95 protein-coding genes, 13 tRNA genes, 1 other RNA gene, 3 pseudogenes and 1 riboswitch are annotated in these 114,187 nt (G+C 71.7%); of the genes and pseudogenes, 49 read left to right on the forward strand and 63 right to left on the reverse strand.

Annotation, left to right across the window (positions count from 1 at the left end):
• Positions 1-35 precede the first annotated feature (35 nt).
• Positions 36-1,751, forward strand: a complete 1,716-nt coding sequence (locus A6P39_RS22175) for a long-chain fatty acid--CoA ligase (RefSeq protein ID WP_107304550.1) — start codon at positions 36-38, stop codon at positions 1,749-1,751.
• Between the two features lie 110 nt (positions 1,752-1,861).
• On the opposite strand, the pseudogene A6P39_RS22180 reads toward A6P39_RS22175, so the two are convergent.
• Together A6P39_RS22180 and A6P39_RS22185 are read right to left on the reverse strand one after the other, a co-directional pair.
• A pseudogene (locus A6P39_RS22180) lies at positions 1,862-6,055 on the reverse strand (PAS domain-containing protein).
• A 329-nt stretch (positions 6,056-6,384) separates the two neighbouring features.
• Positions 6,385-6,909, reverse strand: coding sequence for an SSI family serine proteinase inhibitor (locus tag A6P39_RS22185; protein ID WP_079133849.1), 525 nt, complete (start codon positions 6,907-6,909; stop codon positions 6,385-6,387).
• 220 nt (positions 6,910-7,129) lie between these two features.
• On the opposite strand from A6P39_RS22185, the gene A6P39_RS22190 reads away from it, so the two are divergent.
• From A6P39_RS22190 to A6P39_RS22200, 3 genes are all read left to right on the forward strand, one after another.
• Positions 7,130-7,220, forward strand: a tRNA-Ser gene (locus A6P39_RS22190).
• 203 nt (positions 7,221-7,423) lie between these two features.
• Positions 7,424-7,496 (forward strand) — tRNA-Arg (locus A6P39_RS22195).
• 195 nt (positions 7,497-7,691) lie between these two features.
• A complete protein-coding gene (locus tag A6P39_RS22200; protein ID WP_067056558.1) occupies positions 7,692-8,108 on the forward strand; it encodes a DUF6234 family protein in 417 nt (138 codons plus the stop codon).
• Here the strand turns inward: A6P39_RS22200 and A6P39_RS22205 are convergent.
• The 3 genes from A6P39_RS22205 to A6P39_RS22215 form a co-directional block, all read right to left on the reverse strand.
• Positions 8,105-8,335, reverse strand: coding sequence for a hypothetical protein (locus tag A6P39_RS22205; RefSeq protein WP_067056555.1), 231 nt, complete (start codon positions 8,333-8,335; stop codon positions 8,105-8,107). The genes A6P39_RS22200 and A6P39_RS22205 overlap by 4 nt on opposite strands.
• Before the next feature lie 126 nt (positions 8,336-8,461).
• The gene (locus A6P39_RS22210; RefSeq protein WP_067057210.1) at positions 8,462-8,932 is read right to left on the reverse strand and encodes a hypothetical protein; all 471 of its coding nucleotides are present in this window, start codon (positions 8,930-8,932) and stop codon (positions 8,462-8,464) included.
• Between the two features lie 462 nt (positions 8,933-9,394).
• Positions 9,395-9,745, reverse strand: coding sequence for a MerR family transcriptional regulator (locus A6P39_RS22215; protein WP_067004705.1), 351 nt, complete (start codon positions 9,743-9,745; stop codon positions 9,395-9,397).
• 641 nt (positions 9,746-10,386) lie between these two features.
• Here A6P39_RS22215 and A6P39_RS22220 point away from each other — a divergent pair.
• Positions 10,387-10,761, forward strand: coding sequence for a hypothetical protein (locus A6P39_RS22220; RefSeq protein WP_031172494.1), 375 nt, complete (start codon positions 10,387-10,389; stop codon positions 10,759-10,761).
• A 124-nt stretch (positions 10,762-10,885) separates the two neighbouring features.
• On the opposite strand, the gene A6P39_RS22225 is transcribed toward A6P39_RS22220, so the two are convergent.
• From A6P39_RS22225 to A6P39_RS22250, 6 genes are all read right to left on the reverse strand, one after another.
• Positions 10,886-11,206 carry an SCO5918 family protein gene (locus tag A6P39_RS22225; RefSeq protein ID WP_067056552.1) on the reverse strand — a complete coding sequence of 107 codons (321 nt, stop codon included), beginning with the start codon at positions 11,204-11,206 and terminating at the stop codon, positions 10,886-10,888.
• Positions 11,207-11,267: 61 nt separating this feature from the next.
• Positions 11,268-11,615 carry a hypothetical protein gene (locus A6P39_RS22230; RefSeq protein ID WP_067056549.1) on the reverse strand — a complete coding sequence of 116 codons (348 nt, stop codon included), beginning with the start codon at positions 11,613-11,615 and terminating at the stop codon, positions 11,268-11,270.
• A 102-nt stretch (positions 11,616-11,717) separates the two neighbouring features.
• Positions 11,718-13,208, reverse strand: coding sequence for a DEAD/DEAH box helicase (locus tag A6P39_RS22235; RefSeq protein ID WP_199841053.1), 1,491 nt, complete (start codon positions 13,206-13,208; stop codon positions 11,718-11,720).
• A gap of 178 nt (positions 13,209-13,386) precedes the next feature.
• Positions 13,387-13,590 carry a cold-shock protein gene (locus A6P39_RS22240; RefSeq protein WP_004986771.1) on the reverse strand — a complete coding sequence of 68 codons (204 nt, stop codon included), beginning with the start codon at positions 13,588-13,590 and terminating at the stop codon, positions 13,387-13,389.
• A gap of 1,269 nt (positions 13,591-14,859) precedes the next feature.
• Positions 14,860-15,249, reverse strand: a complete 390-nt coding sequence (locus A6P39_RS22245) for a hypothetical protein (RefSeq protein ID WP_234379302.1) — start codon at positions 15,247-15,249, stop codon at positions 14,860-14,862.
• 98 nt (positions 15,250-15,347) lie between these two features.
• Complete coding sequence (locus A6P39_RS22250; RefSeq protein ID WP_067056539.1) at positions 15,348-16,382, reverse strand: sphingomyelin phosphodiesterase; 1,035 nt, start codon at positions 16,380-16,382, stop codon at positions 15,348-15,350.
• A gap of 326 nt (positions 16,383-16,708) precedes the next feature.
• Between A6P39_RS22250 and A6P39_RS22255 the strand changes: the two genes are divergently transcribed.
• The 7 genes from A6P39_RS22255 to A6P39_RS22285 all read left to right on the forward strand — a co-directional run bounded on the left by A6P39_RS22255 (position 16,709) and on the right by A6P39_RS22285 (position 26,013).
• On the forward strand, positions 16,709-17,581 hold the full coding sequence (locus A6P39_RS22255; RefSeq protein WP_079133847.1) for a DUF2797 domain-containing protein: 873 nt from the start codon (positions 16,709-16,711) through the stop codon (positions 17,579-17,581).
• Positions 17,582-17,728: 147 nt separating this feature from the next.
• Complete coding sequence (locus A6P39_RS22260) at positions 17,729-18,469, forward strand: response regulator transcription factor (RefSeq protein ID WP_067057203.1); 741 nt, start codon at positions 17,729-17,731, stop codon at positions 18,467-18,469.
• Positions 18,466-20,115, forward strand: a complete 1,650-nt coding sequence (locus A6P39_RS22265) for a sensor histidine kinase (protein WP_067056533.1) — start codon at positions 18,466-18,468, stop codon at positions 20,113-20,115. The genes A6P39_RS22260 and A6P39_RS22265 overlap by 4 nt, the downstream gene beginning before the upstream one ends.
• A gap of 14 nt (positions 20,116-20,129) precedes the next feature.
• Entirely contained in the window at positions 20,130-21,590 is a 1,461-nt protein-coding gene (locus A6P39_RS22270) for a bifunctional glycosyltransferase family 2/GtrA family protein (RefSeq protein ID WP_067056530.1), read from the forward strand.
• Positions 21,587-23,725 (forward strand): glycosyltransferase family 39 protein, encoded by a 2,139-nt coding sequence (locus tag A6P39_RS22275; protein ID WP_067056527.1) that lies wholly within the window; start codon positions 21,587-21,589, stop codon positions 23,723-23,725. Before A6P39_RS22270 ends, A6P39_RS22275 begins: the two co-directional genes overlap by 4 nt.
• 66 nt (positions 23,726-23,791) lie before the next feature.
• Complete coding sequence (locus A6P39_RS22280; RefSeq protein ID WP_199841052.1) at positions 23,792-25,174, forward strand: MFS transporter; 1,383 nt, start codon at positions 23,792-23,794, stop codon at positions 25,172-25,174.
• A gap of 77 nt (positions 25,175-25,251) precedes the next feature.
• The gene (locus A6P39_RS22285; protein ID WP_067056521.1) at positions 25,252-26,013 is read left to right on the forward strand and encodes a TetR/AcrR family transcriptional regulator; all 762 of its coding nucleotides are present in this window, start codon (positions 25,252-25,254) and stop codon (positions 26,011-26,013) included.
• A gap of 6 nt (positions 26,014-26,019) precedes the next feature.
• Here A6P39_RS22285 and A6P39_RS22290 read toward each other — a convergent pair whose 3' ends face one another.
• The 4 genes from A6P39_RS22290 to A6P39_RS22305 form a co-directional block, all read right to left on the reverse strand.
• Positions 26,020-26,490, reverse strand: coding sequence for a PPOX class F420-dependent oxidoreductase (locus A6P39_RS22290; RefSeq protein ID WP_067056519.1), 471 nt, complete (start codon positions 26,488-26,490; stop codon positions 26,020-26,022).
• Between the two features lie 51 nt (positions 26,491-26,541).
• A complete protein-coding gene (locus A6P39_RS22295) occupies positions 26,542-27,363 on the reverse strand; it encodes a YceI family protein (RefSeq protein ID WP_067056516.1) in 822 nt (273 codons plus the stop codon).
• Between the two features lie 104 nt (positions 27,364-27,467).
• Positions 27,468-30,068, reverse strand: coding sequence for an MFS transporter (locus tag A6P39_RS22300; protein ID WP_107304548.1), 2,601 nt, complete (start codon positions 30,066-30,068; stop codon positions 27,468-27,470).
• Positions 30,069-30,081: 13 nt separating this feature from the next.
• Entirely contained in the window at positions 30,082-30,585 is a 504-nt protein-coding gene (locus A6P39_RS22305) for a MarR family winged helix-turn-helix transcriptional regulator (protein ID WP_067056510.1), read from the reverse strand.
• A 216-nt stretch (positions 30,586-30,801) separates the two neighbouring features.
• On the opposite strand from A6P39_RS22305, the gene A6P39_RS22310 reads away from it, so the two are divergent.
• Positions 30,802-31,002: a hypothetical protein gene (locus A6P39_RS22310; RefSeq protein WP_067056507.1), complete on the forward strand. Its 201-nt coding sequence runs from the start codon at positions 30,802-30,804 to the stop codon at positions 31,000-31,002.
• Positions 31,003-31,059: 57 nt separating this feature from the next.
• Here the strand turns inward: A6P39_RS22310 and A6P39_RS22315 are convergent, their stop codons facing one another.
• Both A6P39_RS22315 and A6P39_RS22320 read right to left on the reverse strand, forming a co-directional pair.
• On the reverse strand, positions 31,060-31,758 hold the full coding sequence (locus A6P39_RS22315) for a hypothetical protein (protein WP_234379300.1): 699 nt from the start codon (positions 31,756-31,758) through the stop codon (positions 31,060-31,062).
• A 151-nt stretch (positions 31,759-31,909) separates the two neighbouring features.
• Positions 31,910-32,848, reverse strand: a complete 939-nt coding sequence (locus A6P39_RS22320; protein WP_067056501.1) for an RNA polymerase sigma factor SigF — start codon at positions 32,846-32,848, stop codon at positions 31,910-31,912.
• Between the two features lie 435 nt (positions 32,849-33,283).
• Here A6P39_RS22320 and A6P39_RS22325 point away from each other — a divergent pair.
• A protein-coding gene (locus A6P39_RS22325; protein WP_275883977.1) for an IS5 family transposase occupies positions 33,284-34,083 on the forward strand; the annotation gives its coding sequence in 2 pieces (ribosomal slippage) (positions 33,284-33,619 and positions 33,622-34,083; 798 coding nt in all).
• A gap of 9 nt (positions 34,084-34,092) precedes the next feature.
• On the opposite strand, the gene A6P39_RS22330 is transcribed toward A6P39_RS22325, so the two are convergent.
• From A6P39_RS22330 to A6P39_RS22360, 7 genes and pseudogenes are all read right to left on the reverse strand, one after another.
• Positions 34,093-34,989 carry an RNA polymerase sigma factor SigF gene (locus A6P39_RS22330; protein WP_067057335.1) on the reverse strand — a complete coding sequence of 299 codons (897 nt, stop codon included), beginning with the start codon at positions 34,987-34,989 and terminating at the stop codon, positions 34,093-34,095.
• Positions 34,990-35,166: 177 nt separating this feature from the next.
• A pseudogene (locus A6P39_RS22335) lies at positions 35,167-35,457 on the reverse strand (Dabb family protein); the annotation flags it as partial.
• A 10-nt stretch (positions 35,458-35,467) separates the two neighbouring features.
• Complete coding sequence (locus tag A6P39_RS22340) at positions 35,468-35,647, reverse strand: hypothetical protein (RefSeq protein ID WP_067057332.1); 180 nt, start codon at positions 35,645-35,647, stop codon at positions 35,468-35,470.
• 166 nt (positions 35,648-35,813) lie between these two features.
• Positions 35,814-35,898: transfer RNA gene (locus tag A6P39_RS22345), tRNA-Ser, on the reverse strand.
• 67 nt (positions 35,899-35,965) lie between these two features.
• The gene (gene tadA, locus A6P39_RS22350; protein WP_067057329.1) at positions 35,966-36,442 is read right to left on the reverse strand and encodes a tRNA adenosine(34) deaminase TadA; all 477 of its coding nucleotides are present in this window, start codon (positions 36,440-36,442) and stop codon (positions 35,966-35,968) included.
• 11 nt (positions 36,443-36,453) lie between these two features.
• Positions 36,454-36,978 (reverse strand): tRNA adenosine deaminase-associated protein, encoded by a 525-nt coding sequence (locus tag A6P39_RS22355; RefSeq protein ID WP_067057325.1) that lies wholly within the window; start codon positions 36,976-36,978, stop codon positions 36,454-36,456.
• Between the two features lie 371 nt (positions 36,979-37,349).
• Positions 37,350-37,574 carry a hypothetical protein gene (locus A6P39_RS22360; RefSeq protein WP_443053070.1) on the reverse strand — a complete coding sequence of 75 codons (225 nt, stop codon included), beginning with the start codon at positions 37,572-37,574 and terminating at the stop codon, positions 37,350-37,352.
• Between the two features lie 104 nt (positions 37,575-37,678).
• On the opposite strand from A6P39_RS22360, the gene upp reads away from it, so the two are divergent.
• Positions 37,679-38,314: a uracil phosphoribosyltransferase gene (gene upp / locus A6P39_RS22365; protein ID WP_067057339.1), complete on the forward strand. Its 636-nt coding sequence runs from the start codon at positions 37,679-37,681 to the stop codon at positions 38,312-38,314.
• 144 nt (positions 38,315-38,458) lie between these two features.
• Here upp and A6P39_RS22370 read toward each other — a convergent pair whose 3' ends face one another.
• The 6 genes from A6P39_RS22370 to A6P39_RS22395 all read right to left on the reverse strand — a co-directional run bounded on the left by A6P39_RS22370 (position 38,459) and on the right by A6P39_RS22395 (position 41,667).
• Positions 38,459-39,103 (reverse strand): LytR C-terminal domain-containing protein, encoded by a 645-nt coding sequence (locus A6P39_RS22370; RefSeq protein ID WP_079133876.1) that lies wholly within the window; start codon positions 39,101-39,103, stop codon positions 38,459-38,461.
• A 98-nt stretch (positions 39,104-39,201) separates the two neighbouring features.
• Entirely contained in the window at positions 39,202-39,498 is a 297-nt protein-coding gene (locus tag A6P39_RS22375; RefSeq protein WP_004943146.1) for a type II toxin-antitoxin system VapB family antitoxin, read from the reverse strand.
• Between the two features lie 167 nt (positions 39,499-39,665).
• On the reverse strand, positions 39,666-39,788 hold the full coding sequence (locus A6P39_RS22380; RefSeq protein ID WP_267893403.1) for a hypothetical protein: 123 nt from the start codon (positions 39,786-39,788) through the stop codon (positions 39,666-39,668).
• Between the two features lie 56 nt (positions 39,789-39,844).
• Complete coding sequence (locus A6P39_RS22385) at positions 39,845-40,219, reverse strand: hypothetical protein (RefSeq protein ID WP_067057315.1); 375 nt, start codon at positions 40,217-40,219, stop codon at positions 39,845-39,847.
• 110 nt (positions 40,220-40,329) lie between these two features.
• On the reverse strand, positions 40,330-40,995 hold the full coding sequence (locus A6P39_RS22390) for an HdeD family acid-resistance protein (protein ID WP_067057312.1): 666 nt from the start codon (positions 40,993-40,995) through the stop codon (positions 40,330-40,332).
• Between the two features lie 69 nt (positions 40,996-41,064).
• On the reverse strand, positions 41,065-41,667 hold the full coding sequence (locus tag A6P39_RS22395; RefSeq protein WP_067057309.1) for an HhH-GPD-type base excision DNA repair protein: 603 nt from the start codon (positions 41,665-41,667) through the stop codon (positions 41,065-41,067).
• Between the two features lie 163 nt (positions 41,668-41,830).
• Between A6P39_RS22395 and A6P39_RS22400 the strand changes: the two genes are divergently transcribed.
• From A6P39_RS22400 to A6P39_RS22410, 3 genes are read left to right on the forward strand one after another with little or no spacing between them, the layout of a single operon-like run.
• Positions 41,831-42,337, forward strand: a complete 507-nt coding sequence (locus A6P39_RS22400; RefSeq protein ID WP_067056281.1) for a cupin domain-containing protein — start codon at positions 41,831-41,833, stop codon at positions 42,335-42,337.
• A gap of 20 nt (positions 42,338-42,357) precedes the next feature.
• Complete coding sequence (locus tag A6P39_RS22405) at positions 42,358-43,119, forward strand: SDR family oxidoreductase (RefSeq protein WP_067056297.1); 762 nt, start codon at positions 42,358-42,360, stop codon at positions 43,117-43,119.
• 53 nt (positions 43,120-43,172) lie between these two features.
• A complete protein-coding gene (locus A6P39_RS22410; RefSeq protein WP_079133836.1) occupies positions 43,173-45,032 on the forward strand; it encodes a copper resistance CopC/CopD family protein in 1,860 nt (619 codons plus the stop codon).
• Positions 45,033-45,148: 116 nt separating this feature from the next.
• On the opposite strand, the gene A6P39_RS22415 is transcribed toward A6P39_RS22410, so the two are convergent.
• The 3 genes from A6P39_RS22415 to A6P39_RS22425 all read right to left on the reverse strand — a co-directional run bounded on the left by A6P39_RS22415 (position 45,149) and on the right by A6P39_RS22425 (position 46,101).
• On the reverse strand, positions 45,149-45,574 hold the full coding sequence (locus tag A6P39_RS22415) for a hypothetical protein (RefSeq protein WP_067056278.1): 426 nt from the start codon (positions 45,572-45,574) through the stop codon (positions 45,149-45,151).
• Entirely contained in the window at positions 45,571-45,849 is a 279-nt protein-coding gene (locus A6P39_RS22420; RefSeq protein WP_039634366.1) for a CopG family transcriptional regulator, read from the reverse strand. Before A6P39_RS22420 ends, A6P39_RS22415 begins: the two co-directional genes overlap by 4 nt.
• Positions 45,850-46,016: 167 nt before the next feature.
• Positions 46,017-46,101: transfer RNA gene (locus A6P39_RS22425), tRNA-Ser, on the reverse strand.
• Between the two features lie 119 nt (positions 46,102-46,220).
• Here A6P39_RS22425 and ffs point away from each other — a divergent pair.
• The 6 genes and pseudogenes from ffs to A6P39_RS22455 all read left to right on the forward strand — a co-directional run bounded on the left by ffs (position 46,221) and on the right by A6P39_RS22455 (position 54,781).
• Positions 46,221-46,317: signal recognition particle sRNA small type (ffs, locus tag A6P39_RS22430), an RNA gene on the forward strand.
• Between the two features lie 38 nt (positions 46,318-46,355).
• Positions 46,356-48,670: pseudogene (locus A6P39_RS22435) on the forward strand (DNA polymerase III subunit gamma and tau).
• Between the two features lie 124 nt (positions 48,671-48,794).
• Positions 48,795-50,054 (forward strand): phosphoribosylamine--glycine ligase, encoded by a 1,260-nt coding sequence (gene purD, locus A6P39_RS22440; protein ID WP_067056272.1) that lies wholly within the window; start codon positions 48,795-48,797, stop codon positions 50,052-50,054.
• Between the two features lie 275 nt (positions 50,055-50,329).
• On the forward strand, positions 50,330-52,084 hold the full coding sequence (locus A6P39_RS22445) for a hypothetical protein (RefSeq protein WP_275883888.1): 1,755 nt from the start codon (positions 50,330-50,332) through the stop codon (positions 52,082-52,084).
• Positions 52,085-52,329: 245 nt separating this feature from the next.
• A complete protein-coding gene (locus tag A6P39_RS22450; protein WP_067056269.1) occupies positions 52,330-53,811 on the forward strand; it encodes a N,N-dimethylformamidase beta subunit family domain-containing protein in 1,482 nt (493 codons plus the stop codon).
• Positions 53,812-53,881: 70 nt separating this feature from the next.
• Positions 53,882-54,781, forward strand: coding sequence for a phosphoribosylaminoimidazolesuccinocarboxamide synthase (locus tag A6P39_RS22455; protein WP_067056267.1), 900 nt, complete (start codon positions 53,882-53,884; stop codon positions 54,779-54,781).
• 68 nt (positions 54,782-54,849) lie between these two features.
• Here the strand turns inward: A6P39_RS22455 and A6P39_RS22460 are convergent.
• From A6P39_RS22460 to A6P39_RS22495, 8 genes are all read right to left on the reverse strand, one after another.
• Positions 54,850-54,925 (reverse strand) — tRNA-Gly (locus A6P39_RS22460).
• A 23-nt stretch (positions 54,926-54,948) separates the two neighbouring features.
• Positions 54,949-55,563: a response regulator transcription factor gene (locus tag A6P39_RS22465; protein ID WP_067056264.1), complete on the reverse strand. Its 615-nt coding sequence runs from the start codon at positions 55,561-55,563 to the stop codon at positions 54,949-54,951.
• The gene (locus A6P39_RS22470) at positions 55,560-56,783 is read right to left on the reverse strand and encodes a sensor histidine kinase (protein WP_067056261.1); all 1,224 of its coding nucleotides are present in this window, start codon (positions 56,781-56,783) and stop codon (positions 55,560-55,562) included. Before A6P39_RS22470 ends, A6P39_RS22465 begins: the two co-directional genes overlap by 4 nt.
• A gap of 30 nt (positions 56,784-56,813) precedes the next feature.
• Entirely contained in the window at positions 56,814-57,575 is a 762-nt protein-coding gene (locus A6P39_RS22475; protein ID WP_234379285.1) for an ABC transporter permease, read from the reverse strand.
• Between the two features lie 218 nt (positions 57,576-57,793).
• The gene (locus tag A6P39_RS22480; protein WP_067056258.1) at positions 57,794-58,738 is read right to left on the reverse strand and encodes an ABC transporter ATP-binding protein; all 945 of its coding nucleotides are present in this window, start codon (positions 58,736-58,738) and stop codon (positions 57,794-57,796) included.
• A gap of 120 nt (positions 58,739-58,858) precedes the next feature.
• Positions 58,859-58,934 (reverse strand) — tRNA-Gly (locus A6P39_RS22485).
• 79 nt (positions 58,935-59,013) lie between these two features.
• Positions 59,014-59,085: transfer RNA gene (locus A6P39_RS22490), tRNA-Gly, on the reverse strand.
• A 202-nt stretch (positions 59,086-59,287) separates the two neighbouring features.
• Positions 59,288-59,605 (reverse strand): histone-like nucleoid-structuring protein Lsr2, encoded by a 318-nt coding sequence (locus A6P39_RS22495; protein WP_067056255.1) that lies wholly within the window; start codon positions 59,603-59,605, stop codon positions 59,288-59,290.
• A gap of 310 nt (positions 59,606-59,915) precedes the next feature.
• Between A6P39_RS22495 and purS the strand changes: the two genes are divergently transcribed.
• From purS to purM, 8 genes are all read left to right on the forward strand, one after another.
• A complete protein-coding gene (gene purS, locus A6P39_RS22500) occupies positions 59,916-60,188 on the forward strand; it encodes a phosphoribosylformylglycinamidine synthase subunit PurS (RefSeq protein ID WP_067056252.1) in 273 nt (90 codons plus the stop codon).
• Positions 60,185-60,865, forward strand: coding sequence for a phosphoribosylformylglycinamidine synthase subunit PurQ (gene purQ / locus A6P39_RS22505; RefSeq protein ID WP_067056248.1), 681 nt, complete (start codon positions 60,185-60,187; stop codon positions 60,863-60,865). The genes purS and purQ overlap by 4 nt, the downstream gene beginning before the upstream one ends.
• The gene (purL, locus tag A6P39_RS22510; RefSeq protein WP_067056245.1) at positions 60,862-63,120 is read left to right on the forward strand and encodes a phosphoribosylformylglycinamidine synthase subunit PurL; all 2,259 of its coding nucleotides are present in this window, start codon (positions 60,862-60,864) and stop codon (positions 63,118-63,120) included. The genes purQ and purL overlap by 4 nt, the downstream gene beginning before the upstream one ends.
• A 260-nt stretch (positions 63,121-63,380) precedes the next feature.
• Positions 63,381-64,670, forward strand: a complete 1,290-nt coding sequence (locus A6P39_RS22515; protein WP_067056242.1) for a hypothetical protein — start codon at positions 63,381-63,383, stop codon at positions 64,668-64,670.
• Between the two features lie 59 nt (positions 64,671-64,729).
• Entirely contained in the window at positions 64,730-65,527 is a 798-nt protein-coding gene (locus A6P39_RS22520) for a maleylpyruvate isomerase family mycothiol-dependent enzyme (protein ID WP_067056238.1), read from the forward strand.
• A gap of 45 nt (positions 65,528-65,572) precedes the next feature.
• Positions 65,573-66,040, forward strand: coding sequence for an META domain-containing protein (locus A6P39_RS22525; protein WP_067056235.1), 468 nt, complete (start codon positions 65,573-65,575; stop codon positions 66,038-66,040).
• 201 nt (positions 66,041-66,241) lie between these two features.
• Positions 66,242-67,771, forward strand: a complete 1,530-nt coding sequence (gene purF, locus A6P39_RS22530) for an amidophosphoribosyltransferase (RefSeq protein WP_067056232.1) — start codon at positions 66,242-66,244, stop codon at positions 67,769-67,771.
• A 43-nt stretch (positions 67,772-67,814) separates the two neighbouring features.
• The gene (purM, locus tag A6P39_RS22535; protein ID WP_234379283.1) at positions 67,815-68,906 is read left to right on the forward strand and encodes a phosphoribosylformylglycinamidine cyclo-ligase; all 1,092 of its coding nucleotides are present in this window, start codon (positions 67,815-67,817) and stop codon (positions 68,904-68,906) included.
• A gap of 78 nt (positions 68,907-68,984) precedes the next feature.
• On the opposite strand, the gene A6P39_RS22540 is transcribed toward purM, so the two are convergent.
• Together A6P39_RS22540 and A6P39_RS22545 are read right to left on the reverse strand one after the other, a co-directional pair.
• Positions 68,985-69,242, reverse strand: coding sequence for a DUF3073 domain-containing protein (locus tag A6P39_RS22540; protein WP_023548946.1), 258 nt, complete (start codon positions 69,240-69,242; stop codon positions 68,985-68,987).
• Between the two features lie 291 nt (positions 69,243-69,533).
• The gene (locus A6P39_RS22545) at positions 69,534-70,640 is read right to left on the reverse strand and encodes a Leu/Phe/Val dehydrogenase (RefSeq protein WP_067056225.1); all 1,107 of its coding nucleotides are present in this window, start codon (positions 70,638-70,640) and stop codon (positions 69,534-69,536) included.
• Positions 70,641-70,853: 213 nt separating this feature from the next.
• On the opposite strand from A6P39_RS22545, the gene A6P39_RS22550 reads away from it, so the two are divergent.
• Both A6P39_RS22550 and bldC read left to right on the forward strand, forming a co-directional pair.
• Positions 70,854-71,696 (forward strand): hypothetical protein, encoded by an 843-nt coding sequence (locus A6P39_RS22550; protein ID WP_067056222.1) that lies wholly within the window; start codon positions 70,854-70,856, stop codon positions 71,694-71,696.
• Positions 71,697-72,250: 554 nt separating this feature from the next.
• Positions 72,251-72,457 (forward strand): developmental transcriptional regulator BldC, encoded by a 207-nt coding sequence (gene bldC / locus A6P39_RS22555; RefSeq protein WP_003949541.1) that lies wholly within the window; start codon positions 72,251-72,253, stop codon positions 72,455-72,457.
• Positions 72,458-72,916: 459 nt separating this feature from the next.
• Here bldC and A6P39_RS22560 read toward each other — a convergent pair whose 3' ends face one another.
• From A6P39_RS22560 to A6P39_RS22600, 9 genes are all read right to left on the reverse strand, one after another.
• A complete protein-coding gene (locus A6P39_RS22560; RefSeq protein ID WP_067056219.1) occupies positions 72,917-73,135 on the reverse strand; it encodes a DUF6274 family protein in 219 nt (72 codons plus the stop codon).
• Positions 73,136-73,374: 239 nt separating this feature from the next.
• Positions 73,375-73,449: transfer RNA gene (locus A6P39_RS22565), tRNA-Asp, on the reverse strand.
• A 97-nt stretch (positions 73,450-73,546) separates the two neighbouring features.
• Positions 73,547-77,497 (reverse strand): ATP-dependent RNA helicase HrpA, encoded by a 3,951-nt coding sequence (gene hrpA, locus A6P39_RS22570; RefSeq protein WP_067056216.1) that lies wholly within the window; start codon positions 77,495-77,497, stop codon positions 73,547-73,549.
• Between the two features lie 87 nt (positions 77,498-77,584).
• Complete coding sequence (locus tag A6P39_RS22575; RefSeq protein WP_234379281.1) at positions 77,585-77,923, reverse strand: hypothetical protein; 339 nt, start codon at positions 77,921-77,923, stop codon at positions 77,585-77,587.
• Positions 77,920-78,153: a DivIVA domain-containing protein gene (locus tag A6P39_RS22580; RefSeq protein ID WP_067056213.1), complete on the reverse strand. Its 234-nt coding sequence runs from the start codon at positions 78,151-78,153 to the stop codon at positions 77,920-77,922. The genes A6P39_RS22575 and A6P39_RS22580 overlap by 4 nt, the downstream gene beginning before the upstream one ends.
• Before the next feature lie 53 nt (positions 78,154-78,206).
• Positions 78,207-78,280, reverse strand: a tRNA-Phe gene (locus tag A6P39_RS22585).
• Between the two features lie 24 nt (positions 78,281-78,304).
• Positions 78,305-78,379 (reverse strand) — tRNA-Asp (locus tag A6P39_RS22590).
• A gap of 38 nt (positions 78,380-78,417) precedes the next feature.
• Positions 78,418-78,490, reverse strand: a tRNA-Glu gene (locus tag A6P39_RS22595).
• An 80-nt stretch (positions 78,491-78,570) separates the two neighbouring features.
• Positions 78,571-80,133, reverse strand: coding sequence for a metallophosphoesterase family protein (locus tag A6P39_RS22600; protein ID WP_067056210.1), 1,563 nt, complete (start codon positions 80,131-80,133; stop codon positions 78,571-78,573).
• A gap of 83 nt (positions 80,134-80,216) precedes the next feature.
• Between A6P39_RS22600 and A6P39_RS22605 the strand changes: the two genes are divergently transcribed.
• The 6 genes from A6P39_RS22605 to A6P39_RS22630 all read left to right on the forward strand — a co-directional run bounded on the left by A6P39_RS22605 (position 80,217) and on the right by A6P39_RS22630 (position 86,622).
• Positions 80,217-80,567 (forward strand): metallopeptidase family protein, encoded by a 351-nt coding sequence (locus A6P39_RS22605; protein ID WP_067056208.1) that lies wholly within the window; start codon positions 80,217-80,219, stop codon positions 80,565-80,567.
• 87 nt (positions 80,568-80,654) lie between these two features.
• A complete protein-coding gene (locus A6P39_RS22610) occupies positions 80,655-81,182 on the forward strand; it encodes a hypothetical protein (protein ID WP_275883889.1) in 528 nt (175 codons plus the stop codon).
• 227 nt (positions 81,183-81,409) lie between these two features.
• A complete protein-coding gene (locus tag A6P39_RS22615; protein ID WP_275883890.1) occupies positions 81,410-83,659 on the forward strand; it encodes a DEAD/DEAH box helicase in 2,250 nt (749 codons plus the stop codon).
• Positions 83,660-83,775: 116 nt separating this feature from the next.
• Positions 83,776-85,299: an amino acid permease gene (locus A6P39_RS22620; RefSeq protein WP_067056198.1), complete on the forward strand. Its 1,524-nt coding sequence runs from the start codon at positions 83,776-83,778 to the stop codon at positions 85,297-85,299.
• Positions 85,300-85,398: 99 nt separating this feature from the next.
• Positions 85,399-85,471, forward strand: a tRNA-Lys gene (locus tag A6P39_RS22625).
• Positions 85,472-85,869: 398 nt separating this feature from the next.
• Positions 85,870-86,622, forward strand: coding sequence for an alpha/beta hydrolase (locus A6P39_RS22630; protein WP_067056195.1), 753 nt, complete (start codon positions 85,870-85,872; stop codon positions 86,620-86,622).
• A gap of 176 nt (positions 86,623-86,798) precedes the next feature.
• On the opposite strand, the gene A6P39_RS22635 is transcribed toward A6P39_RS22630, so the two are convergent.
• Positions 86,799-87,455, reverse strand: coding sequence for a DUF2637 domain-containing protein (locus A6P39_RS22635; protein ID WP_067056192.1), 657 nt, complete (start codon positions 87,453-87,455; stop codon positions 86,799-86,801).
• A gap of 404 nt (positions 87,456-87,859) precedes the next feature.
• Positions 87,860-88,564, reverse strand: coding sequence for a TetR/AcrR family transcriptional regulator (locus A6P39_RS22640; protein WP_067056190.1), 705 nt, complete (start codon positions 88,562-88,564; stop codon positions 87,860-87,862).
• 130 nt (positions 88,565-88,694) lie between these two features.
• Here A6P39_RS22640 and A6P39_RS22645 point away from each other — a divergent pair, with 130 nt between their 5' ends.
• Both A6P39_RS22645 and A6P39_RS22650 read left to right on the forward strand, forming a co-directional pair.
• Complete coding sequence (locus A6P39_RS22645; protein WP_199841044.1) at positions 88,695-89,327, forward strand: NADPH-dependent FMN reductase; 633 nt, start codon at positions 88,695-88,697, stop codon at positions 89,325-89,327.
• 14 nt (positions 89,328-89,341) lie between these two features.
• The gene (locus A6P39_RS22650) at positions 89,342-90,766 is read left to right on the forward strand and encodes a DHA2 family efflux MFS transporter permease subunit (RefSeq protein WP_275883891.1); all 1,425 of its coding nucleotides are present in this window, start codon (positions 89,342-89,344) and stop codon (positions 90,764-90,766) included.
• Positions 90,767-90,768: 2 nt separating this feature from the next.
• Here A6P39_RS22650 and A6P39_RS22655 read toward each other — a convergent pair whose 3' ends face one another.
• Together A6P39_RS22655 and A6P39_RS22660 are read right to left on the reverse strand one after the other, a co-directional pair.
• Complete coding sequence (locus A6P39_RS22655) at positions 90,769-91,419, reverse strand: GTP cyclohydrolase II (protein ID WP_067038990.1); 651 nt, start codon at positions 91,417-91,419, stop codon at positions 90,769-90,771.
• Between the two features lie 99 nt (positions 91,420-91,518).
• Complete coding sequence (locus tag A6P39_RS22660; protein WP_079133064.1) at positions 91,519-92,115, reverse strand: MarR family transcriptional regulator; 597 nt, start codon at positions 92,113-92,115, stop codon at positions 91,519-91,521.
• A 67-nt stretch (positions 92,116-92,182) separates the two neighbouring features.
• On the opposite strand from A6P39_RS22660, the gene A6P39_RS22665 reads away from it, so the two are divergent.
• Positions 92,183-93,316: a dihydrofolate reductase family protein gene (locus A6P39_RS22665; protein WP_067038989.1), complete on the forward strand. Its 1,134-nt coding sequence runs from the start codon at positions 92,183-92,185 to the stop codon at positions 93,314-93,316.
• 60 nt (positions 93,317-93,376) lie between these two features.
• Here the strand turns inward: A6P39_RS22665 and A6P39_RS22670 are convergent.
• Positions 93,377-93,450: transfer RNA gene (locus A6P39_RS22670), tRNA-Met, on the reverse strand.
• Positions 93,451-93,814: 364 nt separating this feature from the next.
• A riboswitch (cyclic di-AMP (ydaO/yuaA leader) is annotated at positions 93,815-93,980 on the forward strand.
• 9 nt (positions 93,981-93,989) lie between these two features.
• On the opposite strand from A6P39_RS22670, the gene A6P39_RS22675 reads away from it, so the two are divergent.
• Both A6P39_RS22675 and A6P39_RS22680 read left to right on the forward strand, forming a co-directional pair.
• Positions 93,990-95,018, forward strand: a complete 1,029-nt coding sequence (locus A6P39_RS22675) for a M23 family metallopeptidase (protein WP_067038988.1) — start codon at positions 93,990-93,992, stop codon at positions 95,016-95,018.
• A gap of 79 nt (positions 95,019-95,097) precedes the next feature.
• Positions 95,098-96,042, forward strand: a complete 945-nt coding sequence (locus A6P39_RS22680) for an aldo/keto reductase (protein WP_067038987.1) — start codon at positions 95,098-95,100, stop codon at positions 96,040-96,042.
• A gap of 222 nt (positions 96,043-96,264) precedes the next feature.
• Here the strand turns inward: A6P39_RS22680 and A6P39_RS22685 are convergent, their stop codons facing one another.
• The 4 genes from A6P39_RS22685 to A6P39_RS22700 form a co-directional block, all read right to left on the reverse strand.
• The gene (locus A6P39_RS22685; RefSeq protein WP_067038986.1) at positions 96,265-97,599 is read right to left on the reverse strand and encodes a PrsW family intramembrane metalloprotease; all 1,335 of its coding nucleotides are present in this window, start codon (positions 97,597-97,599) and stop codon (positions 96,265-96,267) included.
• Between the two features lie 74 nt (positions 97,600-97,673).
• Complete coding sequence (gene trmB / locus A6P39_RS22690; RefSeq protein ID WP_199840645.1) at positions 97,674-98,501, reverse strand: tRNA (guanosine(46)-N7)-methyltransferase TrmB; 828 nt, start codon at positions 98,499-98,501, stop codon at positions 97,674-97,676.
• 168 nt (positions 98,502-98,669) lie between these two features.
• Positions 98,670-99,890, reverse strand: coding sequence for an L-2-hydroxyglutarate oxidase (gene lhgO / locus A6P39_RS22695; protein WP_067038985.1), 1,221 nt, complete (start codon positions 99,888-99,890; stop codon positions 98,670-98,672).
• A gap of 70 nt (positions 99,891-99,960) precedes the next feature.
• The gene (locus tag A6P39_RS22700; protein ID WP_067038984.1) at positions 99,961-101,388 is read right to left on the reverse strand and encodes an MFS transporter; all 1,428 of its coding nucleotides are present in this window, start codon (positions 101,386-101,388) and stop codon (positions 99,961-99,963) included.
• A 735-nt stretch (positions 101,389-102,123) separates the two neighbouring features.
• Here A6P39_RS22700 and A6P39_RS22705 point away from each other — a divergent pair.
• Entirely contained in the window at positions 102,124-104,199 is a 2,076-nt protein-coding gene (locus tag A6P39_RS22705) for an asparagine synthase-related protein (protein WP_067038983.1), read from the forward strand.
• A gap of 111 nt (positions 104,200-104,310) precedes the next feature.
• Positions 104,311-107,625, forward strand: coding sequence for a BTAD domain-containing putative transcriptional regulator (locus A6P39_RS22710; RefSeq protein ID WP_067038982.1), 3,315 nt, complete (start codon positions 104,311-104,313; stop codon positions 107,623-107,625).
• On the opposite strand, the gene A6P39_RS22715 is transcribed toward A6P39_RS22710, so the two are convergent.
• A complete protein-coding gene (locus A6P39_RS22715) occupies positions 107,612-109,519 on the reverse strand; it encodes a sigma-70 family RNA polymerase sigma factor (protein ID WP_199840644.1) in 1,908 nt (635 codons plus the stop codon). The two genes, A6P39_RS22710 and A6P39_RS22715, sit on opposite strands and share 14 nt — an antisense overlap.
• A 282-nt stretch (positions 109,520-109,801) precedes the next feature.
• Entirely contained in the window at positions 109,802-110,575 is a 774-nt protein-coding gene (locus A6P39_RS22720; RefSeq protein ID WP_067038981.1) for a TetR/AcrR family transcriptional regulator, read from the reverse strand.
• A gap of 377 nt (positions 110,576-110,952) precedes the next feature.
• Here A6P39_RS22720 and A6P39_RS22725 point away from each other — a divergent pair, with 377 nt between their 5' ends.
• Both A6P39_RS22725 and A6P39_RS22730 read left to right on the forward strand, forming a co-directional pair.
• Complete coding sequence (locus A6P39_RS22725) at positions 110,953-112,332, forward strand: NAD(P)/FAD-dependent oxidoreductase (RefSeq protein ID WP_067038980.1); 1,380 nt, start codon at positions 110,953-110,955, stop codon at positions 112,330-112,332.
• Positions 112,333-112,473: 141 nt separating this feature from the next.
• Positions 112,474-114,132: an ATP-binding SpoIIE family protein phosphatase gene (locus tag A6P39_RS22730; RefSeq protein WP_067038979.1), complete on the forward strand. Its 1,659-nt coding sequence runs from the start codon at positions 112,474-112,476 to the stop codon at positions 114,130-114,132.
• The last annotated feature ends 55 nt before the right edge of the window (positions 114,133-114,187 follow it).

Below are 114,187 nucleotides of genomic sequence, written 5' to 3' on the forward strand. Positions count from 1 at the left end.
TCCGTGACGAACCACCTAGTGACATACCGCGCGGTATGTGCGCAGAATCAGCGCAGCCTCTACTCCCGCGTAGGCAATGTCGCCAGGAGGATCCCTTGCTGAGCACCATGCAGGACGTACCACTGACCGTCACCCGGATCCTTGTGCACGGGGCGCTGGTGCACGGGCGGTCCCAGATCATCACCTGGACCGGGGAGGACGAGCCGCAGCGGCGCAGTTTCGCCGAGGCGGGGGCGCGGGCCGTACAGCTGGCGAACGCCCTGCGGGACGAACTGGGCGTCGGGGGCGACGACCGGGTGGCGACCCTGATGTGGAACAACGCCGAGCACGTGGAGGCGTACTTCGCCATCCCGTCCATGGGCGCGGTGCTGCACACGCTCAATCTGCGGCTGCCCGCCGAGCAGCTGGTGTGGATCGTCAACCACGCGGCCGACAAGGTCGTCATCGTCAACGGCTCGCTGATCCCGCTGCTCGCGCCGCTGCTGCCCAAGCTGCCGACCGTGGAGCACATCGTCGTCTCCGGCCCCGGCGACCGTACGCCCCTGCAGGGCACGCACGCCCGGGTCCACGAGTACGAGGAGCTGATCGCGGGGCGGCCGACGCGGTTCGACTGGCCGGAGCTGGACGAGCGCCAGGCCGCCGCCATGTGCTACACCTCCGGCACGACCGGCGACCCCAAGGGCGTGGTGTACAGCCACCGTTCGATCTACCTGCACTCCATGCAGGTCAACATGACCCAGTCGATGGGGCTGACCGACCAGGACACGTCCCTGGTCGTGGTCCCGCAGTTCCACGTCAACGCCTGGGGCCTGCCGCACGCCACGTTCATGACGGGCGTCAACCTGCTGATGCCGGACCGCTTCCTGCAGCCCGCGCCGCTCGCGGAGATGATCGAGCGCGAGCGGCCGACCCACGCGGCGGCCGTCCCGACGATCTGGCAGGGCCTGCTCGCCGAGCTGACCGCGCGCCCCCGGGACGTCTCCTCGCTGACCCAGGTCACCATCGGCGGCGCGGCCTGCCCGCCCTCCCTCATGCAGGCCTTCGACAAGCTCGGCATGCGGGTCTGCCACGCCTGGGGCATGACGGAGACCTCACCGCTCGGCACGGTGGCGCGCCCGCCGGCCCACGCGGTCGGCACCGAGGAGGAGTTCGCCTACCGCCTCACCCAGGGCCGCTTCCCGGCCGGCGTCGAGGCCCGCCTCACCGGCCCCGGCGGCGAACGCCTGCCCTGGGACGGCGAGGCGGCGGGCGAGCTGGAGGTGCGCGGCAACTGGATCGCGGGCGCCTACTACAACGGCCCCGACGCCGAACCCCTGCGCCCCGCCGACAAGTTCAGCGAGGACGGCTGGCTGAAGACCGGCGACGTCGGCACCATCTCCCCCGAGGGCTACCTCACCCTCACCGACCGCGCCAAGGACGTCATCAAGTCCGGCGGCGAGTGGATCTCCTCGGTGGAGCTGGAGAACGCGCTGATGTCCCACCCGGACGTCGCCGAGGCCGCGGTGGTCGCCGTGCCCGACGAGAAGTGGGGCGAGCGCCCGCTGGCCACGGTCGTCCTCCGTGACGGCGCGAGTGCCGACTTCACGGCCCTGCGCACCTTCCTCGCCGAGGAGGGCCGCATCGCCAAGTGGCAGCTCCCCGAGCGCTGGACGATCGTCGAGGCGGTGCCGAAGACGAGCGTGGGCAAGTTCGACAAGAAGGTGCTGCGCAGGCAGTACGCCGACGGCGAGCTGTCCGTCACCACGCTCTGACCTCTCCCGCCGGCCCCCTCGGCGCCGTACCACCGGCGCGGAGGGGCCGGCGGTACGGCGCGAGGTCCCGTCGACGACGTGGGCGTGGGCTCTTCGCCCGCCGACGTACGTCAGTTGGTGCCGATCCGGGCCAGCAGATCCACGATCCGGTCCTGCACCTCGCTGCTCGTGGACCGTTCCGCGAGGAACAGCACCGTCTCGCCCGAGGCCAGCCTGGGCAGGTCGGCCTGGTCGACGGCGGCGGTGTAGACGACCACCGGGGTGCGGTTGAGCTGGCCGTTCGCGCGCAGCCAGTCGATGATCCCGGTGAATCCGGCCCCGGCCTGGCGCCGGTGCACCTGCATCAGGTCCATCACCACGAGGTTCGGCCGGAACTGCCCCGCCAGCGTCACCGCGTCGTTGTCGCTCGCCGCGCGCGCCACCTGCATCCCGCGCCGCTCCAGCGTCGCGGTCAGCGCCAGGGCGATCTCCGCGTGCTCCTCGATGAGCAGCACGCGCGGCGGGTGCTGCTCGCTGTCGCGCGGGGCCAGCGCCTTCAGCAGCACGGCGGGATCGGCGCCGTACGCCGCCTCGCGCGTCGCCTGTCCGAGCCCGGCCGTGACCAGCACCGGCACCTCTGCGGCGACGGCGGCCTGGCGCAGCGACTGCAGGGCCGTACGCGTGATGGGCCCGGTCAGCGGGTCCACGAACAGCGCGGCGGGGAAGGCCGCGATCTGCGCGTCGACCTCCTCACGCGAGTGCACGATCACCGGCCGGTAGCCGCGGTCGCTCAGTGCCTGCTGGGTCGTCACGTCCGGCGCGGGCCACACCAGCAGCCGGCGCGGGTTGTCCAGCGGCTCCGGGGGCAGCTCGTCGTCCAGCGGCTGCGGCCGCGGCGGGTCCGCGACCTCGACGGCGCCGCCGGGACCGTCCAGCGGCTCGGGGCCCTCGGCGGCGTCGGCGTCCGGGGCACCTATGGCGTACGACCGCCCGGCGCCCTCGGTACCGGGGGCGAGCCGGGACTGCCCGGCCAGTGACGGCTGCGCTACGGCCGGCTGCGCGGGCGCCGCTTCGGCCGCCGGGTGCGGCCGGCCCGCCTGCTCCGGCTGCTGCTCCGGGCGGGTGGCCGGGTCGGGGGGCGTGCCCAGCTTGCGGCGGCGGCCGGAACCGCCCGGCGCGTGCGGCGGCGGGGTCGCCGTCGGCTGCTGCACCTGTGCGGCCTGACGCGCGAACGGCACGCCCTGCCCGAGCGTACGGACACTGATCGCCCGCCCCTGCGTGGAGTTCGGGTCGGGCGCGACGCCCTCGGCAGGGGGTACGCGTGTGCCCGCACCGGAGGTGTCGTCGGCACCGGGCCACTGCTGCGGGACGGGGGCCGCGGGGGTGCCGACGGCGGTCACGGGCGCGGTCCGGGCGGCCGGGGGCGCCGGCACGGCCTGCGACCCGTGGGGTGCCGGTGCGGCCTGTACGGCTTGGGCGACGGCCTGAGCGGCCGCCGGTGCGGGTGCGGGTGCGGGTGCGGCCCCGGCCTCGGCGGGCAGCGGCTGCGCGGCCGGGCTGCCGGCGGGCGGCGTCGCCATCGGTGCCGCCGGGAGCTGCTGCCCGGGAGCCGCCGGCTGGGCGGGGACGGGCTGTCCGGGAGCGGCGGGAACGCCCAGAGGCGCGGCCGGTACCGCCGGGGGACCGGCCTGGACCGGGATGCCCCCTCCGGCCGTACCCTGCGCCGGAAGGGCGGCAACGGGCGTGCCCTGACCGGGAGTCGGCGTCCCGGCCGGGTTCTGCCCGGCAACGGCCGCGGCCGCCTGCCCCACAACGGGCTGTGCGGATGCGGGGACGGCGCCCGGTGCTGCCGCCGCCGGCTGCGCGGCCTGAGCCTGCTGGGCCCCGGCCCGGCGGCGCCGTCCGGTCGGCGCGCTGGTGGGGTGCGGCTGCGGCGGCGTGTGGTCCTCGGCGGCGTCGAGCGCCACGGCGTCGTGCCGGCCGTCGTCACCGGGTACGCCCTCGACGGGCGCCGGAAGCGGTGCGGGCAGCTGCGGCCGCACCCCGGCACCGGCCCCGGTCACCGGGCCGGCGGACTGCGGGGAGCGGTCGGCCTCGGCCGGCGGCAGGGCGAAGACGGGGCGCGGGCCGGCCGCCTCCTGTGCCGCGGCACGCCCGCCGCGGCGGCCAGCGCACGCCGGCGCCGCCCGGTCGGCTGGGCACCCTCGGCGCCGGCGTCTTCCGCAGCACCTCCGCGGGCAGCGCGGGCGGCAGGGCCGCCTGCGCTGCGCCGGAGTCGGGGCGGGCACCCTGGCCCGCGGGTACGGGCACGCCGCCCGGCGGCACGGTGCCGCCGAGTCCGGTGGCGGCGGCGGCCGCTCCCGCGGCATGCTCGGCCGCGGTCACCACGGCGCCCTCGCTCACCGCCTCGCCGTCCACGGCGCCGCTCTCGGCGGGCCGCGGCGCCGCCCGGTACCTCCGGACCCGGCCTCCGCCGCCTCGGCCGGGACCGCGGCCGTCTCCTCGGCGGCCGCGACGGCACGCCTGCGGCGCCGTCCGGTCGGCGCGGGCGCCTCCGCCTCACCGGTCTCGCCCGCGCCGGGTACGTCACTCTCCAGGAAGGCGTCGGTGGAGGCCCGCCGGGCCCGCCGCCGTCCGCCACTGCCGACCGTGTGTCCGTCGTGACCGTCGGCCCTGCCGCTGTCCGCCACGGCGGCCTCGGCCGGAGCCGGTGCGGCGGCGACCGCTCCGGCGCCGCCGCCGATCGGCACCTCCAGCACATACGCGCTGCCGCTCATGCCCGGCACCTCGTGCGTCTGCAGCACGCCGCCGTGGGCCCGGACGATGCCGCGCACGATCGGCTCGTGCACCGGGTCGCCCCCGGCGTACGGCCCGCGCACCTCGATCCGTACGACCTCGCCGCGCTGCGCGGCGGCGACCACGACCGTGTTGTCCAGATAACCGCCCGCGGAGACGGGCGAGTTGCCGGTCGCGTCGACCCCGGCCACGTCCGCCACGAGGTGGGCGAGCGCGGTCGCGAGCCGCTGCGGGTCGACCTCGGCCTCGATGGGCGGTGCGTGCACGGCGAACTGCACCCGCCCGGGACCGATCAGCTCGACGGCCCCGTCCACACCGGCGGCGACGACGGCGTCCAGCATCACCTTCGTACGGGCGATGTCCTCGCCTCCGGCGTCCAGCCGCTGGTACCCGAGGACGTTGTCGATGAGCGTCGTGATCCTCGCGTACCCGGCCGACAGGTGATGCAGCACCTGGTTGGCCTCGGGCCACAGCTGCCCCGCGTCGTCCGCCGCCAGGGCGGACAGCTCGCGCCGCAGCTCGTCCAGCGGCCCGCGCAGCGACGCCCCGAGCAGGGTCAGCAACTGCTCGTGCCGGCCCGCCAGCGCCTCGTACCGGTCCTTCTCCCGCTCGGCGAGCGCGGCGTACCGCTCCTCGCCGGCCGCCAGCTCCTCGGCGTGCGTCTCGCGCAGCTCTTCCAGTTCGGTGACGTGCTTCTGGCGCAGCGCGGTCAGATCGGAGGCGTGCTCCTCGGAGAGCCGCTCGACCTCCTCGGCGTGCGCCTTCTCCAGCGTGGCCTTCTCCTCGGCCAGGGCGTCGAAGGGCCGCCGGTCGGTGAAGGTCATCACGGCGCCGACCAGCTGGTCCCCGTCGCGCACGGGAGCGGTGGTGAGGTCGACGGAGACCTTCTGCTCGCCCTTGGACCACAGCACCTGCCCGCGCACCCGGTGCTTGCGCCCGGAGCGCAGGGTATCGGCGAGCGGGGACTCCTCGTACGGGAAGGGGGAGCCGTCGGCGCGCGAGTGCAGCACCAGGGCGTGCAGCTCCTTGCCGCCCAGCTCACCTGCCCGGTAGCCCAGTATCTGGGCGGCGGCCGGATTGACGAGCACGATCCGCCCGTCGGTGTCGGTGCCCACGACGCCCTCGGCCGCGGCGCGCAGGATCATCTCGGTCTGCCGCTGCGAGCGCGCCAGCTCCGCCTCGGTGTCCACGGTCCCGGACAGGTCCCGTACGACGATCATCAGCAGCTCGTCGCCGGTGTAGCCGTAACCGTCGTACGCCTGCTGACCGTTCTCCAGGTTTGCGCTGGTGACCTCGACCGGGAACTCGGATCCGTCGGTCCGCCGCGCGACCATTCTCGTGGGCTTGGTCCGTCCGCGCGGGTCCATGTGATCGGGCCGCCGCATGGACCCCGGGATCAGCCGGGAGTCGAACTGCGGCAGCAGATCGAGCAGCCCACGCCCCACGAGCGCCGTACCGGGCGCCTCGAATGCCTCGAGCGCGATGGTGTTGGCGTTGACGACGGTTCCGTTGGCGTTGACCAGGACCAACGCGTCCGGCAGAGCGTCGAGTATGGCTGCGAGGCGAGCAGCGCCTCGGGATGGCCTGCTGCTCACGAGACGCTTCCTCCCTGTTACCGCACCTTGCCGACCGCTCGGGCCATCTTGCCAACCGGCCCGCGACGTGTCACGCGAGGGAGTCTAAAGGCACGCGTTGCGCTCGTGACGCCGGATGAGAGGGAGGTCCCACGAGCAAGTGACACCGGCCCCGCGACCAAGCCCTGACCACGGGCTTCGGCTCCGCAAGACTTTCGCGGGACCTTTACGCCCGCGGTGATTCGGCCAAGGACCGTCCGATAGCCGCCCCTCCCCCGGGCCGGCTAGGCCGGTCCCAGCTTCGGCAGCAGCGGCACCATCCGGTCCCAGCGGCCGATCTCGCACCCGTTGCTGCGGTCGTAGACGGCGTCGACCGGGCGTCCGGCCCAGGTGCCGGTGACATGGGCGGTGGCCGGGCCGCCGTAGATCATCGTGCACATGGAGCCGGGCGCCACCGGGGCGAAGGTGTCCCGCCCCCACTGCGTCAGCCCGTCCAGCGCCCGGCAGGCCCCGGCCGGGTCCGGATGACTGCCGCCGTCCGGGTGACAGAGCAGCTCGTACGTTCCGTCCAGCCCGGACCCGGCACGCTGCACGGCGACGGTGAGGTGATCACCGGCCCGGTCCTCGGGCCGCACGGGCGGGGGCACGGCGGGCGCCGCGACGGCGGGTACGGCGGCGAGGGCGACCAGGGCCGAGACGGCGCCGAGGGCGGGGGCGGCGACGGCGCGCACGGGCCGCCGGGGCAGGAGGGCTCGCGCCGCCGGCCGCCGGGAGGGAGGCGTCGTGTCCTGCTGGAAGAGAAGAACCATGCCCTGCCCAACGCCCCCGCCCGCCGTACGTTGCGCCCCCGTCGGCCGCTGCGTCCGGTCGCCCGCCGCACCTCGGCGGGTGGACGCGCGCCTCGCCGGGCGGAAGCCCTTTGCCCTGCGGCCCGGGTGCCTAGTACCGTGGAGGCCGATTGGTGACAGGGCACTCGGCTGTGTCATCATCTGCACGCACCACTCGCGCGCTCGCGTGAGCGGTTGTGCTGGAGGCGTCGCCTAGTCCGGTCTATGGCGCCGCACTGCTAATGCGGTTTGGGCCTTAAAGCCCATCGAGGGTTCAAATCCCTCCGCCTCCGCACCGATCCCGAAGCCCCGGTCCGTCTGGACCGGGGCTTCGGCGTTGCCGAGGCCTGCCCCTCAGACCGCCCCTCGCGGTGTTTGCGCAGGTCACAAGGGGTGCGCGGATCGGATTTCACATGACGGCGGCAGTCATGTAATGTTCTTCCTGTCGCCGGGACGGGCCGAAAGGACCGAAACGAAGACAAGAACAAAAGAACAAGCACTCGTAGCTTAACGGATAGAGCATCTGACTACGGATCAGAAGGTTGCAGGTTCGAATCCTGCCGAGTGCACACCATGTCAAAGGCCCTGTGGAGTGATCCACAGGGCCTTTGGCTTTTGCCTTGACGGCAGTGTTTGACGGCAACCGCCTCAGGGGCGGGCGCGGGGCCGATCAGGGGTGTCAGGTGGATCATCGGACTCACCCGGGCGGAGCTGAGTACTCCTACTCATGCGCCCGCCACGCCCGCACGAGCAACGTAACGAGTATGAACTTACCCGTCGCCCCGCCGGCCTTCGAAGCGACCACCGGCCCGGGACAGCACCGCCGTGCCGACCGGGGCGCCGACATCGGAGCCGGGTGCGGTCTGGTGTTCCTGGAGCTGATCGCCTTGGCGGTGATCTTTGGGCTCTGGTTCCTGTCCGGGTTCAACCTCGACCCGGGCAAGACCGCCACGACCGACTCGTTGTGGAACTACCTGGCCGCAGCTGGCGGGGTCGGAGTCCTCGCCATCGTGGCGGCCGCGATCGCCGCGCGGGCCGGGGCCGCCGTAACGGTTGTCACCCAGGCCGTCATGGCCGCTCTGATCTGCGTCATCGTCGTCGGTGGGGCTGCGGCGCAGTCCCACCAGGATCGGTTGTGTCGTGACATGCCGTCAGCGGCGGGCTGCAAGGGCAACAACTAGACGGCTGCAAGAGCACCGGTCGAGCCGTCGTCACCCTCTGGCCCCTTGTCGTCACCCCTCAGCGCATCCCCGACGCGGTCGAAGGCGGAGCGCTGGGAGTCCAGCCGGACGAACGTGTAGATGTCCATGGTCACGCGGATGGAGCTGTGGCCCAGGACTTCCATGATCATGCGGGCGTCGGCGCCCTGTTCGTGGAGCCTGTTGGTGAGGGCGAGGGGTGCGGCCATGGCCGTACACCTGCGTTCGTGGGCGAACGAGTGCCGGGCTGGTCGCTGGCGGTGGACCCGTCTGTACGGCGGTGAACGTAGCTGAATGAGACGGAAACTGAGACGGCCTGGCACGGGGCCAGACCGTCACTGTGCTTGATGGTTTACGGAGATGCCAAGGTCCAACCGCGCTTGCTTGTGATAGTTGTTCAGTTCCTCTACCAGACTGATCTCGCGGGGGTCAGACTCCCTGCGGCGTGCCGCTCCCAGCACCTTCCACACAACTGGGTTCACCGCCGTGGCCGCGTCAGTTGTGGCTGGCGACGCGAGCAGAATCAGCGCCTCGAAGAGAGCGGAACGCTTCTGCTCGGCTTTGTTCATCGCGGAGAGGAACTGCTCTCGGTCGTCGGAGCCATCCGGTGCTTGGTAGGCACGCTTCGCCAGGTCGGCTATCTCTTTGACGCACGTGGCGTACTCGACGTAGGTATCAAGCTTGCGCTCGTCCCAGCGGGTGGCCAGCGCGCGACGGTGACGGGCCCGCTCTGCTGCTGATGTCGACAGGTACGACGTGAGAGCACCGATGAGTACGCCGAGAATCGGCAGTATCTGGTTGATCATGAGGTTGACCGTAACCACTGCTTGTAAGTTGTCGGCAGTAAGTCGGCCTCCGGCTGAAACAACGCTGATCCGGCTGCTATCCCGGAGCCCTCAGCTTGGGAAGAGACGGCGCTTGGACGGTCGCATGGCGGCTGACCTGCGGGGATGGGATACGCCTGCGCCGTTGCACGGGCCGGTTGGGACCGCTGGTGACCCTGGTTGTCCGCTCTTATGGGCACGCTGTGGGCACGGCGTCGAAGGACGCAGGCCAAAGCGCTTGCGCGAACGGGCTCGGCGCTTGGCGCCGCTGTCTCCGTCGACATGCCCGGGGACCCTTGGCGAGTGCACAGCCCTTCCGGCGGGGTTCGCGCTTCCCGGAGGCGAGGGCGGCGTCGGTTCGGCAGCAGCGGACCGGCGACTTTCCGAGCCGGGCTCTCCTTCGGCCGCAAGACGGCGTTCCGGATACGGCACGCGCCCGGGTGTTCAGGCGGAGTCGGAGCCGGCACGGCCCGCCGATTCGCTGGCGGCACGACGGTACTCGGCGTTGATGCGCTGCGCTTCCTCGAGCTGGTCCTCGAGGATGACGATGCGGCACGCGGCCTCGATCGGAGTCCCCTTGTCGACGAGCTCCCGAGCGCGCGCGGCGATCCGCAGTTGGTAGCGGGAGTACCGGCGGTGTCCTCCCTCCGAGCGGAGCGGAGTGATCAGACGAGCCTCACCGATGGCCCGGAGGAAGGCCGGGGTGGCGCCGAGCATCTCGGCTGCCCGGCCCATCGTGTAGGCGGGGTAGTCGTCGTCGTCCAGACGATCATTCAGGGGGTTGTCCGATGTCATGTCACCTCGTTGTGCAACGCGTCGAGGGGCCCTGGTGCGTACGGCACCAGGGCCCCGAAGGAAATTGAACACCATCCGTCGGCCCACTACTGTGCCGACCTTCTGTTTCCGCTACCCGGCCCGGCAGAGGGGGGTGCGGGGGGATCGCAGCTGCTTGACCGGGGACCACCATCCATTTCCGGGGGTCTTGCGGTACCCGGGCCGAGTGCTTCTCGGGCCGGGCGATCCTGATGGCGTCTGCTCCTCCGTTCCTCTCTGAACCAGCCACTGAGTGAACCGGTACTGCTGTTGGCAGCTCCTCGACGTGCGAGCCGCCCAGTGCGGCTCTCAGTCCCGTCACCGTTCTGGGAACACTCTGGCTTCGAGGCTCGAGAGCCGCACTGACCTGCGTACTTCGTATTCAGCCACCCGCCAGTTCGTGTCTGGCGGGTCTCGTCGACCGTGTCTACGGGAAGAAGCGTACCCACGCCAGGAACGAAAATCTACTCATACGAAAGTAGATTTCACCCTCCTGGTGGAGGAAGAAGCCTGCCGTGATCGGGCCTTCACCGGTTGGCGGAAGCCGCCTCCCGCCGAGCGCGCAGCTGCCTCAGCCCCACGGGTGGTTCCTGATACAGGTGGGCCGAATAAGCTGTGCTGTCATGTCGAACCCTGATGAGCTGCTCGTCGCCATCTCCGCCGCGGTGGAGTCCGAGCGAAGCAATCAGATGTCGCTGACCGTGGTCGTCGGCGGCGCCGTCATCACCGGCCGGCTGGCTCCGGAGGCCGTGTGGAGGGAGCGGGTGGCGGAGGTCCTGAAGGACTCGGACCGTCTCGGCCCGTTCTCGGACGTCTTTGCGCGCGGTCCGCGAGGAAACCGGCCCGGTCGCGGCGAGGCGCCCACGCATCTGCACTTTCATCTCGCTCGGATCCTGCAGGGCAGCCTCGGCATCCCGGAGACGGGCGGCATGTACCGAGTCGCGATCAAGGACGTCAGCGCATGGACCGTAGGAGATCTCATCCACTTCGACCGGTGAGACGCTGCCTCCGCCCCGTGCCCGGCCAGCGCTTTCCGAGCTGACGGCGACACAGCGGTGGGGTCCTGCCGACGCGCGTCGGCAGGACCCCACCAGGATCCTGAGGGCGGTCTCCCGCCCGTCCTCACACGGCCACGGGGTCGGTGCCGCCGAGCAGTGCGTACGCGGTTTGGAGGAAGGCGGGTCCACCCTCGCCCACGGGCGCTCCCTCGGGGCGGTCGTGGCAGGTGAAGCCGAGACGCGTCATGGCCCGCACGACCTCGCCGGCGGTGAAGTCACGGGGGTCCTGCCGCGTGATGACCTGGCCCACCTGCTTGACGGGGTAGCGGCGGCGGCCGATGGTCACGGACGCCCCCGTGACGAGCTCGGGCCTGACACCCTTCATCGAGGCCAGCACCCCGGTCCTGGTCAGGTCGAACGGGTACCGGGCGATGACACAGCGCATGATGCCTCACAGGGGAGAAGTCGCGGGGAGAAGGGGAACGGGCCGCCCGGGGCGAGACGGATCAGCACGCGAGGGTGGGTACGCCCGGAAGCCTGCCGTACTCACCGACGCCGCCCGAGCGGCCGCCGGGCGAGGGCAGCGATCCGTCGAGGACGTCCCGCAGACGGATCCGGTCCGTGTACGTGGAACTGTCGCGGAGAACGGCGAGCCGGAGCCGGGTGACCAAGCCTGTGCTCTCGTCGTCCCCGTCGCACACGGTCAGGTACTCGACCCGGGCACTCGCCATGACGGCCAGAGCCACCTCGACGGTCATGTCGTCACATACCCGAGGCCCGTGCCCTTCGCTGTCGTTCACCACGGACACGGGGGTGGGGTCCGGCCTGCGGTACTGCGTCCGCGCTGGCGTCAAGGGTGTCTCCTTCGGTAAGGGCTGGTCGGCTTGGCGGCCTTCGGCCCCGGGAGACCACGGCGGCTTCCGGGAGGCCAACGGGGCTCCGGGGACTGCGCCGGCCTAAGCAGCCGAGTCGTTGCCGGGCCGCCGCTGTGCCCTGCGGCGCACCCCCGCGCTGGCGGGTCGGCCCTGGCCGGTGCGGCCCCGGCGGTCTCTGGACGGCGAAGGCGCGCGACGGGTGCGTTCCACGACAGGCGCGGTGATGACCACAGGGACCCCGGAGGGCGCTTGGGCGCCTGTGATGCGGCTCAGCTCCGCCTCGCCCGAGCGGACCGGGGTGATGCGCGGGCTGATGCCGGCCGAGGCCATCAGCCGGGTCATGCCACGGCGTTGGCCGGGGGTCACCAGGGTGACGACGCTGCCGGACTCCCCGGCGCGGGCCGTACGGCCGCCACGGTGCAGGTAGTCCTTGTGGTCGCTGGGCGGGTCCACGTTGACGACCAGGTCGAGGCTGTCGACGTGGATGCCGCGGGCCGCGACGTTGGTGGCCACCAGGACGGTGACGTGACCGTCCTTGAACTGCGCCAGGGTCCGGGTGCGCTGCGGCTGGGACCGGCCACCGTGCAGGGCCGCGGCGCGGACACCGCTGTTCAGCAGGTGCTCGGTCAGCCGGTCTACGGCGTGCTTGGTGTCCAGGAACATGATGACCCGGCCGTCCCGGGCCGCGATCTCGGTGGTCGTACGGTGCTTGTCCGCGTCGTGCACGTGGAGTACGTGGTGTTCCATCGTGGTGACGGCACCGGCCGACGGGTCGACGGAGTGCACCACCGGGTCGGTCAGGTAGCGGCGGACCAGCAGGTCGACGTTGCGGTCCAGGGTGGCCGAGAACAACATCCGCTGGCCCTCGGGGCGCACCTGGTCGAGCAGGGCGGTGACCTGGGGCATGAAGCCCATGTCGGTCATCTGGTCGGCCTCGTCGAGCACCGTGATGCCGACGTCGGCGAGTCGGCAGTCGCCCCGGTCGATGAGGTCCTTGAGCCGACCGGGCGTCGCGACGACCACTTCCGCGCCGGCCCGCAGAGCACCGGCCTGCCTGCCGATGGACATTCCACCGACGACGGTGGCGAGCCGCAGGCTCACGGAGCGGGCATAGGGAGCGAGCGCGTCGGTGACCTGCTGGGCCAGCTCACGGGTGGGGACGAGAATCAGGGCCAGCGGCCGACGCGGCTCGGCACGCCGGCCCGCCGTACGGGCCAGTACTGCGAGGCCGAAGGCGAGGGTCTTGCCCGAGCCGGTGCGGCCGCGACCGAGTACGTCACGGCCAGCCAGGGAGTTCGGCAGGGTCGCCGCCTGGATCGGGAACGGTACGGTCACGCCTTCGTGGCCGAGCGTGGCCAGCAATGGCGCCGGCATGGCGAGATCGGCAAACGACTCGACAGCGGGCAACGCGGGCCTGACCGTCTTCGGCAGCGCGAAATCGCCCCCCGCGGGCTGTCGGTTTCCGTAACCACTGGAGCGGTGCGGAACGCCGGAGCGGCCCGCAGCGGCGCTTCCTCCGAAGCGGTCGTATGTGCGATTGGTGCGTGCGCGAGTGGTACGTGTGCGGTTCATGCGGAACCTTCCTCGATGTGGGCACGTATCAAGGAATTTCCGCAGCGGAATGAGCGGCGCAGAATCGCGAGAACGGGCCGAAAAAGACAGGGCCGAATCGCCCTGGGAATAAAGCGAGCTGGGGCCCGCACCCCAAGGTGCGGGCCCCAGCTGCGAAGTATGCGTCAGTGCCGGTGCGTCAGGCGGGAACGATGTTCTCGGCCGTCGGGCCCTTCTGGCCCTGCGCGATGTCGAACGACACCTTCTGGCCTTCCAGCAGCTCGCGGAAGCCCTGGGCGGCGATGTTCGAGTAGTGGGCGAAGACGTCGGCGCCACCGCCGTCCTGCTCGATGAAGCCGAAGCCCTTTTCCGCGTTGAACCACTTCACAGTGCCAGTAGCCATGTTGTTTCTCCTTCGGAGGCGGTGTACGGGAACACGCCCTGTGCGCATTCCGTGTCGCCGTGATGATCAGCCGTCGGAAAAACCTTCTGGCAACCACACCTGCAACTGGGTCCGACAGTAGCACGGTGCGATCGGCCTTGCGTGGTCGATAATTCCGCTCCGCCGGGCGGTCGAAGAATACTCGCCGTACCCCGCACCTATTTCTCATTTCGCGGGCACAGATATTACTCTCCGTGGACGCGGCTTTCCAGGAGTGCGCTTCCGTCTACAGCCCTGTGACCTCCCTCGACGGGAGATGTGCCGCTGCCACCGTCGTCAGCTGATGGCACTGGGGTGGGAGTGGGTCCAGGAAGGCTGGTCAGTGGCGGCCGCGGGGCTGCAATGGGCACCTAGCCGTGATCGACCGAGCGGCTGGCCGTCAATGCCTGAAGCCCTGAGCACGCTGAGAGCCGGTGGCACTGTTCAGATCTGACGGCAACCCTGACGGCAACGACGGCACACAGAGGCCGTTGATCACGACCATCAGCGATCAGCCGGGAGGAAGGCGCAGCCCCCGTCCAACAGCCTGCCCGATCCTACGGATCAGAAGGTTGCAGGTTCGAATCCTGCCGAGTGCACACAGGCAAGAGGCCCCGGAGTAATCCGGGGCCTCTTGCGTTTCACCGGTGCGGGTGCCGTTCGTGCACCGTCGGAGCGCCGAACTCCCGAAGGGCGCACACGACTTCTAGTCCGAGCTTGGGATGACCTTGCCGTTCTCCCCGCGCCTGCCGTTGTGCCCCCTCCTGCCCGTATGTCCGTCCCACCCGTCTCTCCCGCGTCTCCCCGGCCGCCCGTCCTTGCCCCGCGGGCCGGAGGGGCCGCGTGGACCGGGGGGACCGGAGGGGCCCGACGGGCCGGGAGGGCCGGGCTCGAGGAATTCCGTCTGGAGGTCGACGGTCTGTGTGTGCATGTCGTCGAGCTGCATCTGGTGGGCGATGAGCGCGGTGGACTGCACGATGAGCGCGACGACGAGCGAGGCGCCGAGTGCGAGCGGGCGCCATGGCTGATGGGTGAGCGCGCGCCATGGCCGATGCGGCGGCGACGTTCCTTCTACGTTACTCACATTGTCCCTCACGCTGTGTGACGGCGAAAGAGTGGATGGCGAGGAGCCGGAGGGTCACGGCGGGGCGGGCCGAGCGCGCAGGGGGCCGGCGGGCCATGCGTGACGCGCGGCCCGCGGACCCGTTCCGGGTGCGCGGTGCACTCCTGTTCGCGCTGTGGCCCGGGCGGTCAACCGCTGTTCCCGCTCCCGCTACCGCTCCCACTCCTGCTCTCGCTCGGCGCCGGATTGGCGGCCGGAGCAGCAGCGTCCTTCCCGTCCTTCCCGTTCGTGCCGTCCTTTCCTTCCCTCCCGTCGTGGCCGTTCGTGCCGTTCTGCCCGTCCTGCCCGTCCTTGCCGTCCTTGCCCGGCGGGCCTTCGACGCCGGGCGGACCGGAGGGGCCGGGGGGACCGGAGGGGCCGGGGATGAGGTGTTGTCCCTGGAGGTCCATGTGCTGTGCGTGCAGATTGTCGATCTGCACGTCCTGGGCCACGAGCGCAACGGACTGCGCGACGAGCACGGTGATCAATGCTGCGCGGAGCACGAGGGGGCGCCGCAGCCTGCTCGGCATTTCGTTCACGAATCTCACATTCGTCCCTCACTGTGCGTGACGGCGAAAGTGTAAATGATGAGGAGTGGGATAATGCGGATCTTCTGCTCGAGTGTCTTTTCCGGGTCCTAGCCGATCTGGAAGGCCGCCTCGACCGGGTAGTGGTCGCTGGGGGCGTTGGTGTCGGTCTGGCCCGTGGTCCAGCCGGACTGGGGGTCGAAGTCGACCTTGACGGCGGACATCGCGGCCGGGGCCGGACGGCCCGGTGCGTTCAGGTAGCCGATGTAGTCGAGGTCGTCCCGGTAGTCCTTGGGGAAGGACTCGACGCCGGACATGTACTGGCACCAGGCGGAGACCGGGCAGTCCATGGTCCGCAGGGTCTGGGAGGAGTCGGTGGCGGGGGTGCCGAGGACACCGTTCACCGCGCTCTGGGCGTTGGCGTAGTCGCCGCGCGACTGGCCGCCGTAGTACTCCACGTTCATGTCGCCGCCGATCAGCACCGGCCCGTTCGACCCGGCGATGCCGTCCACCCAGCTGCGGATCTCGCCGAGTTGGGCGAGCCGGGTGGCCTGTGTGGTGTCGGTGGAGGTGTCGGACTCGTCGGCCTGGAGGTGGGTGCCGACCACCCAGCTCTTCACCCCGCCCTTGTCGATCTGCACCAGCGCCGCGCCCTTGTTGGCGTGGTAGTCCCAGGTGCCGTAGGTGGAGTTGCTGAAGACGTGGGCGTACTGGGCGGTGATCGGGTACTTGGACAGGATCATCGTGCCGCCGTTGATGACGAACGGCGAGTTGGAGCAGTCGCCGCTGATGCCCGTCCAGCCGCCGCCGGAACAGGTCTCGCCGACGACCGGGGTGTGGTACGGGTAGAGGTCGGCCAGCTTGCCGGTGATGTCGGCGGTGGAGCTGTTGTTGAAGTCCTCGTCCAGCACCACCACGTCCGCGCTGTGCTCGCGGATGACCGATTCGACGGTCGGGGTGCGCTGGGCCGCCTGCTCGTGCTGGGTGCTGTCGACGATCGCGGTGCCGAGGTCGACGTTCCAGGCGAACACCGACAGGCCGGTGCCGGTGGCCGCGCTCGCGGTGGGGGCCGTGAAGCCGCCGGTGCCGATCAGCAGGGCTGCCGCCGCGGAGGTGAGGGCGGTAGCGGTACGACGCGAGACCATGCGCTCTCCTGGTGGAAGTGGGGGTGGCCCCCGGCCCCATGTGCGCTGCGGCCGATGGGCGGGGCGCGTACATGACAGAGCGACTCTAGATACTCCCCGGTACGGCTCCAAGGGCCGGCGAGAGAACATCGGTGGAGCGGTCCGTGGAGAAAAGGTGTCTGTACAAGTTGGCTGCCGGATGGGGTGATCCGGCCAACTGCCGCCGGGTCGGCCGCCCGTCGGCGTGTGCGCGGTGGGGGTGGGCGCGGCTCGCCCCCGCGCAGCCCGCCCCCTGCCTTTCGCCGCCCGGAACCCACTGTCGGACCCGGGGTCTACGCTCACGAGTGATGGCACATGGATGGACATGCTCGGGGCTGCGGTGGACGCCCGAGGGCCCCGCGCTGGTGTGGGACGGCGGGCGGCGCAGCGCGCTGCCCTGGGGCAAGCGCGTCGGCTTCGCCGTACCGGAAGGCGGTGTGCGGACCTGCGTGGGGGCGCGGGGGCACCGGTGTCCGGGGCGGGCCGGCGTGTCCGGGCGCAGTACGGGAGCCCGGTGCGAGGAGTGTGCCCGGCTGGACCGGGCGCACTCCGTGGCCGCCGACACGGTCGCCGACGACCCGCGGCCGTACCGGGTGTATCTGGCGTGGTTCGGGCCCGGCTTGGTCAAGGTGGGGATCACCGCCGTCGAGCGGGGCAGCGCGCGGCTGCTCGAGCAGGGCGCCGTCTGTTTCAGCTGGCTCGGCACCGGCCCGCTGATGGCCGCCCGGCGCACCGAGGAGCTGCTGCGGGCCGCGCTCGGGGTGCCGGACCGGATTCCGTACGCCGAGAAGCGGGCGGTGCGGTCGGCGCTGCCGCGGACCGCGGCCGAGCGTGCCGCTCAGGTGCGGGAGCTGCATGCGCGGGCGGTCGCGCTTCCCGGCCGGCCGGAGTCGCTGCGGCCCGCCGAGTGCCATGTCACCGACCACGTCACGGCGTTCGGGCTCGACCGGGCGCCGGGCGCCTTCGGTGAGGTCGTGGAGCTGGTGCCGGGCGGAGCCGTGAGCGGGGAGCTGGTCGCGGCCGCCGGACCCGATCTCCACCTGGCGGCCGGCGGCCGCGGGGTCGTCGTGCTCGACACCCGGCTGATGACCGGGTGGGAGCTGGTCCCGCCCGGCCTGCGGGAGAGCGGACTCGCTTTTCCCGCAAGGGAGTTCAAGGGCGAACAGGGCGGGCTCTTCTGAGGCGCGCGTGAAGGCCCCCCTCAGGGTTCCCCGGTGAGGCCTCGTGAGGGATTCCCAGGTGCCGCCTGAGAGGTGCCTGTGGGTTTCTCAGGGAAATCACAGATTGCGGAAAGCCTCCTCTCAGAGGATCCGGACAAGGTGTCCACCATGACCACGACCTCGCCCCAGGGACGCACCGAACTGCTGAGGCCGGACGGGAGCCCCGTCCGGGTGCTTGTGGTGGACGACGAGCTGTCGATCACCGAACTGCTGAGCATGGCCCTTCGTTACGAGGGCTGGCAGATCAGGAGTGCGGGCGACGGGCACGGTGCCGTCCAGACCGCCCGGGAGTTCCGGCCCGACGCCATCGTCCTGGACATGATGCTGCCCGACATGGACGGGCTCACCGTCCTCGGCCGGCTGCGGCGGGAACTGCCCGACGTGCCCGTCCTGTTCCTGACGGCCAAGGACGCCGTCGAGGACCGTATCGCCGGGCTCACCGCGGGCGGGGACGACTACGTCACCAAGCCGTTCAGCCTCGAAGAGGTCGTCGCGCGGCTGCGCGGGCTCATCCGCAGGTCCGGGGCCGCGGACCGGCGGTCCGACTCCGTGCTCGTCGTGGGGGATCTGACCCTCGACGAGGACAGTCATGAGGTGTCGCGGGCAGGGCAGTCCATTCATCTCACCGCCACCGAGTTCGAGCTGCTGCGCTTCCTCATGCGCAATCCACGGCGCGTGCTCAGCAAGGCGCAGATCCTGGACCGCGTGTGGTCGTACGACTTCGGCGGGCAGGCCAATGTGGTCGAGCTGTACATCTCCTATCTGCGGCGGAAGATCGACGCCGGGCGCGAGCCGATGATCCACACGCGGCGCGGGGCCGGCTACCTGATCAAGCCCGCCGTGTCATGAGCGGGCGGCGACGGCCCCGTCCGCAGCAGCGCCAGAGGCGACGAGCCGGTCAGCCGCGCACCCTGCGGACCCGGCTCGTCGTCGCGTCCGTGGTGCTGATCGCCGTGGTGTGCGCGGTGATCGGCACGGTCACCACGCTCGCGCTGCGCACGCATCTGTACGGCCAGCTCGACGGCCAGCTGCGCGAGGTCGGGGCCCGGGCGTCGGGGCAGTTCGGTCCGATCGGCCAGGGCAAGGACGCGGTCGTGCCCGGCGGCCATCCGGACGGCCGGCCGGACGGCGGGCAGAGCGGTCACGCGGTGAACCTCACCGAGTTCGTCAGCCGAGGCCCGCAGCCGTCGCAGAACACGGTCGTGGCCAGGGTGGACAACGGTGCGACGACCGAGGGCAAGGTCGGCCACAAGTCCAGCGACGACTTCTCGATGAGCGCCAAGTCGCTGACCAAGGCGCAGCTCGCGGCTCTCAACGCCGTGCCCAAGGACGCCGACAAGCACACCGTGGACGTCCCCGGCCTCGGCAGTTACCGCGTGCAGTACGTCACCGGGCCCAACGGCACCTACTACGTCGCCATCCCGACCAAGGACGTCGACGACAACATCAACGCACTGATCCTCATCGAGATCAGTGTCACCGTCGCCGGTCTCGTCGCCGCCGGTATCGCCGGCTCCGTCCTCGTCGGAGTCGCCACCCGCCCGCTCCGCAAGGTCGCCCACACCGCCACCCGGGTCTCCGAACTCCCGCTGCACACCGGCGAGGTGAAGCTCAGCGAGCGGGTCCCGGAGTCCGAGTGCGACCCGCACACCGAGGTCGGCCAGGTCGGTGCCGCGCTCAACCGCATGCTCGACCATGTCCACGGCGCCCTGCACGCCCGTCAGCAGAGCGAGATGCGGGTACGGCAGTTCGTCGCCGACGCCAGCCATGAACTGCGCACCCCGCTCGCCTCCATCCGCGGGTACGCCGAGCTGACCCGGCGCGGGCGCGAGCAGGTCGGGCCCGACACGCGGCACGCGCTCGGACGGATCGAGTCCGAGGCGGGCCGGATGACCCTCCTCGTCGAGGATCTCCTGCTCCTCGCCCGGCTGGACGCCGGACGGCCGCTGCAGTTCGAGCAGACCGATCTCATCCCGCTCGTCGTGGACACCGTCAGCGACTCCCGCGCGGCCGGCATGGACCACAACTGGCGGCTCGACCTGCCCGACGAGCCGGCGCTCGTGTCGGCGGACGCGGCCCGGATCCAGCAGGTGCTCGTCAATCTGCTCGGCAACGCCCGCAAGCACACCCCGCCCGGTACGACCGTGACCGCGCGCGTGCAGCGGCGCGGGCCGTGGATGTGCGTCGACGTCGAGGACAACGGGCAGGGGATCCCGCCCGAGTTGCTGCCGCACGTCTTCGAACGGTTCGCGCGCGGTGATTCGGCGCGCTCGCGCTCGACCGGGTCCACCGGGCTCGGGCTCGCCATCGTGCAGGCCGTCGCGGCCGCGCACGGCGGCGCGGTCTCCGTGGACAGCGGTCCCGGGCGCACCGTGTTCACCGTGCATCTGCCGGCGCTCGTCCCGGCCGCTGCCCGGCCGGCCCCCGAAACCGACTGGCAGTCGCACTCACAGGCACAGCACAGTTCCACCACATGGGTGCGACAGGGCGCTTGAGTTGAGTCGGTTCCATGCGAACCGACTCTTCTCCCGGCACTCTGCCGGCGCGGGAGCACCTCCCGGCCACAGACGCCGGTACGCCTGTCCTGGACGTAGTGATCCCCGTCTACAACGAGGAGAAGGACCTCCAGCCGTGCGTGCGCAGACTGCACGAGCACCTCAAGCGCACGTTCCCGTACGCGTTCCGCATCACCATCGCGGACAACGCGTCCACGGACACCACCCCGCGGGTGGCGGCGCGGCTGGAGGCGGACATCCCCGAGGTCACCAACTTCCGCCTGGAGCAGAAGGGCCGCGGCCGGGCCCTCGGGACCGTGTGGTCCGCGTCCGACGCGCCGATCCTCGCCTACATGGACGTCGACCTGTCCACCGACCTCAACGCCCTGCTGCCGCTGGTGGCGCCGCTGATCTCCGGGCACTCGGACCTCGCGATCGGCTCCCGGCTCGCCCGCGCCTCGCGCGTCGTGCGCGGTCCCAAGCGGGAGTTCATCAGCCGGGCCTACAACCTGATCCTGCGCGGCTCGCTCCAGGCCCGCTTCTCGGACGCGCAGTGCGGCTTCAAGGCGATCCGGCGCGACGTGGCACAGGTCCTGCTGCCGCTGGTGGAGGACACCGGCTGGTTCTTCGACACCGAGATGCTGGTGCTCGCCGAGCGGGCGGGTCTCAGGATCCACGAGGTGCCGGTGGACTGGGTCGACGACCCGGACTCCACCGTGCACATCGTGAAGACCGCGACCGACGACCTCAAGGGCGTCTGGCGCGTCGGCAGGGCGCTCACCACCGGTTCGCTGCCGCTGGACCGGCTCACCCGGCCCTTCGGCGACGACCCGCGCGACCGCGATCTGACCAACGTGCCCAAGGGACTTGCCCGGCAGCTCGTCGGGTTCTGCGTGGTCGGCGGCCTGTCCACCCTCTTCTACCTGGTGCTCTACAGCCTCTTCAGGCAGTTCTCCGGCTCCCAGGTCGCCAACGCGCTCGCGCTGCTGGTCTCGGCCGTCGCCAACACGGCCGCCAACCGCCGGCTCACCTTCGGGGTGCGGGGCCGGGGCGGCGCCGTACGGCACCAGGCGCAGGGCCTGGTCGTCTTCGGCATCGGTCTCGCCCTGACCAGCGGCTCGCTGGCCGCCCTGAACGCGGCCAGCAGCAACCCGGCGCACTCCACCGAACTGGCGGTGCTCATCGCCGCCAACCTCGCCGCGACCGTGCTGCGCTTCCTGCTCTTCCGCGCCTGGGTCTTCCCGGACCGGGACGACTGCGGCACGGCCACGGCGTCCACCACCCCGCCGTACGGCACGCCCGCCCCGTACGCGCCGCTGCCGCAGCGAACCGTGCCGCACCAGCAGTCTTACGACCCCTGTCAGACGACCACCCAGGTCCGCGCCGGTGAAGCCGCGGACGGCACCTGGAGGGACGCCACCGTGCGGTTGCAGCCGGTGCGCCCTCACGACACCGATCCGGGGGATCCCCGATGACCACCCACTACGACCAGCAGGGCAGTACGACCGTGTGGGGTCCGCCCCCGGCCGCTCCCCCGCACCACGCCCACCGGGCCGGTGATCCGAAGCAGCCCTTCGTACGCAGACTCCGGCGCGGCCGGCCCGAGGACCCGCGCTGGGCGCGCCCGGCCTTCCTCGGCCTGCTGGCCGCCACCCTGCTGCTCTACCTGTACGACCTCAGCGCCTCCGGTTACGCCAACTCCTTCTACTCGGCGGCCGTGCAGGCGGGCAGCAGGTCCTGGAAGGCGTTCTTCTTCGGCTCGCTGGACGCGGGCAACGCCATCACCGTGGACAAGCCGTCGGCGTTCCTGTGGCCGATGGAGCTGTCGGTCCGGATCTTCGGCCTGAACTCGTGGGCGATCCTGACGCCCGAGGTCCTCATGGGCGTCGGCACGGTCGCCGTGGTCCACGCGGGCGTGCGCCGCCGGTTCGGCCCGGCCGCGGGTCTGATCGCGGGCGCGGTGCTCGCGCTCACCCCGGTCGCCGCGCTGATGTTCCGGTTCAACAACCCGGACGCGATGCTGGCCCTGCTGATGGCGCTGGCCTGCTACTTCGTCGTACGGGCCGTGGAGGACGGCCGGACCGGGTGGCTGGTCGCGGCCGGGGCCGCGATCGGCTTCGCCTTCCTCGCCAAGACGCTCCAGGCGTTCCTGATCCTGCCGCCGCTGGCGATCGTGTACGCGGTGTGTGCCCCGGTCCCGGTGAAGAAGAGGTTCGCCCAGCTGGCCGCCGCCACCCTCGCGCTCGTCGTGGCCGGCGGCTGGTGGGTCGCGATCGTCGAGCTGTGGCCGGCCTCCTCGCGCCCCTACATCGGCGGTTCGCAGAACAACAGCTTCCTGGAGCTGACCTTCGGCTACAACGGCCTCGGCCGGATCAACGGCGACGAGACCGGCAGCGTGGGCGGCGGTGGCGGCGCGGGCGGCACCGGCCGCTGGGGCGCCACCGGCTGGGACCGGATGTTCAATTCCGAGATCGGCAGCCAGATCTCCTGGCTGCTCCCGGCCGCGCTGATCCTGCTGGCCGCCGGTCTGGTGGCCACCCGCAAGCTCGAGCGCACGTCCGCCACCCGTGCCTCGTTCCTGGTGTGGGGCGGCTCGCTGCTGATCACCATGGTGGTCTTCAGCTACATGGCGGGCATCTTCCACCAGTACTACACCGTGGCCCTCACCCCCTACCTCGCGGCCGTGATCGGCATGGGTGCCGCACTGCTGTGGGAGAAGCGGCAGGAGCTGTGGGCGTCGATCACGCTCGCCGCCTCCGTGGTCGCGGCGGCGGCCTGGGGCTATGTCCTGCTCAACCGCACCTCCGCCTACCTTCCCTGGCTGAAGTGGCTGGTCCTGATCGGCGGTCTGGCGGCCGCGCTGGGTCTGGTCCTCGCCGGCCGGATCTCCCGGCAGCCGGCCCTCGGGGCGGCGGCGGTGGGCCTGGTGGCCGCGCTGGCCGGTCCGACGGCGTACACCCTGAGCACGGTGGACTCCGCGCACACCGGCTCCATCCCGACGGCCGGTCCGGCGGGCGCGAGCATGATGGGCTTCGGCGGCGGCGGTCCGGGCGGCGGCAAGGGCGGCATGCGCGGCGGCTTCGGCGGCGGTATGCCGGGCCAGGGCCGGCCGAACGGCAACGGGAACACCCAGGGCCAGAACGGCCAGAGCCAGAACGGCCAGGGCCGGATGGGCAACGGCTTCCCCGGTGCCGGCCGGACGGGCGAGGGCGGTATGGGCGGCGGAGGTGGCGGCCTGCTGAACGGCGCGAACGTCTCCTCGGCCGCCAAGAAGCTGCTGCAGGAGGACGCCTCGAAGTACACATGGGCGGCCGCGTCCATCGGTTCGCAGAACGCGGCCAGCTACCAGCTCGCCACCGGTGACCCGGTGATGGCGATCGGCGGCTTCAACGGCACCGACCCGTCCCCGACACTGGCGCAGTTCGAGAAGTACGTGGCGGACGGCAGGATCCACTACTTCATCGCGGGCGGCGGCATAGGCGGTGGCATGGGCGGCACCAGCAGCAACGGCACCGCCTCGCAGATCAGCTCGTGGGTACAGAAGAACTTCAAGAAGGTGACGGCCGGTTCGGCCACCTTCTACGACCTCAGGCAGAAGAAGAACGGCTGACGGAGCAGACGGGACGGCGGAAAATCGAGTCGTACACCGTATAGCAGCTGCTATACGGTGTACGGCATGTCTGTATCCCAAGGGCACCCCCAGCGCTGGCTGATCCTCGGCGTCATCTGCCTGGCACAGCTCACCGTGCTGCTCGACAACACCGTCCTGAACGTGGCCATCCCCTCGCTCACCCGCGAACTGCGCGCCGCCACCCCGGACATCCAGTGGATGATCAACGCGTACTCCCTCGTGCAGTCCGGGCTGCTGCTGACCGCGGGCAGCGCCGCCGACCGCTACGGCCGCAAAAAGATGCTGATGGCCGGGCTCGCCCTGTTCGGGATCGGCTCGCTGGCAGCCGGACTCGCCGGTTCCACCGGGCAGTTGATCGCCGCCCGGGCGGGCATGGGCATAGGCGGCGCGCTGCTGCTGACCACCACACTGGCCGTGGCCATGCAGATCTTCACGCCCGAGGAGCAGCCGAAGGCGATCGGCATCTGGAGCGCGGTCAACGCACTGGGCTTCGCGGGCGGCCCGCTGATCGGCGGATTCGTGCTGGGCCACTTCTGGTGGGGCGCGATCTTCCTGATCAACATCCCCGTCGCGGTGCTGGGCCTCGTCGCCGTGCTGGCGCTCGTACCGGAGTCCAAGAACCCCCGGGGCGAGCGTCCCGACCTGCTCGGTGCCGTGCTGTCCACGCTCGGTATGGCCTCCCTGGTCTTCGCGATCATCTCCGGGCCCCGGCACGGCTGGACCTCGCCGCTCGTCCTGGGTCCGGCTGGGGCGGCGGCCGTACTGCTCGGATGGTTCGCGTGGTGGGAGAGCCGGGTGGCCGAGCCGATGCTCGATCTGCACTTCTTCCGGGACCGGCGGTTCACCGGGGCCGTCACCGGTGCGGTGCTCCTCACCTTCGGGATGGGCGGGGCGCTGTTCCTGCTGACGCAGCACCTGCAGTTCGTGCTCGGCTACGGGCCGCTGGAGGCGGGCCTGCGGACTGCTCCGCTGGCGCTGACCGTCGTCGCCCTCAACTTCACCGGGCTGTCGGCGAAGTGGTCCACCCGGATGGGCACGCCGGTGTCCATCGCGCTGGGGATGGTGCTGATGGCCGCGGGGCTGGTGTCCATCGCGGAGCTTGCGTCCGGGGGCTACGCCGGGACGCTGCTGGGACTGTTGCTCATCGGTGCGGGGTGCGCGGTGGCCAACCCGGCGATGGCGCACGCGATCATGAGCGCGATTCCTCCGGAGCGGGCGGGGGTCGGAGCGGGGATCAACGGCACCCTCGCCGAGTTCGGCAACGGCCTCGGTGTCGCCGTCCTCGGTGCGGTGCTCAGCTCGTCCGTCGCGTCGGGGGAGTCCCTGTCCGCCGGGCTGGGGTCGGGGCAGCTGGTGGGCGCTGCCGCCGTGCTGGCCGGCGGGTTCCTGGCGGCTGGGCTCCTGCGGCGGGCCGAGAAGGCCGCCTGACCGGCTCGGGGCGGTGGGCCGGCGTGCCGCGCCCCTAGAGTTGGACCACTTGACGGGAGATCCAGAAGGAGACGCCGATGGTGAAGCAGGGTGCACGGTCGGCGCGGGGCAGTGTCTGGCTGGAGGCGAAGGCGCCCCGCAGCGCACGCAGCGCGAACCAGCCCTCGGGGCTCGACCGGGCGCGGATCACCGACGCGTCGGTACGGCTGCTCGATGCCGAGGGGCTCGCGAAGTTCTCCATGCGGCGGCTGGCCGGCGAGCTGAACGTGACCGCGATGTCCCTGTACTGGTACGTCGACACCAAGGACGACCTCCTCGAACTCGCCCTGGACGCGGCCACCGGCGAGCTGCAACTGCCCGATCCGGCGCGGGAGGAAGCGGACTGGCGGGAGCAGCTGCGGGGGCTGGCCGCGCAGTACCGGGCACTGCTGGTGCGCCACCCCTGGCTCGCGCCGCTGGCCGGCCAGTACCTCAACATCGGCCCCAACGCGCTCGCCTTCTCCCGCAGCGTGCACCGGGTCATCCGGCGCACCGGGCTGCCGGCGTACCGGATGACGAGTGCCATCGCGGCCGTGTTCCAGTTCGTGTACGGCTACGGCACGATCGAGGCCCGGTTCCGGTCCCGGATCACGGACTCCGGCCTGACCCCGGACGCCTACTACCAGCAGGCCATGAACTCCGCCCGGCAGGACCCGGAGGCCGCGGACTACCTCCAGGAGTCCAAGGACATCATGGACGCCCGGGGCGGGGACACGGTCGAGGAGATGATGGACCGGGACTTCACCTACGCCCTGGACCTGCTGGTGGCGGGCATCGAGGCAATGGTGGAACGAGGCTGACGGCCCCTACTCCCCGGACACCAGCCGCGCCGGAAAGCCCCCGGTGGCCACCGGCCCCCACCGCTCGGGTGTCACCCTGATGATCGACTTGCCCTGTCTGGCCATCGCCGCGCGGTACTCGTCCCAGTCCGGGTGTTCGCCGGCGATGTTGCGGTAGTACTCCACGAGTGGTTCCACGGAGTCCGGGGCGTCGATGACCTCGGCCGTGCCGTCGATCTGCACCCAGGGGCCGTTCCAGTCGTCGCTCAGGACGACCAGGCTGACCCGGGGGTCGCGCTTGGCGTTGCGGGTCTTGGCGCGCTCGGGGTAGGTGGACACGACGATCCGGCCCGAGTCGTCCACCCCGCAGGTCAGCGGGGAGGCCTGCGGCCCGCCGTCGGCGCGGCGCGTCAGGAGCAGCGCGCGATGGCGGGGCCGTACGAAGTCCAGCAGTCCGGCGAGCGATACACGGGTGTTGGTCGCGATGTTCGGTGCCATGGCAAGGCAGCCTAGGGGCAACACCCGCCCCGGTGGCTGACCCTGCCGTGCCTACGCCTGGGGCAGTGTGTCGCCCTGCACCGCCTGGATGTCCAGCTCGACCTTCAGGGTCGTGCCGATGGCGGCGATACCGGCCTGCAGGACCTGGTTGTAGTTCATCGCGAAGTCCTCGCGGTGCAGTTCCGCGGTCGCGCGGAACGCGGCGCGCGTGCCGCCCCACGGGTCCGCGCCGGTGCCGAGGTAGGCCAGGTCCAGGTCGACCGGTCGTACGACACCGTGCATCGACAGCTCGCCGTGGACCGTCCAGCGGTCCGAGCCGGCCGCCGTCAGCCCCGTGGAGCGGTAGGTGATCGCCGGGTGGTTCTCCACGTCCAGGAAGTCCCCGGACTTCAGGTGCGTGTCGCGCATCCCGTTGCCCGTGTCGACGGACGCGGCCTTGATCACCGCCTCCACACGGGACTTGGTGACGTCGTCGGGCGCGATCTCGATCGTCCCGCCGAACTCCGTGAACCGGCCGTGCACGCTGGAGATGCCCAGGTGCTGGGCGACCGCGGCGACGGAGGAGTGCACCGGGTCGATCGTCCAGGGCCCGGGCGGCGGCAGTTCGGTGCCGCCCTGCCGGGCCAGTGTCACGGTGCCGACCTCGGCCCGGCCGCTCGCGGTGACGATGGCGGAGGAGGCCGCGGGCGCGTAGCCGACGGCTGTCACGATCACCGTGTACGCCCCCGGTGCCAGCTCGGTGGTGTCCCGTACGGCTCCCTCGGCGTCGGTCTCGGCGCGCAGCACCTGCGTACCGGTCATGTCGGTCACCGTGACGACCGCGTGCGACACGGCCCACCCGTCACGCGTGCGGATCTTCGCGGTCAGTCCCATCCCGTTTTCTCCCTGCAAGGAACTACAAAGGCTTACAAATTGGTCGTATGACACCGGCCCGTGGCACACACACGACGGTATGTGCGCCACGGGCCGGGGTGGAACTACTCGCCGGGGTGGGCGAGTTCGATCTCGTGGCCGTCGACTCCGGTGCCGGCGACGCTCAGCGCGGTGGCCACCGGCGGGTAGCCCGTCGCGATGACGGTGTACTCGCCGCTGTCCAGGTCGGTGAAGGCGTACGCGCCGTCCGTGCCGGTGGTGGCGGTGCCGACCACGTTGCCGGCCTGGTCGACCAGGGTCACCCGGGCGTCGGCCAGCGGACCGTGCGGGGCCCTGACGACACCCTGGAGGCGGGCGCCCGCGTCCAGGTCGATCTCGATCCGGGTGATCCCGGTGGTGCCGACCTCGACCGGCAGCGCGCGCGGCCGGAAGCCGCTCGCGTTCACGGCCATGGTCACGGTACCGGGCACCAGGTCGGTGAAGGCGAACTCGCCCTGCTCACCGGTGGCGGCGGTGGCCAGCAGGTCACCGCGCACATCGGTGACGATCACCATGGCGTCCTTGACCGGCAGCGCGCTCCCGGCTGCCCGGACCACACCGGTCAGCCCGCTGGTGCCGCTGAGCAGGATGTCGTACGACAGCGGTTCCCCGCCCACCACCACGGTGGAGGCCTGCGGCTGGTAGCCGTCGGCGGAGGCGATCAGGACGTACGAACCCGTGCCCGGGGCGTCGACGGAGTAGGAGCCGTCCGCCTGGGCGACCGCGCGGCCCAGCTGGCGGCCGGACAGCGAGATCAGGGTGACCGCGGCCTGCGGGACCGGGGCGCTCTCGGCGCCGCGGACGAAGCCGTGCACCGGGGTGCCGCCCGGGCCGCCCGGGCCGGGCTCGGCGATGGTGGCGACGGCGGTCGCCGCCGGCGCCGCGGCGGTGGCCAGGGCCGGTGCCTCGGTGAAGGTGTCCGACACCACGGGCGTGGCCCAGCTGGGCACCTTCTGCTGCGCGGGTTCCTGCACGATGTTCCCTGCGTTCTCTGCGTGCTCTGCGGTCTCTGCGTTCTTCACGGCCGTCTCCGCGGGGGCGGCGGCCTGCGCGACCGCCCCGGCCTTCTCCTGCGCGGCCTGGGCCAGCGCGCCGGACGTCCGCAGCGGGACCTCCTTGATGAACAGCACCGTGATGAACGCGATCAACGCGAACGGGGCCGCGTAGAGGAAGACGTCCGCGATGCCGTGGCCGTAGGCGCCCTCCAGCCAGTTGCGCACCGGGGCCGGCAGCGCGTTCATGTCGGGCAGGTTGCCGCTGCCGACGGCGTGGGCCGCGGCCTGCTGCGCCTTCGGGCTCAGCTCGGTGATGGTGTCCTTGGCGTGGTGGGTGATCCGCTCGGACATGACCGAGCCGAGCACGCCGACGCCGACCGCACCGCCGAGGGAGCGGAAGAAGCTCACCACGGAGGAGGCGGCGCCCAGCTCGTGCGGGGCGACCTGGTTCTGCGTGGACAGCACCAGGTTCTGCATCATCGTGCCAACGCCGATGCCGAGCAGCGCCATGTAGATCGACAGCTCCCAGTACGGGGTGTCGTAGCGCATCAGACCGAGCAGGGCGAGGCCCGCGGTGAGGGAGACACCGCCGCCGACCAGCCAGCCCTTCCAGCGGCCGGTGCTGGTGATGAAGCGGCCGGAGACCATGGACGCGACGAACAGGCCGCCGATCATCGGGATGGTCATGACGCCGGACATCGTCGGCGACTTGTCGCGGGCCAGCTGGAAGTACTGCGAGAAGAACACGGTGCCCGCGTACATGCCGATGCCGACGAACAGGGAGGCCAGCGACGCCAGCGTGATCGTGCGGTTGCGGAAGAAGCGCAGCGGGATGATCGGCTCGGCGGCCTTGGTCTCGGTGAACACGAACAGCAGCGCGAGCACGATCGTGCCGCCCACCATCGTGTACGTCTGCCAGGACAGCCAGGCGTACTTGTCGTTGGCGAAGGTGACCCAGACCAGCAGCAGCGAGGCGGCCGCGGTGATGAAGAAGGCTCCGGTCCAGTCGACCTTGACCTTCCGCCTGGCGACCGGCAGGTGCAGCGTCTTCTGCAGCACGACCAGCGCGATCAGCGCGAAGGGGATGCCGACGAACAGGCAGTAGCGCCAGCCGAGCCAGGAGGTGTCGGTGATGACGCCGCCGAGCAGCGGGCCGCCGACGGTGGCGAGGGCGAAGGTGGCTCCGGTGTAGCCGGAGTACCGGCCGCGCTCGCGCGGGGAGATCATCGCGGCCATGATGACCTGCACCAGGGCGGACAGACCGCCGGCGCCGAGGCCCTGGATGACACGCGCGCTGATCAGCATCGCCGGGTTCTGCGCGAGACCGGCGACGACCGAGCCGGTGATGTAGATGACCAGGGATATCTGGACGAGGGCCTTCTTGCTGACCAGGTCGGCGAGCTTGCCCCACAGCGGCACGGAGGCGGTCATGGCGAGCAGTGCCGCCGTGACGACCCAGGTGTAGGCGGACTGGCCGCCGCCGATGCTCTTGATGATCGTCGGCAGTGCGTTGGTGACGATCGTCGAGGAGAGGATGGCGGCGAACAGGCCCAGGAGCAGGCCGGACAGCGCCTCCATGATCTGCCGGTGCGTCATCGGGGCGTGCTCGGCCGAGGAGCCTCCCCCGTGCTTGGCATGAGCCCGCACACCGGCTGGTGTGGTCGTTGCCATGGGCTTCCTTTTCTTACGTGCTTGCGGGTGTACGGGTGGTCTCTTCGAGTACGGGGGCGACTGCGAAGCCGTGCCGGACCGGGACGGACCGGCAGTCGCCGAACGAGTCGCGCAGCCGGGTCATCAGCCGGATGAGCTGGCCGACCTCGTCGTCGGTCCAGTCGGCGAGCCGCTCGGCGAGCAGATGCGTGGTCCGCCGGGACAGCTCGTCGAGCTGCGCCAGCCCCGAGGGCGTCAGGCGCAGGATGCGCGAGCGCCTGTCCGCGGGGTCCGGCAGCCGTTCGATCCAGCCGCGCGCGGCGACGTGCGCGACGTGCCGGCTGGTGACCGACATGTCCACGGCGAGCAGCTCCGCGAGCTTGCTCATGCGCATGTCGCCGTGGCGCCCCAGCAGGGTCAGCACGGCGGCCGAGCCGGTCGGGCAGTCGGGCGGCAGGATCCGCCCCAGGTCCCGTTTCACGGCTCCGACGGCACTGAGCTGACGCGCCAGCTCTTCGAATTGCGCCTGCTCGGCCATCACACCTCCCGTATTCGTTGCTTGGGGCAACCATAAGGGTGTTTGGTTGCTGCAGGCAAACAAACCGGGGTCCAGTAGCGCAAAAACTTGGCAAAGGCGCGTATGGCAACCGTAAATCTGCAGGTGAGTGAGGGTGGCGTGCCCCCGTCTGTCCCGATGGGATCCCGCTGGCCCCCACTTGGGCGGCCGGGCCCGTCTTCGCTAAGGTCTCGGGCCATGGCTAACACCCAGGGCCCCCAGGGCAACTACGACCCCGCCGGCAGCACCCAGATGTTCCGCGCGTTCGTCGACGAGGCCCCCCAGGGGCGCCAGACGCAGGCGGCCGCTTCCTCCTCCGGCCCCCGCGTCGGCCTGATCATCGGCGTCATCGTCGCCATCGCCGTGGTGGCCGGCGTGGCCTGGCTGGCGCTCAAGTAGGACGTACGGCGCCTTCGGCGCTCTCTTCCTCCGCTCCCGCCGCGTCCCCTGCTTGTCCTACTTCCACTGGACGGACACGTCCCGCGTCTCGATGTGCATGCCGAGCGGCACGCGCCAGGCGTCGACGCACACCGTCCAGGCGGGCTTCGCCCGCGCACCCGGCGCGATCGGCACCGGCAGGTCCACGGTCGACCTGATCGTCGCCCAGTCGATGCCGAGCGCGCCGATGACGTGCGTCCCGAACGTCACCGAGCCCGAACGCACCGCCGTACCACCCGTGTTGCGGAAGGCGACGGTCACCTGCTGGCACCAGCGCTGATCCGTGTCCTTCGTCGCCGGCTCGCCCCAGGAGAGCTTCGCCGGGCCGACCGTGGTGCCGGGAGCGGGAGCGGGAGCGGGAGCGGGAGCGGGAGTCGGGGTGGGCGAGGCGGGGGTGGACGGCGCGCCGGCCGTGGGGCCGGACGGGCCGGGTGTGCCGTCCGACGGGCTGGATGTGCCGTCCAGTGGGCCGGGCGTGCCGGATGACGGCGGCGCGGTCTGCTCCGGGCCGGTGCCGGTGCCGGCACCGCTCGAGGTGTTCGGCTGTCGCGAACCGGGCGGGCCGGCCGGTGAGTTGTCCAGTGGCACCAGCGACACCGCGCCCGTCGGCGTGACCGCCGCCGTGCTCCCTTTCTGCGGGCCGCCCACGGCGCCGACCGCGACGTAGCCGCCGCCCGGGCCGTGGCCCCCGCACGCGGCGAGTACCCCGCCCAGCACGACGACGGCCGCCGACGCTGCCGTAACGGCGCCTCGGCGGCCACGTGTCCATGTCGCGCGGGTTGTCCGAGCGGTGTCGTCAGGCCCTGTCGCTCGCAGCATCGGGCCAGTGTCGCTGACGGACCGTCAGAACTGAAGCCTCCGTCGGTTCTCAGTCGGAGATCAGGCCTTCCCGCAGCTGCGCCAGCGTCCGGGTCAGCAGCCGGGAGACGTGCATCTGGGAGATGCCGACCTCCTCGCCGATCTGCGACTGGGTCATGTTGGCGAAGAAGCGGAGCATGATGATCCGGCGTTCGCGGGGCGGGAGTTTGGCCAGCAGGGGCTTGAGGGACTCGCGGTACTCCACCCCCTCCAGGGCCGTGTCCTCGTAGCCGAGGCGGTCGGCCAGCGAGCCCTCGCCGCCGTCATCCTCGGGGGCCGGGGAGTCGAGGGAGGAGGCGGTGTAGGCGTTGCCGACCGCCAGGCCGTCGACCACGTCCTCCTCGGAGACGCCGAGTACGGCGGCCAGTTCCGTCACCGTCGGGGAGCGGTCCAGCTTCTGGGAGAGTTCGTCGCTCGCTTTGGTGAGGGCGAGGCGCAGCTCCTGCAGGCGGCGCGGGACGCGCACCGACCAGGAGGTGTCGCGGAAGAACCGCTTGATCTCGCCGACCACCGTCGGCATCGCGAACGTCGGGAATTCCACGCCCCGTTCGCAGTCGAAGCGGTCGATCGCCTTGATCAGGCCGATGGTGCCGACCTGGACGATGTCCTCCATCGGCTCGTTGCGGGAGCGGAAGCGCGCGGCCGCGTAGCGGACCAGCGGCAGGTTCAGCTCGATCAGGGTGTCCCGGACGTAGGCCCGCTCGGGACTGTCCTCGCCGAGGGCGGCGAGCCGCAGGAACAGTGAGCGGGACAGGGTGCGGGTGTCGATGTCCCCCGAGGCCGGCGGGGCCGGGACAGGGGCGGCCGCCTCGGCGGGCGGGACCTGCACGGCGTCGAGGGCCGTGACGGCCTCGATGCCGTCGAGGACGTCGAGAGCGTCGAGCTGCTTGGGCGCTGCCTCGCTCGTCGCGGGCGTCAGCACCTTCGAGCTGCCCTGGTCTGCGGACATGCCACCCCCTTTGGGTCGCGGGACGGTCGCGGCGGCGCTGCCTTTCGAGCAACGCAGCCTTCACCTGAATACCGGAGCCGAGGGCCCGGCAAACGCGTCTCCCGCAGAATGTCACATGTCGGCAACACGCTGTAGTGACATGTCGACATGAGAGATCCGAATCGCCCCTGGAGAGAAGGGGTCTGACGCTTTATCCGGTCCCAACTGTCGGCATCGGCCCAGGTGAGCGATTCGCTCGCGACGGTTACCGCTCGCTCGGGTATGCGATGCAGAACCGCTCGAGGCGTGCTTCCGTGCGCCCGCTATGCATCGGCCGAACGCCCCCGCGCTTCGGTCCGTACCGGTTCTTATCGCGTCCCTAAGTGCGAAGCCCTTAAGCGCGGAGCACTTAGAGGTCATCTCATTTGGCGCATTCGATAGGCTCCGGGTGTGGGGATCGTTGAGCGGCTGGTGCCGGATGAGCTGTGGGAGTTGTTCCAGCGAGTGGTGCCGGAGGCGCCGAGTCGGCCTCAGGGAGGCGGCCGGCGCCGGCACGGTGACAGGGAGGTGCTGGCTGCGATCGTGTTCGTGGCCACGTCGGGCTGTACGTGGCAGCAGCTGCCGGCCGCCTCGTTCGGACCGTCGGGACCCACGGCTCACCGGCGTTTCACCGAGTGGTCGAAAGCCCGGGTGTGGGCGAAGCTCCATCGCCTGGTCCTCGACGAACTCGGCTCCCGGGGTGAACTGGACTGGTCTCGCTGTGCGATCGACTCGGTGAACGTGCGGGCCCTGAAAAGGGGGGCCTGACAGGTCCGAATCCAGTAGATCGAGGCAAGTACGGTTCGAAGATCCACTTGATCACCGAACGGACCGGATTGCCCATCTCCATCGGCATCTCCGGCGCCAACCTGCACGACAGCCAGGCCCTCGAACCGCTCGTTCGCGGCATCCCGCCCATCCGCTCCCGTCGCGGTCCGCGCCGACGACGGCCGGCCAAGCTCCACGGCGACAAGGGCTACGACTACGACCACCTGCGCCGATGGTTACGCCAGCGCGGCATCCGGCACCGCATCGCCCGTAAAGGCATCGAGTCCTCCCAGCGCCTGGGACGCCACCGCTGGACCATCGAACGCACCATGGCCTGGCTCGCCGGATGCCGCCGCCTGCACCGCCGCTATGAACGCAAGGCCGTCCACTTCTTGGCCTTCACCAGCATCGCCTGCACCCTGATCTGCTACCGCAGACTCACCAAATGAGATGACCTCTTAGGCGTCGATGCGATTCGCGGAACGCAGCCGCTGGAAGCTGCGGGCGAGGAGACGCGAGACGTGCATCTGGGAGACGCCGAGTTCCGCGCTGATCTGCGACTGCGTGAGGTTGCTGTAGTAGCGCAGCAGGAGGATGCGCTGCTCGCGCTCGGGGAGTTGGACGAGCAGGTGCCGGACCAGGTCGCGGTGCTCCACGCCGTCGAGGGCCGGGTCCTCGTAGCCGATCCGGTCCAGCAGCCCGGGCAGTCCGTCGCCCTCCTGTGCGGCCTCCAGGGAGGTGGCGTGGTACGAGCGGCCCGCCTCGATGCAGCTCAGCACCTCGTCCTCGCCGATCCGGAGCCGCTCGGCGATCTCGGCGGTGGACGGGGAGCGGCCGTAGAGCGTGGTGAGGTCCTCGGTCGCGCTGTTCACCTGCACCCACAGCTCGTGCAGCCGGCGCGGTACGTGGACCGTGCGGACGTTGTCCCGGAAGTAGCGCTTGATCTCGCCGACCACGGTCGGCATCGCGAAGGTCGGGAACTGCACGCCCCGGTCCGGGTCGAACCGGTCGATGGCGTTGATCAGGCCGATGGTGCCGACCTGGACGACGTCCTCCATCGGCTCGTTGCGGGAGCGGAAGCGGGCGGCCGCGTAGCGTACGAGCGGGAGGTTCGCCTCGATCAGCGCCCCGCGCACCCGGTGGTGCTCCGGCGTGCCCGGGGCGAGCTGCTTCAGCTCGGCGAAGAGGACCTGGGTGAGAGCTCGGGTGTCGGCGCTGCGCCGCTTCTCGGGGGTGTCCGGGGTGGGGTCGGGATCGGGGTCGGGAGCGGGAGGGGCCGCCTCCTCCTGGGTCGGCGCGGACTCCTGGGGCGGCGCGGCCTCCTGGGGTGGCGCAGAACTGGCCGACACGGTCAACGCCACCTCTTCATCGCTCAATCATCGGTCAAAAGCGGTCATAGCATCACAAGACATGTGCACTGTGTGCAAGCACCGCATAACGCCGTGTTGTGTTCAAACATCGACAAGTTGGGGCGTGCAACGCACGAAAGCCCCCCGCCGTTCCGGCGGAGGGCTCGGGTGGAGTGGGACTCGGAACTCGTAGTCGGCGATCACCCACGTGGCGAACTCGCGCCACTGCGCGACGCCCGCCTGATGGGCCGGGTGCTCCAGGTAGCGCTTGAGGGCGTCGGTGTCCTCGACCGCCGAGTTGATCGCGAAGTCGTAGGCGATCGGCCGGTCGCTGATGTTCCAGCCGCACTCCCAGAACCGCAGCTCGTCGATCTCGTCGCCGAGGGCCCGGAAGGCCGCCGCGCCCGCCACGACTCGCGGATCGTCGCGCTCGACGCCCTCGTTGAGCCTGAAGAGGACCAGATGGCGGATCATGGGGCGTACCTCAGTTCTTTCCTCCGTTGGCGACCCAGGTCATGAAGTCGCCTATGGCCTTCGCGGCGCTCGATATGCCTTCGAAGCCTATCTGGACGTAGCTCGCCGCCTTGGCCGGGTCCGTGATGATCACGTAGAGCACGAAGACCACGAGCGCGTACACGCCGATCTTCTTGGCGTTCACCGTCACCGCGGCCTCCCCTGTGTCCTTTGCCCCTGTCACCGGCCGCGAGTGTAACCGTCACGCTCCTTCCGGGGGCCAACGGCCTGCCGCTCGGGGTCTTTTCGGGCGGCGCGTGCTCGAGGGTCCCGGACGACGAGAAGGGCCCCGTCGTGAGACGGGGCCCTTCTTCGAGCGGTAGCGGAGGGATTTGAACCCTCGGTGACTTGCGCCACACTCGCTTTCGAGGCGAGCTCCTTCGGCCGCTCGGACACGCTACCGAGGGAGACCTTACAGCACAGTGGGGCCTGCTTCGAAATCGATATGCGGTGGTCCCGGCTCTGCCCGTCAGCGGTCCCGGAAGAACTCCGTGAGCTGCCGGGCGCACTCCGTCGCGAGGACACCCTCGATGACCTCGGGCCGGTGGTTGAGCCGCCGGTCGCGGACCACGTCCCACAACGAGCCCGCCGCGCCCGCCTTCTCGTCCCGGGCGCCGTAGACGACCCGGTCGACGCGGGACTGGACGAGAGCGCCCGCGCACATCGTGCACGGCTCCAGGGTGACCACGAGGGTGCAGCCGGTCAGCCGCCACTCCCCGAGCCGGGCCGCCGCCCGCCGGATCGCGAGGACCTCCGCGTGGGCCGTGGGATCGCCGGTGGCCTCACGCTCGTTGTGCCCGGCGCCGAGCACCGTCGTACCGTCCGGGGACAGCACGACGGCGCCGACGGGGACGTCCCCGCCCTGTACGGCTCGTCCGGCCTCGTCCAGGGCGAGCCGCATCGCGTCCCGCCAGCGATCGCGTATCGGGTCCGGGGTGGCCGCCATGTTCTCGATGGTCAGCGGACGGTCTCCAAGACCTCCGCGGCGCCCAGGGCATCGGCGATCGAGCTGAGCGCGTCGTCGGCGTCCAGGGCGCGCAGCTCCTTCTCGCTGATGCCCAGGTCGTCGAGGATCTGGCTGTCACCCACCGGGCTGTGCGGGACCGCGTCCGCGCCGCCCTCCTCGTCGTCGCCGGAGTCGGACTCGCCGTCCTCCGTGCCGTCGAGGTCCAGGGATTCCAGGTCGACGTCGACGCCCGGGTCCCGGCCGAGCAGCTCGTCGGTGAGCAGCAGCTCGCCGTACGCGCTGCGCTGGGCGGCGAACGCGTCCGAGACATAGATGCGCGGGTCGTCCTCGCCGTCGACGCGGACGACGCCGAACCAGGCGTCCTCCTGCTCGATCAGGACGAGCACCGTGTCCTCGTCGGGAGAGGCTTCCCGGGCCAGGTCGGCCAGATCCGACAGGGTTTCCACATTGTCGAGCTCTGTGTCGCTCGCTTCCCACCCGTCTTCGGTGCGCGCGAGCAGTGCGGCGAAGTACACCGTGACTCTCCCACTGATCATAGGCGTGCCGGTTGGGGGTCCCCCCGGCGGAGGTACGTGGGCGGACAGAGCCTGGGCTCCGAGCCCCACCCACTCGGAATCGTGGCAGAAACAAGGCGTTCAGGGGACGTCTTCGGCTCCCTGTGTCTTGCCGGCCACCTGCGGATCGTACGCGGCTTTTCCAAGCGCTCACGCACGCCCACCGCGCAAACACCGCCGTGGACGTGGATCTTCCTCACCGAGAACATTCTTACCGTGCCCTGCTCCAGGAGCCTCCTCCCCGCGGGCGGTCCCACGAGCGGACCACCAGAGGACTACGAACGGCCTACCGGCGCGCCTACGAACGGCCTACCGGCGCGCCTACGGACGGCCTACCAGCGAAACGTCCGCATGCGCAGCTCGTGGCGCAGCCGGGCGGCCTTGGCGCGCCGGGGCTGGACCCGGTCGCGCAGCGCGCGGGCCTCGGCGAGATCACGCAGGAACTGGGCGCGCCGGCGCCGGCGCTCGGCGTCCGTCCCGGGCACCCGGGAACCACGTGTCGCGGACTCGCCCGGGCCGCTGGTGTCCTTGGGCGCGTCGTCAGGAAGGTCAGGCAGGTCGGGCACGTCGCACCACCCCCGTTCCGTCCCTCCCACTTTCCCCCGGACGGGCGGTTTGACGCCAGCACCGGGGGGTGCGAGGCGCAGGTACCGTTATGGGCATGCGTCTCCACGTCGTCGACCACCCCCTGGTCGCCCACAAGCTCACCACGCTGCGCGACCAGCGCACCGACTCCGCGACCTTCCGGCGGCTCGCCGACGAACTGGTCACCCTGCTCGCCTACGAGGCCACGCGGGACGTGCGCACCGAGGCCGTCGACATCCACACCCCGGTCGCACAGACCACCGGCGTCAAGCTCGCCCGCCCGCGCCCGCTGGTCGTGCCGATCCTGCGCGCCGGTCTCGGCATGCTGGACGGCATGGTCCGGCTGCTGCCGACGGCCGAGGTGGGCTTCCTCGGCATGATCCGCAACGAGGAGACCCTGCAGGCCTCCACGTACGCCTCGCGCATGCCGGAGGACCTCTCGGGCCGCCAGGTGTACGTCCTGGACCCGATGCTGGCCACGGGCGGCACACTGGTCGCGGCGATCCAGGAGCTGATCAAGCGCGGTGCGGACGATGTGACGGCGGTCGTCCTGCTCGCCGCCCCCGAGGGCGTGGCGGTCATGGAGCGTGAGCTGGCGGGCACGCCGGTGACGGTCGTGACGGCGGCGGTGGACAGCCATCTGAACGAGCAGGGGTACATCGTGCCGGGGCTGGGCGACGCGGGGGACCGGCTCTACGGCGCCGCCGAGTAGGTTTCGCGCCTGCCGGGTGCGGCTGGTTGCCGTTCGCGGGTGCGGGTGCGGGTGCGGGTGCGGGCGTGAGGCGCGCCCTTGCCGCTCCCGCCCGCCCGGTGAAGGCGCATGCCGGTACGCCCCGCGCCCCTTCGGGGGCGCCTGTCAGCAGTTCTTCTTCGAGGATTCCGTCGACTGCGGTGCCGTCAGGGCCGTCAGCGCCCGCTGGGCGTCCGCCGGTTTCGCCAGCCCCTTGAACCCGTCCCCCAGGATGAGGTCCAGGTCGGCGCCCTTGCGGCCGGCGTCGGTGCGGTGCTCGGCGTCGGCCAGTTCGGTCGCCAGGACCGGCAGTGAGGTGTTCCGGGCGGCGGTGGGGCCGAGGAGTATCCCAGTGCCCGGGACGTTCTTGTCGTAGGGCTTGCCCGCGTTGCCCACGGCACCGATCTTGAAGCCGCGCTTCTTCAGCTCGTCGGCGGTGTCCTTGGCGAGACCCGTGCGCGCGGTGGCGTTGTAGACGTTCACGGTGATCTGGCCCGGCTTCGGCAGGGCCTTCGCCTGTGCCGCCGTGGTGGCCGTCGCGGCCTTGGGGCGGCAGTCGGTCTTCGCGCCGGCCGCCGAGGCCTTCTTGCCGCCGCCGGTGAAGACGTCGATGAGCTGCAGGGTGCCCCAGCCGATCAGGCCGAGCGCGCAGACGGAGGCCACCACGGCGGCCACGAGCCTGGCACGTCGGCGCGGCGGACGCATCCGAGGGTATTTGTCCCCCGTGATCCGGTACTGGCCGCCCATGCCGGGGGGAGTCAGCATGCTCATGGGCGCAGCGTAGTGTGCCTGAGCGGCGATGCCTATTAGATGATCAGTCGATGCCGCTCAGCGGAACCCGAAAGGGTCAACGGCCGTGTCGCGCCGGGTCAGTCGAGTTCGAGCACGCGTGCGTGCAGCACCTGGCGCTGCTGGAGGGCCGCGCGTACCGCGCGGTGCAGTCCGTCCTCGAGGTAGAGGTCGCCCTGCCACTTCACGACGTGCGCGAAGAGGTCGCCGTAGAACGTCGAGTCCTCCGCCAGCAGGGTCTCGAGGTCGAGCTGCTGCTTGGTGGTCACGAGCTGATCGAGGCGGACCGGGCGCGGCGCGACGTCCGCCCACTGCCGGGTGCTTTCCCGGCCGTGGTCGGGGTACGGCCGGCCGTTTCCGATGCGCTTGAAGATCACACGGAAAGCCTACCGGTCAAGACGTTCCGGGCGCAGCCATGGCGATGGAGTGCACCCCTGGGAAGTCTTGAAAAGATCAAGCAAACAGAGCAAATCGGTCATACGGGCTCCTGTTCTCTCCGGCACCGCCCGGCGGAGGCGGTGGTCCCGCCCCCGCCGGGGCCGGTTCAGCGGTCCCGCTCCCCGGACCGCCGTTGCGGTTCTTCCTTCTCCTCCGGCTTGGGCGGCGCGCTGCGCCTCGCCTCCGCGCGCAGCAGGGCGCGCAGGACGGCGTACGGATCCTTGGGCATGGCTGTGCTCCTTGCGTCGAGCCGACTGACCTCGCGGGTGTGGGGACGCGGGTCCGTCAGCAGCGCAGGACCACCGTGCGCAGCAGGGGCGTGGCGTACGGCGCCCGTGGCGCACCCGGGCACGGGCGGAGCCCCGGGCGGGCGGGCGCCGGGTCGGGGAGGGGCGCGGGGCACTCGGGTACGCCCGCCCGGTGGATCGCGCGGGCGGGCGGCCGTACGAGCGAATCGAGGCCGCCGAGGCCGTCGTGGCCGTCGAGACCGTCGTGGCCGTCGGGGGCGTCGGTGCCGATGTGCCCGGCGGTCTCGGCCGACGCGACGAAGGCGGGGGCCGCGTGGGCCTGCGCATGGGCGACGGGCACCCACAGGGCGAGGAGCAGCACGAGCACCCGCAGCCAGGTACGGCTGCGCGCAGTACGCACGGGCCTGCTCACGAGGGGTCTCTCCCCGGGCCGGGCGCCGGATGCAGCACGGCGGGCGGGAGATCCGCCCGCACGGCGTAGGAGAGGGACATGGCGTTGACGGCCACGGGTACGGCGAGGGCTCAGACGGTCTTCGGGACCTGCTTGGCCCGGCCGCGGATGCCGAACGCGGTGACGATCTCCGCGACCCCCACCACGACCAGCCAGATGCCGCCGACGAGGGTGAGCACGGCGACCGACTTGAACGGCGAGTCGATGAGCACGATGCCCGCGATGAAGGTGATGACCCCGAGGAAGGCCTGCCAGCCCCGGGCGGGCATCCGGGGGTCGGACGCGGCGGCCAGGGTCTGGGTGATGCCGCGGATCAGCCAGCCGATGCCGATCCACAGGGCGAGCAGCAGGATCGACTGCATGGGGCCGCGGAAGCAGAACAGGCCGAGCATGATCGACAGGGCACCGCTGATGAAGGCCAGCACGCGCAGCGAGGTCGCCTTGTGCGTGCCGAACGCGGCGACCAGCTGGAAGATGCCGCTGATCAGGAGGTAGAGCCCGAACAGGACGCCGGCCGCGAGCAGAGAGGCGCCCGGCCAGACCAGGACCAGGATCCCGAGGATCAGCGAGGCGATCCCGGTGCCCAGGACCACCTGCCAGGCGGCCCGGGACAGGGCGTGCAGAGGCCCCTCGAACGGTGGCTCCGGCTCGTGCCGCCCGCTCGGCGGCTGCCCGGCGTGGACGTTCCGGTCGTCGTACTCGCGGCCCCAGTTCGGACCGCTCGATGCCTCGGTCATGCTTCATGCTGCGACCGGCGGGAGCGGGCGTGCCACCAGGGTGGGCCGGACGGCTGACGGCCCGCCCTCCTACCTGCCGTGGGCCTTCGCCGCCTTGGCCGCCTCCTTCATCTCCTGCTTGTGCGCGCGGACCTTGGCCAGTGACTCCGGACCGGTGATGTCGGCGACGGACCGGTGGGCCTTCGGCTCGCCGTACGCGCCGGCCGCCTCCCGCCAGCCCTTGGGCGTGACCCCGAGCTGCTTGCCGAGCAGCGCGAGGAAGATCTGGGCCTTCTGCTTGCCGAAGCCGGGCAGGTCCTCGAGCCGCGCCAGCAGCTCGGTACCGGTCGGGACGTCCCGCCAGACCGCCTCGGCGTCCCCGTCGTAGTGCTCGACGAGGTACTGGCACAGTTGCTGGATCCGCTTGGCCATGGAACCCGGGTAGCGGTGGACGGCCGGCTTGTCGGAGAGCAGCGCGGCGAAGACCTCCGGGTTCATCGCGGCGATCTCGTGCGCGTCGAGATCGCCGGCCTCCCCGGCGCCGAGCCGGTCGGCGATGGTGCGGGGGCCCTTGAACGCCCACTCCATCGGAACCTGCTGGTCGAGCAGCATGCCCACCAGCGAGGCGAGCGGGGAGCGCCCGAGCAGCGCGTCGGCGGCGGGGTCCTGGGCGAGGTGCAGGGTGACATCCATGCGTCGATGATCGCCCCGCCGCGCGCCCGGCGCAGGCCAGGGCCGCCCCGGCCACCGCGCACTCCCCGACGCGTGCCCGCCGGAGCGGCACGCCCAACTCGCCCTCCCGGAGCGGACCGTGGCCTTCCCCGCACGACCTGCCTCGCTGACTAGCCTTCCTCCCGTGACGACGCCCGAAGAGCCGACGCCGGGAGAGCCGACGCCGGAAGAGCTGATCGCTCATTACGGACTCGAGCCGATTCCCCGCGAAGGCGGCCTGTTCCGGCGTACCTGGGCGGGGCCCGCGCGCCCCGACGGCCGCCCCGAGGGCTCCGCCATCGTCGCCCTGCTCACCGCGGACGACTTCTCCGCCCTGCACCGACTGCCCACCGACGAGGTCTGGCACTTCTACCTCGGCGACCCCCTCCACCTGCTGCTCCTCGCCCCCGACGGCACCTCCCGCACCGCCGTCCTCGGCCCCGCGCCGCTGTCCGGCCAGCACGTCCAGCTGACCGTGCAGGCCCGCACCTGGATGGGCGCGCGGGTCGCCCCGGGCGGCGCGTGGACGCTCTTCGGCACCACGATGGCCCCCGGATTCACCGACGCGGACTACGAACACGGCAACGCGGCCGACCTGACGGCGCGTTACCCCTTCGAAGCCGCCCGCATCGCGGAACTGTCCCGCCCATGACCACGAAGACGGAGAAGAGCATGAACCTTCTCGAGGGACAGACCGCCCTGGTGACCGGCGCGGGCGGCGGCATCGGCCGCGCCGTCGCCCTGCGCTTCGCGGAGCAGGGCGCCGCGGTGGCCGTCCACTGCCGTACGGCGGTGGCGGCGGCCGGCGAAGTGGCGGCCCGGATCCGGGAGTCGGGCGGCGCGGCCGTCGTGCTCCAGGCGGACCTGACCGACGAGGACGCCTGTCACCGGCTGGTCGGGGAGGTGACGCACTGGTCCGGCGGGCGGCTCACCGCGCTCGTCAACAACGCCGCCGTCCAGCCCGTCCAGACCCTGCCCGGGATGACGGCGGCCGAGTGGCGCACGGTCGTCGACACCGACCTCACCAGCGTCTTCTCCTGCACCCAGGCCGCGGCGGCCCATATGCGGGAGCACGGCGGCGGTACCGTCACCCACATCGCCTCCATCGAGGCGGCCCGGCCCGCGCCCGGCCACGCGCACTACAGCGCGGCCAAGGCGGCGGTGGTCATGCACGCCCGCGCGGCGGCCCTGGAGTACGGACCCGGGGGCATCCGCGTGAACACGGTCTCGCCCGGCCTGATCGGACGTGAGGGCCTGGCCGAGGCCTGGCCGGACGGTGTGCGCCGCTGGCTCGCCGCCGCCCCGGCCGGCCGCCTGGGCCGCCCCGAAGACGTGGCCGACGCCTGCGTTTTCCTGGCCTCGCCGCTCGCGGCCTGGATCACCGGCCACGACCTGGTCGTGGACGGCGGCGTCTCGGCCCGCCCGGCATGGTGATCACCCTCCCGGCATGGTGAGCACCCGCCCGACGTGGTGAGCACCCACCGGACATGGTGAGCAACGGACCCGAACTCTCCGTACCCATAGGGAATACGACGGCCCACGAAGGGGACGAGGTGCAGCGCGACCGACACCGATGGCCACGACGGCTGACCCTGCTCTGCGCGGGCCTGTTCCTCCTCCTGCTCGGCACGGCGGCCCCCGCCTCGGCCCACGCGGCCCTGCGCGCGACCGACCCCGCCGACGGGATCGTCCTCGGCGCGGCCCCCCGGCAGGTGACCCTGACGTTCTCCGAGTCGGTCGGCCTGCTCACCGACTCCTTCCGGGTCTACGACCCCGCCAACCGCCGCGTGCGCACGGGCTCCGCCGGCCACGCCCCCGGGAGCCCGGACACCGCCCGCGTCGCCCTGCCCGGCAAGCTCGCCGCCGGCACCTACATGGTCGCCTGGCGGGTGGTGTCGGCGGACAGCCACCCGGTGTCCGGCGCGCTGACGTTCTCCGTCGGCAGGCGCACGGCGACGACCGCGAGCGCGGCCCCCGACAGCACGGAGAACCCGGCCACCGCCGCCCTGTACAACGTCGCGCGCTACCTCGCCTACCTCTCCGTGGCCCTTCTGCTGGGCACGGCGGCGTTCGTGGCGTACTGCCGTCCGCCGAAGGCGGCCCCGCTGCGCGCCCCCGTCCTGACCGCGGCCTGGACGCTCATGGCCGCGACCGCCGCCCTGCTCGTCCTGCGCGCGCCGTACGAGGAGGGCACCGCACCGGCACAGGCCCTGTCCCTCGGCTCCCTCGCCCGCACGGCGACGACCCGTACCGGTGAACTCCTGCTCGCCCGCCTGGCGTTGCTGCTGCTGGCGGCGGCCGTCGTCGCCGTCCTGCGGGCCCGCCGCAGAAGGCTCCCGCGACGTGCGACGCTGACCGTGGCCGCGGCCGTCTCCCTCCCCCTGGCCCTGACCTGGTCGGCGGCCGAACACGCCTCGGCGGGCATCCAGGTCCCGCTGGCGATCACCGCGGCCACGCTGCACCTGCTGGCCATGGGCGTCTGGCTGGGCGGCCTGGCCGCGCTCCTGCGCACCCTGTCGCGCATCCCGGCGCTCCTGCTGTCGGTCCCGGCCCGCTTCTCCCGCCTGGCGTCCGCCTCGGTGACCGTCCTGGTCGTGACCGGCGTCTACCAGTCCTGGCGGGGGCTCGGCTCCTGGCAGGCGCTCACGGACACGGCGTACGGCCGCACGCTGCTGGCCAAACTGGCGGCGGTCACCGCGCTCCTGCTGGCGGCGGCCTGTTCCCGCGCCTGGACGTCCCGCATGGCACAGGCGCGGTCACGTACGGCCACGACGACCCCGGTCCGTGTCCCCGAACCGGCGACGGGCCCCCCGCTCCCCGAGGAACCGCCCGCTCCCGCACCCCCGCCGCCGCCCGTCCCCTTCCACGTCCTGCGCCGCTCGGTGCTGGCGGAAGCGGCCGCGGCAGTGGTGGTCCTGGCCCTGACGACCCTCCTGACGACCACCGTCCCCGGCCGCGCGGCCACCGGGGCGGCGCAGTCCGGCACGGCGGACGCGGGTATCCCGACGGCGTCCGTGACGACGATCCCCTTCGACCTCGGCACCCCCGGCGGCCACGGCAAGGTCCAGGTCACCCTGGACCCGGGCCGCGTGGGCCGCACCTCCGTCCAGGCGGTGGTCTACGGCCCGGACGGCGGCCTGTCCACGGTCCCCGAACTCCGTGTCTCGCTCACCCTGCCCGCCCAGCGCATCGGCCCCCTCGACACCAAGGTCACCGACCGCGGCGGCTACTGGGCCGCCGACTCCTTCGACCTCCCCATCCCGGGAACCTGGACGATGAAGGCGACGGTACGGGTGTCGGACCTGGACCAGGTGACGGTGTCGGCGCCGGTGCGGGTGGTGCGGTAGACCACCGGGCCCACTCGTCCCGGAGGGAGCGGCGGGTGTCATCCCCGTTCTGCGGCCAGGCCGCGGGTGAGCGCGGTGACCGGGTCGCTGTCGGCCAGAACCGACAGGGCGCCGGGTCATACCTTCTTGACGACGATGGTGTCCGGGAGGAGTTTCTCCAGGTCGTCCACGTCCGAGGCGAAGACGGTGACCTGCCCCTTCTGCCGGCGTGCGATGACAGCGAGCACGGCATCGATCGCGTACTTGTGACCGTGCAGTTTGGCGTCGGCCAGGAGACGCCGGGCCTGGCGGGCCTCGTCCTTTCCGATGTCGGCGACCTTGAGCCGGGAGAGCACCCAGTCCCAGCGCTGTTCGGTGGTTCTGCCGTCGTACGCCTCGACGAGCGTCATGGGAGATGTCACCACCTCGGCCTCACCCCCGGCCGCGAGGCCGAGCCAGGCGATCATCTTGCGGTCGCCGCGCACGGCCAGGGACAGGGCTTCGCAGTCGAGTACGAAGACGCGCAGCGGCCGCTGCCTGTGCTCACCGGCGCGCTTCTTCACGCCGCCTCTCCGGCATCGTGTCCTCCGGCGGTGCGACGGCGCTCGTGCTCGGCGTCGAGATCATCCAGTTCCGCCAGGGCTGCCGCGCGTTCGTCCTCGGTGACCGGCCCGTGTTCCTCCTGCAGCCAGTCGACCAGCTCCAGCAGCCGGTCCCGATCGCGCTTGAACCGCAGCGCCTCGGCTACATACGCCGAAAGTCCCCGCTCAGCCGCGTCGGCGCGGATCTCGTCGAGGAGATCTTCGGGGATCGTCACCGTGACTTTTTTCGTCGCCATACAAGAGACCATACTCCTGGTGTAAGCGCCCTTACCAGGGTCGTTGAACCAGTCAGGCTCAGGATGCGGAGGCGCGCGATTTGAGACTGCAACTGAGACCAAGGCATGCCAAGAACCCCGGCCGCCGAAGCGGACCGGGGTTCTCGTTTCGCCTGTTCAGGCGGCTGCGGAGGATACGAGATTCGAACTCGTGAGGGGTTGCCCCCAACACGCTTTCCAAGCGTGCGCCCTAGGCCTCTAGGCGAATCCTCCGCCGGAAACATTACATGACCGAGGGGAGTGCTCGCGAACCCGTTCCCGCAGGCCCGGATCGGGTACGACCGCGGCCGTGGATCGGGTACTGACCGCGGGCCCCGATCGGGTACTGTGGGCGCAGCCCCTCACGCGGCGCTATCTGACTGAACTCCCCCAGGGCCGGAAGGCAGCAAGGGTAGGTCGGCTCTGGCGGGTGCGTGGGGGGCCCTTGTTTTCCCGGGTTGTCAGTGGGCGCCTATAACCTCGTATGCGTGTCGTCTCTCGCGCTGTACCGCCGCTATCGCCCGGAGACCTTTGCCGAGGTCATCGGGCAGGAGCATGTCACCGACCCGCTGCAGCAGGCGCTGCGGAACAACCGGGTCAATCACGCGTACCTGTTCAGCGGTCCGCGCGGTTGTGGCAAGACGACCAGCGCGCGCATCCTCGCCCGCTGTCTGAACTGTGAGCAAGGTCCCACTCCGACCCCGTGCGGCGAGTGCCAGTCGTGCCAGGACCTCGCCAGGAACGGCCCCGGCTCGATCGACGTCATCGAGATCGACGCGGCTTCGCACGGTGGTGTGGACGACGCCCGTGAGCTGCGCGAGAAGGCGTTCTTCGGCCCCGCGAGCAGCCGGTACAAGATCTACATCATCGACGAGGCCCACATGGTCACGTCGGCCGGCTTCAACGCGCTGCTGAAGGTGGTCGAGGAGCCGCCGGAGCATCTCAAGTTCATCTTCGCGACCACCGAGCCCGAGAAGGTCATCGGCACGATCCGGTCGCGGACCCACCACTACCCCTTCCGGCTCGTCCCGCCCGGCACCCTGCGGGACTACCTCGCCGAGGTGTGCCAGAAGGAGGACATCCCGGTCGAGGACGGCGTGCTGCCGCTCGTCGTGCGCGCCGGTGCGGGCTCGGTGCGTGACTCCATGTCCGTCATGGACCAGCTCCTCGCCGGAGCGGGCGAGGAGGGTGTGACGTATGCCATGGCCACCTCCCTGCTCGGCTACACCGACGGTTCGCTGCTCGACTCCGTCGTGGAGGCCTTCGCCACCGGTGACGGCGCCGCCGCCTTCGAGGTCGTCGACCGCGTCATCGAGGGCGGCAACGACCCGCGCCGCTTCGTCGCCGATCTGCTGGAGCGGCTGCGCGACCTGGTGATCCTCGCCGCCGTTCCGGACGCGGTGGACAAGGGGCTCCTCGACGCCCCGGCCGATGTCCTGGAGCGCATGCAGGCACAGACCTCCACGTTCGGCGCGGCCGAGCTGAGCCGCGCCGCCGACCTCGTCAACGACGGCCTCACGGAGATGCGCGGCGCCACCTCGCCCCGCCTCCAGCTGGAGCTGATCTGCGCGCGCGTGCTGCTCCCCGCCGCCTACGGCGACGAGCGCTCGGTCATGGCCCGCCTCGACCGCCTCGAGCGCGGTGTCAGCTTCTCGGGCGGCGGCGCGCCCGCCATGGGGTACGTCCCCGGCCCCGAGGCCCACGGCGCCGGTGCCCCCATGCCCGCCATGCCCTCCATGCAGTCCGTACCGCCCGGCGGCGGCCCAGCCGCGGCCCGCGCGGCCGTACGCGCGAACGGCCCGGGTGCGGGCGGCCCGGTGCCCGCTGCCGGTGCTCCCGGTGCCGGTGGCCCGGCTCCGGCCGCCCCGCGCCCACGGCCCCTGCCGCTCCCCGCCCCCACCCCTGCGACGGCACCCGCACCGGCTCCGGCAGCCGCATCGGCCACCCCGGCGGCCCCGCGCCCGCCGCACAGCCCCGGCCGCCCCTGCCGCTGAGCCCCCGCCGCTCCGGCCCCGGCGCCTGGCCCACCGCCGCCCCCGTCGGAAGCGGTAGGCGGCCCGGTGGCTGGCCCACGGCCGCCGCTCCTCGGCCGGACAGCAGGGCCAGGCCCCGGCCCCGGCCCCGGCCCAGGCGGCGGGCCGCGCGCCCGCCCAGCCGCAGCACCAGGCGGCCGCCGCGCCGCGGCTCCGCAGCGCCGGCCCCGGCCGCGGTCGCGCCCGCAGGCAGCCTCGACCCCCGCGCCCTGTGGCCGAACATCCTGGAGGCCGTCAAGAACCGCCGCCGCTTCACCTGGATCCTGCTGAGCCAGAATGCCCAGGTGACCGGCTTCGACGGCACGACCCTCCAGCTCGGCTTCGTCAACGCCGGCGCCCGCGACAACTTCGCCGGCAGCGGCAGCGAGGACGTCCTGCGGCAGGCGCTGGCCGAGCAGTTCAACGTGCAGTGGAAGATTGAGGCCGTCGTCGACCCGTCCGGCGGCTCCGCACCTCCTGCGCCGGGCGGCTCGTCCGGCTACGGCGCAGGCGGTGGCTACGGCGGTGCCGGAGCCGGCGGTGGCTACGGCGCCCCGGCCGCCCCCCGCCCCGCGGCGTCCCAGCCGGGCCCGCAGGCACCCGCGCCCGCCCCGGCCGCGCCGACTCCGGCCCCCCGGCCCACGGCCGCCCCGGAGCCGCCGCCCGTCGCCCCCGAGGACGACATCCCGGCGGACGACGACCCCGACCTGGACGAGTCGGCCCTCTCCGGCCACGAACTGATCGTGCGGGAGCTGGGCGCGACGGTGATGGAGGAGTTCTCCAACGAATAGCCGACCGACGGGAGCGAGAAGCGCGGCGGAGACACGAGCGGCCGGCCCGAGGGGGCGCGTTTGGAGGAAAGTACAGCAAACCCGGCCCCCGGCCTTCGGCAACCTTGCCATTAGGCTGACCCCCGTGAAGGTCCTCGTCATCGGCAGCGGCGCCCGCGAACACGCCCTGTGCCGCTCCCTGTCCCTCGATCCCGACGTCACCGCGCTGCACTGCGCCCCCGGCAACGCCGGCATCGCCGAGGTCGCCGAGCTGCACCCGGTCGACGCGCTCGACGGCACGGCGGTGGCCGAGCTGGCCACCGGCCTCGGTGCCGAGCTGGTCGTCGTCGGCCCGGAGGCCCCGCTGGTCGCCGGGGTCGCCGATGCCGTCCGCGCGGCGGGCATCCCCGTCTTCGGCCCGTCCGGGAAGGCGGCCCGGCTGGAGGGGTCCAAGGCCTTCGCCAAGGACGTCATGGCGGCGGCCGGGGTCCCGACCGCCCGCTCCTACGTCTGCACCACCGCCGAGGAGGTCGCCGAGGCCCTCGACGCCTTCGGCGCTCCCTACGTCGTCAAGGACGACGGCCTCGCCGCCGGCAAGGGCGTCGTCGTCACCGAGGACCTCGACCAGGCCAAGGCGCACGCCGCCGCCTGCGAGCGCGTGGTCGTCGAGGAGTTCCTCGACGGCCCCGAGGTCTCCCTCTTCGCCATCACCGACGGCGAGACCGTCGTACCGCTCCAGCCCGCCCAGGACTTCAAGCGCGCCCTCGACGCCGACGAGGGCCCCAACACCGGCGGCATGGGCGCGTACTCGCCGCTGCCCTGGGCCGATCCGAAGCTGGTCGACGAGGTGCTGGAGACGGTCCTGCAGCCGACGGTGGACGAACTGCACCGCCGTGGCACGCCGTTCTCCGGTCTGCTCTACGCCGGGCTGGCGATCACCAGCCGAGGCGTGCGGGTCATCGAGTTCAACGCCCGCTTCGGCGACCCCGAGACCCAGGTCGTGCTGGCCCGGCTGAAGACGCCGCTGGCCGGTGTGCTGCGCGCCGCCGCCGACGGCACGCTCGCCGATCTGCCGCCGCTGCGCTGGAGCGAGGACGCGGCCGTGACCGTCGTCGTCGCCTCGCACAACTACCCGGGCACGCCCCGCACCGGCGACCCGATCACCGGCCTGGCCGAGGTGGCCGCCGAGGACGCGCCGCACGCGTACGTGCTGCACGCCGGGACCAAGCGGGACGGCGACGCCGTCGTCAGCGCGGGCGGGCGTGTGCTGTCCGTCACGGCGGTCGGCGCGGACCTGACCGAGGCACGTGAGCGGGCGTACCGGGCGGTGGGCCGGATCCGGCTGGACGGCTCCCAGCACCGCACCGACATCGCCGCGAAGGCGGCCCGGGCGGCAGGCGTCTGACCTGCCCCGCTGTCGGCCAAGGCGTTGACCGGGCCCCGGATCCTCGATCCGGGGCCTGATCTTTGCTGTCTGTCACCCACCTCTGACCAAAGCCATTCCATCGAGTGACCGATCGCCCATACGGCTGACGGGGGCCTGGGCCCCAACTAGGGTGCCGCGCAAGCGTTCCGGCACTTGGCCCACCGGCATTGCGATGTCAGTGGCTGGTGCCACAGTGGGGGAGTGAGCACCACCAGGCAAGCACGGCAACGGCAGCGAGGGGGTGAGGTCGGCACGTGAGCGGAATCGGTGCGGAGGCGGGCGCGCAGGCCGCGCGTTCCCGGGCCCTCGCCGTCCTTCGGGTCCGGGGCCGGGCACTGGCCACGGCCCTGCTGCCCGCGGGCGCCGCGGTGATCCTGCTGACCGGCGGTGCCACCGGCCACCTCGTCGGCCCGGGCTGGGACGCCGCCCGCTGGGCGGTGGGCGTGCTCGCCGTGCTGGTGTTGCTGGCCGCCACCGGCATCGCCCTGGTCGTGGCCCGGGCCCGCCCCGCGATGACGCCCACGGTGCCGGTCCCGGAGAAGTCCGCCCCGGAGCTGTACCGGATGGTGCGCGACCTCGCCGACCGGCTGGACGTCCCGGCCCCGTCGGCCGTGGCGCTCACCCCGGACTGCGACAGCTGGCTGGAGGACCGTACGCACACGGCCCACTCCCCGCCTGCCCGCTCGGCGCCCGACGAGATAGCGGGCCCGCACGCCCACCGCCGCACGCCCGTCGCGCCGGTCCTGGTGATCGGCTCCCCGTTCCTGTGGTGGATGCGCGTCGGCGAGCTGCGCGCGGTCCTCGCCCCGGTCGTGGCCGGTACGGGCCCCTCGGCGCACCCGGACATAGCGGCCGCCCGCCGCTTCGTACGGGGGCTGGACGCGGCGCTCGCGGTCGCCTCGGCGCCCGGCCGCCGCCCGCTGGTCCGCGGGGCGTGCGCACTGCTCGGCTGGGTGTCCCGGCTGCTGCTGCGCGGCTGCCGGGAGCATGCGACGCAGATGGAGCGCGGGGTCGCCGCCGCGGCGGCCGAGCGGGCCCAGGCGGTCGACTACGGCCTCAGGATCGTCGCCCAGGAGCAGGTCGGCCTCGCCTACGCCGGCTGGGACCGGCTGCTGACCCGGGTCGCGCTGCCCGCCTGGCGCATGGGCCGGTGGCCCTCCCGGCTGGACGCGGGCGTGGTGGCCGCGCTCACCGAGCTGTCCCGGCGCGACCGGCTGGCCGAGGGCTTCGCCTCCCGGCTCGGCGAGCGTCCCGCCTGTGACCTGCTGGAGGAGCCCGGCACGGTGGACGAGGCCACCTCGCTGCTCGCCGCCCGGCTCTTCCACGGCGGGCCCGCCGAGTCCGGCCCCGCCTGGGCGCCGGTGGACTGGCAGGCGTATCCGGAGGAGGTCGTGGACCGCACCTGGCGCGCCGAGGCGGCCCGGCTGCACCGCGTCCTGGACCTGCTCGGCGTGCGCCCCGCGGTCGACCCCACGGCCCCCGACCCCGGCGGCCCCACCCTGGCCCGCGTCCTGGACCACCTCACCGAGCCGGCCGCCGTCCTGCCGTACGAGGCTCCCCGCGTGGCCGAAGAACTCCCCGAGGACCCCGACGAGGACGCCGATCCCGGTACGGAGCGCAGTGCCGCCCTCGCCGCCGGGCTGAGCGCCGAGCTGGCCCGTGAGGAGGCCGCGGCGCCCAGGGGCGCGGCCACGGCGGACCGCGGGCCCGAGAGCGCCCTGTGGGACGACGCGGGGCTGCCCCTCTTCCCGCTGCAGCCGCCGCGCAGCGGCCGCGATCTGCTCGCCGACCATGTCACGGCGATGGTGTGCTGCGCGGCCGTCGACACCGGCGGCGCGGTCCCCGCCCTGGACTGGCTGGACGGCCCCTCCCTGCTGCTGGACGGCGAGCGGGCCGCCGACCTCACGCCCAGGGTGCTCAGCCTGATCGAGGAGGGCGACCCGGGGCCCCTGCGCGACTGGCTGGCCGCGTGCGGGATACGCCCCGAGAAGCCTGTACGGCTCGTCTGACGGACGTCGTCCACCGGAAGCTCCGTCTTCCACTTCAGGTCAATTCGCAACGACTAGTGACCGAGCGCGTGCGTTATGTGATGTGCTGGGAGCGACCACGCACCTGGCAAAGGCGTGCGACATACGACAGCACGGCCGAGCACGGCGAGTACCACCGAGCACATCGAGCACGGCGAGTACCACCGAGCACAGCGAGCACCACCGAGACAGGGATGACACGGGGGACCTGAGGGAGGGGAGCGGTCATGGCCTCGGACCACATCCGCCGCTGGGAGTCCGGAGCGCTCGCGCACGCCGTCACGGACCCCTTCGGCCAGGGCCCGGTGCCCTGGCTGCGCGGCAGCGAGACCTACTTCGACGACACCGGTCATGTCGTGCCCTGGTACGTCGACCCGAGCCGGCAGCAGCTCGCCGGGGTCGGCCCCGCCCAACGGGTGCCCGGCCCCCGCGCGGCCGACGACGTGCACCGCCAGATCAAGGGCTTCACCTCCACCGGCACGGTCGCGCCCGGCGAGGCGATCGACTTCCGCATCACGGTCGACCCGCCGCAGGAGTTCAGCGTCGACATCTACCGGATCGGCCACTACGGCGGGGACGGCGCCGCCAAGATCACCACCAGCCCGCGCCTGTCCGGCATCGTCCAGCCCGCCCCGCTGACCGCCGACCGCACGGTCTCCTGCCACCACTGGTGGCTCTCCTGGCGTCTGCAGGTGCCCGCGCACTGGCACATCGGCGCCTATGTGGCCGTCCTGACCACCGTCGACGGCTACCGCTCCCACGTGCCCTTCACGGTCCGCGACGACCACCCGGCCGACCTGCTCCTGCTGCTGCCCGACGTCACCTGGCAGGCGTACAACCTCTACCCGGAGGACGGCCGCACCGGCGCGAGCCTCTACCACGCCTGGGACGAGAAGGGCAGGCTGCTCGGCGAGGCCGACGCGGCCACCACGGTCTCCTTCGACCGCCCCTACGCGGGCGCGGGCCTGCCCCTGCACGTCGGCCACGCCTACGACTTCATCCGCTGGGCCGAGCGCTACGGCTACGACCTCGCCTACGCCGACGCCCGCGATCTGCACGCCGGCCGCATCGACCCCACCCGCTACCGGGGCCTGGTCTTCCCGGGCCACGACGAGTACTGGTCGGTGCCGATGCGCCGGGCCGTCGAGGACGCCCGCGACCGGGGCACCTCGCTGGTCTTCCTGTCCGCCAACACCATGTACTGGCAGGTCGAGTTGGGCCCGTCCCCGGCCGGCGAGGCGGACCGGCTGCTGACCTGCCGCAAGCGCAAGGGCCCCGGAAGGCCGGTGCTGTGGCGGGAGATCGACCGGCCCGAGCAGCAGGTGGTCGGCATCCAGTACGCCGGCCGGGTGCCCGAGCCGGCCCCGCTGATCGTCCGCAACGCCGGCCACTGGCTGTGGGAGGCGGCCGGCGCGCACGAGGGCGACGAGATCGAGGGCCTGGTGGCCGGCGAGGCCGACCGGTACTTCCCGCGCACCCCGCTGCCCGAGCACGACGAGCGCATCCTGCTCGCCCACTCCCCCTACACCGACAACGACGGCGTCCCGCGCCACCAGGAGACCTCCCTCTACCGCGCCCCCTCCGGCGCCTGGGTGTTCGCCTCCGGCACCTTCGCCTGGTCCCCCGCCCTGGACCGCCCCGGCCATGTGGACCCCCGCATCCAGCGCGCCACGGCGAACCTCCTGGACCGCATCTGCAAACGCGACTGACCCCCCGAACGCGGTGGACCACCGCATACGGGAGAATCGAGGCACTTGGACAGAACCACGGGGAGGAACCGTGTCCGGATTCGTAGAAAAGCCCGAGCCGATCCAGGTTCCGGGCCTGGTGCACCTGCACACCGGAAAGGTGCGCGAGCTGTACCAGAACGAGGCGGGCGACCTCGTGATGGTCGCCAGTGACCGCATGTCCGCTTACGACTGGGTGCTGCCCACCGAGATCCCCGACAAGGGCCGCGTCCTCACCCAGCTCTCCCTGTGGTGGTTCGACCAGCTGCGCGACCTCGCCCCCAACCACGTCATCAGCACCGAGGTCCCCGAGGGTGCCCCGGCCGACTGGGCGGGCCGCACGCTGGTCTGCAAGCAGCTGAAGATGGTCCCGGTGGAGTGCGTGGCCCGCGGCTACCTCACCGGTTCGGGCCTGCTCGAGTACGACGAGTCCCGTACGGTCTGCGGCCTCGCCCTCCCCGAAGGCCTCGTCGACGGCTCGGAGCTGCCCGCCCCGATCTTCACCCCGGCCACCAAGGCCGAGGTCGGCGAGCACGACGAGAACGTCTCCTACGAGGAGGTCGCCCGCCAGGTCGGCGCCGAGACCGCCGCCCAGCTGCGCCAGGCCACCCTCGCCGTGTACTCCCGCGCCCGGGACATCGCCCGCGACCGGGGCATCATCCTGGCCGACACCAAGTTCGAGTTCGGCTTCGACGGCGACACGCTCGTCCTCGCCGACGAGGTCCTCACCCCGGACTCCTCCCGCTTCTGGCCCGCCGACGCATGGCAGCCGGGCCGCACGCAGCCGTCGTACGACAAGCAGTTCGTGCGGAACTGGCTGACCTCGGCCGAGTCGGGCTGGGACCGGCGCGGCGAGCAGCCCCCGCCGCCGCTGCCGCGGCAGGTCGTGGAGGCGACCCGGCAGAAGTACGTGGAGGCGTACGAGCGCCTCACGGGCCTGAGCTGGAGCTGATCTCCCTGTCCCCCCGGTGCGCCGGGGGGAACGCAAGAAGCCCCCGGCCGGAGCCGGGGGCTTCTTCATGGAGCGGACGACGAGGCTCGAACTCGCGACCTCAACCTTGGCAAGGTTGCGCTCTACCAACTGAGCTACGTCCGCAGTGCGCCGTGGCGCGAGAGCAACTATACCCAACCTCGCTCCCGTGCGAGGCGCACTGCCGTATGACGGTTCTCGGCGCCGAGCTTCGTGACGGCCGAGGAGAGGTAGTTCCGCACCGTCCCCGGGGACAGCCCGGCCCGCTCGGCGATCTCCGCGACCGGCGCTCCGTCGGCCGCCAGCTCCAGCACCTCGGCCTCCCGCGCGGTCAGCGGGGAGTCCCCCGCGGAGATCGCGTCGGCGGCCAACTCCGGGTCGACGTAGCGGTTTCCGGCGTGCACGGTACGGATGATCTCGGCGAGCCGCTGGGCGCTGACGGTCTTCGGGACGAACCCGCGCACACCGGCCGCGAGGGCGCGTTTCAGGTGGCCGGGGCGTCCGTGCCCGGTGACGATCAGCACCTGGCAGCCGGGCAGTTCGGTGCGCAGGGATGTGGCGACCTTCACACCGTCGGCGCCCGGCATCTGCAGATCGAGCACGGCCACGTCGGGCGCGTGGGCGCGGGCCATGGCGAGGGCCTCGGGTCCGGTCGCCGCCTCCGCGACGATCAGCAGATCGTCCTCCAGCGACAGCAGGGCCGCCAGGGCGCCCCGGATCAGGTGCTCGTCGTCGGCGAGCAACAGCCGTACCGGAGTGGTCATGATGTGACTTCACTCACTTCCTGTCTCAGTGGCACCTCGGCCACCAGCCGGAACCGGTCCCCGGCGACGGCGCCCGCCTGAAGCGTCCCGGCCAGGACGGCCAGCCGTTCCCGCAGCCCGGCGAGCCCGGAACCCCCACCCCCGTCGGAGGTTCCGGACACTCCGTCGTTCTCCACCGTCAGCACCACACGCCCCTGCAGCACCCGCAGCCACAGCGTGCAGCGTCCGGCGTCCCCGTGCCGCAGCACATTGGTGGTGGCCTCGCGCACCACCCAGCCGAGCGCGGACTGCACGTCGGCCGGCAGCCCCGCCGGCTCCGCGCTGACCTCGCAGTCGATCCCGGCGGCCGCCAACACGCCCTGCGCACCGGCCAGTTCGGCGCCCAGGTCGGCGTCCCGGTAGCCGCGTACGACGGCCCGCACCTCGCGCTGCGACTCATGCGCGATGCGCTGCACCTCGATCATCTGCTCCACCGCCTCCGGCCGCCCCCGCCGGGCCAGTTGGACGGCCAGCTCGCTCTTGAGGGAGATGACGGAGAGATTGCGCCCGAGGACGTCGTGCAGATCCCGCCCGAACCGCAGCCGTTCCTCGGCGACGGCGAGCCGGGTCCGGGTCTCGCGGGCCTCGTCCAGCTCGTACACGGAGTCGAGCAGCCACACGGAGAACAGGCAGGTGACGGCGAGGAATCCGGCGCACAGGAACACCATGACCGCCGCGACCGCCGCGACGGGCCAGGGCACCCCCAGCGGAACGGACAGCACTCCCGCGCCGACGGCGAAGCCGGAGACGATCGTGAGCATCTGCCGCCGGCCCCGGACGCCGAGCGTCAGCAGGCCCCCGCCCCAGGACATCAGGCCGCCGTAGACCGTGCCGACGGCGGTCCCGGTGCCCCGGCCGACCGACCCGTACCGGTGCAGTACGAGGACGGTCACCGCCAGGACGACCGTGACGGTGCCGAGCGTCCACAGGGCCCGCGCCGGCCGGGCGCGCCGGCCGCGCGTCCAGTCCAGGGCCAGGGAGGCGGTCACCGTGGTCACCACCGCGTGCCCGACGACCATGGCGAGCAGCCAGCCCGCGAGCCACGGCGGGGTGTGCCCGAGCGCGGGCAGCCCCACCCCGGTGATCTCCACGACGGAGAAGAAGTAGAACGACCAGCGTGTGTACGTCTCCACCTGCGCCGGTCGGCTCTTGCCCCGCCACCAGCCGCGCGGCCCGCTCATCCCCCGGATCCCCCTGTCACGCCCCGTGTCCTACCGCCGTGGCTCCCACCGGAACCACCGCCGTACAGCAAACACCGCCAGGTACGTCCAGGCCAGCGCGGTCGCCGTCGCGCCCAGCGCCTCGTACGCGCTCAACTGGCCGGTCCAGCCCCCGCGGACCAGCCGGATCGCGGGGGACAGCGGAAGGAGTTCGCAGACGGAGGCGAGCCGGCCGGGCATGACCTCGGTCGGGATCATCATGCCGGAGCCGAGCATCGACACGAGCATCAGCGGCAGCGCGGTGACCTGCCCGCTCTCCACGGTCTTGGTGAACGAGGCGGTGAGCGCGGCCAGCGCGGCGCTCGTCACGTACCCCGCCACGAGCCCGAGCAGGGTCAGATACGGGGCCTTGGGCATGCCGGTGTGCAGCAGCACGGCGCAGCCCGCGCAGACCACCAGGGCCTGGGCGAGTCCCAGTGCGACCGCGGGCAGGGCCGTGCCGGTGAGGATCTCGGCGTCGGAGAGTTCGCCGGTGCGCAGCCGCTTGAGGACGAGTTCCTCGCGGCGGGCGACGTAGGCGTTGACCAGGGAGGTGTAGACGGCGAAGAGGAAGGAGAAGCCGATCGCGGCCGTCATCATCACCGCGCCCAGACTCAGCCCGCGCTGCTTCAGGTCCAGCCCGCCAGCGGCCGACCGCATGCTGAACGGCAGCGTGAGCGGCACGAGGAGCGCGGTGAGGACGACCCCGCGGTTGCGTCCCAGGAGGGCGAGTTCGGCCTGCGCCAGCGCCCGCAACCGCCGCCGGGCGAGCACTGGCGCAGCCCCGCCCCGCCGCCCCGCCTCCGAGGCCGCCCCGGCCCTGCCGGCACCTCCGCGCCCCGCCGTCGCGCCCGCCTTGATCCCGCGCACGCTTTCGTCCTCCGCCTTCGCGTCCGTCCTGATCCCGCGCACGCCTTCGTCCCCCGCCTTCGCGTCCGCCCCGACCGCGCTCGTGCCTTCGCGCCCCGCGGTCGCCGCTGCCCGGACTTCGTTCATGCCGCCGCCTCCTGCGCCTGCTCGCGGGCGATGCCGAGGAACGCCTCCTCCAGCGAGGCCGATCGCACGTCCAGGCCGCGCAGTTCGACCCCGTTCCGCTCGGCCCAGGCCAGGACGCCGGTCGCGGTCCGCTGCAACTGCGCCGTGCGCAGCCGTACGACCCTGCCCTCGCTCTCGTGGCCGCAGACGCCGAGGTCGGCCAGTGGGGGAAGGTCGCCGAGGAAGTAGCCGTCGGGCAGTTCGAAGGACATCCGGGAGGGCCGGCCGGCGGTCACCTCGGCCGGGGTGCCGGAGACGGCGATGCGGCCCCCGTGCAGGATCGCGAGCCGGTCGGCGAGGCCCTCGGCCTCTTCCAAGTAGTGCGTGGTGAGCAGGACCGTCGTCCCCGCGTCGCGCAGCGCCCGCACCAACTCCCAGGTGTCTTGGCGGCCTTCCGCGTCGAGCCCGGTCGTCGGCTCGTCGAGGAAGAGCACCTCGGGGTCGCCGAGGAGGGCGAGCGCCAGGTCGAGCCGGCGCCGTTCACCGCCGGAGAGCTGCTTGACGCGCACCTCGTGCCTGTCCGCGAGCCCGACCAGCTCCAGCACCTCCGCTTCGGGCCGCGCCCCGCTCGTGCACCCCGCCCACATCCGGGCGGTCTCGGCGACGGTCAGTTCGGCGGGGAAACCGCCCTCCTGGAGCATCACGCCGGTGCGGGGCCGTACGGCGGCCCGTTCGCGGTACGGATCGTGACCGAGGACGCGGACCCGGCCCCCGGCGGGTGCGGCGAGTCCCTCCAGCAATTCGACGGTCGAGGTCTTTCCCGCGCCGTTGGTGCCGAGCAGTGCGAAGATCTCCCCGCGGGTGACGGAGAAGGAGATTCCGCGTACGGCCTCGAACCCGCCCCCGTAGACGCGCTTGAGGTCGGTGACCTCAATCACGTGTTCGTGTTCGTCGTAGTCCATGACGCCAGCGTCCCGGCGGCCGGAGCGGATCGGCAGTGCGCGGTGTCATCACTCGGCATGACAAATGTCAGAGGCGTACGAGCACGAAAAAACCCCGGTCGTGATGACCGGGGCTTTCGCTGGAGCGGACGACGAGGCTCGAACTCGCGACCTCAACCTTGGCAAGGTTGCGCTCTACCAACTGAGCTACGTCCGCACTGCCCCCGACCGGCTCCCACCGATCGGTGCGAGCACCAGCCTACCTGATCCACAAGAGTGGTTGTGACCGGTGCCAGAGCGGGTGACAGGAATCGCACACTGCGCCTTCCCCCTGGAAGGGGGATGTTCTGCTACTGAACTACACCCGCACGGTCCTCGAGGCTCCGGCCTTTCGGCCTCGCCCCTCGGCGTGCTCCAGACATTAGCTGATCAACAGGGGGGTCGCGCAAGTCGGTTCCCCCGAGGTCCCCGTGGCGGCCCGTCCGCGGCCGGGTGTCAGGCCGGGCACCCGGCCAAGTGCACGGCCCCCAGGGCCCGCTGACGGACCCTGAGGGCTGCCCCTTCGCGGGCTCACTGCGCGGCGCTGAAGGCCTCGTAGACCTTCTTGGGGATGCGTCCGCGGGCCGGTACGTCCATCTTGTTGGCCTGGGCCCAGGCACGGACGGCCGCCGGGTCGGGGGCGACCTCCGTCTGCTTGTACGCCTTGCCGGACCGCGACCGCTTGCGGCCGGCCTCGACGTAGGGCGCGAGCGCCTTGCGCAGCTTTTTGGCGTTGGATGCGTTGAGGTCGATCTCGTACGACTTGCCGTCGAGTCCGAAGGCGATCGTTTCCGCCGCTTCCGAGCCGTCGATGTCGTCAAAGAGAGTGACCACGACCTTTTGCGCCACGAATATCGGTCCCTTCGTGCGGCACGTCGATACAGCTCATCGCCGAGGACGTGCCGAGTATCGGCTATTGCCAATTCATTTGTACAGTGCCCGGCAATGCAAAGTGAAGCCCGACTAAATCCGTCTGCGTGTCCCGGTGCAATAGGCGGACGGGGCGGACTGTGGAACTTTCCCAGAACTTTTCGCGACCGCACGGCTTCGACACCCGATCGTGATGCGCCTCACGTAGTTTCCTACAACTCTACCCGCGTAGAAATTTTGTGCGGGTAGTCTGAAGGAACCTGCTCAGCACCACACACCGGGAGTGCCAGTGGCACGCGTCGTAGTCGACGTCATGCTCAAGCCGGAGATCCTCGACCCCCAGGGCCAGGCGGTCCAGCGTGCGCTGCCGCGCCTGGGTTTCGAAGGGATCTCGGACGTACGTCAGGGAAAGCGTTTCGAACTGGAAGTTGACGGGCCGGTCGACGAGGCCGCTCTCGCCCGCATCCACGATCTTGCGGAATCCTTCCTCGCCAACACCGTGATCGAGGACTTCACCGTCAAGGTGGAAGAGGCCGCGGAAGTCGCGGAGGCGGCCAAGTGACCGCTCGTATTGGCGTCGTCACTTTCCCCGGGAGCCTGGACGACCGGGACACCCAGCGCGCGATCCGTCTCGCGGGCGCCGAGCCGGTCGCCCTGTGGCACAAGGACAAGGACCTCAAGCAGGTCGACGCCGTGGTGCTGCCCGGTGGTTTCTCCTACGGCGACTATCTGCGCGCCGGTGCCATCTCCCGGTTCTCGCCGGTGATGGGGACGGTCATCGAGCAGGCGAAGGCCGGCCTGCCGGTCCTCGGTATCTGCAACGGCTTCCAGGTCCTCACCGAGGCCCACCTCCTCCCGGGTGCGATGCTCGGCAACGACCACCTCCACTTCATCTGCCGCGACCAGAAGCTGCGGGTGGAGAACGCGGAGACGGCCTGGACCGGCGACTACCGCCAGGGCCAGGAGATCCGCATCCCGCTGAAGAACATGGACGGCCGGTACGTCGCCGACGACTACACGCTCGACAAGCTGGAGGCGGAGGGCCGGGTGGTCTTCCGCTACGTGGACTTCAATCCGAACGGCTCGCTGCGCGACATCGCCGGCATCACCAACGAGGCCGGCAATGTCGTGGGCCTCATGCCGCACCCCGAGCACGCCGTAGAGCCACTGATCGGTACGGGCCGTACCGACGGCCTCCCCTTCTTCACCTCGATCCTCAAGAAGCTGGTCAACGCATGAGCCGGACGCCTCTGGACACGGTCGAGCACGCGGCCGCGACCCCCGACGTCGAGCTGCCCTGGGCCGAACTCGGCCTGAAGAAGGACGAGTACGAGCGGGTGGTGGAGATCCTCGGCCGCCGCCCGACCGGCGCCGAACTCGCCATGTACTCGGTCATGTGGTCCGAGCACTGCTCGTACAAGTCCTCCAAGGTCCACCTGCGCCAGTTCGGCGAGAAGGCCCCCGAGAGCGACGCCCTGCTCGTCGGCATCGGCGAGAACGCGGGCGTGGTGGACGTCGGCCAGGGTTACGCCGTCACCTTCAAGGTCGAGTCGCACAACCACCCGTCGTACGTCGAGCCCTACCAGGGCGCGGCCACGGGCGTGGGCGGCATCGTCCGCGACATCATCGCGATGGGCGCCCGCCCGGTCGCGGTGGTCGACCCCCTGCGCTTCGGCGCGGCCGACCACCCCGACACCAAGCGCGTGCTGCCGGGCGTGGTCGCGGGCATCGGCGGCTACGGCAACTGCCTGGGCCTGCCCAACATCGGCGGCGAGGTCGTCTTCGACGCCTGCTACCAGGGCAACCCGCTGGTCAACGCCGGTGCCATCGGTGTGATGCGGCACGAGGACATCCACCTCGCCAAGGCCTCCGGCGCGGGCAACAAGGTCGTCCTGTACGGCGCCCGCACCGGCGGAGACGGCATCGGCGGTGCCTCGATCCTGGCCAGTGAGACCTTCGACGACGCGAAGCCCTCGAAGCGTCCCGCCGTCCAGGTCGGCGACCCCTTCCAGGAAAAGCTCCTCATCGAGTGCACCCTGGAGGCCTTCCGCGAGAAGCTCGTCGTCGGCATCCAGGACCTCGGCGCGGCGGGCCTGTCCTGCGCCACGTCCGAGCTGGCCTCGAACGGCTCCGGCGGCATGCGAGTCACCCTGGACGACGTACCGCTGCGCGACTCCACGCTCTCGCCCGAGGAGATCCTCATGAGCGAGTCGCAGGAGCGCATGTGCGCGGTCGTGGAGCCGGAGAAGGTCGAGCGGTTCCTGCAGATCTGCGAGAAGTGGGACGTCATCGCCACCGTCATCGGTGAGGTGACCGACGGCGACCGCCTGGAGATCTACTGGCACGGCGGCAAGATCGTCGACGTCGACCCGCGCACGGTCGCGCACGAGGGCCCGGTCTACGAGCGTCCGTACGCCCGGCCGGACTGGCAGGACGCCCTCCAGGCGGACGACGCGAACGAGCTGCCCCGGCCGTCCTCGAGCGAGGAGCTGAAGGACCAGGTCCTGAAGCTGGTCGCGTCGCCGAACCAGGCCTCCAAGAAGTGGATCACCCAGCAGTACGACCACTTCGTGCAGGGCAACACGGTGCTGGCCCAGCCCGAGGACTCGGGCATGATCCGCATCGACGAGGCGAGCGGCCTCGGTGTCGCGATCGCGACCGACGGCAACGGCCGCTACGCCAAGCTCGACCCGTACGCGGGCGCGCAGCTGGCGCTGGCCGAGGCCTACCGGAACGTGGCGACCACGGGCGCGAAGCCCCTCGCCGTCTCCGACTGCCTGAACTTCGGCTCGCCCGAGGACCCGGCGGTGATGTGGCAGTTCGCGGAGGCCGTGCGCGGCCTGGCGGACGCCTGCCGGCAGCTCGGCACCCCGGTCACGGGCGGCAACGTGTCCTTGTACAACCAGACGGGCGAGGCGGCGATCCACCCGACCCCGGTCGTCGCCGTCCTCGGCGTGATCGACGACGTGGCCCGGCGCACCCCGGTCGCCTTCCAGGAGGAGGGCCAGCTGCTCTACCTCCTCGGCGACACCCGTGCGGAGTTCGGCGGTTCGGCCTGGTCCCAGGTGGTCCACGACCACCTCGGCGGCCTCCCGCCGAAGGTCGACCTGGAGCGAGAGCGCCTGCTGGGCGAGATCCTCATCTCCGCCTCCCGCGACGGCATGATCGACTCCGCGCACGACCTGTCCGACGGCGGTCTGGTCCAGGCCGTGGTCGAGTCGGCCCTGCTGGGCGGCAAGGGCGCGCGTCTGGTCGTCCCGGACGGCCTGGACGCCTTCACCTTCCTGTTCTCCGAGTCGGCCGGGCGCGCGATCGTCGCCGTGCCGCGCTCGGAGGAGGTCCGCTTCAACGACATGTGCGGTGCGCGTGGTCTGCCGGCCACGCGGATCGGTGTCGTCGACGGCGACTCGGTGGACGTCCAGGGCGAGTTCACCCTCTCCCTGGAGGAGCTGCGCAAGGCCCACGAGGAGACGATCCCGGCGCTCCTGGCGTAAGCGGTCGTACGACACGAGGGCCCGCCCGGCACCGTCCGGGCGGGCCCTTCGCCGGAGAGTGTGGCGGAGGTCGCACTCGGCGATACGCCGTCAAGCCAACCTGACGGCTGGTCGCAATGCGCGTAGACACCGGTGCGGTCGTGTGCCGCAGGGGACCGTGGGCCCGACCGGTCCGGTGCTAAATGACTGAAAAATGAAGTAATGACCGGCGGGCGCACTACGGTTGCGGCGGTTGCTGTTCCACCGAGAGGACACCCCTCATGACCGCCGCCGACAGCACGCCGAGAACGGCCCGGATCCTTACCGGCTACCGCGCCGAGGACGGCTTCGTGGCCGTACAGCTGAATCCGCCCCCCGCCGAGTACGTCTGGCACGACGAGGACGCCGAGCAGCAGGAGGAGCGGTACGGCCCGGGGACCGGCTACCACCAGTGGCTGGCCGTCGATGTGAACAGCGGCACGGTCTGGTTCGGCGACGTCGACTGGCGCACCCCGCGCGAGCAGCTCGACAGCCGGCTCCCCGGTGTGCCGCGCGGGGCGCTCGACGACGGGGCACTGCCCGCCCCCGGTGTGCTGGTGCACCTGCTGACCCACCTGGCCCACGACGAACAGCACGGCTACTCCTGGCACTTCTTCACCGCCGAGGAACTGCACGGGCTCGCGCTGCGGATCCTGCCCGCCGTGCAGCGGCTGGTGGACTCGGTGCACCGCGTGGGCCCGGCCGAGGAGCTGGAGTGGTCCGCCGAGGCCGCCACCGCCTGGGACGACATCGAGCAGGCCGCGACCTACGCCTTCGACGCCTCCGGGGTGGTCGTCTGGCCCCGGCTGCGGATGAGCCCGGTGCCGGACCGGCGGGTCGAGGTCGGCACGTTCCTCGCCCGCAATCCCGGCCTGTGCGACCCCTCCTGGGACACGGCCACCGACGCCGAACTGGACGCCTACGCCGACTACCGGCCCGAGCCGGACCCCGAGTCCGGCTCCGGCTCCGGCTACGGCGGGGTGCCGGGGCGGATCTGCCAGGACACCGGCCGCCGGATCGAGGAGGGGTACGTCTTCTACGGCCACCGCGCCGCGCTGTACGCCTGGCGCGCCCGGGCCTGCGGCGACCGCACCCCGACGGAGGCCCGGGGCTGGCTGGAGGCGACGGAGGAGGGCCGGCGCACCTGGGAGGCGGCCAAGCCGCCCGGAGCCACCCTCGCCGATGTGCCGGACTGCGTGCTGGGCGCCCTCGCCGAACGCTTCCAGAACGCCGCGCACGAGGAGGGCCTGGTCCTCACCGGCCTGCCCGGCTATCTGTGGCAGATGCGTGCCGAGGAACGGGCCGCCGTCGACCGGCAGCTCGTGCAGGAGGGCGAGGAGGTGGAACGCCTCGAAGGTATGCTCAGGGACTTCCGCGCCGCCCGGAACCGCACCGTGACCCGGTTGCTGGCGTGGGGCGACGGACGTGACGACGCGGAGATAGCCCGCCTGGCCGCTGTGTCCCCGACCTGCGTCCGCGACTGGCGCGAGCGCCTGACGGCCGACCAGGACGCACCGGCTCCGCAACGGTGACCGGCGGCGCCTCGCAAACGCCCTGAAGAGCGCCGCCCCGACGGCATAAGCTCGCCGGCATGTCCCCGGCCAAGAAGCGTGCCCGCAGCTACGACCCCGCCCGGACCCGCGCCGCGGTCCTCGCCCAGTTTGGCCATGTCCGCACGGCCGTGCGCGGTCTCGGCCCGGAGCAGCTCGCGCTGCCCACCCGGCTCGGCGAGTGGACCGTACGCGACCTGGTCGCGCACATCGGCATGGCGCTCACCGCGATCCACCGGGCGCTCGCCCTGCCCGAGCCGCCGAAGGCGGACGCCACCCCGCTCGACTGGCCCTTCGCCACCGCGGCCAACGCCGCCGCCATCGACGAGTTCACCCGGAACACCGCCGCCGGACACCCCGACCCCGGCGCCTACCTCGCGGACATCGAGCAGTCCCTGCGCGCCGTGCTCGCGGAGCACTCCGGCGCCCGGATCCTCCGGACCACCGCCGGCGCGATGTCCCTGGACGACTACCTCGTCACCCGCGCCGTCGAACTCGTCGTGCACACCGACGACCTCGCCAACGCCGTACCGGGTCTGGAGATCCCGTACGACCGCCAGGCCCTGGCCGCCGCCACCCGGCTGCTCGCCGACGCCCTCGCCGTGAAGGCGCCCGGCGGCTCCACCGAGGTGCGGGTGCCGCCGTACGCCGTCGTGCAGTGCGTCGAGGGCCCGAGGCACACCCGCGGCACCCCGCCGAACGTCGTGGAGACCGGTCCGCTGACCTGGATCCGGCTCGCCACCGGCCGCCTGAGCTGGAAGGACGCCCTGGAAGGGGCCGAGGTGAGCGCGAGTGGGGAGCGGGCGGACATCGGCTCTCTGCTGCCGCTGATGTCGTAGCCGGGGGCGGCGGAACCGGTCGTACCGGCGGGCCGTCGAATCCCCATGAACCGGTACAAGCAGCGCATGATCCCGCCGGTCGCCGCCGCCCTCGCCGTCCTCACGGTGGCCTGCGGCACCGGAAAGGCGGACAGTGGTCCGGTGACCTCCCCGCAGCCGGTCACCGGCATCGACTGGCGCGTCGACGGCCTCACCGTCGGCGGTACGACCCGGCACGCGCCCGGCACAGCCCGCCTGCGCATCGACACGCACGGCACGGCGGAGGGAAAGGCGGCCGGCAACCTCGGCTGCAACCAGTTCAGCGCCCGCGCGACCGTGCACGGCGACCGGATCACCCTCGGTGACCTGCGCACGACCCGGATGGCCTGCGCCCCGGACCGCATGGACTTCGAGCGCGCCCTGGCCGGCGCGCTGACCACCGGCACGCTCGTCGCGAAGACCGACGACGGGAGGCTCACGCTCACCGACGGCAACGGTGACATCGTCCACCTCAGCCGTAACGCCTCCGGATGATGTGCGACACCTCACTCGTGCATACGGCAAAGACGCCCGCGACCGCCCCCCGGTGGCCTCCGAGCAACACTCCTGAAGCCGACCGCACCTCGCTGACCTGCGTGAATGTAGAAAGTGACAAGATGATCCACAGAGCCTGATCCGTTACAGGCGCGTATCCCCAATTCGGACCAGTGGTCGACCTCGCCTACACTCGGAGCCGTGCCACGTGGTGACGGTCGACTCAATCACGATCTGCTTCCCGGCGAGAAGGGCCCCCAGGACGCTTGCGGCGTCTTCGGCGTCTGGGCTCCGGGTGAAGAGGTCGCAAAGCTCACGTACTTCGGGCTCTACGCCCTCCAGCACCGGGGTCAGGAATCCGCGGGAATCGCGGTCAGCAACGGCTCCCAGATCCTCGTCTTCAAGGACATGGGCCTGGTCTCCCAGGTCTTCGACGAAACCTCGCTCGGTTCGCTCCAGGGTCATATCGCGGTCGGACACGCCCGCTACTCGACCACCGGCGCCTCCGTGTGGGAGAACGCCCAGCCGACGTTCCGCGCCACCGCGCACGGCTCCATCGCGCTCGGCCACAACGGCAACCTGGTCAACACGGCGCAGCTCGCCGAGATGGTCGCCGAGCTGCCCAATGACAACAACAGCCGCTCCACCCGGGTCGCGGCCACCAACGACACCGATCTGCTGACGGCCCTGCTGGCCGCCCAGGTCGACGAGGACGGCAAGCCGCTGACCATCGAGGAGGCCGCGCACGCGGTGCTCCCGAAGGTGCGGGGCGCCTTCTCGCTCGTCTTCATGGACGAGCACACCCTCTACGCCGGCCGTGACCCGCAGGGCATCCGCCCGCTCGTCCTCGGCCGCCTGGAGCGCGGCTGGGTGGTCGCCTCCGAGACCGCCGCTCTCGACATCACCGGCGCGAGTTTCGTGCGGGAGATCGAGCCGGGCGAGTTCGTCGCCATCGACGAGAACGGCCTGCGCAGCTCGCGATTCGCGGAAGCAAAACCCAAGGGCTGTGTCTTCGAGTACGTCTACCTGGCCCGCCCGGACACCGACATCGCCGGCCGGAACGTATACCTGTCCCGCGTGGAGATGGGCCGCCGGCTCGCCGCGGAAGCCCCGGTCGAGGCCGACCTGGTCATAGCCACTCCGGAGTCCGGCACCCCGGCCGCCATCGGCTACGCGGAGGCCTCCGGCATCCCCTTCGGCGCGGGTCTCGTGAAGAACGCGTACGTCGGCCGGACCTTCATCCAGCCCTCGCAGACCATCCGCCAGCTGGGCATCCGCCTGAAGCTGAACCCGCTGAAGGAAGTCATCAAGGGCAAGCGCCTGGTCGTCGTCGACGACTCGATCGTGCGCGGCAACACCCAGCGGGCCCTGGTGCGCATGCTCCGCGAGGCCGGCGCCGCCGAGGTCCACATCCGGATCTCCTCGCCGCCCGTGAAGTGGCCCTGCTTCTTCGGCATCGACTTCGCCACGCGCGCGGAGCTGATCGCCAACGGTATGACGATCGAGGAGATCGGCACGTCGCTCGGCGCCGACTCGCTCGCGTACATCTCCATCGACGGCATGATCGAGGCGACCACCATCGCCAAGCCGAACCTGTGCCGCGCCTGCTTCGACGGCGAGTACCCGATGGAGCTGCCGGACCCCGAGCTGCTCGGCAAGCAGCTGCTGGAGACCGAGCTGGCCGCCGGGCCCGCCGCCACGGCCGCGGCCGACGCGATCCGTCGCCCGTAAGCCCCGTAGAAACCAACCCGAAAGATCCCAGGCAATGTCTGCTGTGTCTGATCAGTCGCCTTCGGCGGCGGGCCGTTCCACCGGTGCTTCCTACGCGGCTGCCGGAGTCGACATCGAGGCGGGCGACCGCGCGGTCGAGCTGATGAAGGAGTGGGTGAAGAAGACCCGGCGCCCCGAGGTCCTCGGTGGCCTCGGCGGCTTCGCCGGCCTCTTCGACGCCTCCGCCCTCAAGCGCTACGAGCGCCCGCTGCTCGCCTCCGCCACGGACGGCGTCGGCACGAAGGTGGACGTCGCGCGCCGCATGGGCGTCTACGACACCATCGGCCACGACCTGGTCGCCATGGTCATGGACGACATCGTGGTGTGCGGTGCCGAGCCGCTGTTCATGACGGACTACATCTGCGTCGGCAAGGTCCACCCCGAGCGCGTCGCGGCCGTCGTGAAGGGCATCGCGGAGGGCTGTGTGCTCGCCGGATGCGCCCTGGTGGGCGGCGAGACGGCCGAACACCCGGGTCTGCTGGGCGAGGACGACTTCGACGTCGCCGGCGCCGGTACGGGCGTCGTGGAGGCCGACCGGCTGCTCGGCGCTGATCGCATCCGTAAGGGTGACGCGGTGATCGCCATGGCGTCCTCCGGGCTTCACTCGAACGGGTACTCCCTGGTCCGCCACGTCCTGCTGGACCGCGCCGGCCTGGCCCTGGAGGCGGAGGTCGCCGACCTCGGCCGCACCCTCGGCGAGGAGCTGCTGGAGCCCACGAAGATCTACTCGCTGGACTGCCTGGCGCTGACGCGCACCGCGGACGTGCACGCGTTCTCGCACATCACCGGCGGCGGCCTCGCGGCCAACCTGGCCCGTGTGATCCCGGACCACCTGCACGCCACCGTCGACCGCTCCACCTGGACCCCGGGCGCGATCTTCGACCTGGTCGGGAAGACCGGGAACGTCGAGCGCCTGGAGCTGGAGAAGACCCTGAACATGGGCGTCGGCATGATCGCGATCGTCCCGCAGGAGTCCGCCGATGTGACCCTCGCGACTCTGGCCGACCGCGGGGTCGAGGCCTGGGTGGCCGGCGAGATCACCGAGCGCACCGAGCAGGCGACCGGCGCCGAGCTGGTCGGGGACTACGCGGCCTGATCCGGCGGGCGGTGACCGTGCGGACAGCACAGAAACCGGTCGGTGGCTCTGCCACCGACCGGACTGGTCACTGCAAGGTCAAGCGCCGCGACGGTGCTGTTGGTGAGGATCCTTGTCGTCCTCTTCCTCGTCGTCGTCCTCGTAGAGGTCGGCATAACGAGAGTAGAGATCGTCCTCGTCGTTCTCATCGTCCTCGAACGGCTCGCCGTTCGGCGGCTGGCTCGAAGTCGATGCGCCCAGTTCACTGGCCAGACGTGACAGGTCAGTCCCACCGCTGTTGTACTTCAGCTGGCGGGCGACCTTTGTCTGCTTGGCCTTGGCCCGGCCGCGCCCCATGGCTCGACCCCCTCGGTGACAGGGGCTCAACGGCCCCAGAGTCTGACACGCGTTCATGATCTGGAACGGACTCTCCGTGGAGAGGCCGGTCCGTAGGGCTTCCACGGTACCTGAGCCCGCGCCCATACGGTACGTCGCCCGCAGCACGCGCGTGTGCCCAGAACCTTCGAGGCGCCCTGTCCTCGCTGGTCAGTGGCGATTTTAACCACTTATCGGGGAACGACCCGCCGGTGGAAGTGAGAGTTCTCTCTAAGTTCCCGCCGACGGGTACCGCTCATGTGTACGACCGAGTCAGTGTGCGGTGTGTCCCGCGCGGGCCTCGGCCATCCGCTGCTCGGCGATCCGGTCGGCCGCGGCAGCCGGCGGAATCCCGTCTTCCTTCGCACGTGCGAATATGGCCAGCGTGGTGTCGAAGATCCTCGCCGCCTTCGCCCTGCACCGGTCGAAGTCGAACCCGTGCAGCTCGTCGGCCACCTGGATGACCCCGCCCGCGTTCACCACGTAGTCCGGCGCGTAGAGGATCCCGCGGTCGGCGAGGTCCTTCTCCACGCCCGGGTGCGCGAGCTGGTTGTTGGCCGCGCCGCACACCACCTTGGCGGTGAGCACCGGGACGGAGTCGTCGTTCAGGGCACCGCCGAGCGCGCAGGGGGCGTAGATGTCCAGCCCCTCCACGCGGATCAGCGCCTCGGTGTCGGCGACCGCCGTCACCCCCTCGGGGTGCCGGCCGAGGATCCGCTCGACGACGTCCGCGCGCACGTCGGTCACGACGACCTCGGCGCCCTCGTCGCGCAGGTGCTTCACCAGGTGGTGGCCGACCTTGCCGACACCGGCGACACCCACCTTGCGGCCGCGCAGCGAGGGGTCGCCCCACAGGTGCTGGGCGGAGGCGCGCATGCCCTGGTAGACGCCGAAGGCGGTGAGCACGGAGGAGTCGCCGGCGCCGCCGTTCTCCGGGGAGCGGCCGGTGGTCCAGCGGCACTCGCGGGCCACGACGTCCATGTCGGCGACGTAGGTGCCGACGTCGCACGCGGTGACGTAGCGCCCGCCGAGCGAGGCGACCATACGGCCGTAGGCGAGCAGCAGTTCCTCGGTCTTGTCGCGCTCCGGGTCGCCGATGATCACGGCCTTGCCACCGCCGTGGTCGAGGCCGGCCATGGCGTTCTTGTACGACATGCCGCGCGCGAGGTTGAGCGCGTCGGCCACGGCCTCGGCCTCGGTCGCGTACGGGTAGAAGCGCGTTCCGCCGAGGGCCGGGCCCAGGGCGGTGGAGTGGATGGCGATCACGGCCTTGAGGCCGCTGGCGCGGTCCTGGCAGAGCACGACCTGCTCATGGCCGCCCTGGTCCGAGTGGAACAGGGAGTGCAGGACATCAGCAGACGCGCCGGTTACGTCGGTCACTGTGGTGACTCCTGTGTACATAGCGGCGAGTGGGGTTCAGCACCCGTGCGGGTGGCGGGTGGCTGTGGCATGAGCGTAGAGCCTCGGCCCGACCACCATCCGCGCAGTGTTCAGGATCACTCTCGCGCGCCTCTCGCGCACGCATGTACGTGGGACGATTTGCAGTGGTTTTGCAGCGGTTTTCGAGCTGGATCCGATGGGGAGGGAGCAGGCGTGCCGAAGGTGTCCTCCGTGGTCGTCCCCTATGCCGCGTACCTGCGCGTGTACGAGCCGCTGGGCGCCTTCCCGGAGCCGGAGCGCAGCCACTGGGCGCGCTACGCACGCCGCTGCGACCGCCCCTCCTACCAGGACGAACTGCGCCGCTCGCTGGCCGACTTGCTGCCCACCCCGCCGGTGGCGGTGCCGGTGCACGAGAGCAGCGACGCCTTCGTGACGGAGGTCGACGGTGTGGTCTGCGTGTGCCCCTGGCGGACCCGGCTGCGTGGCTGGCTGGCGCTCGAGGAGCTGGCGGACGAGCTGCCCGCGCCGGTGCTGGACGCGGTCCTGCCGCCCGTCGTACGCCGCCAGGCGGCCCAGGACTACGAGCGCTGGCTCGCCCGCAACCCCGACGCCCGCCCGTGGATCCGCACGGCGACCTGGCAGGTGCCGCTGAACTGGTTCGTGCTGGTCTCCGACGAGGAGCGGCGCCACGAGAAGGGCACCGCCGAGGTGCCCCCGCTGCTGCGCTACCGCACGCCCATGGTGCAGGCCCGGCGCCGGGTGGCGCGGGCGCTGCGCACGCTGAAGGACACCGTCGAGGAGGGCCCGCTGATCGACGGCCTGGTGGACGTCGGCCGCTGGCTGGAGGAGTTCCACCCGCGCTCGCTGGTGGAGCTGGACTACGGCGGTCTGGTGCACGTCCTGCCGGCCGGCGACCTGGAAGGCGACCACTCGGCGGCGGACGTGGCCGACGGGATCGAGGCACTGCGCCGCGGCGACGGGGCGGCGGCGGGAGAGGCGTACGGGCGGCTCGTGGAGCGCTGGCGGTCGGTACGGGACCGGCGCTCGGCGAACTGAGCGGCGCCGGGGTAGCGGACCGAGTGACGCACGTCACGATCCAAAACGCCGCCGAACGGCATACGGTCTACCGCACTTGACCATCTGACGGGGCGTTGGTCCCGATCCGGTCTTTTGTGTCAAGGATGGCTGAAGCGTGACGGACCGCACGTACAGGGCCCTTGCGTCGCTTGCCCCTCCTCATGCCAAAATAGGACAAGGAGTCCGGGGAGGACTCCGTCCGTCCAACTGTGCTCCGTTCTGGGCGGAATCTCGGTATTGCGCGCTTTGGGGGGTCTCGTGACTCCCGATCGCCACTGTGACTGATCGTCACAGTGGCGTGACTGTCCGCTATGGCATGGTCCATCGGCTTCCGTCGGTGATGAACACCTGGGAGGGCAATTCCATCGGTTTGGCCGACGCGGCTGGACAGATGGTGTAGTTGTAGTGCCGAGGACAAGCCGTTCGTCCTATAACCGACTCGACTCGCGTCCGCCATTTCGGGCAACGCGGGTCAAGGTGCAGAATTTAGAGGAAAGAACCGAGAAGGTTCGGTTCTCCCGAGGAGGCCGCTCATGACCGCTCGCACCCCTGATGCCGAGCCGCTGCTGACCCCGGCTGAGGTCGCCACCATGTTCCGCGTCGACCCCAAGACGGTCACGCGGTGGGCGAAGGCCGGCAAGCTCACGTCCATCCGCACGCTCGGCGGGCACCGCCGCTACCGCGAGGCCGAGGTCCGCGCTCTGCTCGCGGGCATCCCGCAGCAGCGCAGCGAGGCCTGAACAACCGCATAGCCGGGCAGAACGGCAGGTCCCCCAACTCGCCGAGACGTCCGACCCCTAGCTCCAAGCGACGCGGGACCTGCCCCAACAGGCCTCACGCCCAAGCCGAAGAGAACGTTGTTGGCAGCGACACAGGGTGCGTCGTAGATCGCGCTGGACTCCGCCGGGTCCAGCGCGATCTTTTTTGTGCGCTGGTCGGGGGTTGGGGGTGGGGCTGTGAGCGGGCTTGTCGGAGTCTGGGGAGGGCTGTCGGAACCGCTGTGTGAGGCCTCTGGAGTGGGTGCAATTGCACATATTAAATTGACCAGTTGTAGGCCGGGGGTAAGTTCACCCCTTTCAAAAACTCATGCGGTGACTCCCGTCACATGCCGGGATAGTTGTTGCCGGGGGCATGTGTGCGCTAATGGAGCGACATGTTCCAGCGTCCCACGCGTGGTGGGCAGTTGGGGCAGCCGCTGGTCACGCGCTGCAGGGACTTTCGCCCTCGAGGCCCTCGAGTCCCGCTAGATCCTCGACGCTCTCGTCCCCCGCCTCCGGGGCCCGCGTTCCGGCGTCCATCGCCAGCCGCAGGAGGTGGTGACAGACGGGGCAGTGGCGGGTGAGGTGCCGGTAGGACGAGGCGGCCGACAGATGCGCCCTCAGCAGCGCGCGCGTCTCGTGCCTGGCCGATGCCGCCATACGCCACCTCCGGGGCCGCAGAGGGAAGCAGGCCCTGCCTTCTGGGTACCGAGGGAATGTGACGCCGTCAAGACCGCGGGCGCCGGCGGCTCCCCACAACGCCACGTGGCGCCCTGCGCTGCGCCGGAAAACAAGAAGGGCCCGCGTCCGGTCTCGGATGCGGGCTCTTCTGCGGTGCGGTCCTGGCGGGCAAGCCGAAGGGCCCGCATCCAGTCTTGGATGCGGGCCCTTCTTCGATGCGGTCCTGACGGGATTTGAACCCGCGGCCTCCACCTTGACAGGGTGGCGAGCACTCCAAACTGCTCCACAGGACCAGGCTTCGCGGCGCTTGGCTTGCTGCGTTGCGCTGCGAGAACAGACTGTACAGGAGGTGGGGCCGCCTGGTCGAACTCACCCCCTGTGCACGGACGATTACGGTGCGGCCGCGTCGATCGCCTTCACGATCCGCTTGTCGGAGATGGGGTATGCGGTGCCGAGGGCGTGGGCGAAATAGCTGACCCTCAGCTCCTCCAGCATCCAGCGGATGTCCAGGACGGCCTGCGGGACCGGGCGGCCCTTGGGGAGCTGCTCCAGGAGCCAGGCGTACTCGTCCTGCATCTCGTGGACCTTGTCCATGCGGGTGGTGTCCCGCTGGACGTTCGTCGGCATCTGCTGCAGGCGCCGGTCCGCGGCCACCAGGTAGCGCATGAGGTCGGGCAGGCGGCGTATGCCGGCCCACGTCACGAAGCCGGGCTTCACGAGCGCGTCCAGCTGCCCCCGCACGTCCGTGAGGTTCGCCAGCAGCGCCGGGCTCTGCACGGCCTTCAGACGGCGCTCACAGGCCTGCCAGGCCGCGAGCACCTGCTGCACCTGGGCGACCGTACGCACCGTCGTGTCCACGATCTCCGCGCGCACCTTGTCGTACAGCTTCCGGTACGACTCCTCGTCCCACACCGGCCCGCCGAAGTCCGCGATCAGCTTGTCCGCCGCGGCCATCGCGCAGTCGTCGAACAGGGCCTGGATGGAGCCGTGCGGGTTCGCGGACAGGGCGAGCTTCTGGGCGTTCGTCAGCTTCTCCGAGGCGAACTTCGCCGGGTTCACCGGGATGTTCCGAAGGATCAGGCGGCGGGTGCCCTTCCACATGGCTTCCGCCTGCTCGGCCTCCGTGTCGAAGAGCCGTACCGAGACCGTGTCGCCGTCGTCCACCAGCGCCGGGTACGCCTTCACCGGCTGGCCGGCCCGGCGGGTCTCGAAGATCCGGGTGAGCGTGCCGATCGTCCAGTCGGTCAGGCCCCTGCGCTCCAGGGACTCGCCGCCCTCGCGGGAAGCGGTGGCCGCTGCCGCCTGGGAGAGGGCCTTCCTCGCCTTCGGCTTCAGCTGGAGCTTCAGCGCCTCCAGGTCCTTGTCCTCGGCCAGCTTCCGGCGCCGTTCGTCCACGATCCGGAAGGTGATCCTGAGGTGCTCCGGGACCTTCGACCAGTCGAAGTCCTCCGCCTCGAAGGGCACGCCGACCATGCGCTTCAGCTCGCGCGCCATCGTCACCGCCAGCGGCTCCTGGAGGGGCACCGCCTTCTCCAGGAACGCCTTGGCGTAGTTCGGCGCGGGCACGTAGTTGCGGCGGATCGGCTTCGGCAGGGAGCGGATCAGCTCCGTCACGACCTCCTCGCGCAGGCCCGGGATCTGCCAGTCGAAGCCCTCGTCCGTGACCTGGTTGAGGACCTGGAGCGGAATGTGGACCGTCACACCGTCCGCGTCCGCGCCCGGCTCGAACTGGTACGTCACCCGGAACTTGAGCCGCCCCTGGTGCCAGCTGTCCGGATAGTCGGCCTTGGTGACCGCCTCCGCCGACTCCCGGATGAGCATCTCCCGCTCGAAGTCCAGGAAGTCCTGCTGCTCGTGCCGCTTGTGCTTCCACCAGGAGTCGAAGTGGGCGCCCGACACCACGTGTTCGGGCACGCGCTGGTCGTAGAAGTCGAAGAGCGTGTCGTCGTCGACCACGATGTCCCGCCGCCGCGCCCGGTTCTCCAGCTCCTCGACCTCGCTGAGGAGCTTGCGGTTGTCGGCGAAGAACTTGTGGTGCGTGCGCCAGTCGCCCTCGACCAGCGCGTTGCGGATGAACAGCTCGCGACTCGTCTCCGGGTCGATGCGGCCGTAGTTCACCTTGCGCTGGGCGACGATCGGGACGCCGTACAGCGTGACCTTCTCGTACGCCATCACGGCTGCCTGGTCCTTCTCCCAGTGCGGTTCGCTGTACGTCCGCTTCAGGAGGTGCTCGGCGAGCGGCTCGACCCACTCGGGCTCGATCCTGGCGTTGACCCGCGCCCAGAGCCTGGACGTCTCCACCAGCTCGGCGGACATCACGAACTTCGGCTGCTTCTTGAACAGCGCAGAGCCGGGGAAGATCGCGAACTTGGCGTTGCGGGCGCCCAGGTACTCGTTCTTGTTGCCGTCCTTCACGTCCTTCATCCCGACGTGGGAGAGGAGACCGGCGAGGAGGGAGACGTGGATCCGGTCGTCGGGGGCGTCGGTGCCCGCCGCGGGGTCCGTGATGTGCATGCCCATCTGCTTGGCGACCGTGCGCAGCTGGGTGTAGATGTCCTGCCATTCGCGGATGCGCAGGAAGTTCAGGTACTCCTGCTTGCACATGCGCCGGAAGGAGCTGGAGCCGCGCTCCTTCTGCTGCTCGCGGACGTACCGCCACAGGTTCAGATAGGCGAGGAAGTCGCTGGTCTCGTCCTTGAACCGGGCGTGCTGCTGGTCGGCCTGGGTCTGCTTGTCGGCCGGGCGCTCGCGCGGGTCCTGGATGGACAGCGCGGCCGCGATGACCATGACCTCGCGGACACAGTCGTTCCGGTCGGCCTCCAGGACCATCCGGGCCAGGCGCGGGTCGACGGGCAGCTGGGCCAGCTTGCGGCCGGTGTCGGTGAGCCGCTTGCGGACGTCCTTCTGCGTGGGGTCCAGCGCGCCCAGCTCCTGCAGCAGCTGCACACCGTCGCGGATGTTGCGGTGGTCCGGCGGGTCGATGAAGGGGAACTTCTCGATGTCGCCGAGGCCGGCGGCGGTCATCTGCAGGATGACGGAGGCGAGGTTCGTACGGAGGACCTCCGCGTCCGTGAACTCCGGGCGGGCGAGGAAGTCGTCCTCGCTGTAGAGCCGGATGCAGATGCCGTCGGACGTACGGCCGCAGCGGCCCTTGCGCTGGTTGGCGCTGGCCTGCGAGACCGGCTCGATCGGCAGTCGCTGGACCTTGGTGCGGTGGCTGTAGCGGCTGATCCGGGCGAAGCCGGGGTCGATGACGTACTTGATGCCGGGGACGGTCAGGGAGGTCTCGGCGACGTTCGTCGCGAGAACGATCCTGCGCCCGGTGTGCGGCTGGAAGACCCGGTGCTGCTCGGCGTGCGACAGCCGGGCGTAGAGGGGAAGGATCTCGGTGAATCTGTACTTCTTCTTCTCCAGCGCGTCCGCCGTGTCCCGGATCTCGCGCTCGCCGGAGAGGAAGACGAGGATGTCGCCCCGGCCCTCGGCCATCAGCTCCTCGACGGCGTCCGTGATCGCGGTGATCTGGTCGCGGTCGGCGTCCTCGGAGTCCTCCTCCAGGAGGGGCCGGTAGCGCACCTCCACGGGGTACGTCCGCCCGCTGACCTCGATGATCGGCGCGTCGCCGAAGTGCCGCGAGAAACGCTCGGGATCGATGGTGGCGGAGGTGATGACGACCTTCAGATCCGGCCGCTTCGGCAGCAGCTGCGCCAGATACCCGAGCAGGAAGTCGATGTTGAGGGACCGTTCGTGGGCCTCGTCGATGATGATCGTGTCGTAGGCGCGCAGCTCGCGGTCGGTCTGGATCTCGGCGAGCAGGATGCCGTCCGTCATCAGCTTGATGAAGGTGGCGTCCGGATTCACCTGGTCGGTGAAGCGGACCTTCCAGCCGACGGTCTCGCCGAGCGGAGTCCGCAGCTCCTCGGCCACCCGCTCGGCGACGGTGCGCGCGGCGATACGGCGGGGCTGGGTGTGCCCGATCATGCCGCGCACGCCCCGGCCCAGCTCCACACAGATCTTCGGGATCTGGGTGGTCTTACCGGAACCGGTCTCACCGGCGACGATGACGACTTGGTGATCGCGGATGGCGGCCGCGATCTCGTCCTTCTTCTGGCTGACGGGCAGCTGCTCGGGGTACGTGACGGCGGGCACGCGGGCACGCCGTTCACCGATCCGTGCCTCGGCCTTGCCGACCTCCGCCTCGATCTCGGCGAGGACGGCGGCGCGGGCCTCGGGCTTACGGATCTTGCGCGCGCCCTCGAGCCGCCGCCCGAGCCGGTGCGCGTCACGCAGCGACAGCTCGGTCAGACGGGGGGCGAGGGTGCCGAGGGCGGGATGCGTAGACATACGCGGTCCAGGATCTCACCCCGGCCGAAAATCACGCGAATGAATTGCTCGGGGGTTCAGGGGAGCGCCCAGAAGGGGCGCGGGACCCTAGCCGGCGCGCTGGGCCGGCGGTGCGGCGGCCGGCGGCGTCGAGGCCGGCGGCGTCGAGGCCGACGCAGCACCTTGCTGTGCCAGAGCGAGCGACTTCGCGGTGTTGGAGATGGCCTTGATCCCCAGGTAGGCGGTGGTCATGCTGCTCACGGCGGTGAACGCGGCGGTCAGGATGCCGACGATCACCGACTTGTCCCCGCCGAGCCGCCACACGCCGACGATCGCGACCACGACGATCGCGAGATTGCTGGCGACGACCGCGAGCAGCCCGTACCGCGCCCGCGTCCTCTCCAGCTGGGTGTCCGCCGTCATGGCGACGACCTGGTCCTGGTTCATCTCCCCGGCCCCCCGCTCAGCAGCTGAGCGATCCGCGCGTCCACCTGCACCCGGTCGTATCCACGCCGGACGATGTCGAAGACGGGTGGCGCCCCGGGCGCCGAACCCGTGGTCAGGCTGGCCAGAAAGGCGTCCACCTGGGCGCGGTCGTAGCCACGACTGGCGATGTCGAACCCCTTGAAAACCAGGATGTCCTGGCGCTCCGGGAAGCCCTGGAAGTCGTCTGCCACCGTATGTCCCCCTACGACGAAGGCCCCGTTCGACGAACGGGGCCTTCTGGCTGTGGCTGGGGCCGGGGTCGAACCGGCGACCTTCCGCTTTTCAGGCGGACGCTCGTACCAACTGAGCTACCCAGCCACGGTGTTTCACGTGAAACACCAGCGGTCCTGACGGGATTTGAACCCGCGGCCTCCACCTTGACAGGGTGGCGAGCACTCCAAACTGCTCCACAGGACCAAGCTTGTGCGTGCAACAGTGTCGCACACGGTTTTGCGTGCCCCCAACGGGATTCGAACCCGTGCTACCGCCTTGAAAGGGCGGCGTCCTAGGCCGCTAGACGATGAGGGCTATCGGCCCGCCTGGGCGCTTCTCAGCGCGTCGGGGACGTGAGAAGCATATGGGATGCCGAGGGCTATCGCCAAAACGGTTTACGGCGAGGGGGCGGAGGAGGTCACCGATCCGGACGGGGCCGGCCGGGGGCCGGGCTTGACCGGGGTGGCCAGATGGCGGCTGACCTCGGCCGTCGTCTCGCCCAGCCCGCCCAGCTTGATCGCGTCCCAGGCCTGCAGACGGCGGCTGTCCCGGTCGAAGTAGAGGATCGAGGCCTCGATCGGGGCGGGGTACTTGCCCTCCACGGCCCGCAGCCCGCTGCCGCCCGTGGAGCCCTCCATCCGCAGCCGGGTGCCGTAGGGCAGCATCTCGTCCCCCTCGTGGTGCAAGTGGCCGCACAGCACCAGCGGCACCTCGCCGTCCGTCTCGCGGGCGGCGGCGGGCTCGTGGGCGACGGCGACGTCGACCGCGGTGCGCCGGGCCCTCTGGTCGCGCAGGGCGCTGGCCAGCCGGTCGCCGGCCAGCTGCTCGGCCGCGTTGCCGCCGGGCACCGCCGAGCGGTCCGGGGTGAACTGCGGATCGCCCATGCCCGCGAAGCGCAGGCCGGCGACCGTCTGTGCCCGCCCGCCGTCCAGGACGCGCACGTTCTTCATCCGCTCCAGATAGCGCTGGGTGATCATCGAGTCGTGGTTGCCCCGCACCCAGACGTACGGCACATCCAGGTCCCTGATCGGGTCCAGGAAACCGTTCTCGGCCGCTATGCCGTGGTCCATGGTGTCGCCCGAGTCCACGATCACGTTCACCTTGTACTGCTCCACCAGCGAGGCGATGATCTTCCAGCTCGCCGGGTTGAGGTGGATGTCCGACACGTGCAGGACCCGGATGGTGGAGGGGTCCGGCTGGTAGGCGGGGAGCGTGGAGGTGACGTCGTAGAGCTTCGTCACATTCGTCACCAGGCGGGCCAGCTCCTTCTGGTAGACGTCGAACTCGGTGACGATGCTGCGCGCGTTGCCGACCACGGAGGGCGCCGAGGACAGCAGCCCCGAGTACTTCGGCTCCAGCACCGACTTCGGGTTCCAGGTGGCGTACGCCGACGCGCCCGAGGCGGCGAGCAGCGCCAGGGCCAGTCCGCCGGCCGCGAGGGCCCGGCGCGGGCGGCGGTAGACGGCGAGGCCGAGGGTGGCGGCGCCGGCGGCGACGGCGACACAGGAGCGTACGGCCAGGTCCAGGGTGCCGTGCTCGACGTCCTGGGCGACCTCCTCCTGCAGGCCGGAGAGTCGCTCGGGATGGTCGACCAGGGCCTGGGAACGCAGCGGGTCGAGCTGGTCGACGTTGACGTCCAGCCGGACCGGGGCCACGTGGCTGTCCAGGGTGAGCGTACCCAGCGGCGAGATGTTGATCTTCGTGCCGCCGGAGAGGGACGGGCGCAGCGCCATCGTGGTGTTCATCGGGCCGACGGGGGCCCGTACGCTCCCGACGATCAGCAGGCCCAGCCAGGCCCCGACGAGCACGACGGCCGTGAGCCCGAGCGCGCTCAGCCAGGGGCGCTCCGGGTTGCCGGCCGGTCCGGGGGCGGTGAGCGTGCGGATGCTCCGGCGGGCCGGGGACAGGCGTACGCGGTTCGTCAGCGTGCGGAGGGCTGCGACGGGGACGCGGACCATTGGTCCCGTATGCCCATGTCCGGGCATGGGTATGCGGCGCCGCGCCGCTCTCGTACGAAGCTCCCGTACCGGACAATGACCCTGTGCTGGAGATGACGCGCGAGGAGTTCGAGGAACTGGTCGCCGAGGCGCTCGACCGGATCCCGCCGGAGCTGACGCGGCTGATGGACAACGTGGCGGTGTTCGTCGAGGACGAGCCGTCGGCGGACGATCCCGAGCTGCTCGGGCTGTACGAGGGGACCCCGCTGACCGATCGCGGCGAGTGGTACGCGGGTGTGCTGCCCGACCGGATCACGATCTACCGGGGACCGACGCTGAGGATGTGCGCGTCACGGGAGGACGCGATCGCGGAGACCGAGGTGACGGTGGTGCACGAGATCGCCCATCACTTCGGTATCGACGACGCGCGGCTGCACGCGCTCGGGTACGGCTGAGTCCCGATGCGCACGGGGCGCGTGTCCTCTTGCGGGCGGCGGGAGTTGGGGAGGTTGACTCCTTTCCTTGCCCCGGAGGTGGCCGCTGTGCGCCCCTTGTACGTACCCTCCCGGCTCGCCGTCACCATGCTGGCCGTCGCCGCCGCGGCCGGCTGTGTGAACGTGGGCGACGACGCCGGCCGGGCCCGGCCCTCGCACTCGGCGGGCCGGCACGGCGGTGAGGCGCCGGACGGCGGCCCGGCGGTCGGCGCCGGCGGCCTACCGCGAGGGGGCGAGGCGGGTGACGGCAAGCACGGCAACGGCGGCAGGACGAAGCCCGGGGACTCGCCCAGTGCCTCGGCCACCCCCTCCGGCGCGGGCAGCGCGTCCGCGACCCCGCCGCGGCCCGGCAGGCCCGGTGGGCCGGGGGCGACCGCGGGGCCCGGGAACCCGGTGCCGACCAAGGCCCCGCCGACCCCGCCGGCCACCTCCGCCCCGCCCCAGCCCCCGGCTTCCACCCCGCCTCCGGCCACCTCCGAGCCCCCGTCGGCCGAGCCGTCCTCCTCGGCGCACGAGGGGCCCGGTCCGCAGCTGGTCCAGCGTGAGCCGGCCCCCACCGCGGGCGTACCGGTGTGAGCACCTGATCCCCAGCCGACCTGCGACTTCGAGGCTCGGTTTGCCTTCAGGGGTGGTGGGTGCGTATGGTGGTAGATCGTTTGATCCCATTTGCCCGGCGCCACCACAGAGCGCGCCGTGTGGCGCGTACTCTCCTTTGCCGTGGCGGACCGCATCGAGGCGGTCGTGAGCGAATCACGGAGTTGACGGGCGCGTGCCGACGAGACTCCGGAAGGTTTCGCATTCGCATGTCCGTGTCCAGTACTGACCAGTTCGTCGTGTCCGAGAACGAGTTCAACGAGCTGAACCAGCTCGACAGCGAACTCACCGACGTGGCGACCGAGGTCACCGAGGCCCCCGAGGCCGCTGACACCACCCCCCAGACCACCTTCGCCGACCTCGGCCTCCCCGAGGGCATCGTGCGCAAGCTCGCGCAGAACGGCGTGACGACCCCCTTCCCGATCCAGGCCGCGACCATCCCGGACGCCCTGGTCGGCAAGGACATCCTCGGCCGTGGCCGCACCGGCTCCGGCAAGACCCTCTCCTTCGGTCTGCCGACCCTGGCCACGCTGGCCGGCGGCCGCACCCAGAAGCACAAGCCCCGCGCGGTCATCCTCACCCCGACCCGCGAGCTGGCCATGCAGGTCGCCGACGCCCTCCAGCCGTACGGCGACGTCCTCGGCCTGAAGATGAAGGTCGTCTGCGGCGGCACCTCGATGGGCAACCAGATCTACGCCCTGGAGCGCGGCGTCGACATCCTGGTCGCCACCCCGGGCCGCCTGCGCGACATCATCAACCGCGGCGCCTGCTCGCTCGACGACGTGCAGATCGCCGTCCTGGACGAGGCGGACCAGATGTCCGACCTGGGCTTCCTGCCCGAGGTCACCGAGCTGCTCGACCAGGTCCCGGCCGGCGGCCAGCGCATGCTCTTCTCCGCCACGATGGAGAACGAGATCCAGACCCTCGTCGACCGCTACCTGAACAGCCCCGTCTCCCACGAGGTGGACGCGGCCCAGGGCGCGGTGACGACCATGTCCCACCACATCCTCATCGTGAAGCCCAAGGACAAGGCGCCGGTCACCGCCGCGATCGCCTCCCGCAAGGGCCGCACGATCATCTTCGTCCGCACCCAGCTGGGCGCCGACCGCGTCGCCGAGCAGCTGCGTGAGGCGGGCGTGAAGGCCGACGCGCTGCACGGCGGCATGACCCAGGGCGCCCGCACCCGCACCCTGGCCGACTTCAAGGACGGCTACGTCAACGTCCTGGTCGCCACCGACGTCGCCGCCCGCGGCATCCACGTCGACGGCATCGACCTGGTCCTGAACGTGGACCCGGCCGGCGACCACAAGGACTACCTGCACCGGGCCGGCCGTACCGCGCGCGCGGGCCGCACCGGCACGGTCGTCTCCCTGTCCCTGCCGCACCAGCGGCGCCAGATCTTCCGCCTGATGGAGGACGCCGGCGTGGACGCCGCGCGCCACATCATCCAGGGCGCCGGCACCTTCGACCCGGAGGTCGCCGAGATCACCGGCGCCCGCTCCATGACCGAGGTCCAGGCCGAGTCCGCGAACAACGCCGCCCAGCAGGCCGAGCGCGAGGTCGCCCAGCTCACCAAGCAGCTGGAGCGCGCCCAGCGCCGCGCGGCCGAGCTGCGCGAGGAGTCCGACCGGCTGGTCGCCCGGGTCGCCCGCGAGCGCGGCGAGGACCCCGAGGCCGCGGTGGCCGAGGCCCAGGCGACGGCTGCGGAGGAGCTGGCGGTCGCCGAGGTCGCCGTCGCCGCCGAGCAGCAGGCCGAGCGCGAGGAGCGCCCGGCGGCTTCGGCGCCGTACGAGCGCCGGGAGCGGCGCGGCTACGACCGGGACCGTGGCGAGCGTGGTTTCGACCGGGACCGTGGTGAGCGCGGTGAGCGGGGTGAGCGCGGCTTCGAGCGCCGTGACGACCGTCGTCCGTTCGACCGTGACCGGGACCGTGACCGTGGCGGCCGTTCCTTCGAGCGCCGTGACGACCGCCGTGACGACCGTGGCGGCTTCGAGCGCCGTGACGACCGCCGTGACGACCGTGGTGGCCGTGGCTTCGAGCGTCGCGACGACCGTCGTCCGTTCGACCGTGACCGGGACCGTGACCGTGGCGGCCGTTCCTTCGACCGCCGCGACGACCGCCGTGACGACCGTGGTGGCCGTGGCTTCGAGCGCCGTGACGACCGTCGTCCGTTCGACCGTGACCGGGACCGTGACCGTGGCGGCCGTTCCTTCGACCGCCGTGACGACCGTGGTGGTTTCCGCCGGGACGAGCGCGGCGGACACCGGGGCAGCGACCGCCCGTTCAACCGTGACCGCCGTGACGACCGTCCGGGCTTCCTCCCCCACTCCCGTCGCCCCTCGAGCGGGGGGACCTCCGGCGGCGGTCACGACCGCCCCTACGGCCGCCGTGACGACCACCGCGGCACCGGCTCCTTCGGCCGCCGTGAGGACAAGCCCCGCTGGAAGCGCAACGGCTGACGCCGAGTGAGCGCTGCCGAGTGATCTGAGAAGGGCCCGTACGACCACGTCGTACGGGCCCTTTTTGGCCATTGCGTGACGCATGTCCTGCCCCCGGCGAGGGAATTGCTGGGAGCATGACAGAAGACGCGAGAGTGAGCGGAACGCACGACGCGCACGGCCTGTCGGACGAGGAACGGCTGGCCCAGCTCGGCTACACCCAGGTCCTCGCCCGCCGTATGTCGGCGTTCTCGAACTACGCCGTCTCCTTCACGATCATCTCGGTGCTGTCCGGCTGCCTGACCCTGTATCTCTTCGGCATGATCACCGGCGGCCCGGCGGTGATCACCTGGGGTTGGGTGGCGGTGGGCCTGATGACGCTGTTCGTCGGCCTGTCGATGGCCGAAATCTGCTCCGCGTACCCCACGTCGGCCGGCCTGTACTTCTGGGCGCACCGCCTCGCACCGCCCCGCTCGGCGGCGGCCTGGGCGTGGTTCACGGGCTGGTTCAACGTGCTGGGCCAGGTCGCGGTGACCGCGGGCATCGACTTCGGCGCGGCCTCCTTCCTCGGTGCGTACCTGAACCTCCAGTTCGGCTTCGAGGTGACCCCGGGCCGCACGGTCCTGCTCTTCGCGGCGATCCTCCTGCTGCACGGCCTGCTGAACACCTTCGGCGTCCGGATCGTCGCGTTCCTGAACAGCGTGAGCGTGTGGTGGCACGTGCTCGGAGTCGCGGTGATCGTCGGCGCGCTCGCCTTCGTCCCCGACCACCACCGGTCGGCGTCCTTCGTGTTCACGAAGTTCGTGAACGGGACGGGCTGGGGCAGCGGCCCGTACGTCGTCCTCCTCGGCCTTCTGATGGCCCAGTACACCTTCACCGGCTACGACGCCTCCGCGCACATGACGGAGGAGACCCACGACGCGTCCACGGCGGGCCCGAAGGGCATCGTCCGCTCCATCTGGACGTCCTGGATCGCAGGCTTCGTGCTCCTGCTGGGCTTCACGTTCGCGATCCAGTCGTACGACAAGGAGTTGACGTCCCCGACGGGCGCACCGCCCGCCCAGATCCTCCTGGACGCGCTGGGAGCGACCACCGGCAAGCTGTTGCTGCTGGTGGTGATCGGCGCCCAGCTCTTCTGCGGCATGGCCTCGGTGACCGCCAACAGCCGCATGATCTACGCCTTTTCCCGCGACGGCGCACTGCCCTTCTCGCACATCTGGCACACGGTCAGCCCGCGCACCCGCACCCCTGTGGCGGCGGTCTGGCTGGCCGCGCTGGCCGCCCTGGCGCTCGGCCTGCCGTACCTGATCAACTCCACGGCGTACGCGGCGGTGACGTCGATCGCGGTGATCGGCCTGTACATCGCGTACGTCATCCCGACGTTCCTGCGCGTCCGCAAGGGCGCCGGCTTCGAACGCGGGCCGTGGCACCTGGGCCGCTGGTCGGGGGCGATCGGGGTCGTCTCGGTGGCGTGGGTGGTGGCGATCACGATCCTCTTCATGCTCCCGCAGGTCTCCCCGGTCACCTGGAAGACCTTCAACTACGCGCCCGTGGCCGTCCTGGTCGTCCTCGGCTTCGCGGCGACCTGGTGGCTGGCCTCGGCCCGCCACTGGTTCCTCACCCCGGACCGCGCCGCGGTCCCCGAGCCGGCCGAAAAGTGACCATCCCACCCACACCGCCACCCGCGACGCGGCCGGTCCACCGATACCCGATCGGAGACTCGGCCGCGTCCGGCTATGCTCGGACAGGCAACATCGCCTGGGCCCTTAGCTCAATTGGCAGAGCAGTGGACTTTTAATCCATTGGTTGTGGGTTCGAGTCCCACAGGGCCTACGGTGGCGGGGGGAGGGTTCACCCCCTCTGACCTGCTAAGCAGCGCTCGGATCGGCTTCGGCCGGCCCGGGCGCTGTCTCGTTTCCGGGCCTGTGCGTGAGCGGTGCGTGGTGGCGCTCCGCGTGCACCTGTCTGCGGCTCGGCGAGTGGTGTGGGCCCCGCAAGCCGCCGCCGGCACCGGCGGCACGCCGTACAGGGCGAGCCCAGAAGTCACCCAGCAGCATGGTTGCTTCCGCGCCGGAGCCCGCCCTCGGGCCGGCCGGGCGGGGAACACCTCGTCGACGGCGCGGCGCAGCGTTTCGCGGACGGCCTTGGCGTCGTCGAGTTCCGCGGCCTGGAACGCGCCGTCGTGCAGCAGGACGAGCACGCGGGCGGCGTGGTCGGGGTCGGGGTGGCCCATGGCGGCCGACAGGTCGCGCAGCACGCCGAACAGCCAGGTGCGCTGGTCGTCGATGACCGCGCGTACCGGGTGGGTGGGGTCGGGGTATTCGGCGGCGTTGAGGAACTGGCAGCCGCGGAAGCCGTCTTCGAGGGTCGCGTCGCCGGTCGCCGCGGCGAACCCGCTGCGCGGCCTGGAGTCCGACGCGCAGTACGTCGCCACCGTCACCAAGGCCGTGGACGGCCCGGTCGTCCTGGTCGGCCACTCCTACGCCGGCGCGGTCATCACCCGCGCGGCCCGCGAGGCGTCGAACGTCGAGGCCCTGGTCTACGTGGCCGCCTTCCAGCCCGACGAGGGCGAGAGCGCCCTGGAGAACGCCTCCCGCTTCCCCGGCGCCAAGATGGGCCCGGACACCACCATCGCCATCGAGCACGAGGGCGAGCCGGAGCTGCGGATCCTGCCGGAGCACTACCAGGACGTCATCGCCGGTGACCTGCCCGCGGAGACCACAGACGTCCTCGCGGTCACCCAGCGCCCGGTGCGCGTGCAGGCCCTGACGGCCGAGCTGTCCGGCACCCCGGCCTGGCGCACCCTGCCCACGTGGGCCGTGGTCGCCACCCAGGACAACGCCATCCCCGCCCAGGCCCGGGAGTTCATGGCCGAGCGCGCCGGATCGCACGTCGTACGCGTCGAAGCGTCCCAAGCGGTGTCCATCTCCCAGCCCGGCGCGGTGGCCGGCCTGATCATCGAGGCGGCCAAGAGCACCCGCTGAGTCCAAGCAGACCCATGCGTGAGTGATGCGTGAGCGGTCCGTCCGGCACAGGACCAACTGTGCGGCGCCCGGGCCGGCTTCGGCCGGCTCGGGCGCCGCTTCGTTCTCGCCGTGCGGTTCCGGCTACGGCACCGGGACCGGGACCGGCACGGGCACAGGCACGGGGACCCGACGCCTCACAGGGCGTCGTACGTGCCTTGCGGCTTGGTGGGGCCTCGCCGGTCCTGTGCGGCGTGCCGGGGCCTGACCACCTTGGACGAGACCTGGCCGACGATCTCCCAGAAGCACACCAGCGCGGTGATCGGCGGAATTCCGAAGATGACCAGGGAAAGCAGTGAATGTGATGAGTGGCTGACGCACAGGGCGACCGCCATCGCCGAGGCGCCCAGCAGAACACACCAGGATCTTCGCGCGCTCCTGCTCTGCACGGTGGCCCGCAGAATGGACAGGGCTGCCACGAGCCACGGTCCGTACACCGTCAGCGGCCACCACTGTGCCAATCTCATCGGCAATACGGAGGACGCGGTGGCGCGGAGCTGGGCATAAGAATAGGAAAATGACCAGCCCAACATACAGACCGCGCACACCGAAATGGTCGCGATCAGGATCGTGACGTGCGCGCCTCGCTGGTTGTCGCGCGTCCAGCGGGATTCCGCATGGTGCCGTCGCCGGTTCCTGCGATGACTGGACCGTCCGTGCGGCGGGCCCGGATCGGGATGCGCGGCGGCGGCGGTGGAGAGCATCTGGGCCAGCTCCTCAGCCGGATCCCACTGTATCTCGAGCGTGCTGAACTCGGAGGCACCGAAGATGTCTTCATTGTGAATGCTGTCCATCGGATAAGTCCTACAGCCCCACCATCGCCCGCAGGTACTCGTTCTCCAACTGGCTGATCTTTCTCAGAAAATCATCGAGAAGATCCGAACAGCCGTCGATGAACACCTCGCCTTCGTTGCGCTCCATCCGGTATGTGATGGTTGTGTGAAGATCCCTGGCTGTGTGCCTTTCGGTGCGTGTCACGACCGCCTAACGAGTCCCTCGGGAGCCGGGGGTGTCGGGCATTCGGGTGTTTCTGTAACCGGAAAGTGGCGCCGTCAGGTCAGATATATCAATGAGCGAAAAACCGAGTGAGCGGGAAATTACATTCCGTGAATATAGCGGGGATTGGGCTGACCGGGGGACACGGGCCGGTCGTGCGCCGGCGGACGGCGGCGGGCGGCGGCGCGCGGTGGGCTGATGTTCAGCCGATGGGGCCGGCGCCCGTCCGTCCGTAGGCCCGCAGGAACGCCGCGACCCCGCCCCTGACCAGGCGGTCCGTCTGTGCCGGCGGCAGGGGCAGGACGCCGTAGTGGGTGGACTGGACGATCGTGTGCGAGGTCAGGGCCGTGAAGTGGGCGGCGGTCATGGCCGGATCGCCGTGCGCATCGAGCAGTCCGGCGTCCGCGAGATGTGCCATGGCCTCGGCGACGGCCCGGCCGACCGGCGCCGGGCCCGCCTCGTGCCAGGCCTTGAGGACCTCCGGCGGCACATGGTCGGCCTCGGCGTGGATGTGCCGGACGAGGGCGAAGTGGTTCGGGTAGTCGCTCATGAGGCCGACGAACGCACGGGCCAGGGCCACCAGATCGCGTTCCAGGTCCTCGGGGTGCGGCGGCCGCTGCGGGTCCAGCACCTCGCGCAGCCGGGCCAGTTGGGCGTCGCGGACCTCGCCGGACGTCCAGGTCACCACCGTCTGGAAGAGCTGCGCCTTGCCGCCGGGGAAGTGGTTGTAGAGCGTGCGCGTGGAGACGCCGGCCTCGGCGGCGAGCGCGTCGACCGAGGCGCGCGCGTAGCCCTCGCGGCCGAAGACCGTGCAGGACGCGCTCGCGATGGCGATCTGTTTCTCCAGCTTGCGCGGTGAGACCTCGCGCCGGGCCCGCTCCAGCCGGGTCTCGTTCGTCTCGCTCACACCGCCTCCTCTCCTGTCCGGCCACTCTAGCCGACTTACAACGTGTGTTGTAATTTCTACAACGAGCGTTGTACTTTGCCGTGCGGGAGGCCGCACCGGGCGGCCGACCGCCAGAGGATGGGGGACACCTGTGTCTGTCACCAGCAAGGAAGCCGTCACCGGCAACGAGACCCAAGAAACGCCGCTGCGTGTCGCCGTCGTCGTCGGCAGTGTCCGGGAAGGGCGGCAGGGCCGGGCCGTGGCCGACTGGTTCCTCGGGGCCGCCGCCGGTGACCCCGGCCTCGACCTCGACGTCATCGACCTCGCCGAGGTGGACCTGCCGCTCGTGCTGCCCGGCTGGGGCGGCGAGCCGAGCCCCGGGGCCGCGGCCGTCCTGCGGGAGGTCTCGCCCCGGCTCGCCGCCGCCGATGCCTTCGTCGTCGTCACACCCGAGTACAACCACGCCTTCCCGGCGTCCCTGAAGAACTTCATCGACTGGCACTACACCCAGTGGCAGGCCAAGCCGGTCGGCTTCGTGTCGTACGGCGGTCTCGGCGGCGGGCTGCGCGCGGTCGAGCAACTCCGGCTGGTCTTCGCCGAACTGCACGCCATGACCGTGCGCGACTCGGTCAGCCTGCACGGGCCCTGGTCCGGCCTCACCGCGGACGGCACCCCGCGCGACGCCGACGTCTGCGCGGGCGCCGCCAAGGGCATGCTCGGCCAACTCGCCTGGTGGGGACGGGCGTTGCGGGCCGCGCGCGCCGAGCGTCCCTACACGGGCTGACGGGAGCGGGAGAGATGCGTACGACCGTGCCCGTCCCGGCGCCGGCCCGCCCGGTGCCGGACCCCGCCGTCCGGGCCACCGTCCTGCGGCGCGCGCTCGCCGTCACCGTGATCGGCTCGGTGATGGCCGTGCTCGACATGACGATCGTGAACGTCGCGATGCGCTCGCTGTCGGAGTCCTTCGGCGCCCCGCTGGCGACCATCCAGTGGACCGCCACCGCGTACACGCTCGCGCTCGCCGCCGTCGTCCCGGTCGCCGCCTGGGCGATGGCCCGGATCGGGGCCAGGCGCACCTACGCGACCGCGCTCGTCCTGTTCACGCTCGGCTCCCTGCTCGCCGCCTGCGCCTGGGACGCGGGCAGCCTCATCGCCTTCCGCGCGGTGCAGGGGCTGGGCGGCGGACTGCTGCAGCCGGTCGGGATGACGATGGTGATGCGGGTGGCCGACCGGCGCCGGCTCGGCCGCGCGATGGCCGTGGGCGGGCTGCCCGTCCTCGTCGGGCCGGTCGTCGGCCCGGTGCTCGGCGGCTGGCTGGTCGACGCCGCGTCCTGGCACTGGATCTTCCTGGTGAACCTGCCGGTGGGCCTGCTCGCCCTGGCACTCGCGCTGCGGCTGCTGCCGCACGACGTACCGGACGCGCGCACGCGCGCCGACGCCCGCCTGGACGTCCGCGGACTGCTGATGCTCTCGCCGGGTCTCGCCCTGCTGCTCTACGGCCTGGCCCGGGGCGGCGAGCGCGGCGACTTCACGGCCTTCGCCGCCCTGCTGCCCATCCTCGCCGGCGCCGCCCTGACGGCCGCCTTCGTCCGCCGGGCGCTGACGGTCCGGGAACCGCTGCTGGACCTGCGGCTCCTGCGCGACCGCACCTTCGCCGCCGGCATCACCACGCTCGCCCTGTTCACCTGCGGCTACTTCGGCGCGATGCTGCTCGGCCCGCTGTACTGGCAGCAGGAGCGGGGCCTGAGCGCGGCCGCGGCCGGGCTGCTGGGCGCCCCGACCGGGCTCGTCGTCGGCACGGCGATGCAGTTCGCGGCGCGGCGGGTCGACAAGGTGGCGCCGCGCCGGCTGATCCCGGCCGGCATCGCGCTGGCCGCCCTCGGGATGGCGCTGCTGGCCTGGCAGGTGGGCGTGCCAGGGGTCGCGGCCTGGCGGTTCGTCGCCTCGGCCATGGTGATGGGGGCCGGCGTCGGGATGGTGCTGATGCCGACGATGACGACCGCGACCCGGGAGCTGCCGACGGACCGGATGCCCGCGGCGAGCACTGCGCTCAGCATCAACTCCCAGCTCGGGGCGTCGACGGGCACGGCGCTGCTCTCGGTGGTGCTCGGCGCGGCGGGCCAGGATCCGGCGGGTTTCCGCCTCACCTACGCGGTGGCGGCGGCCCTGCTGGCCCTCTCGGTCCTGCCGGCCCTGCGGCTGCCGGGCCGCCGACGGCCGTGAGGTCAGCCCGCGGTGCGCTCCGCGAGGTCCGTCAACTCGGCCAGCGGCAGGGTGTGCTGGGTCTGGAGGACCTTCGCCCGCAGGTAGCGGACGTTGTGGGCGGTGGTGAAGACACCGGTCGGCACCCGGTCCCGTACGACGACACCCAGCGCGCGCAACTGCTCGGCCTTGTCGGGGTTGTTGGACAGCAGGTCCAGTTCCCCGACGCCGAGGGCGGCGAGCATCTGGGCGGCGGCGGTGTAGTCGCGGGCGTCCTCCGGCAGGCCGAGCGCGGCGTTCGCCTCGTACGTGTCGAGGCCCTGGTCCTGGAGCGCGTACGCGTCGAGCTTGTTGTAGAGGCCGATGCCGCGGCCCTCCTGGCGGAGGTAGAGCAGGACGCCGCCGCGGCCGGCGATGCGCTCGACCGCCTCGCGCAGCTGGGGACCGCAGTCGCAGCGGGCGGAGCCGAAGACGTCCCCGGTGAGGCACTCGGAGTGCAGCCGCACCAGCGGGACGGAGCCCGGGGCCGGCTCGCCGAGGACGACGGCGACGTGCTCCTGGCCGTCGGCCAGGCCGTGGAACGTGACGAGTTCGGCGTCGACGCTGTAGCCGTCGTGGAAGCGCAGCGGTACCCGGACGCGGGCGCGCGGCGTGGCGGCGGGGGTGTCGGGCATGCGGGTCCCTCCGAGAACGGTTGCTTCAGATTTGAAGCAGCGGTACACGGGGACCCTATCTCATGTTTCAAAGTTAAAGCAATTGGTTTCGGGCGTGACTCACGAGGACGCAGGCGGCGGAGGGGGTGAGGAGGGTGAAGGCGGCGCGGACCGTGAGGGCTGCGCGGAGGGTGAAGGCTGCGCGGACGACGAGCACGAGGAACGGCGGCGCCAGGGCACGTCGTCCGCCGCGGACTCGGTGCCGTCGCCCTGCAGCCCGCGCGCGACGCTCGTGAAGATCTCCTCGAGCTGCCCCACCTGCGCGGGCGAGAGCCGGTCGAAGAGGGTGGCGCGCACGGTCTCGACGTGCCCGGGCGCGGCACGCTCCAGTACGGCCATCCCCTCGTCCGTGAGCACGGCGATGCTGCTGCGCTTGTCCCAGCGGCAGTTCTCCCGGCGCACCAGCCCGTCCCGCTCGAGGCGGGTCACCGCGTAGGTCAGCCTGCTGCGCGTGATCTTCAGCGTCTCGGCGAGATCGGTCATGCGCAGCGACCGGTCGGGCGCCTCGGAGAGATTGGCCAGCACCGAGTAGAACAGGTGGGGCATGCCGGCGTCCTGCTGGAGCTGTCGGTCCATCGCGTCCTCCAGGAGGTGGGTCGCGGCCATGAAGGCGCGCCACGCGCGCTGCTCCTCGGGGCTCAGCCAGCGGGTCGTCATGCAGCCAGTGTAGGTTTGTTTCAAACTTGAACCAAGAGTGACGTGACCTCGCAGGAAGAGTGCGCCGATGTCGTACCCGTATGTGCTGCTGTCCGCCGCCGTCTCCCTCGACGGCTGCCTGGACGACACCGGTCCCGAGCGCCTGCTGCTCTCCAGCCCGGCCGACTTCGACCGGGTCGACGCGGTACGGGCTGAGTCCGACGCGATCCTCGTCGGCGCCGGCACGATCCGCGCCGACAACCCGCGGCTGCTGGTCAACTCCGCCGAGCGCCGTGCGGCCCGGGTCAAGGAGGGCAGGCCGGAATACCCGCTGAAGGTGACCGTCACTGCCTCCGGCGACCTCGACCCGGCCGCGCAGTTCTGGCACACCGGCGGTGACAAGCTCGTCTACACGACCGACCGGGGCGCCGAGCGCGCCGCCCGCCTCCTCGGCGACACCGCCGATGTCGTACCGCTCGGCCCTGTCCTCGACTGGCGGGCACTCCTCGAGCACCTCCGCGTCGCGCGCGGTGTGCGGCGCCTGATGGTCGAGGGTGGCGGCACGGTCCACACCCAGCTGCTCCAGCAGGGCCTCGCCGACGAACTCCAGCTGGTCCTCGCCCCGCTCTTCGTCGGCGACCCGGCCGCCCCCCGCCTGTTCGGCCCCGGCGCGTACCAGGGCGGCCGGCTCCGGCTCGTCGAAACCCGCCGGATCGAGGACGTCGTCCTCATGCGCTACGAACCCACCGCCCCCGGTGCCGGTCCCGCCCCCACCGCCGCCGACCGCCACTGGCTGCGCACCGCCTGCGAGCTGGCCGCGCTGTGCCCGCCTTCCGGGACGGCGTTCAGCGTCGGCGCGGTGGTGGTCGCCGCCGATGGCACGGAGCTGGCGCGCGGCCACTCGCGCGAGGGCGGCGATCCCGTGGTCCACGCGGAGGAGGCCGCGCTGGCCAAGCTCGATCCGGCCGACCCCAGGCTGGCCGGGGCCACGGTGTACAGCAGCCTCGAGCCCTGCGCCCGCCGGGCCTCGCGGCCCGCGCCGTGCTCCGAGCTGATCCTCCGGGCGGGGGTGCGGCGGGTGGTCACGGCCTGGCGCGAGCCGGACACGTTCGTGGATGCGGCCGACGGGAGCGGCGTGCTGGTGAAGGCGGGTGCCGAGGTGGTCGTCCTGCCGGAGTACGAGTCGCAGGCGAAGGAGCCCAACAGGCATCTGGTGGGGTGAGAGCCCCCTCATAACACTCAGGGCCCGGAATCCAGTGGATTCCGGGCCCTGAGCCTTCAGTAGCGGGGACAGGATTTGAACCTGCGACCTCTGGGTTATGAGCCCAGCGAGCTACCGAGCTGCTCCACCCCGCGTCGTTGTGTCTCAAGCATACGTCATCCGCGGGAGTGCTCGCACACCGGTTTCTCCGGGCCCCGCCGAACGGGGTCATTCGCTTCCTTCGCTTCCTTCGCTTCATCCGCCCGCCCGCGCCCGCGGCGGCGATCCCCTTCACTCAGGGTGATCGGACGACCGCCCTCCGCATAACATCTGAGACGCCATCAAAAACGCCAATGCTCCTGAACGATGGCCAACTCGCCCGGTTTGCCGTGGTCCTGGCTGGTAAGTCCTGGCCGAAAAGCGTTAATGATCAAGCCGAACAGCTTGGAAAGTGACTGTCAGGTCTATTAACGTTCGATAACGCAGCGCGGTCGTCCCAGCCGTCACAAGAGGCGGCTCCGTGCGCACGCGCCGAATCCCGCGAGGGAACCGGGGAACCACCACCTTGGGGTGAATCACGCGGACACCGACGTGAACTCACTGAGTCACGCCCGGTATACGCGCGTAGGAGACCTTCCTGCTCCGAACCCGTCAGCTAACCCGGTAGGCGAAGGAAGGAAAGGAGTGCGCCCGAGTGGCGTCCAACCGGCCTGCCCCAGAAGCCCCCTTCGCTCCCCAGCAGAGTGAGCCCGAGACCTTCGGTTACGGCTCCTACCGCGCCGAGGAGGGTCCCTGGGAGGAGTGGAACCCCACCGAGGACTCCACCGCCCAGGTCCGCGGCCGGCACCGCGTCGCCAAGCAGCGCGGCGGCTTCGCCCGCAGCTCCACCGTCCTCGGCGTCGGTGTCATGGCCGCGGTCGGCGCGGGCGGCATGGCCAGCGCCCACACCGGCAAGCCGCCGGTCTCCATATCCCTGCCCGACCTGGACTCCGTCGGCCACCTCTTCGACGGCGGCTCCGCCAAGGCGCCCAAGTCCACCGGCACCGGGCTCAGCAACGTCGGCGTGAGCACCGACAGCGGCAAGAGCGGCGGAGCCGGCGAGGCCCTGCGCAACCGGATCATGGCCCAGGCCGAGCAGCAGCAGAGCAAGGCCGACAGCAAGGCCACCGCCGCCGCGATCGCCGCCTCCGAGAAGCAGACCGCCGACGCGGCCGCCAAGGCGGAGAAGGACGCCGCAGCCCAGGCCGCTGCCGCCAAGGACAAGGCGCAGGCCGACGCGAAGAAGGCCGAGGAGGACCAGCGCCTGGCCGAGCTGGCCAAGCAGTACACGCTGCCCGTCGTCTCGTACACGATCACCGGCACCTTCGGCCAGCCCGGCGCCATGTGGTCCTCCGGTTACCACACCGGCCTCGACTTCGCCGCCCCCACCGGCACCCTGATCAAGGCCGTCCACGGCGGCACGGTCACCCAGGCCGGCTGGGCCGGCGCCTACGGCTACCGCACCGTCCTCACCCTGGACGACGGCACCGAGCTGTGGTTCTGCCACCAGTCCTCGATCAACGTCTCGGTCGGCCAGAAGGTCTCCACCGGCGACGTGATCGGCCGGGTCGGCGCCACCGGCAACGTCACCGGCCCGCACCTGCACCTCGAGGTGCACCCGAACGGCCAGGCCACCGCCATCGACCCCGCGCCGTGGCTGCGCAGCAAGGGCCTCAACCCCTGAGCGTGGCATCCGGGTGAACCGTGTGAAACGAACGCCGGCGGCGGGATGAGATCATCCACCGCCGGCGTTGACACAAGGCATGACGTCCTTGCGCACACTCGGCACTTCCGACCTCGAGGTCTTCCCCCTGTCCCTCGGGGGCAACGTCTTCGGCTGGACCGCCGACGAGGAGACCTCCTTCGCCGTCCTCGACGCCTACGCGGCGGCGGGCGGCAACTTCATCGACACCGCCGACTCCTACTCCGCCTGGATCGAGGGCAACCAGGGCGGCGAGTCCGAGACGATCATCGGCAAGTGGGTCAAGGCCCGCGGCAACCGCTCCGAGGTCGTGATCGCCACCAAGGTCAGCCAGCACCCGCAGTTCCAGGGCCTGTCCGCCGCCAACATCAAGGCCGCCGCAGACGCCTCCTTGCGCCGCCTGGACACTGACCACATCGACCTCTACTACACCCACTTCGACAAGCCCGAGGTCCCGGTCGAGGAGATCATCGGCGCGCTGGACGAGCTGGTGAAGGCGGGCAAGGTCCGGCACATCGCGGCCTCCAACATCAGCCCCGAGCGCCTCAAGGCCTCCCTGGACTTCTCCGACCGCGAGGGCCTCGCCCGCTACGTCGCCCTCCAGCCGCACTACAACCTCGTCTCCCGCGACACCTACGAGGGCGCGCTGCAGGACCTGGCCGCCAAGGAGAACCTGTCCGCGGTGCCGTACTTCTCCCTCGCCTCGGGCTTCCTGACCGGCAAGTACCGCCCCGGCACGAAGGTCGACAGCGCCCGCGCCGAAGGGGCTCAGAAGCACGCCGAGTCCGAGCGCGGCCAGAAGGTCCTCGCGGCCCTGGACGAGATCGCCGCCGCCCACGGGGCTCCCGTCGCCACGGTCGCCCTGGCCTGGCTCGCGGCCCAGCCCACGGTCACGGCCCCCATCGCCTCGGCCCGCACGGTCGAACAGCTCCCGGCACTGCTGAAGGTGGCGGAACTGAAGCTGACGGATGAGGAGATCGCGAAGCTGACGGCCGCGTCGGCCTAGCTCTCCGCCGACGGCTCTTCGTCGGCAGCGCTTTGCCGGCGGCTCTTTCCCGCCGCGGCGGCGCGCAGCTCTGACGGCGCTCAGCCACGACGGCGGACTGCGGCGGTGCCGGATCCAACGCGACCCGAGGGTCCGCGACCCAAAGGTCCGCGACCCGAAGGTCAGTGACCCGAGGGTCCGTGACCCGAAGGTGCGTGACCTGAAGGTCCGCGACCCGAGGGGCTACGACCGATACGGGTTGTACGTGGAATACGGCACCGCCGGATACCCGTAACCCGGCCCGTACGCGGTGGGCACCGGCGCCGGCCCCGCGTACACCGGCCGGTACGCCGCACGTACGGGCACGGCCGCCCGCGCCGCGTACTCCAGCGCCGGCCGCGCGAGATCCTTCCGCTTCCACAGCTCGTCCAGGAGCCGGCGCTCCCCTGCGACGAAGTCGGCCCCGGCCTTCCCCTGACGCCCCCGGCGCCGCAGAAGCGCGAGCGACGTGGCGTACGCGTCGTACCGCGCCATCTCGCGCGCCGCCGGTTTGCCGCCGTGGTGCCGGGCGTAGTCCCGGGCGGCGCGCCGTGCCCGCATCGACGCCAGGGCGAACGGCTCGGCCGGCCCCAGCCACCCGGCCAGCACATACGCCGGCAGTTCCTCGCGCACGGTCCGCAGCTCCCGCTGCCGGGTCCAGATCGCCAGCCAGGTCAGCAGCCCGAACACGGGCACCATGAAGCAGCCGTAGACGGCGAAGAACCCGAACTCGCCGAAGGTGGAGGAGCTGTTCCACAAGGAGTGCATGCTCATCGCGAGCAGCAGACCGCAGATCGGCAGCAGCACCCGGCGCGCGCGCTGCCGCTGCGCGGAGAACGCGGAGAAGCCGAAGCCGAGGCCGGTCATGGTGGTGAACAGGGGGTGCGCGAACGGCGACATCACGATGCGCACGAAGAAGGTGGCGGCGGTGACGGAGGCGATGCCGCGGTCGCCGCTGAGCTGGTCGGCCCCGAAGGCCGTGCCGAGGTAGAGGATGTTCTCGGTGAATGCGAACCCGGTGGCGGTGATCCCGGCTATCACCATCCCGTCCACGATCCCGGTGAAGTCCCGTCTGCGGAAGAGGAAGACCAGCAGCACGGCCGCGGCCTTGGCGGACTCCTCGACGATCGGCGCTATCACGGTGGCGCCGAGGGTGTCGGCACTGGCCGGATCGGCCGTGGCGGTGGCTATCCACTTGGTCGCGAAGCTGTTGGCGACGATGGCTATCAGCGCAGCCGCGCAGGCTCCCCAGGCGAAGGCGAAGATCAGGTTCCGCCAGGGGCCGGGCGCCACCCGGTCCAGCCACCGGAAGGCGGCTATGAGCCAGGGCACGGGCAGCATGGCCAGCCCGAGTCCGACGAGGAACCCCTCGGTGCCGGTCTGTCTGCGCACCAACGCGAGGATGACCAGCCCGGACAGCGCCAGCAGCGTGATCAGTGCCCCGTACCGCACCGCCCTGCGCTGCCACCAGTGCGGATGGCGGAGGACATCGCCGCCGGGGCTGAGCGAATACGTCGGATACGCAGAACTGGTGGCCACGGCATCGACCCTAACGGTGGCGGGACGAGGGGCTGGAGCGTATTACCGGACCCGGGGACCGGGCCGGCTGTGAACTAGGCGTTCCGGTGCGGTACGCGCCGGAACAGCAGATCGTTCACCACATGTCCCTTGTCCAGTCCCTGCCCCTCGAAACGGGTCAGCGGCCGGAACCCGGGACGGGGCGCGAAACCGCCGTCCGCCTGTGTGTTCTCGAAGTCGGGATGCGCGGTGAGCACCTCGAGCATCTGCTCGGCGTACGGCTCCCAGTCGGTCGCGCAGTGCACGAGCGCGCCGGGCCGCAGCCGGGTGGCGGCGAGCGACAGGAACTCGGGCTGGATCAGCCGCCGCTTGTGGTGCCGCTTCTTGGGCCACGGGTCCGGGAAGTACACGCGCAGCCCGTCGAGCGAGTCGGGCGCGAGCATCTCCCTGAGCAGGATGATCGCGTCCCCGTTGCCCACCCGGACGTTGGTCAGTCCGCGCTGGTCGGCGAGGTTCAGCAGGTTTCCCTGTCCCGGCGTGTGCACGTCCACGGCGAGGATGTTGGTGTCCGGGTCCCCGGCGGCCATCTGCGCGGTGGCCTCGCCCATGCCGAACCCGATCTCCAGCACGACGGGCTTGCCGTTGCCGAACAGCTCGCCGAGGTCGATGATCCGCTGTCCGTCGATGTCCAGCCCCCACAGGGGCCACAGCCGCTGCAGGGCGTCGGCCTGCCCGGCCGTCACCCGGCTGCGCCGCGGCTGGAAACTCCGGATCCGCCGCTCGAAGTGCGACCCGGCGGGATCGGCCTTGGGCCCGTCCGGAAACCGCGGCTCCCCTTTGGCCCGGGTGTGCCGGATGGACACACCGGATGCGTGGGGGCCGACCGGGGCGGGGGCTGCGGGGGAGTTCAGGAAGTCAGACACAGTGCTACCGATTTTACGGCGCCCCGGACAGCACCTCCGGCGGCCGGGTTCCCTGGACAACACCTCCGCCCGCCGGGTTCCTCGGCTGTCCTGTTCCCTGGCCGTCGGCCGACGGGACTCTCGGTCGCCCCGGCTCCCAGGTGATGGGACTTTCTGCCGACCGGAATTTCAGCCGGTCGAGCCGAGCAGAGCGAGCACGCGGTGTCCGATCTCTCTGCCGATCGGCAGCGAAGCCGTGGCCGCCGGGGACGGCGCGTTCAGCACATGCACGGCCCTGCTGCCCTCCCGGATCAGGAAGTCGTCCACCAGCGTCCCGTCCCGCAGCACGGCCTGCGCCCGCACCCCGGCGGGGGCCGGCACGAGATCCCCGGACTCCACCCCGGGCAACAGCCTGCGCACGGCCTCCAGGAACGCCCCCTTGGACACCGAGCGCCGCAGCTCACCCGCTCCGTACCGCCAGTGCCGCCGGGCGATCGCCCACGACCCCGGCCATGCCACGGTCCCGGCCAGCTCGCGGGGCCGTACGACCCCCCAGCCGTACCCCTCCCGGGCCAGGGCCGGCACCGCGTTCGGCCCGATGTGCACGCCGCCGTCGATACCCCGGGTCAGATGCACCCCGAGGAACGGGAACGCCGGATCCGGCACCGGATACACCAGCCCGCGCACCAGCTCCGGCCGCGCCAGCTCGTAGTACTCCCCGCGGAACGGCACGATCCGCACCCCGGGCTCGTCCCCGGTCAGCCGCGCGACCTCGTCGCAGTACAGCCCGGCGCAGTTCACCAGCACGCGCGCCCTGACGACCTCCCCGCCCGAGGTCAGGACCGCGACACCGCGCTCCGGGCGCCGGTCCACCCGGACGACCCGCGCCCCGTACCGGATCTCGGCCCCCGAGGCCTGCGCGAGCTGCCGGGCGACTGCCACGTAGTCGCACACGCCCGTCGTGCCGACATGTATGGCGGCGAGCCCGCGGACCTCCGGCTCGTACTCGGTGATCTGCGCGGGGCCCAGCTCGCGGACCGGGATCCCGTTCTCCCGCCCGCGCTGCACGAGCGCGTGCAGCCGGGGCAGCTCCTCGCGCTCGGTGGCGACGATCAGCTTGCCGGTGACGGCGTGCGCGATGCCGTACTCGGCGCAGAACTTCACCATCTCGGCCGCGCCCCGCACCGCGTACCGCGCCTTGAGCGAGCCCGGGCGGTAGTAGATCCCGCTGTGGATCACCCCGCTGTTGCGCCCCGTCTGGTGCCGGGCCGGTCCCGGCTCCTTCTCCAGCACCGTGACGCGCGTACCCGGCGCGGCCCGCGTGATCGCATACGCCGTCGACAGCCCGACGATCCCGCCGCCGACCACGAGCACATCACAGTCGTACGCACCGACCGGCACCTGCACCACCTCCCACCTCGATAGTGCACTGCGCCACTGACAATGCCTTCAAACGCGGCAGGTACGGGGCGTTCACCACTCAGGCGGGAGCCATCATCAGCAGCGGCCGGGCCCTCTCCCGAAGCTCCACCACCCTCGGCTCGTCCCCGTACGGCTCGAGCCGGTGCAGCAGATCCTTCACGTACTCGGTCGTCCGGGCCGACGAGATCCGCCCGGCCACCTCGACGGCCCGCACCCCCTGCTCGCACGCGGCGTCGAGATTCCCCGACTCCAGCTCGGCGACGGCCGAGACGACCAGCCGCAGTCCGTGCGACCGCACGAACTCCTCGGTCGGCTTCGACAGGGCCTGCTCGGTGAATCGCCGCACCTGCCGGGGCGCCTTCAGGTCCCGGTAGCATTCGGCGGCATCAGCGGCAAAGCGGTCATAACCATAAAAACCAAGCCAGGATGGATCGTTGTCACCCTCCCTCGACCGCTCGAGCCACCCCTCCGCCGCCTTCAGCGCCGCACCCGCCGCCTGCGCGTCTCCCGCGCGCGCGTGGGCCCGTGCCTCGACCAGCCGGAAGAAGCTCATCGTCCGCGCCGTCGCCAGCCCCCGGTTGCGCTCCAGGGCGGCCTGCGCCAGGTCGACCCCCTCGTCGCCGAAGCCGCGGTACGTGGCCTGCAACGACATGGAGGCGAGGACGTAGCCCCCGAGAGGGACGTCCGCCGCCGCGCGCGCGAGTCGCAGCGCCTGGATGTAGTACCGCTGCGCGGCCTCCTGCTGGCCCGTGTCGAAGGCCATCCAGCCGGCGAGCCGGGTGAGTTCGGCGGAGGCCCCGAACAGCGCGCGGCCCACCTCGTCGGAGTAGGAGCCGAGCAGCAGGGGTGCCGCCTCCACCCGCAGGCACTCCGGCACCATCGACGAACGCCAGTCCCCGCCCCCGTACTTGGAGTCCCACCTGCGGGCGTCCTCGGCGGCCTCCCGCAGCTTCTGCACATCGCTGTGGCCGACTTTGATCGGTGCGCCGGAGCCCTCGACGGAGCCCGTGTCCCGCGCGACCGAGCTGTCGGCGGGGGTTATCAGCCATCGTGAGGCGGGCGTTGCGTATGCGCTCACCGCGAACGATCCGGCGAGCGACTGCCAGATGCCGCCGGAGCCGGCCCGGCGCCCGGCGAGGTCGAGACGGTACAGCTCCGTCGCCGACTTCACCGCCTGCCCCACGTCCCTGGGGAAGGCGAGGCCGACTTCGGGTGCGGGGTCCGCGTCCGCCAGGCCGATCTCGTGGAGCGGCACCGGGCGGCCGAGCTTCTGCCCGATGGCGGCCGCGATGAGGTGCGGCGCCGCGCCCTGCGGCACCATCCCCTTCGACACCCAGCGCGCCACCGAGGTCTTGTCGTAGCGAAGAGTCAACCCGCGTTGAGCGCCAAGATCGTTGACGCGTCGCGCGAGTCCTGCGTTGCTGATTCCCGCGAGGGCGAGAACGGTGCCGAGCTTTTCGTTCGGCCCGCGTTGCTCCCTGGACATGCGCCACCCCTCGACACAGACGGCTGCCGCGCTGGCATAACCACGCGGCATTCGTAAACCCAGCGTAGTTCGCCGCATCCCAAGCGTTAAGGGGCATTGTTCCGGATGGCGGGATTGTGGTCCGTACCGAAGCGCGGCCCTGTACGCACCGTGCACGGCCTGTCGCCGCGTGCCCCCACGCGTGTGGCCGTGCGCCCGCCCGTGCGCTCTTCTCCGGCCACCGGGGGAGCGGTTCCATGGCTCTTGCGTGGGTCGGCCCGCTGTACTGGATCCAGTGGGCTGGGGGACACCGCCACCTTCATCCCCGCGGGTGGCGGACCGGTCCGGGAGGCGATGCCCGCCTCCCGGACTGTGCGCGTGTCCGCGCCGCCGCGTGTTCCGCAGGCCTGTACGGAGCGTGCTCAAATCCAGCTTCGCTCTGCGTATTTGGCCGAAAATCGACCCCCGCCCATCGCGGTTGACAACCGCTCCCACCATGCAACTTGAGGGCGTGAAGGGCGTTTTGCGGGAGCGTACAGGGGGCGCATTCGAGTCGCGCTCACCGGGCCCCACCTTCGGACTTCTCCCGCAAGTCCCTTGCGCTGCCCTTGCGTCGTTCCTGCGCCGCCCTCGTGGTTCCCCGGATTTTCCCTCGATCGAAGCCGGTGCCGCCGCCCCTCCGCAGCGCGTTCTTCATGGCAGCATGGGGACCGGTTCGTACGGTGCACTGGTGGTCCACAGCCTGTGGAGGCGTCGATGCGGTGGTTGGTGGGTTGGAGCAGCACCGCCGCGGGCGCCGCCGGGATCGGCTCCGCGGGCGCCACCGGATACGACGGCGAGACCGTGCACCCGGTCGGCTCCCAGCTCCTGTGGGGCGACCCGGATCCGCTGTGGGCGGTCGGCGACTGGCGCCCGGACGAGGTGCGCGTGGTGAAGGCCGACGCGGACAACCGCATCGCGGTCCTCGGCATCTGCGGCGCCTCGGACGAGGAGCTGCGGCGCGCCCTGTTCACCGCGCGCGGGGGTGCACTGCGCCATCTGACCACCTGGCCGGGCAGCTACACGGCCGTCGTCCAGGTGGGCCGGCGCATCACCGTCTGCGGCGATCTCGCGGGCGCCCGCCCGGTGTTCCACACTCCCTGGGCCGGCGGCACGGCCTACGCCACCGCCGCCCTGCCCCTCGCCGACCTCATCGAGGCCAACCTCGACTTCGGCCACCTGGCCGCCCTGCTCGCCGCGCCCGACGTACCGGCCGCGCTGCGCGACACCACCCCGTACGAGGGCGTACGGCGCGTTCCCCCGGGGCACGCGCTCGTGCTGCGCGCCGGAGCACGCGAGATCGCCGGGTACGAGCCGGTCGCCTCCCTCGCCGTGGCCGCGCCCACGGCCGACCCCGACCATGCCGTGGACGCCGTACGGGACGCCCTCGTGGAGGCGGTACGCGCGCGCTTGTCGGCGCCGCGGCACGTGCCCGACCTCGATCCCGGGCCGGTGCCCGGGATGGGCCCGGCCGAGCGGCGGGCCCGGCGCGGGATGCCCGTGCCCGGCATCGGCGCCGACCTCTCCGGCGGACCGGCCTCCGGGACGCTCGCCCTGCTGGCCGCCGGGCTGCCCGGCCGGCCCGGCACGCTGCTCGGACACGGCACCGGCGCCGGCGAACGGCTCCTCGCCGTCACCTTCAACGACCTGGCCGTAGGCGGCCGTGAGGCCGAGGTGGAACGCGCGGGGGCCCTAGCCGCGAACCCCCGCCTGCACCACGTGGTGGTCACCGGCGGCGAGGAGACCCTGCCGTACGCCGACCTCGAGGGCCCCCTCACCGACGAACCGGGACCCTCCCTGGTCACGGCCGCGCGGCACCGCGCCCGGCTCGCCGCCGGCAGCGCCGACCACTTCACCGGCCACGGCGCTCGTCAGGTCCTGGACGCCCACCCCGCCCGCCTCGCCGACCTCCTCATGGACCGCAAACGGCGCCATCTGGTCCGGCCGGTCGCCGCGCTCGCCAAGGCCGACGGCTCCGTGATGGTCCCCGCGCGCGTGTACGGCGCGGCCCGGCGCCTGGCCCGCACTCCCTACCGGGCGGGACTGGAAACGCTGGCCGAACGGCTGATGCGGCGCCGCTTCGACGAGCCCAAGGGGGCGGTCGGCGCGTCCCTCGCCGCGCTGACCTGGGCCAGACCCGGGCCCGCAGCCCGCTGGCTGACAGGGGAGGCGCTGGCCGAAGTATCGGTTCTGCTGCAGGCGGAGGCGGACCGCTCCGGTACCGGCGTCCAGCGTCCCGGCGAGCACCGCGCGCGTGCCGCGCTCGCGCGCGGCGCCGCCGACCTGCGCGTCCTGGAACAGGCCGCCGAGATCCGCTCCCAGCGTCTGCACGCGCCCTTCCTCGACAACCAGGTGGTCCGCGCCTGCCGTGCGCTGCCGGAGGCCCTCCGCGTCCAGCCGGGCGCCCGTTCCGCGATCCTCCGTACGGTCCTGGAGGGCGCCGGCGTCACCGACCTTCCGCCCGGCTGGGGCGCCCCCTCCCACGCCTCCTCGGCGGCGGCCACGCGCGCGGGACTGCGCATGGCGGCCGACCCCCTGCTGGACCTGTTCGCCACCCCGCTCCTCGCCGACGCCGGCCTGGTGGAGGCCCGCGTCGTCCGCGAGGCCCTGCGGGCGGCAGCCGTCGGCGACCCCCTCCCCCTGGACGGCCTGGCCGATCTGATCTCCCTGGAACTCTGGCTCCACCGCCTCCTCGCCCGCCGCGGCACCTGCTGGACGGGAACACCGGCCCGCGCGCGTGCGGTGCCCTCCGGGATCCAGCCGAGAAGGGGTGCTCTGGCCTCCGGCGCGTGAAGGCCGATGCCCCGGAAGAAGCCCGGCCCCACCCCCCGCGCCCCGCACCGGCCCGGCACGCCCGGTCGAAACCCCCGTGCCCCGATTCCCGCACCCCGCGACAATGACCGGATGCGGTACAGAATCCTGGGCGCAACCCAAGCGGAAGACGACCAGGGCACCCCCGTACCCATCGGCGGCCGGCGCCTGCGCACGCTCCTCACCGCCCTCGCCCTGCGCCCCGCCCGCACAGCCACCCCCGAAACCCTGATCGACGAGATCTGGGCGGACGACCCGCCCCGGGACGCCCCCGCCGCCCTCCAGGCCCTCGTCGGCCGCCTCCGCCGCGCCCTCGGCCGCCACACCATCGCCTCCACCCCCGGCGGCTACCGCCTCGAAGCGGCCGAGGACGACATCGACCTGTACGTCTTCGAGCGGCTCACCCACACCGGCACCAAGGCCCTCGCCGCGGGCGACCCGGCCACCGCCCACCGCACCCTCACCGAAGCCCTCGCCCTCTGGCACGGCCCCGCCCTCGCCGATCTCCCCGACCGCGCCGCGGCCACCCGCCCGGAGGCCCTGCGCCTGGCGGCGACCCGGGCCCGGGCCGCCGCCGCCCTCGACCTGGGCCGCGCCCCGGACGTCGTACCGGAGCTGGCGGAACTCACCACGGCCCACCCGCTGGACGAGGCCCTGCAGGCGCTCCTCATCCGCGCCCTGCGCGACACGGGCCGCCCCGCCGACGCCCTCGCCGCGTACGAGTCCGCCCGCCGGGCCCTCGCCGACGCCCTCGGCACCGACCCCGGGCCGGAACTCCAGGCCCTGCACGCGTCGTTGCTCAAGCAGCACGAACCGGAGCCGCCGAAGCCGTCCGCGGCGCCCGCCCAACCCCCCGAGCGCACCGGCAATCTCCGCCCCCGCCTGACGTCCTTCGTCGGGCGGGAACCAGAACTCGAGGCCATTCGTTCCGATGTGCACAGGGCCCGCCTGGTCACGCTCACCGGACCGGGCGGCTCGGGAAAGACCCGTCTCGCCGAGGAGGCCGCCGCTGGGCTTCCGCAGGCATGGCTGGTCGAGCTGGCCCCGCTCGACCACCCGGAGGCGGTGCCCGGCGCGGTGGTCAGCGCGCTCGGTCTGCGCGAGACCGTGCTGCTGACCAACGAGCTGGCGCCCCAGCAGGACGACCCCGTCGCCCAGCTGATCGAGTACTGCGCCCAGCGCAGTCAGCAGCTCCTGGTCCTTGACAACTGCGAGCATGTCATCGGCGCGGCCGCCGCCCTCGCCGAGACCCTCCTCACCCACTGCCCCGGGCTCACGATCCTCGCGACCAGCCGTGAACCCCTGGGTGTCCCCGGTGAGTCGGTGCGCCCGGTCGAGCCCCTCGTCCCGGAGCAGGCGCACCGCCTCTTCGCCGAGCGCGCGCAGGCCGTCCGTCCCGACGCCGGCGCCGCGCTCGCCGACACCGAGGCCGTGGCGGAGATCTGCCGCCGCCTGGACGGGCTGCCGCTCGCCATCGAGCTGGCCGCGGCCCGGCTCAGGCTGCTGAGCCCGCGGCAGATCGCCGACCGGCTCGACGACCGCTTCCGCCTGCTCACCTCCGGAAGCCGTACGGTCCTGCCCCGCCAGCAGACCCTGCGCGCGGTCGTCGACTGGTCCTGGGACCTGCTGGACGAGCGCGAGCGCACGGTGCTGCGCGAGGTGTCCGTGTTCGCCGGCGGCTGGGACCTCGCGGCGGCCGAGGCCGTGTGCACCGGCCCGGCGGCCGACCTGATCGGCGCCCTCGTGGACAAGTCCCTCGTCGTGGCCGAGCCCGCCGGACCCGACGGCTGCGACGGCATGCGCTACCGCATGCTGGAGACCATCCACGAGTACGCCACCGAGCGCGCGGCCGAGGTCCCTGGAGTGCGCGCAGCGGCCGAGCGCCGGCACCGCGCGTGGGTGCGGGCGCTGGTCGAGGAGGCCGACCCGCTCCTGCGGTCCGCGGCCCAACTGCCGTGGATCTCCCGCCTGGAGACCGAGCTGGACAACGTCCGGGCGGCCCTGGACCGCGCGGTGCGCGTCGGCGACGAGGCGGAGGCGGGCGCGATCGTCCTCGCCATGGGGTGGTTCTGGTGGCTGCGCAACCACCGTCTGGAGGGGACCGCCCGGGTCCGTCTGGTCCTGCGCCTGGGCGTGGCCCTGGACACCCTGCCGGCGTCCGGCCTGCCGGACGCCCTGCGTACCAGCGGCGGTCTGGCCGCGCTGGTGGAGGTGGCCGATCCGGTCGGGGCGTTCCTCGCCGCCCCGCCCGACGAGGCCGGGCATCCGCTGCGGGAGCTGCGGATGGACCTCAGGATGCTCGACCTGTTCCTGACCTCGGAGTCGAACGCCGACCACCTGGCGGCCGACTCGCGGGCCCCGCAGTACATCGCGCGCGTGCGGGCCGCCTACGAGCACGGCGGCCCCCGGGCGGCCCGGCTCCCGGGCATCGTCTGGCCACTGACCGCCTACTACCTGGGCGGCACGTCGGACGTCGGCCCGGACCTGGCCGCGGCCGTCGCCAACTGCCGCAGATACGGCGGCGACTGGGAGATCGGCGTCTCCCTGATGTACCGCACGCATGTGACCGTCGATTCCCCGGGCAACCTGCGGGGCGTGGACGAGGACCTGGCCGAGCTGCGCCCCCTCAGCCGGCGCGTCGGGGACCGCTGGATGCGGGCGCAGGTGTGCAGCGCGGCGGCCGAGGCGGCCATGGCGCGCGGCCGGTTCGAGGAGGCGCGCGGCGAGTACGAGGAAGCCCTGCGCCTCGCCTACGAGGTGGGTGCCTACGCCGAGTCGCCGTTCCTGATGGCACGGCTCGCCGAGATCGCCTACCGCTCCGGCGACCCGAAGGCGGCTCTGGCCGCCCTGGACGAGGCGGGAGCGGCCGCCGAGCGGTACGCGGTGCCGGAGTCGGCCGCCTTCGTGCTGATGATGCGGACTCATATCGCCCTGCAGGACGGGCGGATCGCCCACGCCCGCGAACTGTACGAGGCGACCCGCGCGGCGGCCCGCGGGGGCGCCCCGCCGCCGCAGTTCGGAGCCGGGCTGCGCATGGTCGAGGCGCTCGTCGTCGCCGGCGAGTCGGGTCCCGCGCACGGGCTGCCGATCCTCGCCGAGGCGCTGCGCGAGGCCGTGGCCCAGCGGTGCGCCGAGTTGATCACGGCGCAGCTGGTGGACACCGCGGCCTGGCTGCTGTCCCGGCTCGGAGACCTGGCGGGCGCGGTCCGGCTGTTCGCGGCCGCGGACCACTGGCGCGACGGCAACCGCCGCCCCGAGCCGGAGCGCAGCCAGGCCGCGCGGGTGCACGCCGAGGCCCGTACGGCCCTGCCGGCCGGCCGTTACGCGGCCGAGCGCGCCCGGGGCGCGGCCTTTAGCGTGGCCGAGGTGCTGCGCGAGCTGGACGCCCCGGCCGCTACCGGCAGGTGAACCGGGACTCCGCCCAGTCCGCGAGCGCCGCCTCGTCGAAGATGTCGCTGTGCGGCGCCACGACGAGCCGTACGGTCCTGCGCCCGGTGAGGTCCACGTGGACGGGGACGGCCCCGTCGCGTCCCTCGACCGTCCCCGACCGCCACAGCCGTACCCCGTCGGCGTAGACGGAGAACGTGACCTTGCCGAGGCCGAGGGTCATGTCGTCCACGCCGGCCAGCGCGTCGTACGCGGTGCACTGCCGGTTGAGGGCGATGGTGACGGAGGACTCGCCGTGCACGGTCACCCCGTGTGCGTACTGCTCGCCGTCGATCGACAGGTCGTGGCGCTGCCACACCCAACTGCTCTCGCCGAGCCGGATCTCGGGCCGGGTGCCGTCGCCGTCGACGTCGTAGTTCAGTTCGCTCACCTGGTAGACGGTGGGCGGCGGTGGCGTGGGCGTCGGGGTCGGTGTGGGAGTCGGCCTCGGCCTCGGCGTGGGTGCCGGGGTCGGGGTCGGCGTGGGCCGGGGCGTGGGCTTCGGCGCGGGCTTCGGGGTGGGCGTGGGTGTGTGTGTCGGGGCCGGAGTCGGCGCGGCGACGGGCAGCACCGGCGGCGGCGAAGGCTTCCGCTTCGACGGTGCCGGCTTCGGCGCCGGGGGCTGCGCGACCGGTGCGGACGGTGCCGGCCTGGCGACCTCCTTCGCCGGCGGATGGCTGTCGTCGACCAGGGCCAGCGCCACCGCGGCGGCGGCCACCACGACGACACCGGCCGCGATCCCCGCCTTCACCGGGGCGCCGAGCCCTTCTGCCGCCGCGGCCCCGCCCGCGCCGCCGCTCGCCCCGCCGGACGACCCGCCGGCTGCGGCTGCGGCACCGGCCGCCCCCACCCCGGCACTGCCGGCGATGATGCCGAGCGCCTTGGCGTACCCGGCGGCGCCGAACCAGCCGATGACCGCGACCGGGACGACACCGGGGATGCCGCTCGCGACCTCTTCGATCTGCGCCGCGGCCAGCCGGCATCTGGCGCACTCCTCCAGGTGCTTGCGCAGGCCCCGTTCGGCACGGACGCGCAGCTTGCGGCGGGCGTAGGTGCCGAGTTGGCCGGCGTATCGGGCGCACTCCTCGTCACCGGCGAGGGCTGCGCTGACGTGGGCCTGGAGATAGGCCTGCTTGAGCCCCTCGCGCGCGCGGCTGGCGAGCACCCGGGTCCCGTTGGCGTCCAGCCCGAAGAGCACGGCCACCTCGCTCGGGGACTCGTCCTCCACCTCGGTGTGCCACAGCACGGCCTGCCAGCGCTCGGGCAGCGAGCGGAAGGCCCGCATGGCCATGGACTGCTCGGCCTCCCGCATGGCGCGCACATCGGCGCCCAGGTCCATACCCGCTCCGAAGGAGCCGGCGGACGCGGTGCCGTCGGACACTTCGGAGGAGCGGGAGGCCTGCTGGGCGAAGACGGCGAAGTCGTCGACGAGCTGCTCACGCCGGGCGGACTTGGTCCAGTGCGCGGCGACGCGGCGTACGGAGGTGAGCAGATAGGCCCGTACGGCGTGCTCCGGCCCGGATCCGCCGCGCACGGCCTGCAGCATCCCCGCGAACACCTCGGCCGTGAGGTCGTCGGCGGTGTGCCCGTCCCGGCAGCAGGTCCGTGCGTAGCGCCGTACGGCATCGGCGTGCCGGCGGTACAGCTCTTCGTACGCGGAGTCGTCGCCGCCGCGCATCCGTCCGATCAACTCGGTGTCGCCGGGCGGCGTCTGCCGGGGCGAGGGCAGCACGCCCCCCTCGCGCTGGGCCGGCACGCTCCCGGCGGCAACGCGCCTGCCCTGGCTCGGCACCTGGGGCGGGCTCACCCCGGTGGCCTCCGCGTCCGCGTCGTCATCGCGTGACCCGTCCGACCCGTCCGACCCGTCAACGCTCATCGCGGAAAGCCCCCGACACCGGCACAGCCCAATCCGTCACCGGCACAGAGTCCCACATTGTCTTTTGTTCAACGACCCCCGTTCACCGCATCCACTCGTCCGAGGGCCCTTGTCAACGAGGCTCTCCGCGGCAGCCACGCGAACGAGGGACCCGTGCGGCCGGCCCCCTGCGCCCCGCAGCCCGGCGACGGCGGGCACCTCCACCCCGGACCGCCCGGAAAGAACCACCCGCACCGCCCGTGAACCAGCCACGGGCGGTGCGGGTGGGCAGACGCGACCGGGCTACGCCGGCCGCGACCGCAACCCTTCCAGCAGGATGTCCAGCAACCGCGCGGACGCGGCCGCCTGCTGCGCGGCATCGGGCAGGGACGGCGCCGCCGTGGCGATCACGAGCAGCACATCGCTCACGGACACGTCCGCCCGCAGTTCACCAGCCGCCCGAGCGCGGTCCACCAACTGCCCGACCACATCGAGCAACGCCCCGACCCCGCTGTCGCTGTCATCGACAGCGCCGGAGGACTCCCCGGACACCAGCCGCAGTTCGCCGGTCCCCGGCTGCACCCGCTGCTGCGGCACCCGAGGCTCTCCGGCGGCGCCCGCCGGCCCCGGCTCCGCCGGACCGGCGGAGCCGCTGAGCACCTGCGGCGGCAGCAGCCGCCCCGCCCCCGACGCCACCGACGTGCGCAGGAAGCGGGACAGGGCCGACCACGGCTCGTCCTCCTGCCCGAGCGCGGCGCGTGCCTGCTCGGTCAGGCGGGCGGTCTCCTCTTCGGCTATGCGCCGGACCAGCACGTCCTTGCTGGGAAAGCGCCGGTACACCGTGCCGACGCCGACCCTGGCCCGGCGCGCCACGTCCTCCATCGGCGCGCCGTAGCCCAGCTCGCCGAACACCTCACGCGCCGCACGCAGCACGTGCTCCAGATTGCGCTGTGCGTCCACGCGCAGCGGTGTCGTACGCGCCATGTCCGCGCGTCCGTTGCCCACCGTCGCGCTCACCGCTCCGCCGCCGTGTGCGACGGCGGCTGCGGATGACCAATGCGTGTCCTGAACATGCATGTTTTTCCCCCGGTAATGACGTCTCCCCCCGGAGACTCCACGCCACTGAAGCCGGAGTGCGCGGAACTGACGCTGATCTCGACCGGGTCCGCCCGTCGCGAGACCTGTTCGATCACATTCCCTACACCCCGTCGACACACGAACATAGTTGAGAGGGAGTCAATTCAGAAGGGGCAGGTTCCGCACAGCGCGCCCCCCGATCGGAGTACGACTCATGTACACCCTGATCCCCCACCTTCGCACTCCCTGGCCCCCACCCGCTGACCTGCCCCCTTTCGCCCGCCCCGGCGACCACGCCCGGCCCGCCGCACACCCGGTCGCCAGTCACACAAATTGCCGGGGCTGTGGACAAACAACAGCGCCGGGTGCGTCATGGGATGGTGAAGGAACGTGCGCGCATTCTGGTTGTCGGCGGCGGCTACGTCGGGATGTACACGGCCCTGCGTCTCCAGCGGAAGCTGAGGGGCGAGCTGAGGCGGGGTGAGATCGAGATCACCGTCGTCACGCCCGATCCCTACATGACGTACCAGCCGTTCCTGCCCGAGGCGGCGGCCGGTTCGATCTCCCCTCGCCATGTCGTCGTACCGCTGCGCCGCCTCCTGGACCAGTGCCACGTCGTCATCGGCGAGGTCACCTCCATCGACCACGAGGTGCGCACCGCCGCGGTCGCCACGCTCGCCACCAGCGAGGAGGGCAGGACGGCCGATCTCCTCGGCTACGACGAACTCGTCCTCGCCCCCGGCTCCGTCGCCCGCGCGCTGCCCATCCCCGGCCTCGCCGAGTACGGCATCGGTTTCAAGACCGTCGAAGAGGCCATCGGCCTGCGCAACCACGTCATCGAGCAGATGGACATCGCCTCCTCCACCCGTGACCCTGCCATCCGCGATGCAGCCCTGACCTTCGTCTTCGTCGGCGGCGGCTACGCGGGCGTCGAGGCGCTCGCCGAACTGGAGGACATGGCCCGCTACGCCGCGCGCTACTACCACAACGTCCGCCCCGAGGACATGAAATGGATCCTCGTGGAGGCCTCCGACCGGATCCTGCCCGAGGTCGGCGCCGAGCTGGGCCGCTACACCGTCACCCAGCTGCGCCGCCGCAACATCCAGGTCCTGCTCGAGACCCGCCTGGACTCCTGCGCCGACCGCGTCGCGGTCCTCAGCGACGGCCAGCGCTTCCCGACCCGTACGGTCGTATGGACCGCCGGCGTCAAACCGCACCCGCTGCTCGCCGCCACCGATCTGCCGCTCACCGGGCGCGGCCGGCTGAAGTGCACCGCCCAGCTGGCCGTCGACGGCGCCGAACACGCCTGGGGAGCCGGCGACGCGGCGGCCGTACCCGACGTCACCGCCGCCGCACCCGGCACCGAGACCGCCCCCAACGCCCAGCACGCCGTCCGCCAGGCCAGGACCCTCGCCGACAACGTCATCCACGCGCTGCGCGGTGAGCCCCTGGAGACGTACGCGCACAAGTACGCCGGCTCGGTCGCCTCCCTCGGCCTCCACAAGGGCGTCGCCCAGGTCTACGGGCGCAGGCTGAAGGGCTACCCTGCCTGGTTCATGCACCGCGTCTACCACCTCAGCAGGGTGCCCACCGTCAACCGAAAGGCCCGTGTCCTGGCGGAATGGATCCTCGCCGGGCTCTTCAAGAGGGAGATCGTCTCGCTCGGCTCACTCGAACACCCGCGAGCGGAGTTCGAACTCGCGGCCGGTGGAAAGCCTCCTCACAGCCCCTCGGACGACCCGAAGGGGTCGTCCTGACCGGACCCAGGAACTCCACGGCCCGCTCCGGCGTCTGACGGATGTCGTCGCGGCCCGCCCCGAGCAAAACCCTGCCAGACTGCCCCACGTCCGCGGACGGGCCACCCGCCCGACCACAGCACCCACGAGGCTTTCCCCATAGTGAACTTCACGCGCTGGAGCGCCCGCCTCCCCGGAACGCAGCGCCGCGCCGCCGCGCGGACCGAGACCCCGGTCCCCCCGGACCGGCGGGGAGAAGGCTCCGTGCCCGCGGCCCGCGCCGAACAGCCGGCCGACGGCACACCCCCGGTGCCCGCCGTCGACGAACTGCCCGCGCGCGACGTCCTCGACCGCGTCCCGGCCCTGGTCGCGCTCGTGCACGGCCCGGACCACCGCATCGGGTACGTCAACGACGCCTACACTGCGGCCTTCGGCGTACGACCGATGGGCGCTCCCGCGCGGGAGGCGCTCCCGGAGCTGGCCGAGCTGGGCCTGCTCCCGCTCCTCGACCAGGTGCTGCGCAGCGGCAAGCCCCGCACCCTGAAGTCCCGCAAGGCCGTCGACGGCCGCTCGTACACCTTCACCTGCACGCCCGTCGCCGAGGACGGCGACCGCGACGGCGGCGGTGCCGTTCTCGTGTTCGCCACCGACGTCACCGACCACGCCGAGGCCGCCGAACGCCTGCGCGCCAGCGAACGCCGCCAGCGCGAGACCGCGGTGACCCTGCAACGCTCCCTCCTCCCGCAGGAACTGGAACAGCCCGACGACCTGCGCATCGCCGCCACCTACCAGCCCGGCGGCACCGAGGCCGCGGTCGGCGGCGACTGGTACGACGTCATCACCCTCGGCGGCGGCCGCACGGCCCTGGTGATCGGTGACGTCATGGGCCGAGGCGTGCGGGCGGCGGCCGTCATGGGCCAGCTCCGCACGGCGGTCCGCGCCTACGCCCGCCTGGACCTCCCCCCGCACGAGGTGCTGCAACTCCTCGACGGCCTGGCCACGGAGATCGACGCCAACCAGATCGCCACCTGCGTCTACGCCGTCCACGACCCCAACGAGGGCCGCCTGGTCTACGCCTCCGCCGGCCACCTGCCGATCCTGGTCCGCGACGAGAACGGCATGGTCTCCCGCGCCGACGAACCCACCGGCCCGCCCCTCGGCACCGGCGGCTGGATGCACTCCTCGGGCTCGATCGCGCTGGGCCCGGGGTCGACGGCCGTCCTCTACACGGACGGCCTGGTCGAGCGCCGCGACGAGGACCTGGACGAGGGGATCGCGGCACTCGAAGGTGCTCTCGCGGGCGCCACGGGCACCCCCCAGGTGATCTGCGACCGCCTGGTCCGCTCCGCCGGTGTCACCGCCGACCACGACGACGACGTCGCCGTCCTCGTCCTCCAGCACCCGGCTCGTACGGGCCCCGACGGCGACCTCTTCCGCAACGCGGCCCTGGAACTCCTCGGCGGCGTCGAAGCGGCCCCCCGCGCGCGTGCCTTCGCCTCCGGCGTCCTCACCAGCTGGCGCTTCCCCACCGAACTGCACGACCTCGGCGTCCTCGCCGCCAGCGAACTGGTCGCCAACTCGCTCCAGCACGGCACCCCGCCCATGCGCCTCAGGCTCCGCCGCACCGACCGCCGCCTGATCGTCGAGGTCACCGACGGCGACGACCACCTGCCCCGGCGGCGCCGCGCCGAACCGGCCGACGAGTCCGGGCGCGGCATCGCCATCGTGGCGACGATCGCCTCGAACTGGGGCTCCCGCCGCACCCCGGGGGGCGGCAAGGCGGTGTGGTGCGAGTTCGTCCTGCCGAAGAGCAAGCACTGACCCACGGCAGCTGTGCACCTGGCGGGCGCCCACCGCGGCAGCGACGGACGCCTGT

It is taken from the genome of Streptomyces sp. FXJ1.172 (assembly GCF_001636945.3).
Lineage (GTDB): Bacteria > Actinomycetota > Actinomycetes > Streptomycetales > Streptomycetaceae > Streptomyces.

What these genes read in the sequence shown, in the direction of transcription:
- A6P39_RS22295 (WP_067056516.1), bottom strand. Translation starts at nt 27,363, where the DNA reads ATGGGACTGACCGCGAAGATCCGCACGCGTGACGGGTGGGCCGTGTCG.
- A6P39_RS22420 (WP_039634366.1), bottom strand. Translation starts at nt 45,849, where the DNA reads ATGGCGACGAAAAAAGTCACGGTGACGATCCCCGAAGATCTCCTCGAC.
- A6P39_RS22185 (WP_079133849.1), bottom strand. Translation starts at nt 6,909, where the DNA reads ATGGTTCTTCTCTTCCAGCAGGACACGACGCCTCCCTCCCGGCGGCCG.
- A6P39_RS22250 (WP_067056539.1), bottom strand. Translation starts at nt 16,382, where the DNA reads ATGGTCTCGCGTCGTACCGCTACCGCCCTCACCTCCGCGGCGGCAGCC.
- A6P39_RS22650 (WP_275883891.1), top strand. Translation starts at nt 89,342, where the DNA reads ATGCGTACGACCGTGCCCGTCCCGGCGCCGGCCCGCCCGGTGCCGGAC.
- A6P39_RS22620 (WP_067056198.1), top strand. Translation starts at nt 83,776, where the DNA reads ATGACAGAAGACGCGAGAGTGAGCGGAACGCACGACGCGCACGGCCTG.
- A6P39_RS22540 (WP_023548946.1), bottom strand. Translation starts at nt 69,242, where the DNA reads ATGGGGCGCGGCCGGGCCAAGGCCAAGCAGACAAAGGTCGCCCGCCAG.
- A6P39_RS22225 (WP_067056552.1), bottom strand. Translation starts at nt 11,206, where the DNA reads ATGCGCTGTGTCATCGCCCGGTACCCGTTCGACCTGACCAGGACCGGG.
- A6P39_RS22370 (WP_079133876.1), bottom strand. Translation starts at nt 39,103, where the DNA reads ATGAGCATGCTGACTCCCCCCGGCATGGGCGGCCAGTACCGGATCACG.
- A6P39_RS22300 (WP_107304548.1), bottom strand. Translation starts at nt 30,068, where the DNA reads ATGGCAACGACCACACCAGCCGGTGTGCGGGCTCATGCCAAGCACGGG.
- A6P39_RS22405 (WP_067056297.1), top strand. Translation starts at nt 42,358, where the DNA reads ATGAACCTTCTCGAGGGACAGACCGCCCTGGTGACCGGCGCGGGCGGC.
- upp (WP_067057339.1), top strand. Translation starts at nt 37,679, where the DNA reads ATGCGTCTCCACGTCGTCGACCACCCCCTGGTCGCCCACAAGCTCACC.
- A6P39_RS22705 (WP_067038983.1), top strand. Translation starts at nt 102,124, where the DNA reads ATGCGGTGGTTGGTGGGTTGGAGCAGCACCGCCGCGGGCGCCGCCGGG.
- A6P39_RS22715 (WP_199840644.1), bottom strand. Translation starts at nt 109,519, where the DNA reads ATGAGCGTTGACGGGTCGGACGGGTCGGACGGGTCACGCGATGACGAC.
- A6P39_RS22615 (WP_275883890.1), top strand. Translation starts at nt 81,410, where the DNA reads ATGTCCGTGTCCAGTACTGACCAGTTCGTCGTGTCCGAGAACGAGTTC.
- A6P39_RS22240 (WP_004986771.1), bottom strand. Translation starts at nt 13,590, where the DNA reads ATGGCTACTGGCACTGTGAAGTGGTTCAACGCGGAAAAGGGCTTCGGC.
- A6P39_RS22260 (WP_067057203.1), top strand. Translation starts at nt 17,729, where the DNA reads ATGACCACGACCTCGCCCCAGGGACGCACCGAACTGCTGAGGCCGGAC.
- A6P39_RS22680 (WP_067038987.1), top strand. Translation starts at nt 95,098, where the DNA reads ATGACGTCCTTGCGCACACTCGGCACTTCCGACCTCGAGGTCTTCCCC.
- A6P39_RS22390 (WP_067057312.1), bottom strand. Translation starts at nt 40,995, where the DNA reads ATGACCGAGGCATCGAGCGGTCCGAACTGGGGCCGCGAGTACGACGAC.
- A6P39_RS22215 (WP_067004705.1), bottom strand. Translation starts at nt 9,745, where the DNA reads ATGACATCGGACAACCCCCTGAATGATCGTCTGGACGACGACGACTAC.
- A6P39_RS22665 (WP_067038989.1), top strand. Translation starts at nt 92,183, where the DNA reads ATGTCGTACCCGTATGTGCTGCTGTCCGCCGCCGTCTCCCTCGACGGC.
- A6P39_RS22575 (WP_234379281.1), bottom strand. Translation starts at nt 77,923, where the DNA reads ATGAACCAGGACCAGGTCGTCGCCATGACGGCGGACACCCAGCTGGAG.
- A6P39_RS22525 (WP_067056235.1), top strand. Translation starts at nt 65,573, where the DNA reads ATGAACCGGTACAAGCAGCGCATGATCCCGCCGGTCGCCGCCGCCCTC.
- A6P39_RS22660 (WP_079133064.1), bottom strand. Translation starts at nt 92,115, where the DNA reads ATGACGACCCGCTGGCTGAGCCCCGAGGAGCAGCGCGCGTGGCGCGCC.
- A6P39_RS22265 (WP_067056533.1), top strand. Translation starts at nt 18,466, where the DNA reads ATGAGCGGGCGGCGACGGCCCCGTCCGCAGCAGCGCCAGAGGCGACGA.
- A6P39_RS22275 (WP_067056527.1), top strand. Translation starts at nt 21,587, where the DNA reads ATGACCACCCACTACGACCAGCAGGGCAGTACGACCGTGTGGGGTCCG.
- hrpA (WP_067056216.1), bottom strand. Translation starts at nt 77,497, where the DNA reads ATGTCTACGCATCCCGCCCTCGGCACCCTCGCCCCCCGTCTGACCGAG.
- A6P39_RS22600 (WP_067056210.1), bottom strand. Translation starts at nt 80,133, where the DNA reads ATGGTCCGCGTCCCCGTCGCAGCCCTCCGCACGCTGACGAACCGCGTA.
- A6P39_RS22700 (WP_067038984.1), bottom strand. Translation starts at nt 101,388, where the DNA reads ATGTCCAGGGAGCAACGCGGGCCGAACGAAAAGCTCGGCACCGTTCTC.
- A6P39_RS22635 (WP_067056192.1), bottom strand. Translation starts at nt 87,455, where the DNA reads ATGGACAGCATTCACAATGAAGACATCTTCGGTGCCTCCGAGTTCAGC.
- A6P39_RS22480 (WP_067056258.1), bottom strand. Translation starts at nt 58,738, where the DNA reads ATGGACTACGACGAACACGAACACGTGATTGAGGTCACCGACCTCAAG.
- A6P39_RS22380 (WP_267893403.1), bottom strand. Translation starts at nt 39,788, where the DNA reads ATGCCCAAGGATCCGTACGCCGTCCTGCGCGCCCTGCTGCGCGCGGAG.
- A6P39_RS22725 (WP_067038980.1), top strand. Translation starts at nt 110,953, where the DNA reads ATGGTGAAGGAACGTGCGCGCATTCTGGTTGTCGGCGGCGGCTACGTC.
- A6P39_RS22710 (WP_067038982.1), top strand. Translation starts at nt 104,311, where the DNA reads ATGCGGTACAGAATCCTGGGCGCAACCCAAGCGGAAGACGACCAGGGC.
- A6P39_RS22520 (WP_067056238.1), top strand. Translation starts at nt 64,730, where the DNA reads ATGTCCCCGGCCAAGAAGCGTGCCCGCAGCTACGACCCCGCCCGGACC.
- A6P39_RS22630 (WP_067056195.1), top strand. Translation starts at nt 85,870, where the DNA reads ATGGCGGCCGACAGGTCGCGCAGCACGCCGAACAGCCAGGTGCGCTGG.
- A6P39_RS22410 (WP_079133836.1), top strand. Translation starts at nt 43,173, where the DNA reads ATGGTGAGCAACGGACCCGAACTCTCCGTACCCATAGGGAATACGACG.
- A6P39_RS22320 (WP_067056501.1), bottom strand. Translation starts at nt 32,848, where the DNA reads ATGTCCGCAGACCAGGGCAGCTCGAAGGTGCTGACGCCCGCGACGAGC.
- A6P39_RS22310 (WP_067056507.1), top strand. Translation starts at nt 30,802, where the DNA reads ATGGCTAACACCCAGGGCCCCCAGGGCAACTACGACCCCGCCGGCAGC.
- bldC (WP_003949541.1), top strand. Translation starts at nt 72,251, where the DNA reads ATGACCGCTCGCACCCCTGATGCCGAGCCGCTGCTGACCCCGGCTGAG.
- A6P39_RS22200 (WP_067056558.1), top strand. Translation starts at nt 7,692, where the DNA reads ATGAACTTACCCGTCGCCCCGCCGGCCTTCGAAGCGACCACCGGCCCG.
- A6P39_RS22395 (WP_067057309.1), bottom strand. Translation starts at nt 41,667, where the DNA reads ATGGATGTCACCCTGCACCTCGCCCAGGACCCCGCCGCCGACGCGCTG.
- tadA (WP_067057329.1), bottom strand. Translation starts at nt 36,442, where the DNA reads ATGGCGGCCACCCCGGACCCGATACGCGATCGCTGGCGGGACGCGATG.
- A6P39_RS22720 (WP_067038981.1), bottom strand. Translation starts at nt 110,575, where the DNA reads ATGCATGTTCAGGACACGCATTGGTCATCCGCAGCCGCCGTCGCACAC.
- A6P39_RS22290 (WP_067056519.1), bottom strand. Translation starts at nt 26,490, where the DNA reads ATGGCACCGAACATCGCGACCAACACCCGTGTATCGCTCGCCGGACTG.
- A6P39_RS22515 (WP_067056242.1), top strand. Translation starts at nt 63,381, where the DNA reads ATGACCGCCGCCGACAGCACGCCGAGAACGGCCCGGATCCTTACCGGC.
- A6P39_RS22560 (WP_067056219.1), bottom strand. Translation starts at nt 73,135, where the DNA reads ATGGCGGCATCGGCCAGGCACGAGACGCGCGCGCTGCTGAGGGCGCAT.
- A6P39_RS22205 (WP_067056555.1), bottom strand. Translation starts at nt 8,335, where the DNA reads ATGGCCGCACCCCTCGCCCTCACCAACAGGCTCCACGAACAGGGCGCC.
- A6P39_RS22305 (WP_067056510.1), bottom strand. Translation starts at nt 30,585, where the DNA reads ATGGCCGAGCAGGCGCAATTCGAAGAGCTGGCGCGTCAGCTCAGTGCC.
- A6P39_RS22655 (WP_067038990.1), bottom strand. Translation starts at nt 91,419, where the DNA reads ATGCCCGACACCCCCGCCGCCACGCCGCGCGCCCGCGTCCGGGTACCG.
- A6P39_RS22280 (WP_199841052.1), top strand. Translation starts at nt 23,792, where the DNA reads ATGTCTGTATCCCAAGGGCACCCCCAGCGCTGGCTGATCCTCGGCGTC.
- A6P39_RS22285 (WP_067056521.1), top strand. Translation starts at nt 25,252, where the DNA reads ATGGTGAAGCAGGGTGCACGGTCGGCGCGGGGCAGTGTCTGGCTGGAG.
- purL (WP_067056245.1), top strand. Translation starts at nt 60,862, where the DNA reads ATGAGCCGGACGCCTCTGGACACGGTCGAGCACGCGGCCGCGACCCCC.
- A6P39_RS22220 (WP_031172494.1), top strand. Translation starts at nt 10,387, where the DNA reads ATGTCGAACCCTGATGAGCTGCTCGTCGCCATCTCCGCCGCGGTGGAG.
- A6P39_RS22270 (WP_067056530.1), top strand. Translation starts at nt 20,130, where the DNA reads ATGCGAACCGACTCTTCTCCCGGCACTCTGCCGGCGCGGGAGCACCTC.
- A6P39_RS22235 (WP_199841053.1), bottom strand. Translation starts at nt 13,208, where the DNA reads ATGAACCGCACACGTACCACTCGCGCACGCACCAATCGCACATACGAC.
- A6P39_RS22465 (WP_067056264.1), bottom strand. Translation starts at nt 55,563, where the DNA reads ATGACCACTCCGGTACGGCTGTTGCTCGCCGACGACGAGCACCTGATC.
- A6P39_RS22450 (WP_067056269.1), top strand. Translation starts at nt 52,330, where the DNA reads ATGGCCTCGGACCACATCCGCCGCTGGGAGTCCGGAGCGCTCGCGCAC.
- A6P39_RS22175 (WP_107304550.1), top strand. Translation starts at nt 36, where the DNA reads ATGTGCGCAGAATCAGCGCAGCCTCTACTCCCGCGTAGGCAATGTCGC.
- A6P39_RS22470 (WP_067056261.1), bottom strand. Translation starts at nt 56,783, where the DNA reads ATGAGCGGGCCGCGCGGCTGGTGGCGGGGCAAGAGCCGACCGGCGCAG.
- A6P39_RS22210 (WP_067057210.1), bottom strand. Translation starts at nt 8,932, where the DNA reads ATGATCAACCAGATACTGCCGATTCTCGGCGTACTCATCGGTGCTCTC.
- A6P39_RS22255 (WP_079133847.1), top strand. Translation starts at nt 16,709, where the DNA reads ATGGCACATGGATGGACATGCTCGGGGCTGCGGTGGACGCCCGAGGGC.